This is a genomic window from Leuconostoc aquikimchii, assembly GCF_040838325.1.
GTDB lineage: Bacteria > Bacillota > Bacilli > Lactobacillales > Lactobacillaceae > Leuconostoc > Leuconostoc aquikimchii.
The window spans coordinates 1557128-1672470 of the sequence record NZ_JBFPER010000001.1; the positions used below are offsets into that span (position 1 = coordinate 1557128).

115 protein-coding genes, 4 tRNA genes, 3 pseudogenes and 1 riboswitch (2 of these 123 running past the window's edge) are annotated in these 115343 nt (G+C 37.5%); of the genes and pseudogenes, 30 read left to right on the forward strand and 92 right to left on the reverse strand.

Annotation, left to right across the window (positions count from 1 at the left end; all coding sequences use genetic code 11):
- The 11 genes from AB3K24_RS07585 to AB3K24_RS07635 form a co-directional block, all read right to left on the reverse strand.
- Positions 1 to 491, reverse strand: the 5' portion of a protein-coding gene (locus AB3K24_RS07585; RefSeq protein ID WP_367974818.1) for a metal ABC transporter ATP-binding protein. It extends 214 nt beyond the left edge of the window; 491 of the gene's 705 nt are visible here — the first part of the coding sequence; it begins with the start codon at positions 489 to 491; the stop codon falls past the left edge of the window.
- Entirely contained in the window at positions 488 to 1342 is an 855-nt protein-coding gene (locus AB3K24_RS07590; protein ID WP_367974820.1) for a metal ABC transporter solute-binding protein, Zn/Mn family, read from the reverse strand. Before AB3K24_RS07590 ends, AB3K24_RS07585 begins: the two co-directional genes overlap by 4 nt.
- Positions 1343 to 1391: 49 nt before the next feature.
- Positions 1392 to 1625 carry a Veg family protein gene (locus AB3K24_RS07595; RefSeq protein WP_367974822.1) on the reverse strand — a complete coding sequence of 78 codons (234 nt, stop codon included), beginning with the start codon at positions 1623 to 1625 and terminating at the stop codon, positions 1392 to 1394.
- Positions 1626 to 1727: 102 nt separating this feature from the next.
- Entirely contained in the window at positions 1728 to 2615 is an 888-nt protein-coding gene (rsmA, locus tag AB3K24_RS07600) for a 16S rRNA (adenine(1518)-N(6)/adenine(1519)-N(6))-dimethyltransferase RsmA (RefSeq protein WP_367974824.1), read from the reverse strand.
- Positions 2616 to 2619: 4 nt separating this feature from the next.
- Positions 2620 to 3180 (reverse strand): ribonuclease M5, encoded by a 561-nt coding sequence (gene rnmV / locus AB3K24_RS07605; protein ID WP_367974826.1) that lies wholly within the window; start codon positions 3178 to 3180, stop codon positions 2620 to 2622.
- Positions 3173 to 3970, reverse strand: a complete 798-nt coding sequence (locus AB3K24_RS07610) for a TatD family hydrolase (RefSeq protein WP_367974828.1) — start codon at positions 3968 to 3970, stop codon at positions 3173 to 3175. The genes rnmV and AB3K24_RS07610 overlap by 8 nt, the downstream gene beginning before the upstream one ends.
- A 216-nt stretch (positions 3971 to 4186) precedes the next feature.
- Positions 4187 to 4603 (reverse strand): transcription antitermination factor NusB, encoded by a 417-nt coding sequence (nusB, locus tag AB3K24_RS07615; protein ID WP_367974830.1) that lies wholly within the window; start codon positions 4601 to 4603, stop codon positions 4187 to 4189.
- Positions 4603 to 5067: an Asp23/Gls24 family envelope stress response protein gene (locus AB3K24_RS07620; RefSeq protein ID WP_367974831.1), complete on the reverse strand. Its 465-nt coding sequence runs from the start codon at positions 5065 to 5067 to the stop codon at positions 4603 to 4605. Before AB3K24_RS07620 ends, nusB begins: the two co-directional genes overlap by 1 nt.
- A gap of 135 nt (positions 5068 to 5202) precedes the next feature.
- Positions 5203 to 5763, reverse strand: coding sequence for an elongation factor P (gene efp / locus AB3K24_RS07625; RefSeq protein WP_367974833.1), 561 nt, complete (start codon positions 5761 to 5763; stop codon positions 5203 to 5205).
- Positions 5764 to 5865: 102 nt separating this feature from the next.
- Positions 5866 to 6330, reverse strand: coding sequence for a MarR family winged helix-turn-helix transcriptional regulator (locus AB3K24_RS07630; RefSeq protein WP_367974835.1), 465 nt, complete (start codon positions 6328 to 6330; stop codon positions 5866 to 5868).
- 27 nt (positions 6331 to 6357) lie between these two features.
- A complete protein-coding gene (locus AB3K24_RS07635) occupies positions 6358 to 6933 on the reverse strand; it encodes an LOG family protein (RefSeq protein ID WP_367974836.1) in 576 nt (191 codons plus the stop codon).
- Positions 6934 to 7087: 154 nt separating this feature from the next.
- Between AB3K24_RS07635 and AB3K24_RS07640 the strand changes: the two genes are divergently transcribed.
- The 3 genes from AB3K24_RS07640 (at position 7088) to ppcA (ending at position 10699) form a co-directional block, all read left to right on the forward strand.
- Entirely contained in the window at positions 7088 to 7300 is a 213-nt protein-coding gene (locus AB3K24_RS07640; RefSeq protein WP_367974838.1) for a DNA-dependent RNA polymerase subunit epsilon, read from the forward strand.
- A gap of 2 nt (positions 7301 to 7302) precedes the next feature.
- Positions 7303 to 8985: a ribonuclease J1 gene (gene rnjA, locus AB3K24_RS07645; protein ID WP_367974840.1), complete on the forward strand. Its 1683-nt coding sequence runs from the start codon at positions 7303 to 7305 to the stop codon at positions 8983 to 8985.
- Between the two features lie 196 nt (positions 8986 to 9181).
- Entirely contained in the window at positions 9182 to 10699 is a 1518-nt protein-coding gene (ppcA, locus tag AB3K24_RS07650) for a phosphoenolpyruvate carboxylase (RefSeq protein ID WP_367974842.1), read from the forward strand.
- Between the two features lie 61 nt (positions 10700 to 10760).
- On the opposite strand, the gene AB3K24_RS07655 is transcribed toward ppcA, so the two are convergent.
- A complete protein-coding gene (locus tag AB3K24_RS07655) occupies positions 10761 to 11699 on the reverse strand; it encodes an ADP-ribosylglycohydrolase family protein (RefSeq protein ID WP_367974844.1) in 939 nt (312 codons plus the stop codon).
- 34 nt (positions 11700 to 11733) lie between these two features.
- Entirely contained in the window at positions 11734 to 12891 is a 1158-nt protein-coding gene (metK, locus tag AB3K24_RS07660) for a methionine adenosyltransferase (protein WP_367974846.1), read from the reverse strand.
- Between the two features lie 363 nt (positions 12892 to 13254).
- On the opposite strand from metK, the gene AB3K24_RS07665 reads away from it, so the two are divergent.
- Positions 13255 to 14079: a hypothetical protein gene (locus AB3K24_RS07665; RefSeq protein ID WP_367974848.1), complete on the forward strand. Its 825-nt coding sequence runs from the start codon at positions 13255 to 13257 to the stop codon at positions 14077 to 14079.
- Between the two features lie 29 nt (positions 14080 to 14108).
- Here AB3K24_RS07665 and AB3K24_RS07670 read toward each other — a convergent pair whose 3' ends face one another.
- The 4 genes from AB3K24_RS07670 to AB3K24_RS07685 are packed head-to-tail and all read right to left on the reverse strand — an operon-like array spanning position 14109 to position 17056.
- Entirely contained in the window at positions 14109 to 14708 is a 600-nt protein-coding gene (locus tag AB3K24_RS07670) for a DUF1054 family protein (protein ID WP_409201745.1), read from the reverse strand.
- Positions 14709 to 14726: 18 nt separating this feature from the next.
- Complete coding sequence (locus AB3K24_RS07675; RefSeq protein WP_367974850.1) at positions 14727 to 15581, reverse strand: YihY/virulence factor BrkB family protein; 855 nt, start codon at positions 15579 to 15581, stop codon at positions 14727 to 14729.
- Between the two features lie 47 nt (positions 15582 to 15628).
- Positions 15629 to 16333, reverse strand: a complete 705-nt coding sequence (locus tag AB3K24_RS07680) for a VIT1/CCC1 transporter family protein (protein ID WP_367974852.1) — start codon at positions 16331 to 16333, stop codon at positions 15629 to 15631.
- A 48-nt stretch (positions 16334 to 16381) separates the two neighbouring features.
- Positions 16382 to 17056, reverse strand: coding sequence for a VIT1/CCC1 transporter family protein (locus tag AB3K24_RS07685; RefSeq protein WP_367974853.1), 675 nt, complete (start codon positions 17054 to 17056; stop codon positions 16382 to 16384).
- A 120-nt stretch (positions 17057 to 17176) separates the two neighbouring features.
- Here AB3K24_RS07685 and AB3K24_RS07690 point away from each other — a divergent pair, with 120 nt between their 5' ends.
- Complete coding sequence (locus AB3K24_RS07690; RefSeq protein WP_367974855.1) at positions 17177 to 17584, forward strand: Fur family transcriptional regulator; 408 nt, start codon at positions 17177 to 17179, stop codon at positions 17582 to 17584.
- Between the two features lie 99 nt (positions 17585 to 17683).
- Here the strand turns inward: AB3K24_RS07690 and AB3K24_RS07695 are convergent, their stop codons facing one another.
- From AB3K24_RS07695 to AB3K24_RS07705, 3 genes are all read right to left on the reverse strand, one after another.
- Positions 17684 to 18127, reverse strand: a complete 444-nt coding sequence (locus tag AB3K24_RS07695) for a chemotaxis protein (protein ID WP_367974857.1) — start codon at positions 18125 to 18127, stop codon at positions 17684 to 17686.
- 8 nt (positions 18128 to 18135) lie between these two features.
- Positions 18136 to 20799 carry a cation-translocating P-type ATPase gene (locus AB3K24_RS07700; protein WP_367974859.1) on the reverse strand — a complete coding sequence of 888 codons (2664 nt, stop codon included), beginning with the start codon at positions 20797 to 20799 and terminating at the stop codon, positions 18136 to 18138.
- Between the two features lie 294 nt (positions 20800 to 21093).
- Positions 21094 to 22938: a DUF2207 family protein gene (locus AB3K24_RS07705; protein WP_367974861.1), complete on the reverse strand. Its 1845-nt coding sequence runs from the start codon at positions 22936 to 22938 to the stop codon at positions 21094 to 21096.
- A gap of 208 nt (positions 22939 to 23146) precedes the next feature.
- Between AB3K24_RS07705 and AB3K24_RS07710 the strand changes: the two genes are divergently transcribed.
- The 7 genes from AB3K24_RS07710 to AB3K24_RS07740 all read left to right on the forward strand — a co-directional run bounded on the left by AB3K24_RS07710 (position 23147) and on the right by AB3K24_RS07740 (position 30056).
- Entirely contained in the window at positions 23147 to 23830 is a 684-nt protein-coding gene (locus AB3K24_RS07710; RefSeq protein WP_367975605.1) for a YoaK family protein, read from the forward strand.
- A gap of 420 nt (positions 23831 to 24250) precedes the next feature.
- A complete protein-coding gene (locus AB3K24_RS07715; protein WP_367974863.1) occupies positions 24251 to 25102 on the forward strand; it encodes a MetQ/NlpA family ABC transporter substrate-binding protein in 852 nt (283 codons plus the stop codon).
- Positions 25103 to 25140: 38 nt separating this feature from the next.
- The gene (locus AB3K24_RS07720; RefSeq protein ID WP_367974865.1) at positions 25141 to 25986 is read left to right on the forward strand and encodes a MetQ/NlpA family ABC transporter substrate-binding protein; all 846 of its coding nucleotides are present in this window, start codon (positions 25141 to 25143) and stop codon (positions 25984 to 25986) included.
- An 81-nt stretch (positions 25987 to 26067) separates the two neighbouring features.
- Positions 26068 to 27399 carry a M20/M25/M40 family metallo-hydrolase gene (locus tag AB3K24_RS07725; RefSeq protein ID WP_367974867.1) on the forward strand — a complete coding sequence of 444 codons (1332 nt, stop codon included), beginning with the start codon at positions 26068 to 26070 and terminating at the stop codon, positions 27397 to 27399.
- A 28-nt stretch (positions 27400 to 27427) separates the two neighbouring features.
- On the forward strand, positions 27428 to 28507 hold the full coding sequence (locus AB3K24_RS07730) for a methionine ABC transporter ATP-binding protein (protein ID WP_367974868.1): 1080 nt from the start codon (positions 27428 to 27430) through the stop codon (positions 28505 to 28507).
- Positions 28508 to 28509: 2 nt separating this feature from the next.
- Positions 28510 to 29205 carry a methionine ABC transporter permease gene (locus AB3K24_RS07735; protein WP_367974870.1) on the forward strand — a complete coding sequence of 232 codons (696 nt, stop codon included), beginning with the start codon at positions 28510 to 28512 and terminating at the stop codon, positions 29203 to 29205.
- A gap of 227 nt (positions 29206 to 29432) precedes the next feature.
- Positions 29433 to 30056, forward strand: coding sequence for a PepSY domain-containing protein (locus tag AB3K24_RS07740; protein WP_367974872.1), 624 nt, complete (start codon positions 29433 to 29435; stop codon positions 30054 to 30056).
- A 303-nt stretch (positions 30057 to 30359) separates the two neighbouring features.
- Here the strand turns inward: AB3K24_RS07740 and AB3K24_RS07745 are convergent, their stop codons facing one another.
- The 3 genes from AB3K24_RS07745 to AB3K24_RS07755 form a co-directional block, all read right to left on the reverse strand.
- On the reverse strand, positions 30360 to 31067 hold the full coding sequence (locus tag AB3K24_RS07745) for a GntR family transcriptional regulator (protein WP_367974874.1): 708 nt from the start codon (positions 31065 to 31067) through the stop codon (positions 30360 to 30362).
- Positions 31067 to 32212, reverse strand: coding sequence for an N-acetylglucosamine-6-phosphate deacetylase (gene nagA, locus AB3K24_RS07750; protein WP_367975606.1), 1146 nt, complete (start codon positions 32210 to 32212; stop codon positions 31067 to 31069). The genes AB3K24_RS07745 and nagA overlap by 1 nt, the downstream gene beginning before the upstream one ends.
- Positions 32213 to 32357: 145 nt before the next feature.
- A complete protein-coding gene (locus tag AB3K24_RS07755) occupies positions 32358 to 32876 on the reverse strand; it encodes a phosphatidylglycerophosphatase A family protein (protein WP_367974876.1) in 519 nt (172 codons plus the stop codon).
- A 110-nt stretch (positions 32877 to 32986) separates the two neighbouring features.
- Here AB3K24_RS07755 and AB3K24_RS07760 point away from each other — a divergent pair.
- Together AB3K24_RS07760 and AB3K24_RS07765 are read left to right on the forward strand one after the other, a co-directional pair.
- A tRNA-Gln gene (locus AB3K24_RS07760) sits at positions 32987 to 33057 on the forward strand.
- Positions 33058 to 33131: 74 nt separating this feature from the next.
- Complete coding sequence (locus AB3K24_RS07765; RefSeq protein WP_367974878.1) at positions 33132 to 33656, forward strand: GNAT family N-acetyltransferase; 525 nt, start codon at positions 33132 to 33134, stop codon at positions 33654 to 33656.
- Here AB3K24_RS07765 and AB3K24_RS07770 read toward each other — a convergent pair.
- Both AB3K24_RS07770 and AB3K24_RS07775 read right to left on the reverse strand, forming a co-directional pair.
- Positions 33622 to 34548, reverse strand: a complete 927-nt coding sequence (locus tag AB3K24_RS07770; RefSeq protein WP_367974880.1) for a restriction endonuclease — start codon at positions 34546 to 34548, stop codon at positions 33622 to 33624. The two genes, AB3K24_RS07765 and AB3K24_RS07770, sit on opposite strands and share 35 nt — an antisense overlap.
- Positions 34549 to 34700: 152 nt before the next feature.
- Positions 34701 to 35231, reverse strand: coding sequence for a dihydrofolate reductase family protein (locus AB3K24_RS07775; RefSeq protein WP_367974882.1), 531 nt, complete (start codon positions 35229 to 35231; stop codon positions 34701 to 34703).
- Between the two features lie 106 nt (positions 35232 to 35337).
- Positions 35338 to 35427, forward strand: a riboswitch (TPP riboswitch).
- 148 nt (positions 35428 to 35575) lie between these two features.
- Between AB3K24_RS07775 and AB3K24_RS07780 the strand changes: the two genes are divergently transcribed.
- Genes AB3K24_RS07780 through tenA form a run of 4 tightly spaced genes read left to right on the forward strand, consistent with a single transcriptional unit; the run spans position 35576 to position 38898 of the window.
- Positions 35576 to 36157, forward strand: coding sequence for an ECF transporter S component (locus AB3K24_RS07780; RefSeq protein WP_367974884.1), 582 nt, complete (start codon positions 35576 to 35578; stop codon positions 36155 to 36157).
- Positions 36150 to 37559, forward strand: coding sequence for an ABC transporter ATP-binding protein (locus tag AB3K24_RS07785; RefSeq protein WP_367974886.1), 1410 nt, complete (start codon positions 36150 to 36152; stop codon positions 37557 to 37559). The genes AB3K24_RS07780 and AB3K24_RS07785 overlap by 8 nt, the downstream gene beginning before the upstream one ends.
- Positions 37556 to 38218, forward strand: a complete 663-nt coding sequence (locus AB3K24_RS07790; RefSeq protein WP_367974888.1) for an energy-coupling factor transporter transmembrane component T family protein — start codon at positions 37556 to 37558, stop codon at positions 38216 to 38218. The genes AB3K24_RS07785 and AB3K24_RS07790 overlap by 4 nt, the downstream gene beginning before the upstream one ends.
- An 11-nt stretch (positions 38219 to 38229) precedes the next feature.
- Positions 38230 to 38898 (forward strand): thiaminase II, encoded by a 669-nt coding sequence (gene tenA / locus AB3K24_RS07795; protein ID WP_367974890.1) that lies wholly within the window; start codon positions 38230 to 38232, stop codon positions 38896 to 38898.
- Between the two features lie 183 nt (positions 38899 to 39081).
- Here tenA and AB3K24_RS07800 read toward each other — a convergent pair whose 3' ends face one another.
- From AB3K24_RS07800 to AB3K24_RS07870, 15 genes are all read right to left on the reverse strand, one after another.
- Positions 39082 to 39852, reverse strand: a complete 771-nt coding sequence (locus AB3K24_RS07800; protein ID WP_367974892.1) for an amino acid ABC transporter ATP-binding protein — start codon at positions 39850 to 39852, stop codon at positions 39082 to 39084.
- A 63-nt stretch (positions 39853 to 39915) separates the two neighbouring features.
- Positions 39916 to 41130, reverse strand: coding sequence for an aminotransferase-like domain-containing protein (locus AB3K24_RS07805; RefSeq protein WP_367974893.1), 1215 nt, complete (start codon positions 41128 to 41130; stop codon positions 39916 to 39918).
- A 30-nt stretch (positions 41131 to 41160) separates the two neighbouring features.
- The gene (locus tag AB3K24_RS07810; protein WP_367974895.1) at positions 41161 to 41898 is read right to left on the reverse strand and encodes an amino acid ABC transporter ATP-binding protein; all 738 of its coding nucleotides are present in this window, start codon (positions 41896 to 41898) and stop codon (positions 41161 to 41163) included.
- A gap of 2 nt (positions 41899 to 41900) precedes the next feature.
- Entirely contained in the window at positions 41901 to 42608 is a 708-nt protein-coding gene (locus AB3K24_RS07815; RefSeq protein ID WP_367974897.1) for an amino acid ABC transporter permease, read from the reverse strand.
- Between the two features lie 12 nt (positions 42609 to 42620).
- Positions 42621 to 43448, reverse strand: a complete 828-nt coding sequence (locus AB3K24_RS07820; RefSeq protein WP_367974899.1) for a transporter substrate-binding domain-containing protein — start codon at positions 43446 to 43448, stop codon at positions 42621 to 42623.
- Between the two features lie 31 nt (positions 43449 to 43479).
- Positions 43480 to 44226 (reverse strand): amino acid ABC transporter permease, encoded by a 747-nt coding sequence (locus tag AB3K24_RS07825; protein WP_367974901.1) that lies wholly within the window; start codon positions 44224 to 44226, stop codon positions 43480 to 43482.
- A gap of 514 nt (positions 44227 to 44740) precedes the next feature.
- On the reverse strand, positions 44741 to 45763 hold the full coding sequence (locus tag AB3K24_RS07830; RefSeq protein WP_367974903.1) for a 5-oxoprolinase subunit C family protein: 1023 nt from the start codon (positions 45761 to 45763) through the stop codon (positions 44741 to 44743).
- Positions 45760 to 46476 carry a 5-oxoprolinase subunit PxpB gene (pxpB, locus tag AB3K24_RS07835; RefSeq protein ID WP_367974905.1) on the reverse strand — a complete coding sequence of 239 codons (717 nt, stop codon included), beginning with the start codon at positions 46474 to 46476 and terminating at the stop codon, positions 45760 to 45762. The genes AB3K24_RS07830 and pxpB overlap by 4 nt, the downstream gene beginning before the upstream one ends.
- A gap of 12 nt (positions 46477 to 46488) precedes the next feature.
- Positions 46489 to 47721 carry an NRAMP family divalent metal transporter gene (locus AB3K24_RS07840; protein ID WP_367974907.1) on the reverse strand — a complete coding sequence of 411 codons (1233 nt, stop codon included), beginning with the start codon at positions 47719 to 47721 and terminating at the stop codon, positions 46489 to 46491.
- 4 nt (positions 47722 to 47725) lie between these two features.
- The gene (locus AB3K24_RS07845) at positions 47726 to 48490 is read right to left on the reverse strand and encodes a LamB/YcsF family protein (protein WP_367974909.1); all 765 of its coding nucleotides are present in this window, start codon (positions 48488 to 48490) and stop codon (positions 47726 to 47728) included.
- Between the two features lie 5 nt (positions 48491 to 48495).
- Positions 48496 to 49266 carry a putative hydro-lyase gene (locus tag AB3K24_RS07850; protein WP_367974911.1) on the reverse strand — a complete coding sequence of 257 codons (771 nt, stop codon included), beginning with the start codon at positions 49264 to 49266 and terminating at the stop codon, positions 48496 to 48498.
- Positions 49267 to 49279: 13 nt separating this feature from the next.
- Complete coding sequence (locus AB3K24_RS07855; protein WP_367974913.1) at positions 49280 to 50620, reverse strand: acetyl-CoA carboxylase biotin carboxylase subunit; 1341 nt, start codon at positions 50618 to 50620, stop codon at positions 49280 to 49282.
- Positions 50620 to 51021, reverse strand: a complete 402-nt coding sequence (locus tag AB3K24_RS07860) for an acetyl-CoA carboxylase biotin carboxyl carrier protein (protein WP_367974915.1) — start codon at positions 51019 to 51021, stop codon at positions 50620 to 50622. The genes AB3K24_RS07855 and AB3K24_RS07860 overlap by 1 nt, the downstream gene beginning before the upstream one ends.
- A gap of 349 nt (positions 51022 to 51370) precedes the next feature.
- Positions 51371 to 51640 carry a hypothetical protein gene (locus AB3K24_RS07865; protein WP_367974917.1) on the reverse strand — a complete coding sequence of 90 codons (270 nt, stop codon included), beginning with the start codon at positions 51638 to 51640 and terminating at the stop codon, positions 51371 to 51373.
- A gap of 34 nt (positions 51641 to 51674) precedes the next feature.
- The gene (locus tag AB3K24_RS07870; protein WP_367974919.1) at positions 51675 to 53744 is read right to left on the reverse strand and encodes a DNA topoisomerase; all 2070 of its coding nucleotides are present in this window, start codon (positions 53742 to 53744) and stop codon (positions 51675 to 51677) included.
- A gap of 132 nt (positions 53745 to 53876) precedes the next feature.
- On the opposite strand from AB3K24_RS07870, the gene AB3K24_RS07875 reads away from it, so the two are divergent.
- Positions 53877 to 54119 (forward strand): hypothetical protein, encoded by a 243-nt coding sequence (locus AB3K24_RS07875; protein ID WP_367974921.1) that lies wholly within the window; start codon positions 53877 to 53879, stop codon positions 54117 to 54119.
- A 73-nt stretch (positions 54120 to 54192) separates the two neighbouring features.
- Here the strand turns inward: AB3K24_RS07875 and AB3K24_RS07880 are convergent, their stop codons facing one another.
- The 3 genes and pseudogenes from AB3K24_RS07880 to AB3K24_RS07890 all read right to left on the reverse strand — a co-directional run.
- Positions 54193 to 54585 (reverse strand): DUF3021 family protein, encoded by a 393-nt coding sequence (locus AB3K24_RS07880; protein ID WP_367974923.1) that lies wholly within the window; start codon positions 54583 to 54585, stop codon positions 54193 to 54195.
- Entirely contained in the window at positions 54572 to 55039 is a 468-nt protein-coding gene (locus AB3K24_RS07885) for a LytTR family DNA-binding domain-containing protein (RefSeq protein ID WP_367974925.1), read from the reverse strand. The genes AB3K24_RS07880 and AB3K24_RS07885 overlap by 14 nt, the downstream gene beginning before the upstream one ends.
- A gap of 179 nt (positions 55040 to 55218) precedes the next feature.
- Positions 55219 to 55500: pseudogene (locus tag AB3K24_RS07890) on the reverse strand (NCS2 family permease); the annotation flags it as partial.
- 135 nt (positions 55501 to 55635) lie between these two features.
- Here AB3K24_RS07890 and AB3K24_RS07895 point away from each other — a divergent pair.
- Together AB3K24_RS07895 and AB3K24_RS07900 are read left to right on the forward strand one after the other, a co-directional pair.
- Positions 55636 to 56184, forward strand: a complete 549-nt coding sequence (locus tag AB3K24_RS07895) for a putative immunity protein (RefSeq protein WP_367974927.1) — start codon at positions 55636 to 55638, stop codon at positions 56182 to 56184.
- Between the two features lie 124 nt (positions 56185 to 56308).
- Positions 56309 to 56437, forward strand: a pseudogene (locus AB3K24_RS07900) (haloacid dehalogenase); the annotation flags it as partial.
- A gap of 168 nt (positions 56438 to 56605) precedes the next feature.
- On the opposite strand, the pseudogene AB3K24_RS07905 reads toward AB3K24_RS07900, so the two are convergent.
- Positions 56606 to 57682, reverse strand: a pseudogene (locus AB3K24_RS07905) (IS3 family transposase).
- 70 nt (positions 57683 to 57752) lie between these two features.
- On the opposite strand from AB3K24_RS07905, the gene AB3K24_RS07910 reads away from it, so the two are divergent.
- The 3 genes from AB3K24_RS07910 (at position 57753) to AB3K24_RS07920 (ending at position 59619) form a co-directional block, all read left to right on the forward strand.
- Entirely contained in the window at positions 57753 to 58025 is a 273-nt protein-coding gene (locus AB3K24_RS07910) for a type II toxin-antitoxin system RelB/DinJ family antitoxin (RefSeq protein ID WP_367974931.1), read from the forward strand.
- Positions 58018 to 58362, forward strand: a complete 345-nt coding sequence (locus AB3K24_RS07915; protein WP_367974933.1) for a hypothetical protein — start codon at positions 58018 to 58020, stop codon at positions 58360 to 58362. Before AB3K24_RS07910 ends, AB3K24_RS07915 begins: the two co-directional genes overlap by 8 nt.
- 324 nt (positions 58363 to 58686) lie before the next feature.
- The gene (locus tag AB3K24_RS07920) at positions 58687 to 59619 is read left to right on the forward strand and encodes a site-specific integrase (RefSeq protein ID WP_367974935.1); all 933 of its coding nucleotides are present in this window, start codon (positions 58687 to 58689) and stop codon (positions 59617 to 59619) included.
- Here AB3K24_RS07920 and AB3K24_RS07925 read toward each other — a convergent pair.
- The 9 genes from AB3K24_RS07925 to AB3K24_RS07965 form a co-directional block, all read right to left on the reverse strand.
- Positions 59616 to 60215, reverse strand: coding sequence for a restriction endonuclease subunit S (locus AB3K24_RS07925; protein ID WP_367975607.1), 600 nt, complete (start codon positions 60213 to 60215; stop codon positions 59616 to 59618). The two genes, AB3K24_RS07920 and AB3K24_RS07925, sit on opposite strands and share 4 nt — an antisense overlap.
- Positions 60212 to 61813: a type I restriction-modification system subunit M gene (locus tag AB3K24_RS07930; protein ID WP_367974937.1), complete on the reverse strand. Its 1602-nt coding sequence runs from the start codon at positions 61811 to 61813 to the stop codon at positions 60212 to 60214. Before AB3K24_RS07930 ends, AB3K24_RS07925 begins: the two co-directional genes overlap by 4 nt.
- Positions 61814 to 61830: 17 nt before the next feature.
- The gene (locus AB3K24_RS07935; RefSeq protein ID WP_367974939.1) at positions 61831 to 63069 is read right to left on the reverse strand and encodes a restriction endonuclease subunit S; all 1239 of its coding nucleotides are present in this window, start codon (positions 63067 to 63069) and stop codon (positions 61831 to 61833) included.
- Complete coding sequence (gene rhuM, locus AB3K24_RS07940; protein ID WP_367974940.1) at positions 63062 to 64060, reverse strand: RhuM family protein; 999 nt, start codon at positions 64058 to 64060, stop codon at positions 63062 to 63064. The genes AB3K24_RS07935 and rhuM overlap by 8 nt, the downstream gene beginning before the upstream one ends.
- Before the next feature lie 12 nt (positions 64061 to 64072).
- Positions 64073 to 67285: a type I restriction endonuclease subunit R gene (locus AB3K24_RS07945; RefSeq protein ID WP_367974942.1), complete on the reverse strand. Its 3213-nt coding sequence runs from the start codon at positions 67283 to 67285 to the stop codon at positions 64073 to 64075.
- Positions 67266 to 67856 carry a restriction endonuclease subunit S domain-containing protein gene (locus AB3K24_RS07950; protein WP_367974944.1) on the reverse strand — a complete coding sequence of 197 codons (591 nt, stop codon included), beginning with the start codon at positions 67854 to 67856 and terminating at the stop codon, positions 67266 to 67268. The genes AB3K24_RS07945 and AB3K24_RS07950 overlap by 20 nt, the downstream gene beginning before the upstream one ends.
- 169 nt (positions 67857 to 68025) lie before the next feature.
- Positions 68026 to 69588: a DUF2130 domain-containing protein gene (locus tag AB3K24_RS07955; RefSeq protein ID WP_367974946.1), complete on the reverse strand. Its 1563-nt coding sequence runs from the start codon at positions 69586 to 69588 to the stop codon at positions 68026 to 68028.
- Between the two features lie 2 nt (positions 69589 to 69590).
- Positions 69591 to 70877: an APC family permease gene (locus AB3K24_RS07960; protein WP_367974948.1), complete on the reverse strand. Its 1287-nt coding sequence runs from the start codon at positions 70875 to 70877 to the stop codon at positions 69591 to 69593.
- Positions 70878 to 71147: 270 nt separating this feature from the next.
- Complete coding sequence (locus AB3K24_RS07965) at positions 71148 to 72470, reverse strand: APC family permease (RefSeq protein ID WP_367974950.1); 1323 nt, start codon at positions 72468 to 72470, stop codon at positions 71148 to 71150.
- A gap of 332 nt (positions 72471 to 72802) precedes the next feature.
- On the opposite strand from AB3K24_RS07965, the gene AB3K24_RS07970 reads away from it, so the two are divergent.
- Positions 72803 to 73969, forward strand: coding sequence for an MFS transporter (locus tag AB3K24_RS07970; RefSeq protein WP_367974952.1), 1167 nt, complete (start codon positions 72803 to 72805; stop codon positions 73967 to 73969).
- A gap of 40 nt (positions 73970 to 74009) precedes the next feature.
- Here the strand turns inward: AB3K24_RS07970 and AB3K24_RS07975 are convergent, their stop codons facing one another.
- The 14 genes from AB3K24_RS07975 to pth form a co-directional block, all read right to left on the reverse strand.
- Positions 74010 to 75806 (reverse strand): bifunctional metallophosphatase/5'-nucleotidase, encoded by a 1797-nt coding sequence (locus AB3K24_RS07975; protein WP_367974954.1) that lies wholly within the window; start codon positions 75804 to 75806, stop codon positions 74010 to 74012.
- A gap of 394 nt (positions 75807 to 76200) precedes the next feature.
- On the reverse strand, positions 76201 to 77862 hold the full coding sequence (locus tag AB3K24_RS07980; RefSeq protein WP_367974956.1) for a C39 family peptidase: 1662 nt from the start codon (positions 77860 to 77862) through the stop codon (positions 76201 to 76203).
- Between the two features lie 155 nt (positions 77863 to 78017).
- Positions 78018 to 78090: transfer RNA gene (locus AB3K24_RS07985), tRNA-Thr, on the reverse strand.
- Between the two features lie 15 nt (positions 78091 to 78105).
- A tRNA-Asn gene (locus AB3K24_RS07990) sits at positions 78106 to 78178 on the reverse strand.
- Positions 78179 to 78284: 106 nt separating this feature from the next.
- Positions 78285 to 78357: transfer RNA gene (locus AB3K24_RS07995), tRNA-Asn, on the reverse strand.
- Positions 78358 to 78439: 82 nt separating this feature from the next.
- Entirely contained in the window at positions 78440 to 79921 is a 1482-nt protein-coding gene (gene lysS, locus AB3K24_RS08000; RefSeq protein WP_367974958.1) for a lysine--tRNA ligase, read from the reverse strand.
- Positions 79922 to 80062: 141 nt separating this feature from the next.
- Positions 80063 to 80959: an Hsp33 family molecular chaperone HslO gene (hslO, locus tag AB3K24_RS08005; RefSeq protein ID WP_367974960.1), complete on the reverse strand. Its 897-nt coding sequence runs from the start codon at positions 80957 to 80959 to the stop codon at positions 80063 to 80065.
- A gap of 70 nt (positions 80960 to 81029) precedes the next feature.
- Entirely contained in the window at positions 81030 to 83114 is a 2085-nt protein-coding gene (ftsH, locus tag AB3K24_RS08010) for an ATP-dependent zinc metalloprotease FtsH (RefSeq protein WP_367974962.1), read from the reverse strand.
- Positions 83115 to 83137: 23 nt separating this feature from the next.
- Positions 83138 to 83677 (reverse strand): hypoxanthine phosphoribosyltransferase, encoded by a 540-nt coding sequence (hpt, locus tag AB3K24_RS08015; protein WP_367974964.1) that lies wholly within the window; start codon positions 83675 to 83677, stop codon positions 83138 to 83140.
- Positions 83674 to 84984, reverse strand: a complete 1311-nt coding sequence (gene tilS / locus AB3K24_RS08020) for a tRNA lysidine(34) synthetase TilS (RefSeq protein WP_367974965.1) — start codon at positions 84982 to 84984, stop codon at positions 83674 to 83676. The genes hpt and tilS overlap by 4 nt, the downstream gene beginning before the upstream one ends.
- A gap of 29 nt (positions 84985 to 85013) precedes the next feature.
- Entirely contained in the window at positions 85014 to 85409 is a 396-nt protein-coding gene (locus AB3K24_RS08025; RefSeq protein WP_367974967.1) for an FtsB family cell division protein, read from the reverse strand.
- Positions 85410 to 85483: 74 nt separating this feature from the next.
- Positions 85484 to 85768, reverse strand: coding sequence for an RNA-binding S4 domain-containing protein (locus AB3K24_RS08030; RefSeq protein WP_367974969.1), 285 nt, complete (start codon positions 85766 to 85768; stop codon positions 85484 to 85486).
- A gap of 40 nt (positions 85769 to 85808) precedes the next feature.
- Entirely contained in the window at positions 85809 to 89330 is a 3522-nt protein-coding gene (gene mfd / locus AB3K24_RS08035) for a transcription-repair coupling factor (protein ID WP_367974971.1), read from the reverse strand.
- A 58-nt stretch (positions 89331 to 89388) separates the two neighbouring features.
- Complete coding sequence (gene pth, locus AB3K24_RS08040; RefSeq protein ID WP_367974972.1) at positions 89389 to 89958, reverse strand: aminoacyl-tRNA hydrolase; 570 nt, start codon at positions 89956 to 89958, stop codon at positions 89389 to 89391.
- A 119-nt stretch (positions 89959 to 90077) separates the two neighbouring features.
- Here pth and cbpA point away from each other — a divergent pair, with 119 nt between their 5' ends.
- Positions 90078 to 90722, forward strand: coding sequence for a cyclic di-AMP binding protein CbpA (gene cbpA / locus AB3K24_RS08045; protein WP_367974974.1), 645 nt, complete (start codon positions 90078 to 90080; stop codon positions 90720 to 90722).
- Positions 90723 to 90782: 60 nt separating this feature from the next.
- Here cbpA and AB3K24_RS08050 read toward each other — a convergent pair whose 3' ends face one another.
- Both AB3K24_RS08050 and AB3K24_RS08055 read right to left on the reverse strand, forming a co-directional pair.
- Positions 90783 to 91670, reverse strand: coding sequence for a prenyltransferase (locus AB3K24_RS08050; protein WP_367974976.1), 888 nt, complete (start codon positions 91668 to 91670; stop codon positions 90783 to 90785).
- A 118-nt stretch (positions 91671 to 91788) separates the two neighbouring features.
- The gene (locus AB3K24_RS08055) at positions 91789 to 92169 is read right to left on the reverse strand and encodes a hypothetical protein (protein WP_367974978.1); all 381 of its coding nucleotides are present in this window, start codon (positions 92167 to 92169) and stop codon (positions 91789 to 91791) included.
- A gap of 202 nt (positions 92170 to 92371) precedes the next feature.
- Here AB3K24_RS08055 and AB3K24_RS08060 point away from each other — a divergent pair, with 202 nt between their 5' ends.
- Entirely contained in the window at positions 92372 to 93709 is a 1338-nt protein-coding gene (locus tag AB3K24_RS08060) for a C1 family peptidase (protein WP_367974979.1), read from the forward strand.
- Between the two features lie 8 nt (positions 93710 to 93717).
- On the opposite strand, the gene AB3K24_RS08065 is transcribed toward AB3K24_RS08060, so the two are convergent.
- The 14 genes from AB3K24_RS08065 to AB3K24_RS08130 form a co-directional block, all read right to left on the reverse strand.
- Complete coding sequence (locus AB3K24_RS08065) at positions 93718 to 94116, reverse strand: flavodoxin (protein WP_367974981.1); 399 nt, start codon at positions 94114 to 94116, stop codon at positions 93718 to 93720.
- 165 nt (positions 94117 to 94281) lie between these two features.
- Entirely contained in the window at positions 94282 to 95901 is a 1620-nt protein-coding gene (gene groL / locus AB3K24_RS08070) for a chaperonin GroEL (RefSeq protein WP_367974983.1), read from the reverse strand.
- A gap of 72 nt (positions 95902 to 95973) precedes the next feature.
- Positions 95974 to 96258 (reverse strand): co-chaperone GroES, encoded by a 285-nt coding sequence (groES, locus tag AB3K24_RS08075; protein ID WP_367974985.1) that lies wholly within the window; start codon positions 96256 to 96258, stop codon positions 95974 to 95976.
- Positions 96259 to 96407: 149 nt separating this feature from the next.
- Positions 96408 to 97241: a YitT family protein gene (locus AB3K24_RS08080; protein WP_367974986.1), complete on the reverse strand. Its 834-nt coding sequence runs from the start codon at positions 97239 to 97241 to the stop codon at positions 96408 to 96410.
- Positions 97241 to 97618 carry a DUF956 family protein gene (locus tag AB3K24_RS08085; RefSeq protein ID WP_367974988.1) on the reverse strand — a complete coding sequence of 126 codons (378 nt, stop codon included), beginning with the start codon at positions 97616 to 97618 and terminating at the stop codon, positions 97241 to 97243. Before AB3K24_RS08085 ends, AB3K24_RS08080 begins: the two co-directional genes overlap by 1 nt.
- Before the next feature lie 123 nt (positions 97619 to 97741).
- The gene (locus AB3K24_RS08090; protein WP_367975609.1) at positions 97742 to 98653 is read right to left on the reverse strand and encodes a PTS system mannose/fructose/sorbose family transporter subunit IID; all 912 of its coding nucleotides are present in this window, start codon (positions 98651 to 98653) and stop codon (positions 97742 to 97744) included.
- 14 nt (positions 98654 to 98667) lie between these two features.
- The gene (locus AB3K24_RS08095; RefSeq protein ID WP_367974990.1) at positions 98668 to 99480 is read right to left on the reverse strand and encodes a PTS mannose/fructose/sorbose transporter subunit IIC; all 813 of its coding nucleotides are present in this window, start codon (positions 99478 to 99480) and stop codon (positions 98668 to 98670) included.
- A 34-nt stretch (positions 99481 to 99514) separates the two neighbouring features.
- Positions 99515 to 100465, reverse strand: coding sequence for a mannose/fructose/sorbose PTS transporter subunit IIA (locus AB3K24_RS08100; RefSeq protein ID WP_367974991.1), 951 nt, complete (start codon positions 100463 to 100465; stop codon positions 99515 to 99517).
- Positions 100466 to 100670: 205 nt separating this feature from the next.
- On the reverse strand, positions 100671 to 101651 hold the full coding sequence (locus AB3K24_RS08105) for a type I phosphomannose isomerase catalytic subunit (protein ID WP_367974993.1): 981 nt from the start codon (positions 101649 to 101651) through the stop codon (positions 100671 to 100673).
- A gap of 273 nt (positions 101652 to 101924) precedes the next feature.
- The gene (locus AB3K24_RS08110; RefSeq protein WP_367974995.1) at positions 101925 to 102668 is read right to left on the reverse strand and encodes a phage tail tip lysozyme; all 744 of its coding nucleotides are present in this window, start codon (positions 102666 to 102668) and stop codon (positions 101925 to 101927) included.
- Positions 102669 to 102680: 12 nt separating this feature from the next.
- Complete coding sequence (locus AB3K24_RS08115; RefSeq protein WP_367974997.1) at positions 102681 to 104414, reverse strand: hypothetical protein; 1734 nt, start codon at positions 104412 to 104414, stop codon at positions 102681 to 102683.
- A gap of 120 nt (positions 104415 to 104534) precedes the next feature.
- Positions 104535 to 106457, reverse strand: a complete 1923-nt coding sequence (locus AB3K24_RS08120) for a glycosyltransferase family 2 protein (RefSeq protein ID WP_367974999.1) — start codon at positions 106455 to 106457, stop codon at positions 104535 to 104537.
- Complete coding sequence (locus AB3K24_RS08125; RefSeq protein ID WP_367975001.1) at positions 106454 to 107509, reverse strand: glycosyltransferase; 1056 nt, start codon at positions 107507 to 107509, stop codon at positions 106454 to 106456. The genes AB3K24_RS08120 and AB3K24_RS08125 overlap by 4 nt, the downstream gene beginning before the upstream one ends.
- A 66-nt stretch (positions 107510 to 107575) precedes the next feature.
- Positions 107576 to 107788, reverse strand: a complete 213-nt coding sequence (locus AB3K24_RS08130; protein ID WP_367975003.1) for a helix-turn-helix transcriptional regulator — start codon at positions 107786 to 107788, stop codon at positions 107576 to 107578.
- A gap of 154 nt (positions 107789 to 107942) precedes the next feature.
- Here AB3K24_RS08130 and AB3K24_RS08135 point away from each other — a divergent pair, with 154 nt between their 5' ends.
- Positions 107943 to 108311 (forward strand): helix-turn-helix domain-containing protein, encoded by a 369-nt coding sequence (locus tag AB3K24_RS08135; RefSeq protein WP_367975005.1) that lies wholly within the window; start codon positions 107943 to 107945, stop codon positions 108309 to 108311.
- Between the two features lie 14 nt (positions 108312 to 108325).
- Positions 108326 to 108739, forward strand: a complete 414-nt coding sequence (locus tag AB3K24_RS08140) for an ImmA/IrrE family metallo-endopeptidase (RefSeq protein WP_367975006.1) — start codon at positions 108326 to 108328, stop codon at positions 108737 to 108739.
- A 50-nt stretch (positions 108740 to 108789) separates the two neighbouring features.
- Here the strand turns inward: AB3K24_RS08140 and AB3K24_RS08145 are convergent, their stop codons facing one another.
- Positions 108790 to 109530, reverse strand: a complete 741-nt coding sequence (locus AB3K24_RS08145; protein WP_367975008.1) for a nitroreductase family protein — start codon at positions 109528 to 109530, stop codon at positions 108790 to 108792.
- Between the two features lie 122 nt (positions 109531 to 109652).
- On the opposite strand from AB3K24_RS08145, the gene AB3K24_RS08150 reads away from it, so the two are divergent.
- Complete coding sequence (locus AB3K24_RS08150) at positions 109653 to 110135, forward strand: FUSC family protein (protein WP_367975009.1); 483 nt, start codon at positions 109653 to 109655, stop codon at positions 110133 to 110135.
- A 31-nt stretch (positions 110136 to 110166) separates the two neighbouring features.
- Here the strand turns inward: AB3K24_RS08150 and AB3K24_RS08155 are convergent, their stop codons facing one another.
- The 8 genes from AB3K24_RS08155 to tsaB all read right to left on the reverse strand — a co-directional run.
- Positions 110167 to 110985 (reverse strand): HAD-IIB family hydrolase, encoded by an 819-nt coding sequence (locus tag AB3K24_RS08155; protein ID WP_367975011.1) that lies wholly within the window; start codon positions 110983 to 110985, stop codon positions 110167 to 110169.
- Positions 110982 to 111404 (reverse strand): GtrA family protein, encoded by a 423-nt coding sequence (locus tag AB3K24_RS08160; RefSeq protein WP_367975013.1) that lies wholly within the window; start codon positions 111402 to 111404, stop codon positions 110982 to 110984. Before AB3K24_RS08160 ends, AB3K24_RS08155 begins: the two co-directional genes overlap by 4 nt.
- Before the next feature lie 70 nt (positions 111405 to 111474).
- A complete protein-coding gene (locus tag AB3K24_RS08165) occupies positions 111475 to 112512 on the reverse strand; it encodes a lipid II:glycine glycyltransferase FemX (protein WP_367975015.1) in 1038 nt (345 codons plus the stop codon).
- A gap of 5 nt (positions 112513 to 112517) precedes the next feature.
- Complete coding sequence (locus AB3K24_RS08170; protein ID WP_010016381.1) at positions 112518 to 113168, reverse strand: redox-sensing transcriptional repressor Rex; 651 nt, start codon at positions 113166 to 113168, stop codon at positions 112518 to 112520.
- A gap of 161 nt (positions 113169 to 113329) precedes the next feature.
- Complete coding sequence (gene tsaD / locus AB3K24_RS08175) at positions 113330 to 114346, reverse strand: tRNA (adenosine(37)-N6)-threonylcarbamoyltransferase complex transferase subunit TsaD (protein WP_367975017.1); 1017 nt, start codon at positions 114344 to 114346, stop codon at positions 113330 to 113332.
- Positions 114343 to 114792: a ribosomal protein S18-alanine N-acetyltransferase gene (rimI, locus tag AB3K24_RS08180; RefSeq protein WP_367975019.1), complete on the reverse strand. Its 450-nt coding sequence runs from the start codon at positions 114790 to 114792 to the stop codon at positions 114343 to 114345. The genes tsaD and rimI (AB3K24_RS08180) overlap by 4 nt, the downstream gene beginning before the upstream one ends.
- A complete protein-coding gene (gene rimI / locus AB3K24_RS08185; protein WP_367975021.1) occupies positions 114767 to 115324 on the reverse strand; it encodes a ribosomal protein S18-alanine N-acetyltransferase in 558 nt (185 codons plus the stop codon). Before rimI (AB3K24_RS08185) ends, rimI (AB3K24_RS08180) begins: the two co-directional genes overlap by 26 nt.
- Positions 115308 to 115343 carry the 3' end of a tRNA (adenosine(37)-N6)-threonylcarbamoyltransferase complex dimerization subunit type 1 TsaB gene (gene tsaB / locus AB3K24_RS08190; protein ID WP_367975022.1) on the reverse strand. Its footprint extends 675 nt past the window's final position, so only the last 36 of its 711 coding nucleotides appear in the window; its start codon lies off the right edge, out of view; the stop codon is at positions 115308 to 115310. Before tsaB ends, rimI (AB3K24_RS08185) begins: the two co-directional genes overlap by 17 nt.

A 115343-nucleotide genomic window follows, 5' to 3' on the forward strand; every position in this document is an offset into this window, starting at 1 on the left:
TTGTGTTCATGATCTAAACTGGCAGTAGATTCATCTAATATTAACAAATCTGGTTTTTGAACAAGTGCTTGTGCCACAAATGCGCGTTGTTTTTGACCACCAGATGCTAAGCCTAGACGTTTGTCACGCATATCTGACAAATCCATTAACTCTAGTGCCGACTGTACAGCCATTTTTTCTTGCGTATTCAACCACAAGCGCCAACCTTTATTATAATTTAAAGCCACAAATTCAGCTATATTTAACGGATAATCTCGTGTTATATCACGAAATTGTGGCACAAAGCCAACACGCGTTGCATTTAATTGCAGATCGCCTTCGGTTTGCTGATTTTCTCCGATAATTGATTTAACAAAGCTTGTCTTTCCCGCACCGTTTTCACCTAATACAGCAAAAAAACGGCCCGCCGGCACGTCAATATTAGCATGTGACAATACAATTTTTTCACCGTAACGAATACCAAAGTCTTTGGTTTGAATTATGCCCATCATTTATCACTTCCTACTGGTTTAAAAACCGCTTGCAGCTGTTCAACAAAGGTCAATTGCCACTGCCATACTTTTTGACCTGCCGGTAATACTTGATTAAACGTAATTACTGGTACATTAGCATTTTTTGCTAATGCCACCAACTGTCGATCTCGGTCAGACTGATCTTGACTCGCAGTTAACAAAAAACGCACACGTTTGTTACGTATTTTTTTCGTAAGCTTATCAAAATCTTCATTTGACGCTGACTCAACATTGGTCATTTCAGATGTATAACTTAATTGTGTCATAAATAATTGTTGTGCATTATTTGTCGCAACATAATGCACATTTTTTTCTTGTTTTAAGGCATCGATGCCATCAGATAATGCTTGCGTTTGATCTGTTAATTTTTGACTGTTGCTGATGTAATGATTACGATTACTTGGGTCTAAATCGCTCAACAAATCAGACAATCTGGTAATTGTCTTCAAGGTAATTTCTGGACTGAGCCAATAATTTGTATTCTCTTGATTTTTAACAACATCGCTGGCCACCAATATCTTAGAATGTAACTTTAACTGGCGTCGTTGCGTTAACAACTGATTTTGATGACTATCAGTCACGAGAACTTCCGCGTCCCTGAAAACAGATTTTTCATTTTTATAGGTTAACCCGCCAGATAGCAGCGACACCTGCCCACTAGTGTCAGCAACCGCCTGAGCAATTTGCTGATATGCCACATTATCTGTCACAATTTGAACAGGTGCATGATGCATTGGCTGTGGTGCAACTGTCATTTTCATAACAATTAAAAATAAACCAATTGGTATAAGGGCGATTGTTAGAATCGCATAAAAAACTTGTTTGTTCATAACTAAAATTATCTCACAACTACAAAAAAAGCCCAAATGGGCAAGTTATTTATTCAGCAAAAGTAATATCAATATTATTCGTTAAAATGTCAGTATAACTGTATGACGCGCGTTCAAAATTAGCATCTTCATCTAGTTCAACAACAAACAAAGAAGGAAAGGTTGAACGTAGTACACCAGTTCGTTCTGTAATTTTTTTGCGACCAGCTTGTGCCACCACAGTGACAGCTTCCCCAACATGAGCGTCGAGTTTAATTTTAATGTCTTGCAAACTACTTGGCATTTTATACCACCTTTCGTGAAAAACTTACTTAATTATAACACAAATAAGCTTTATTTGCAAATTTCACTGTATACTCAGCTCAAAAAATGAAAAAATATACATTTATTGTGTGAGGCCTTGTTCACGCAAAGATAAATATAGCGTTGTTAATTGTGTCAAATCTAAGCGCTCTGCTCGTATTGACGGGTCAACATGGGCACGTTCTAAGGCTGCTGTTATTTTTTCCTTAACCACCATATCTTTGCCATAAGTTTGCAACATGTTGTTCCAAAGACTCTTGCGTCGATGCGAAAAGCTGCCCTTTATAACACCAAATAATCGTTCCGGTTGATCAACAACTATTTCTGACGTTAATGGTGTCAACTTGACTACTGCTGACTCAACTTTTGGTGCGGGATTAAATGCTGTGGCCGGCACTTCTATCGCCAATTTTGCATTGGCAAAATATTGAATTGTTAAAGTCAGTACGCCATATGCTTTTGTACCGACATCAGCATTCAATCGTTCCGCGACTTCGCGTTGCATCATAACGACAATATTATCCCACGTAATATTAGTCCGTAGTAACTGCATTAAAATTGGTGTCGTTATATAATACGGTAAATTAGCAACCACTTTTACATGAGCACTTTCACCAAATTCATCGGCAATGATTCGAGCTAAATCTAACGCTAATATATCTCCGGCGATTACCTTGACATTATCATAATTTTGCAGTGTTTCTCCTAAGACTCTCACCATCTGTGTATCAATCTCAATAGCTAAGACTTTTTTTGCTGCACGTGCTAATTGTTCTGTCAACGACCCGATACCTGGTCCAATTTCAATCACATAATCTTCATCAGTTATTTCTGCAACATCAACAATGCCATGTAACACATCTAAGTCTGTTAAAAAGTTTTGACCAAACTTCTTCTTAGCATGCAAGCCATAGGTATTTAGAATTGCCTGTGTTCGCATTGGATCTGCAATATCAATTATTTCTGCCATGTAGTCACTTACCTTTCAATACTGTCAAAATTTGTGCCTGTGTTATACCAAATTGTTGCACGCGTTTCAGCAATTGTTTCCCATTTGTGTAGCCAATATGTAACGCTTCGCCAACTATTTCACGGTGTTTACGTGCATTTAAACCACTTAACAAACCATTTCGTAGTAAAAATTGTTGATCAACATCCGTTGTCACATCAATTTTCGGGGTCATCACACGCGATAATGCCTGACATAACATTTCAGGTTCTGCATGTTCGACGCCAAGTGATTTATGTCTATTATCTTTATGCGCGCGACCCTCATTTTGTGTAATATAGGCCTGTTTGGCCGAAGGCACAGCCGTGGTCATAATTTGTCGAATACGCTGACCATTAAAATCAGGATCCGTTAAGATAATCACGCCACGCGTTTTTGCCGCATACTGCGCCCTTGCGACAGCATCTTCATTAATGGCACTACCGCCAGTCTCGATCGTGTCGGCAATCACTGCACGGGCTAAGTTTTGTGTGTCGGATTTTCCTTCAACAACAATCATTTCATTAATGTGTGGCCGATCAATCATGATTTAAAAAAAGACGATGTGCGTTTTGACGCGTGGCATCTGCCATTTCTTTTGGTGTCATATTAAGTGTATCCGCTAATGAATCCACGATATATTTCACCAACGCTGGTTCATTATCTTTTCCTCTAAATGGTGTTGGCGCCAAATAAGGTGCATCTGTTTCAACTAATAAACGATTCAATGGTACAACCTTGGCCGCTTCGCGGACATCCGCTGCTTTTTTAAACGTCACAACCCCACTAAATGAGATATGCATGCCTAAATCAACGAACGCCAGCGCTTGTTCTGGCGTGCCAGAAAAGCTGTGCATGACACCTTTAGTGACACCACTATCTTTCAACATGGCATAGACATCTTCAAATGCATCACGGTTATGAATTATAACCGGTAAATCATATTTTTTTGCTAACATTAAATGTGTTTGAAAAGCCTTTTTTTGCACATCATGCGGCGTGGTTTCCCAATAATAATCCAAGCCTGTTTCCCCAACACCAACAACTTTATTTTGTTGTAATTGCTTTTCAAGTTTTTCAGCAGCAGTGGCATCAAAGTCTTCTGTGTCTTCTGGTTGAAAACCCAATACTGCATAAATATTATCATTTGCTTGTGCAATTTCTAATGCGCGTTCATTGCCTTGTGCATCATAGCCAACAATATTCATTTCCATCACACGAAATTCATGCGCACGACCAATGTATGCCGGTACGTCATGAAATAATTTATCGTCATTTAAATGCGTATGCGTATCATAACTATCTGCCGGTGTTTTTGTTAAATCATAAATTGCCATATTTTAAAATGTACAGAGAATCTCATGCCTCGATGTGTCATAAAAACTAAAATATTATGCCTGACACAGCGTTTTGCAAATAATCCTCCGCACCGTTCCTCCATTTTTTAGGTACTAAGGGCTCAAAATAACGAATTTGACATGTCTTATTGTAAAATAAACATGTCATTTTTGACTATTATTAAGAAAAAAAGCCGCCACGCGACTTATCATGACTTATTCAACTTTCGGTGTTGCACTTGGCGTAAAGTTCTTCAACACACCATTAACAAACTTACGACTTTCTTCATCCGAAAATGTTTTAGTTAATATCAAGGCTTCATCAATTGAGACTTTATAAGGCACCAAATTATTCAACAATTCATATATTGCCAATCGTAAAATAATAAGATCAGCTTTATTAATGCGATTAATAGCCCAACCATCCGCTAAATGAGCAGCAATCTGCTCATCTAATTCGGCTTTTGTACCCAAAATACCATTAACTAATCGTGGTAAATAATCATCATAATCTTTACCTTCCAAAACAATGTCATAAAGTTTATCAATGTTATTACTTTGTGGGTCTTTTTCTAACGCAAACAAAACTTGAAAAGCTGCTTGGCGTGATTCGTGCCGTGTCAAATTAGACATTAATTAACCACCTCAGTTGTGTTTGAGTCACCAAATAAATTATTAGGATCAATGTTACTGGCAACTTTTTCTGGGACTATGCCGGTAACATGAACATTTATTTGCGCAACTTGTAAATCTGTCATTGATGAAATCTGAGATTGAATTGCATGTTGAATTTCAAGTGCGACCTTAGGCACAACAACGCCATACTGTAAAAAGACATAGGCATCAATTGCCAAACCTGCCTCAGTATGTGACAGTTCAACACCTTTCCCACGTGCGTTTGACCCAAAAGCACTTGTAAAACGATCTGACAATGTCCCACGCATTGAATACACACCATGCACCTCTTGGGTCGCAATTTGTGCAACCACTTCAATGACTTCAGGCGTTACTTGCGTTGTCCCACCAACAACTGAATTTTCAGTTGCCAAAATGATGTTTTTCGTAGTCTGCTTATTACGCTTAATTTCTCTGGCCATTATTTAATCCTCGAAAATATTTTTTTAAAATAAAAAGTTCCACTGGGGAACTTTTTGAAACGTGCTCCCTTATTTACCAAACACATGTCATGTATCATTCAGTCACTTAACGTTTGTAAAGGACACACTTTATTATTAAGCACGACCCTTATATGAACCATCTTCTGTATTAATGATAATTGTTTCACCTTCATTAATAAAGTCAGGTACTGTGATCGTAGCGCCTGTTTCCACAATTGCTGGCTTACCTGATCCAGTTGCAGTTGCACCTTTAATACCAGGTTGCGTTTCAGTAATCTTCAAAGGTACTGTTGACGGTAATTCAGCACCTAAAATTTCGTTGCCATACATTGTAATCCTAACTTCCATACCTTCAAGCAAAAACTTTAAGGCTGAAGCAATCTTATCATCAGGTAAGTTCACCTGTTCGTATGTTTCAACGTCCATAAAGACACGGCCATCGTTTTCAGCATACAAATAAGACATTGGACGTGTTGTAATGTCCGCTTGTTCAAACTTGTCACCGGGACGGAAGGTTACTTCGTTGACTGCACCAGTACGCAAATTCTTTAACTTTGAGCGAACAAACGCACCGCCCTTTCCAGGCTTAACATGTTGGAAGTCCAAAACACGCCATAATGAGTTAGTGTACTCAATTGTCAAACCATTTTTTAAATCATTCATGCCAATTGCCATGATTAATATCCTCTTTTATTAAATATAGTTTATTATACCAGAAGACTGCCAATTTTGCAGTCTTCACACAAGATTAAATTTTACCACAAAACTGTTGATATCTCAATGTTTCTCCTTATTTAATTCCGGTTGTACAATCAATGTATCTAACCGATGTAAGGTTTTTAATAAATTTTGTCCCTCAGCGAAGCCATAAATATCAAGCCAGCCAGAAAAGCGTCCGTTCACACGACTCGTGATAATTGCTTCAACACGTTGCCCTTCAGGCGTCAAGAGCAATAAAGTCCGGCGACGATCTTGTTCATCTGGCACTTGATTAAGGTACCTACGTTCAAACAACGGCTTAAGTTGCCGTGCGATTGCCCCCTTTGTCACCCCACGGTCAGTAGCAATTTTAGTCATCGTTAACGGTGACTCATGACCACTTTTAACCACGGATGTCATAATCAGCCACTGCTCAAATGATATGCCAAAGTCACTGGTTGGTTGTGAAATCAGCTTTTCTAATTTTTTAAGTGATGACATATAGACACTAATGAATTCAGCCATTAAATCAGAATCCGACATTTTCCCCTCCTGTTTAACAAATAACCATTAGTGACCATGTGTGTCACGACTCGCGGTATCGAACTGCGCAATATAGTTGACCATTTCATCGATATTATTAACAATCTGAACATGCCGTAACTCATGTTCTGCCACAAAACCACTAGTCACAGTTTCTTTTAACCAGGCCCATAAGTGATCGTAAAAACCATTGATATTTAACAAGATAAGTGGTTTATCATGTAACCCTATTTTAGCCCAGCTCAAAACTTGTGCTAACTCTTCTAATGTGCCAAAACCACCAGGTAGTACAATAAAAGCATCAGCATACCGCATCATCAAATCCTTACGTTCTGACATGTTACTCACTTCAATTAATCTCGTCACTTGATCTGGCGAAATCGCATCTTCAGCTAAATTATCAGGGGTTATACCGACAACTTCACCACCATTAGCCATTGTACTCAGTGCGGTCGCACCCATTAAGCCATCCCGACCACCGCCATAAACAAGTTTTATATTTTTTTGTGCAATTACTCGGCCGAGTTTTTCAGCTGTTTCAGTATATTTTGGATCATTACCAAATTGTGCGCCCATAAACACGGCGATTGATTGAACAGTCATTTTATTATTCCTTTCTATAAATTTAACAATAATATGCCTAATAATCAAGCAATAATTTTGACAATTCCCCCGTTTGTATATGCTATGTGGTACACTATTATATAGGTTTTCGTTCGTGAAAAATTAAATTAAACTACTATATTTTGGAGGCATTATGATTTACAAAGTTTATTACCAAGAACACCCAGAACGCAACCCCAAGCGTGAAACCACTGTTTCACTCTATTTGACGGCAGAAAGTTTGCCACAAGCACGGGAAATTATTGAAGAAAACACAACGTACAATGTGGAAGCAATCGAAGAATTATCGGATAAGGCCTTAACTTACGAAAAAGCCAATCCTAGCTTCGCCATTACAACATTCTAATTATGACATATTCTGTAGATATTAAACCTAATGAAGTCGCAGTATATGCGCTAGGTGGATTAGGCGAGATCGGTAAGAACACTTACGGTATTGAGTATCAAAATGAAATCATTGTTGTCGACGCGGGTATTAAGTTCCCGGAAGATGATTTACTCGGTATTGATTATGTTATTCCTGACTATACTTATTTAGTCGACAACATTGATCGCGTCAAAGCACTGGTTATTACTCACGGACACGAAGACCACATCGGTGCTATCTCCTACTTTTTACAATCAGTTAACGTCCCAGTTTATGCTGGTCCTTTAGCTATGGCTTTAATCAAAAATAAGCTTGAAGAAAAGCAAATGCTTAATCGTGTTGAATTGCACGAAATTACAGATGGCTCGATTCTAGAATTTGACAAGCTAAGCGTTGAATTTTTCCGTACGACACATTCAATTCCCGACGTATTCGGTGTCGCTATTCATACACCTGTTGGTACCATTGTTGAGACTGGTGATTTCAAATTTGACCTGACGCCTACGACAAAACAGCCACCCAACTTATGGTCAATGGCACGTATCGGCGAAAATGGTGTCTTACTTATGATGAGTGACTCAACCAACGCTGAACGACCTGAATGGACAAAATCTGAAGCTTGGGTCGCTAAATCAGTCAATCGTATTTTTGACAAACTTGAGCATGGTCGTATTATTTTTGCAACATTTGCTTCTAACATGAATCGTGTCCGTATGGCAACTGACGCAGCTATCGCTCATGGTCGCAAAATAGCTGTATTTGGCCGTTCAATGGAGTCAGCCGTAACTAATGGTCGCGCGCTTGGTTACTTGAACATCCCAGATAATATGCTTCTTGAACAATCAGAAATCAAACATATTCCAGACGATGAACTATTAATTTTGTCAACTGGCTCTCAAGGTGAACCAATGGCCGCTTTGGCACGTATTGCTGAGGGTACACATAAACAAATTCGATTAAAGCCAAAAGATAATGTTATTTTTTCTTCCTCACCAATTCCTGGTAACACGGCCTCGGTCAATCAGGTTATTAACAAATTAGAAGAAGGCGGCGCCAATGTTATCTATGGTAAAGTCAATAACATCCATACTTCTGGGCACGGTGGTCAAGAAGAAGAAAAATTGATGATCGCATTAATGAAGCCAAAATTCTTCATGCCAGTACATGGTGAATATCGTATGCTTAAAGTTCACGCATCATTGGCACAAGAACTTGATGTACCAAAAGATCACACGTTTATTTTAGAGAATGGTGATGTTTTAGCGTTGGATGGTGAAAATGCACGTATTGCTGGTCATTTCCCCGGCGATGATACTTACATTGATGGCTCAGGTATCGGAGATATTGGTTCAGTTGTATTACACGATCGCCAAAAGTTGTCTCAAGATGGCTTAGTTGTCGTTACTGCAACAATTGATTTAAAAGAAAAAGAAATTTTATCTGGCCCGGATATTTTATCGCGCGGATTCGTTTACATGCGTGAATCTGGTGATTTAATTAATGAAGGCCGACGTGTTATTTTTGCGACAATGCGTCGTGTTATGAACAACGCGAATGTCAGCGAAGCAGATATTCGTCAAGCAGTTATTGATGATCTTTCTAGATTCTTATATAAAGAAACCGCCCGTAAACCAATGGTTTTACCTATGTTAATTATGATTTAAATAGGATTGCCAAGCAATATAATATATATTGCTTGGTTTTTTTAATGCTTTTCACAATATTATAGGTTAATAAAAATCAATAATTCCGAACATTATCTCGATTTTTAAATACTTTTTGATATAAAAATTAAAATTTCCATTTTTAAACACTTATCAGTATGCTAAAATAGTATAAGTATAAAACAAAGGAGCTGTCATGACACAACGAAAATTTCCTACTATTATGGGTACGCAACATCCCGATAATGCTAATGCACCATTTTGGGACGCCTCGCAACAACCATTTATCAGTGCTTACCGCGAGATGAATGAGGCTTTTGAAAATTTTAGTGAATTAAACGTTGATGAGTATATGTGGGATTGGGAAGGTAAGCATGCTGATGCTGCCGTCATCGACCGCCTATTTAGTACCGAGTATGACTACTTTAAAACGAATCAAATTGGCCGTGATAAATTCCTAACTTTCCGTTTCCCAAATATTTGGGAAGAAAAAGGTTATAGTTTAATGCAGGCAATGACTGCTATTTTAAGTTCAGAGGACTTTGCCCATGATCTTGGATTTGATCAACGCCCTTTGTTTGAAGCTATCCTGCCAATGGCACAACGCGCAGATCAATTGATTGAAATGCAAGTATTGTTTGAGAAGCTGGCAAACTTCAAATCAGTTGAATTTACCAAAACCGACAAAAATACGCCTTATATCGAAATGATTCCGTTATTTGAAGACTTTAATACCCAATTACACGCACCAGAAATTCTGAAAGAATACCTCAAGCTACATGAAGAACACTTTGGTTTTCGACCAAAATACCTTCGTGTCTTCTTGGCGGGATCTGACTCAGCGTTAACTGCTGGATTTATGAGTTCAATCACTGGTAATAAATTAGCCATTGCAAGATTACATGAATTTGCAAAAGAAGAAAACATCGACATCTACCCCATATCTGGTACAGGTTCTGCGATCTTCCGTGGTGGCTTATCACCACATCGTATCGCTCGTTACATCACAGAATTTCCTGGTGTGCGCACCGCAACTGTGCAATCTGCTTTCCGTTATGACTTCCCGTTGGATGATGTACAACAGGCTATCACAGAGCTAAAAGAACAATTACCAAATGCGGAACCATTAAAAATTTCTGCCGATGATCAAAAGATTTTAGCAGAAGTAGCTGAGGAATCTGCTAGATTTTATGCCAATACACTGGATCAACTCATTCCTGATATGCAGCCTATTTTTAAAGCGTTCCCTAAGCGCCGTGACCGTCGTCAACACGTCGGGGTACTAGGTTATTCACGATCAGTTGATGGCATTGAGCTACCGCGTGCTATTAACTTTACAGGCTCATTTTATTCAATTGGTATCCCACCTGAATTTATTGGTTTTGGTCGTGCATTAGCCAATTTAAAAGCGGATCACTTATCAGTTTTTGTGCGTAACTATCCTAGCATGAAAAAGGATTTCCGTGAACTAGCTGGCTATGTTGACTTAGACGCCTTGGAGATTCTCAAAACGCAAAACCCTGCCTGGGCAGAAGTTGAACAAGACATTATGACACTCAAGGCTATTTTCAATCTTGAAATTGGCCCTCACAGCCGTGAAGAACAACAGCACGCTGAGATTGCCTTACAAGTGGTACAAATCAAAGATGGTGCACCAGTTGCTATTACCGCTTTAATCAATCGTATGGCACAACTTAGACACTTCTTAGGTTAAATTAGCCATTTATTCAAAAAAAGTTCAGCCTTCAGTTATTAACTGAGGGCTGAACTTTTTTTCAATTAAATCTGCCTAGTCGCTCTGCTTGATGCGTGACATTCACAATTAATTTTCGAGAAATCAAATGCTGACTAGCTTGTAAAATGAATTCATCCCCATAAACAATGGCTGCAATCGCACTCACTGCAGTGGGTATAATGCTATTAGCGTGACCATGTAAAAAAGCGTGCTGCATGGCTTGCGTGTAACTATTGCTGTTGAGTAGTGACCAAATAATGGCTTCTAAAGTACTTGCACTACGACCATCTAACTTAATGTGATTAACAGGAATATTAGCAAAATCTGGTAAATTTAGTTCTTCAAATGCACCTAATTCAGATTCAAACACCTTATGCCGCGAATAGTATTCAAAACCAAAAGCCAAACCATTTTCTACAGCATCTCGAATGGCTTGTCCATCTAGTATTTGACTAATAATAAGGCTAAGCATGCCCACACTAACTAGCGCGCCCTCATCATTGTGTGTCAAACCAGCAATACGATGTAACGTCAACATGGCCGTTTCATCATTAATAAATGATACGCCATATTCATGATGCAAATAAAGTGCCACCGGTAACATTCGGACCAATATATTTTCACTATCCGCCGTATCTTCAAGGATACCAGAGGCTAAAGTATCTCTGTTTTTAGTATAGTTGTCCATTGCTTGTTTAGTAATTTCATCAACGCGTTGTAAGGTATTTTCCGGTACAAACTGGCGTCTCTTATACCAACTTTGCAAATGATTCATCACATCAGTTAATTGATAACCACGTGACAAACTAGCAATTGTTGTTAATGACAAGCTTGTTTGCGCTCCCCAGCTTAATGCACCATCAAATTGAACTGGATCTTTTAATAGCTCATCTTGTTGGCTGTTGGACAATTGCGTCATACTTTCGCCTATTGCCATGCCAAACATTAAAAGTTGTATTGTTGCTTGCTTTTTTACCATACCTTATATTTTAACATACACATCATTTTAAAATTTATAACAGTGCCTGAATATCAGCAACTTTGTCCAAAGCTTCCCATGGTAAATCAATATCTGTTCGACCAAAATGGCCAAATGCAGCTGTCTGCTTATATATTGGGCGACGTAAGTTTAAATGGTTAATAATTGCTAATGGTCGAAAATCAAATAACTGTGCCGTTATGTCACGAATTTTTTCTTCGGCGATTTTTGCTGTACCAAAAGTTTCAATGTTTAATGATACTGGCTGCGCAACACCAATAGCGTATGCAACTTGCAATTCTAATTTATCAGCTACCCCAGCAGCTACTAGGTTTTTTGCCACATATCGGGCAAAATACGCAGCTGAACGATCAACTTTGGTTGCATCCTTACCTGAAAATGCACCACCTCCGTGATGGGCAGCACCACCGTATGTATCAACAATTATCTTTCTGCCAGTTAAGCCAGAATCAGCCTGTGGTCCGCCTAATACAAAACGTCCTGAAGGATTAATATAATAAATTGTGTTCTCATCAACTAAATCTTGTGGCAGTACTTTATCAATGACCAATTTTCGGACATCATCACGCAATTGATTAAGCGTGACCTCTTCGTCATGCTGCGTTGACAAAACAACTGCTGCAATACGCGTAATTTGGTCATTATCATCCAACTCAACGCTCACTTCAGCTTTAGCATCCGGACGTAAATAAGAAACTGTTTCTGCTTCACGTACATCGCGAATTTTACGCATCAAACGATGTGACAAAGCTAATGTCAAAGGAATATAGCTTTCAGTTTCATTTGTAGCATATCCGAAAACCATGCCTTGATCACCTGCGCCTAATTGTTCAGGATCATCATCAGCATTATCAACTGCTTGGGAAATATCATCTGATTGTTCAACAATTTTATTGGAAACATTAACAGAGTCCGCTGTGAAACCGAGTTCAGCTTTGTTATAGCCAATCTCACGAATCGTGTCCGTTGCAATTTGACGTACATTGACGTAGGCTGAGGTTGATAATTCACCGAAGATTGATACATCCCCTGTAGACGTTGTGACCTCAACTGCCGAACGGGCATGTGGATCTTGTTCAAGCACTGCATCTAAAATAGCGTCGGCAATTTGATCGGCTATTTTGTCAGGGTGCCCTGCGGAAACTGATTCTGATGTAAAATACTTTGTCATGTGAAACATGACCTCCTTAAAAATTCAAAATAAAAAGCTACTGGTCGCAAATAAAAAGCGCGTCCCAACGATTAGTCGGTACGCGCTAACGTGACGACTATCTGTACAGATGGACCACCGTGCTGAAATATGTTACCATATTTGACCGGTTGGTGTAGGGTTATCGTGCTGTATCACTCGCCTACTCTTGATAGCTGTTTTAAATTGTATCTTTAGAATAGCAGACGTATAAACAAAATGCAAATCCAATTAAACGTTATTTAGTTTCAACAGGCATACTACGCTCATTTGAAAATTATAATTCACGTATTTGTGTCCATAAAATAATACGCAACACTATCAAATTAGGGTACAATATTAATTATGGATAGTCATAATAATCAACAACAATCGCATCGTCTACCTGATGGCCGGCCTATTCCGCGGCGTATCACGACTGACCCGCAAGAAAAGCGCAGCTATGAAAACTTTACGCCGGCTGGCTTTTTTGATTGGCGCCGTTGGGTGCCATTATTAGTTATCGTTATCAGTTTAAATCTTGTTTGGTGGCGTCAACCCTTATTACATACAAAAGCGTTATCAGGTGCCGCAATCACTTGGCAACTTATCCCACTGTTTGGTTATACTGTCACCATTGCGATTGCGATAACCCTGATGATGACTCAAAACTTTCGTAGTATTCTCAGTTATCTGTTCGTAGCCTTGAGTATGCTCTTCACCTTTAGTTCGCTGATTCAAACGCGACATGAAGTGTTTATTTTACTTCTTTTGTTTAGCGCTTTCTTCATTGCCGTACAACAAACTTGGATTGGCCTGCAAAATTGGCTTGGTTTACTGTTGTTAAGTGTTTTAGCAACTTTTGCCATTCCGGTTAGTATTTTTTATATCACAAACAACTTCTTAACCCAACGTTTCATCTGGCAACTTTTACCAATGTTGTTTGGGTTTGGATTCTACTTTACCCCAATTTTAATGCCAAATCCCGATGGCCGTAAATTAAGTATTTTAACATTAGGCTTATTCTGGGTAACGCTTCTTAGCCACACCGTTGACGTCAGCACAATATTCATTATTATTTTTAGCTTATTTGCTTTTATTTTGCAATTTGTCAAAGCTCGAATAGGCAATTGGCAACATATGGGTTATGTCCTTATGTTGGCCTTATCTATGCTATTAATTTATCATTAAAAAAGTTCGCTACAATGTGTAGCGAACTTTTATTTTAATTTGTTATAAATTGGTAACAATAATGCGAGTGCATCAGTTATTTGAGATAAATCTGTTGCCGTTTTAAAATGCTTGTCACCAAGTAATAATTTAATGCCAATTAACACTTCACTGTGTTTTGTATCTGAAAAGCGTTGCACCGCAACATCATATGTTGGTAAAGTTAGCGGCGTTGAAACATTGACCATATGGTCTACACTTAACACAAATTCACGCGGTAATTTTGCGACCATGTCGCTTACTAACATCATTTTATCAACAATGACTGTTGTTTCTTTTGGTTTCATGTTCTCTTCTACTGCAAGATAAAAATAAACATGATCAGCCCAAATACCCAGTTCAAAATGTGGCATCATTTTATAACCACGTTTATTTGGTGCAAAAGCAACCCATGTATTATCAGGCGCATACGTTGTGCGACGTAAATGTTTAGCAACATGTGCGTACCATTGTTGCCAATTTTTATTTAATATTGGTAAAATCGTTGCAGCGGATTGCTCAAATTTCGGATCAATAACGTCTTTAATAAGCGTCATCCGCCCAGCTAACGACGTCACATCGAATATTTTAAAATCACTCTCTTCAAACACGATTAGATCCCTAACTTTCTAAATACTGATTATTTTAGCACGTTTTAATACCGTCAACCATTGAATTAAAACATAGCCTGTCACTAAAACGGTCGCAATCAAATTTAACCAAATTAACAGCACAATAATGGCGCTCATTGACTGATAGAAATCATACTGCTTGACAGCCAAGTTAGTATACCAGGTAAAACCAACGTTCAACAAATTTAACGCAGCCACTTCTATAAAACTGCCAATAGCAACAAATCTCAGTGGCGCACGGCCTTCTTTTGTGGGCAACAAATAGTTCATCATAATCAGTGCGCCCCACATCCCAAGCCAAATCAACCATCTTGTTTGATGCTGTAAGAACGATGTCCATTGGTTACTCGGTACGAGCTGTACGACAATCGTCAATATATTACTGCCAATCATTAAAACACCAAAAGCAGCAATTATAATCAATAACCAGATAAACGACCAAAATCGCGACAACAAATTACTAATACGATCCTCTACATCGGCAATACGATTAAATGATACTCGAAAAACTGAAATCACTCTTGATACCGTCCACAGAGTAAATAGCACAGAAAAAGATAGTAAGGAGGTACTTTTTGATGATAAAACCGATTGTAAAATAGGCAAGACAATTGTTTCAATATCTCTTGGCAGGATGCTTTGTATCACCGCAATGATATTTGTTTGACTGACATTCGTAATTGAGATAATAATTGCAATTGCGATTAACATAGGAAAAACGGTTAATAGCGCATAATAGGCAAAAGTTGGGCCAACATAACCAACTTGCGCACGCGAAAATAACGTCACCAAAGTTGATAATTTTAATTTTTTATCCAGTATTTGCCAATATTGTTTCATTTTATTTAACATAACTCTATTATGCCAAATTTTTGTAAGACGCGTATTAAAAAATTATCTCAAAATAATTTTCCGATGCCATAATGTATGCCAATAGTAATCAACCCAATCATAACATTGCGAATCATTGCACGCTTAACCAAACCATTAGACATTTTTGCACTTAACAAACCGGTTAAACCAACAGCAACTACCGTAGCTGCTATGGTTGCACTAAATTGATACCGTACCGGTGACAAAATTAATGCTGCCAATGGAAAAACGCCACCAATTGCTGCACTAAATAATGAGGCCCACGCTGCTGACCATGGATTCATATAATGGCCTAAAGTAATATCATATTTGGTACTCAGCATGGTTTCTAGCGGCTTTTTACTTAGTAATTCATCTGCAATTGCTTGAGCTGTTGTGCGTGTTACACCACGATCAACATAAAAATTTTCAACTGATCGATGTTGTCCTGAGAAGTCTGTTTTTAATAAGTCGCGTTCTTGTGCAACAACAACTTTTTCACTATCTGACTGTGAACTCACTGAAGCATATTCACCAGAAGCCATTGATAAGGCACAGGCCATTAAATCAGCCAAACCTGCAATGAAAATAGCGAAATTATTTGTCGTTGCTGCAGCAACAGAAAATAGAACGCCAACAACCGTTAAAATGCCATCATTTGAACCCAAAACACCTGCACGAATAGCATTTAATCGTTCGTCCATTGTTGCTTGTTCTTTTTTCACGTGTTCTTTTTTTAACTTTATAGCCATGTTTTAACTGTACTTATAATTTGTGGTTTAACTATAAGTCCCCTCCTCTCATCTAAATAATGAACCTATGACATACGTGACAATCATCGTAAATACACCTGCAATGACGTTTCGCAACACAACACGCTTTTTATTAGCGCCATTGAGAGATGCCGCTGCGTATCCTGTAATAGATAATGCAATAATCACTGCAATAAAAGTTGCTACTTCACGCATATCTCTTGGCGTTAACGACATAGCGACCATTGGTAAAATTGACCCTATCGGAAAACTAATTAACGATGCTAATGCTGCCCCACCTGCACTTAATTCATGATCTAATGAAAAGCCATAACGTTCACGTACGGTCGTTTTTAAAGCATTTTTTGTCATCATCTCTTCAGTAGCCTGCTTGGCCAAATGTGGTGAGATACCCTCCTTGACATACTTTTCTGCGACGTAAGAAAATTCACCATCATAATCTGCTGCTAAAGCATCTGTTTGCACCCGCCTCACTTTTTCTTGTGCATCATGTTGTGAACTAACTGAAACGTATTCCCCCATTGCCATCGATACGGTGCCTGCTAACATCCCCGCAAAACCTGCTAGTAAAATCGTATCCGTATGACTTGTAGCCCCAGCTACACCTAAAACAATACCAGATACTGATAAAATGCCATCGTTTGCACCCATAACTGCTGCTCTAATTAAATTGTTACGTTGCATTAAACTTTGTTTAACCATTATTCCCCCTTTTTAGAATTATTCTAATTTAGTTATATCAAAGTTTATATAAAAAATCAAGTTAATTAGAAACATTCTATAGTACGTGGTATAATATTTTATAATATAGGAGGTTATATTATGGTAGATCAAACGTTACGCGACATATTACAAAGTCATGGTCTAAAAGCGACATTTCAGCGATTGTCAATTTTAGACTACTTAATGACACATGAAACGCACCCAACGGCAGAAATGATCCATGTCGATCTTAGTAGCATTAGTCTAGCAACCATATATAACACACTTGACAAACTAGTCGATGTTGGCATTATTATTGTCATTGATACACTAAAAGACGACAAGCGCCATTATGATTACTATGGCGAACCACATTATCATATTATTAATAGCAGCACAAACGAAATTATTGATGCGGATAATTTTGATGTCGCGCCGCTTTTTGAAGCCGCACGTCAAGCCAGTGGCTTAAATATCACTGGATTTCATATTGAAATCTATGGTGTTGATCCAGATCAGGCAAAATAATGACAACCACATAAAAAAGGGTCAACAGACTTTACATCTGTTGACCCTTTTATGACTATTATTCACACAATATGACTACTGTACCAAAAATGTTCAAACTTACATACCTGAATTCATAATTTTAGCGACTGCTATATGAATTTTTTCAAGATAAATTGATTGCTCTTGCTCAGATTTTTCATACTTCTCTGAATCAATACTTTGATCAGAAACACGCACTGCATCAGCCATTAATTGGGTCGCCGCCGTATAATTCACGTAAGCCGCTGTTAACGATTTGTGTACGCCAAGTAAACGAATCGGCGCTGACGCTGAGGTGAGTTGTGCCGCATTATTTTTATAGTTCTCTACCGTATCTTCAAACTCCGCCTTAATTTCAGCGAACTCTGCCGTTGGTATTTCTGCAATTTTATCAGCTTGTTTCGCATCATCTAACTTTGTAAAGAATGGTGAGACACGTGTTGCCGTCTCTTCAGTATTTGTTAGAACATTTTGCAACGTCTGAATATAAATTTGTGCTTGTTTTGGATTAAATTTTGCCAATGTCTTGATTATCCTTTTTTAAAGATCTGTCGTTGTACGAGTTTCACTATCTCAACAATAATTATAATACTTATTCCCGCAAATAACACGATCGTCCACTGATAACTATCTAAATGAGAAACATGAAATACAGGGTTAAGTGCTGGAATAACAACGACTGCTGACATAACAACTAACGAACCGAGTAATGACCAATTAAATAATTTGTTTTGAAATGCCTGTGGTCCAAGCATTGAACCATAAACTGACTTCACGTTGATTGCGTTAAACATCTGCATAAGTCCCAATGTCATAAACGACATTGTCAAGGCATCGCGGTGTGCTTCTGCGTCAGCTAGGTGAACTGGATACGCTAAAGCAAAGCCATAAACTGATAATACAATCACAGCTTGCAAGATGCCTTGCCAAACAATTGCTGCGCCAACACCACCTGATAAGAAACTTGCACGACGTCCGCGGGGATTTTGTGTCATCACATCTTTTTGTGCTGGTTCAACACCTAAAGCAATAGCAGGCAAAGTATCGGTCACTAAGTTAATCCACAAAATCATGATTGGCGCTAAGATGTTCCACCCTAACAGCGTCATTACAAAAATCGAAATAACTTCAGCCAAATTGGATGCTAGTAAGTACTGCAATGCCTTTTGTATGTTAGCAAAGACTTTTCGGCCTTCTTCAACAGCATGAACAATTGTTGCAAAGTTGTCATCAGCCAATACCATATCTGAGGCACCCTTTGAAACTTCTGTACCTGTGATACCCATGGCAATACCAATGTCTGCTGTTTTCAGTGCTGGTGCATCATTGACACCATCACCAGTCATTGCAACAACTTTGCCCTTCTTTTGCCAAGCACTCACAATTTTAACCTTATGTTCTGGCGCAACACGCGCATAAACACTATATTTATGAACATTTGCCGCAAATTCTTCTTCAGTCATATTGTCCAAATCAGAACCTGAAATAACTGCTGTTTCTTTGTCTTTTTCGTCTAGTATACCAAGACGAATCGCAATGGCAGCAGCCGTATCACGATGATCACCTGTGATCATCATTGATCGGATACCAGCTATTTTGGCTTCAGCAACTGCTTGTGCCACTTCTGGACGTTCTGGATCAATTAGACCCGTAAAACCAGTGAAGACCAAATCATTTTCGACTGCTTCTGACGTCATTTCTTCTGGTACAGTATCAGATAGCTTGTAAGCAAATCCCAATACACGTAAAGCTTGTGTTGCTAATTCTGAGTTAATTGATAATAACTTGGCACGAATATCATCTGTCAACGCGACAATATTACCAGCCATTTCAATTTGTGTTGCGCGTTTTAATAACTCATCTGGTGCACCTTTAACGGTAACAATATAACCATTTGGCGCAGGATGAACCGTTGACATTAACTTACGTTCTGAATCAAATGGAATTTCAGCCAAACGCGGCATCTCACTAAATAATTTGTCAATATCACGATGATGGTTTTCATTAAAGGCAATTAACGCTGTTTCCGTTGGGTCGCCAATGTAGCCATTTTCCGTGCGTTTCGTATCGTTGTTTAAAGCTAAAATATCTGCTAAACGACCGTATGTGCCTGATAGTGGCTCAGTCGTTGCCGCGTCAGATATCTCAGCATTAACAACAATCTTTTCAACGGTCATTTTATTCTGCGTTAATGTCCCTGTTTTATCAGAACCAATAATATCCGTTGAACCCAGCGTTTCAACGGCTGGTAATTTACGTATCAAGGCATTGCGTGCTGCCATACGTGTTGTCCCAAGCGCCAATGTGATTGTCACAATCGCGGGTAAACCTTCTGGAATAGCTGCGACAGCCAATGAAATTGATGTCAACAGCATATCAATAATTGTTTCTCGACCGCGTGCTAAGCCAACGACAAAAGTAATGGCTGCAATGACCAAAATTAAGTAAGTTAGAACACGGCCTAATTTAATAAGATTTTCTTGTAACGGTGTTTTAGTTTCATCGGCAGATTCAAGCATACCTGCAATATGTCCCATTTCAGTGGCCATACCGGTACCGACAACAATACCAACACCACGGCCATATGTCACATTGGTATTCATATAGCCAAGGTTTGTTCGATCCCCCAATGGCAGATCAGTCGCCGTTAACGTACCAGCTGCTTTATCAACTGGTACAGATTCACCAGTTAATGACGCTTCTTCTATTTGTAACGAAGCCGATTCGATAATGCGTATATCAGCAGGCACAATATCACCGGCTTCCAAACGGACAACATCGCCTGTCACCAACTCTGTTGATTTAACAGACATTTCCTTGCCATCACGAATCACGTTAGCATTTGGTGTTGACATTTCTTTTAAAGCATTAATCGCATCTTCTGCTTTAGCTTCTTGAAATACACCAAAAACAGCATTGATAATCACTATGGCCAAAATAAAGATGGCATCCACTAATTCACCAGTAAAAGCTGCCACAACAGCTGCTACTAATAGAATTGCAATCATAAAATCTTTAAATTGATTAATGAATTTTTGGAAAAGTGTTGTAGAAACCGCTTCTTTGAGTTGGTTCGGACCATCAGAAAGCAGCCGCTGGGCCGCTTCAGTTTGTGTCAAACCCTTTTTTTCATCTGTTCGCAAATCAGACAACACTTTCGTGACATCTTGATTGTACAATGGCTGTTCTGCCATAACTTCCTCCTACGCATCATGCGTTTACATCCTGTGGGTCACTTCAAATAAAAAAACTCGTGCAAATGTGACTGGCCGAACTTACACCAGTTATTTGCATGAGTCTCACCATTTAAGATAGTACCGGAACTGTGCGTTCGATATAAGCAAAAAAATTTGCTCGCTTTGACGGTATTATCGCGGAAAAACCGCCAGTTACTCCCTCAGGAATTATTATAGACTAATTGTACCAAAACGTAAGGGTAGACGCAAGTTTTGAACGATCACTATCTTGATAACATAGGCTGGTAAATTTTAAAAAGCGCCACCGCCGCCACCACCACCGCCGCCGGAATAACCACCAGAAAAACTGCCACCATTGCCAGAAACATTACTTTCAAAGCCAGCATTAGTTTGAATGTTATTAGCCAAATTTACTGACCAATTGGCACCAAGACTACTATATATCATATATACTGGTAAATTAATCACTGCCATATTAGTATCTTCAGCCCAAAGTTTGAGTGTCTTTGCTACCTGATTTGCTTCACCAAAAATAACGGCATAAGCCAGTAATTTATCCCATAACTGTACATCAAGTACTGTTTTGTCATCAAGATTTGCAATATCGTGTAGCATCGCTGCAAAACCCGTCCACTGCCATTTTTCGGCGACACCATCGGGCACAGTGAAGAATGTCGTTTGCTGTTGGCCTATAATCAGCAAGACTACAATGCTTATGATAAACATACTACCCGCCACTAACCATAATTGCCAAATGTTACTGTAGTTGGCCATAAAAAACAGTCCAATGATGGCACTACCGCCAACAATGGTTAGCAACGCCATCATCAGAATTTTAGTACGCGTCACTTTATTTGTCGTCACTGAATCAATTATGCTGTTTTTAGCTTCATCAGCGGTAATTTCGCGTTGAAACTTATCGATGCCCTGATGAATGCGTTTTGACACACGTGATTCTTGTTCTTGAAATTCATGTTGATACACAACCACTCTTTTTTTGCCAAAAATCATATCAATCAGCACGATTTCAAATTGACGTAAGCCGCTTTCGTCAACGACACGATAAATTGCATTATCTATATCACTAACATTTTGATAAGTAATCGTAACTTTTCGGCGAGCAATCAAGTCCATCAGGGTAGCTACTATAACTTTAGAGACATCCGCTTGTTGTCTAATACGGGCATTAATTAATGCTGGACCTAAATCATTTGGTATGTCATAAATGTGAATAGCGGCCATATTTATGCCACTCTTTTGTTGTGCTTGGCGTAACTGATGGCGAATACGAAACTTGTACCACATCGTTAATATCAACACCGCTATGAAAACAATTGGTAGCACAATAAAACCATAAATAGTAACCAATCGCAGTGTCTTATTATGCTTAATTGTTCGCTCTGCTTCTGTTTGCGATATGATTTTTGCACGGTGACCAGATTGTATATTTGTATTCAACGGCATTTGTGACTTATCAAAATAGGTATGTAATTCTAGTACCTGATTCGCTTTAACCCGCGCTGTTGTCACACGTAATTGCGCACGCTTTTTATCGACAGTCAGGTGACCTATTGAACTGCCATGCACCCAACCTTTGAGTGTTTTTGCCGGTTGATTAGGTAGGAATACAGTAATTTTGACATTTTCTAATGTTTGATCCCAATTTGAAATAATTTGCCAATTGAGTTCAGAGACATCATCCCAATTTATAATGAGATTTTGTAACTGATAAGTATATTTGACCGTCAAGTCGTCGTCTGCTTTAATTGGATAGTAGACCTTTTCTTCTACACTCGAGCGCGTTTTTGACATCACGTACCCAATATTTGCATCCCCAACTTGCGGAGCAATTGGTTGCGGTTTTTCACCATTACGAGCAATAGTAATCGTTTGTAATCCACCCCACTGATATGGTTTATAACCATTAACCGGTTTGGTTAAACTTTCTTTCAGATATACCCCATTCATATCATCATCAAACTTGTAAGTCACAGTCTTATCAATAGTGGCCATACCATTTTCTGCAATATGGACATCTTGTTGGTAGTTTGTCACGCGATAATCTGCCTGCACAACTTCCAAACCGAACAAAAATGTCAACATTGCGGCAATTATAAATTTAATAAATATCCTCATAGTTATCCCCTTATTGCTCATATTATAACAAAAACTGTCGTTCAAACCAATTAATTTACCTGCCTAGCAGTTGCTTTATTTTAAAAACTGTCGCTCACTCAAAAAAAGCAACATCACTTATCAAAATAGCGTAAAATAAGAAAGTAAATTTTATTTGGAAGGAACAACAAAATTATCACTGATGATGATTTTGCTTACACTTTTTATTATGTCTGAAACCAACACACATCCGATTCAAGAACGTCTGCCCATTGCCCTGCTACTAGCTACCAACTCAGGTTTCGTTGATGCCTATACTTTTCAGTATCACGCCGAACGTTTCGCCAGTTTGCAAACAGGAAACATTATTCAAGCTGGGATTTCACTCGCCAGAGGCCAATACCATTATGCCTTAAGCTTCCTCATACCCATTCTATTTTTCTTATTAGGCGCCGCCTTTAACAATATTCTCAAACATAAATTCAAACCGGGCAAATTATCAACACAACAACATAGTTTGATTGTCGAAGCAGTCGGAATTAGTTTACTTGTGCTTGTACAGACACAAATATCTAGTACGGCGTTCATCACATTATTATCGTTTTTCTTAGCAATACAATTGGATGCCTTTCCAAAAGTACACGGTTTACCTTTCACTAGTGTGATGTCAACTGGTAATTTGCGTCATGTCGGCGCGAATTTAATGACTTATTTTTATACAAAAAATAAAACGGCATTACGAAACGCTGGTCTATTTTCATTAATTATTCTAGCCTTTTTATTTGGCGCCTATATATCAGCACTGATATCAACTTATCTTCAACACCTCACATTACTCGGTTCAAGTATCATTTTAATCACTATTTTCAGCCTACTCTTTGATTATTCAAAGAAAGTAGTTGACAAATCTTAAGGTTGTGAGTAATATAGGGTTTAACGATTTTAGAAATAAACAAGTTGAACAGAAAAGTAACAATTAAGCAAAGCCTAGAAAGCTAATGGTTGATGTAAATTAGCGTGCGTACGATTGTGAAAATGACCTGTGATTGGTGTTAACGAATTGGTTTACCATTTAGTTGACAACGGTTTGGCCCGCGTTATTGGGCACACCATTCGGCTAGGATCATCTCCCGATGCCCGATGGTTAGTGAGCAAGCTATTAGCAATTTTAGCTGACAACTCAGAATGGTAACGCGCTATTTTAGCCGCTTCTGTATTTAAGTGTACAGTAGCGGTTTTTTTGTGCTATTAAGCCAATCATAACCGTATCATACATGTTTATTTTTAAAATCATTGCTTGCACCATAACACAAACTATTTGGGAGAAGAAATTATGAGTAAATTAAAGAATTGGCTTATCGGTGGTGTGGCTATCGTCGTCATTGGCGGTGTCGCCTATGCTAGTTTTGGGCATCAAGCCGCTACAAAATCCAATAATAAAGTTGTCACAGTTGGTATTATGTCAGGATCAAAGCAGGATACAACTATTTGGGATTCCGTATCTAAAACGGCTAAAGATAAATACGGGATTACCTTGAAATTCAAACAATTTTCAGACTACAATCAACCAAACAAAGCCTTAGCTGCCGGCGATATTGATATTAACGCCTTCCAGCACTATGCCTTCTTAGCAGCGTCAAACAAGGCAACTGGCGATAAGATTGTTTCAATAGGCGACACTGTTATCTCACCTATTCGTTTGTATTCAAACACCTACAAAAAAGTGTCAGAATACAAAACAGGTGATACCATTGTTGTACCAAATGACACGTCAAACGAGAGCCGTTCGTTGTATGTCTTGAAGGCCGCCGGACTGATTGATCTAAAATCTGGTTTAACAACAGCCACTGTTAAAGACATTACCAAAAACCCAAAATCATTAAAAATCAAGGAATTAGCTGCAGATCAGACGGCACGATCATTGACAGATGTACAAGGTGCAGTGGTCAATGGCACGTATGCAGATACGGCTGGATTAGATTACAAAAAAGCAATATTTGTTGAACCTATCAATAAAAACTCGCATCAATGGGTTAATATTATAGCTGCTAAAAATGCTGACAAAAACAAACAAGTCCTAAAAGACGTTGTCAAATCATATCATACACAAACGACTAAAGATGCGATCAATAAAGCCTATGATGGCGTTGAACTTGCTGCTTGGGATACTGATTTTAGTAAATAATACAGCCCGCGTACCTACAATTGAAATGGAGACTCACTATGAGTAAAAAAACGAACTGGATTATCGGCGGTATCGCCGTTGTTGTTATTGCGGCTGGCGCCTACTTTACATTTGGTAATCAGAGCAACAAAGCCTCTGAAAAGACTGTCACAATTGGTGTCATGGCTGGTGATAAAAATGAAGACGAGATTTGGAAATCTGTCACTAAAACAGCCAAAGATAAATATGGCATTACCTTGAAGACAAAAAAATTCACCGACTACTTGCAACCAAATAAAGCATTGTCTGCTGGTGATGTTGACTTAAATGCATTCCAAAATTATCCCTATTTGGCTAATTGGAATGCGCAATATAAGACAGATATTGTCGCCATTGGTGACACATGGACAACCCCACTCAGAATTTATTCAGATAAGTATAAAAATATTTCAAATATCAAATCTGGTGATCAAATTACAATCGCTAACGACCCTACCAACGAAAATCGCGGACTACATCTCTTGGCAGAAGCTGGTTTGATTAAAATTAAAAACACAACAAAAGCAACACCAAAAGATATTACTGACAACCCAAAAAATCTCAAAATAACCCCAGTTGATGGGTCGCAAACTGCCTCTTCGCTAAAGGACCCTACTATTGGTGCGTCTGTCATCAACACAAATTTCGCAAAGTCAGCTAAACTAGATGTCAATTCAGCGATTTATATTGAAAGTTTGAATAAGGATTCTGAACAATACTTCAACTTTATCGCAGCCAACAAAAAAGACAAGGACAAGCAAATTTATAAAGATGTTGTCAAGTCACTACAAACCAAAGAAACTAAAACCCTTGTCAAAAAGTTTTATGGTTCAGCTCAAATTACTGTTTGGGATTATCATAAATAATTAAGCATGACTTTGCATCATAAATTTATCATCACACTGCAAATTGTTTTGCAGGTACATAACAATCATAGGAGAAAGTTAATGAGCATTCGCGCACAATATATTTCACTGCTCAAACAGCTCGTTGCACTGCCAAGTGTTTCTGCAAAAGAAGCATATTTACCGGAAACAGCACAACTTATCGCAGATGCTTTTCGTACACTTGGTGCCAAAGTAACTTATGATGACAGCTATTTTGCACCTATCGTGCTAGCACAGTTTACGACGAACAACCCACATGCAAGTACTATTGTTATTTATAACCACTATGACGTGCAACCCGCCGAACCGTTAAATTTATGGCAGTCCGATCCATGGACCTTAACATCACGAGATGGTAAACTATATGGACGTGGTGTTGATGATGATAAAGGTAATCTCACTGCACGACTTGCTGCAGTTGCCGAATATTTATCTGAAAATAATAATGAGCTACCAATTAACATCACATTCATTGTTGAAGGCTCAGAAGAAACAGCCTCACGACATCTGCAAGATTATCTGGCTAAATATCATGATATACTCAAGGCCGATTTAATCATTTGGGAATCTGGTGGTAAAAATGACCAAGACGTGATTGAAATATTTGGTGGTAATAAAGGTATCGTTACTTTTGATTTTTCTGTTACGACAGCAAATAATGATTTACATTCGTCGTTGGCAGCTACTGCAAATTCGGCTGCTTTACGTTTATCACAAGCCATTGCTTCTTTATTTGACCATGATGGCAACATTGTAGTCCCACATTTTTATGACGATGTCTTGTCACCAAATGAACGTGAAAAACAACTCGTTCAATCATTGCCTCTCACACGAGAATCATTCATCACACAACATGGTTTAACTACCCCTTTGCATTCTGACCTTCATGATGCTGATTTAAAGGCAACTTTGTATTTTCAACCAACACTTAACATTGAAGGTATCACATCAGGCTACACTGGCCCAGGTGTTAAAACAATTATGCCTGCCACGGCAACCGCTAAATTAGAATCACGTCTTGTCCCAAACATGCTGCCTGATACTACCTTGCAACATATAAAAAAGCATTTGCAAGCACAGGGATTTTCAGATATTATTGTTACTAAAACTTTAGGTCAACCTGGTTATCGTAGTGATATGTCTGATCCGGAAATAACCCGCGTCATCGCTGTAGCTGCTAAATATTACAATGTACTGCCCGTCGTTATTCCCACATCCCCCGGTACAGGCCCTATGGCTATTATGCATGATGCTCTGCAAGCACCAATTGCTAGCCTTGGCATTGGCTATGCCCACACGCGTGATCATGCACCAAATGAAAATGTACGTTTAGTAGATTATAATCAACATATTGACGTTATCAAATCACTTATTGCAAGTTATCGTGTCTAATCACTGTTTCAAAGAAGGAGCACATCAAATGACTAATCCAATTATTGCCTTAGACAATATTAATGTCACATTTCATCAAAAAAAACGTACCATCAGCGCCGTAAAAGATGTTTCCATCCATATTGAACGTGGTGATGTCTTTGGTATCGTTGGCTATTCAGGTGCTGGTAAATCGACACTCGTGCGCGTTATCAATTTACTACAAGAACCCTCAAGTGGCTCTGTTGTTGTTAATAATAAAACTTTTTTTCAATCTGACAATGAAACAAGTAAAAAAACACGCATTGCTACCAAAGATTTGCGCAATCGTCGGCGTAAAATTGGCATGATTTTCCAACATTTTAATTTATTAAATGAACGTACTGTCACTGAAAATGTCGCCTTTGCCTTACTACATAGTAAATTATCCCCCCAAAAGCGCACTGAAAAAGTACAAGAATTACTCGAGCTAGTTGATTTATCAGATCGCGCTGAACAATATCCGGCACAACTATCTGGTGGTCAAAAACAACGTGTTGCCATTGCACGTGCACTAGCAAATGATCCTGAAATTTTAATTTCTGACGAGGCAACTTCCGCATTAGATCCAAAAACGACGAATCAAATTTTGAGTCTATTAAAAAAACTCAATGAAGAACTGGGTTTAACCATTGTTTTAATCACCCATGAAATGCAAGCCGTCAAGGAAATTGCCAATAAAGTTGCTGTAATGCAAGACGGCGAAATTATTGAAAGCGGCTCATTACTTGAAATATTTGCGCAACCAACGCAACAACTTACCAAAGAATTTATTGAAACGGCCACTAATATTGATAAAGCCATTGCCACAATTTCTGCCCAACCTTTGGTAAAAAATCTTGCTGATAATGAACTATTTGTCCGTTTGGCATATGTTGGTGCAACTACTGATGAGCCTTTAATTGCAGGTCTATTTCGTGATTTTCAAGTCACAGCTAACATTTTGTATGGCAATGTTGAAATTTTACAAAATACACCCGTTGGTTCCCTACTTGTCATTTTATCAGGCACAGATGACCAGATTAAGGCAGCAACATCCACTTTAGCCGATCATCATGTTGAAATTGAAATACTAAAAGGCGGTAAATAATTATGACAAAATGGTTTTCAGATACATTCCCAAACGTCGTTTATCAAGGCTGGACTGGTGATACTGGCTGGTGGACTTCTATTGTTCAGACATTCTATATGACTTTTTGGTCTGCCATTTTTGGTGGGATACTTGGTTTGGTCTTTGGTATTGGTTTAATTATTACAGCACCAAATGGTATTGCCCCAAATAAATTATTGTTCTGGTTTTTTGATAAAATTGTGTCAGTTTTTCGTGCTGTACCTTTCATCATTTTATTAGCCTTCATTGCCCCTTTTACCAAGTTAATTGTTGGTACTCAAATCGGCACAACCGCAGCTTTAGTTCCACTAGCGCTTGGCGTTTTTCCATTTTATGCGCGTCAAATACAAGTAGCTTTAGCAGAAATTGATAGTGGTATTGTTGAAGCTGCTCAGTCAGTAGGTGCCTCGTTTTGGGATATTGTCTTCGGCGTTTATTTACGCGAGGGCCGCTCTGAAATTGCACGTGTGTCAACAGTTACTTTGATTAGCTTAATCGGGTTAACGGCCATGGCTGGTGCTATAGGAGCTGGTGGACTAGGCAACATGGCTATTGCTTATGGCTATAATCGTTTCGCCACGGACACAACGCTTGTTGCAACACTTTTAGTCTTAATTTTAGTATTGATTGTACAATTGGTTGGTGACTATTTGGCTAAGAAATTCAGTCATAAATAACAAAAAAGATTTTAAAATGCATTCCAAAAGCTATCATATATTTTAAGCGCCTAACTGGTCGAAAAGGCATTGGTATTGAACCAATGCCTTTTCGACTAGTTTTATTTTGATTCGATTATAAAAAAAGTTGCTATTATCGCTCCGAAATGGTTAATTGTTCATTATTCTTTTGTTTACTTAAAAATTATGGTACAATCAAAAAACAAAATAAGATTAGGAGTTATGTTATGTTCAAGAAATGGTTAACGACGATTTTATTAATAATTATCAGTCTATTATTAGCTACTATAGTATATTTATTTTATTTCAGTCAAAATAATAATAATACTTCAAAAAGAACTGACACATCAGTCAGTGTCAGTTCTTCTAGCAGTAATAGTTCCAATCAGTCTTCTAAAGATAATCAGCCTTTGCTGAGCGTCAATAAAATAACAAGCATTTTTTTTAAACGGTATCCAAATACTGCTATTACTTCAATTGAATTAGAAAAAAATCTATTGTCGACTGACTACGAGATCAATGGTGTCGATGATAATACAGAATATACCTTGCGAATACATGCCGATACAGGCAAAATCATCAGTCACAATACAGAACAGCTTGATGCGGATGAAAAAAATGGCATTTCAAAAAATAATGAAGCCATTGATTTAGATAACATAATATCTTTAAATAACGCTGTTGCCAAAGCTAAAAGTTCTGCTGGAGACGGCTCATTGAATGGTTGGTCTTTAGAGAAAGATGATAATCGTACTTATTGGGAAATAATTATAAAAATTGGGACTAATAATACAGCCGTGAAGATTGATGCACAAACTGGTGAAGTATTAGAGATAGATAACGATGATTAAAACTTTACATCACGCAGAATTTCTGTGATTAATACTACGTTAGAACACGAACAACACCACCTGAATCAATCATTGCAATGCATATGAACAGGCAACAAACTAGTTACCCAAAGGAACGTTTCTAAATAGAAACGTTCCCTTTTTAATTAAGGTATTAAAAATCTTTATTTTATAATGTCATAACAATTACTTTTAACAGATTAATCTAAAAAAACCAATTGTCGTTTTGAAATCGACAATTGGTACAATAAAAAGCATTTATTTTGATATACAATTCATTTGACAAATAGACCAAATCTTTTTTTACCGTGTCAAAGTAAATTCAAAGCGTTCACCAACATAGTATGAACGTACATATTCAAAAGGTCGCTCATTTTGATCAAAAGAAACTTGGCGCACACTCAATATGGCATCCCCACGTTTAATTTGTAATAGTTCTGACAAGCGTTCATTGGCTAAAGCCGCTGAAATTGTTTGTTCTGCACGTCCAGGTTGGATGCCTGCTTTTTCTAATGTCACATACAGAGATTCTGTCAAATCATGGCGTGAAAAGTCACTAATTAATTTTGCCGGCAATGTGGTTCTCTCAAGTAAGATAGGTTCGTTATCACCCAACCGCAAACGTTCCATAACCAAAACGTCATCATCATCTGCCAATTGTAGATGCATAATTTCAGACGCAGATGGTGACGTTATTTTATAACTCACTGTTTGCGTTTTTGAAATACGTCCTGTGCTAGCCATTAGTTCTGTAAAACTCGTCATGCCTAACGCACGCTCAGATACTTTTTTCTCCGCGATGTAAGTACCAGAACCAACTTTACGTTCTAACAAGCCTTCATCAACGAGCGTCTGAATAGCTTGTCGCAATGTCATTCGCGACACATTAAAAGTTTCGGACAATTCGCGTTCAGCAGGTAAACGTTTTTGAGATTGCCATTCCCCGGCTTCAATGCGTGCTTTTATTTGATTATGAATTTGAATGTAGCGTGGTATAGCAGGTTTTGTCATTAATTTTCCCGTGCAAAACGACGTCCAAATGAATAAGTCGCCTGTAATTGCATATTTTCCTTGTTAAATATATTAAAGTCGGCGTCTTTACCAGCTGATAAATCACCTTTTTGAGTCAAACCAAATTCGTGTGCTTGGTTAACTGAACTCATTTGTACAGCATCACTAATATTAGCAGATGTAAATTGTTGAATATTACGAAATGCTTCATCGTAAGCCAGTACCGAACCTGCTAAATGACCGTTCTCAAGACGTGCTTGCTTATCTTTCACAATCACCTTTTGACCACCAAGTTCTGAAACACCGTTTCCCAAACCTTCAGCTCGCATGGAATCCGTTATTAACTCTAAACGCTGATTCCCCTTTAAACGAAAGGCCATTTCTAACATATCAGGGACGATATGAAACCCATCAGCAATGATTTCGCCTGTAATCGACGTTTCTAACATGCCATGCCCAGTGACACCGGGTTCACGATGATGTAATGGCCTTTGTGCATTATACAAATGCGTCATGTGTGTTGCTCGTGAATGAATTAATTGCGCACGTGTCGCATTCGAATGACCAATTGAAGGGATAATATGATGTTTTAACATAAATTCTTCAAAATCAGGCATACCCCCATTTTCTGGTGCATAGGTCACTAATCTGATACGTTCACCAGATAATGCATACCACTTTTTAAGTAATTCAGTATTAGGATCAATAATATATTCTTCTGGCTGTGCACCCATAAATATCTTGTTGATGAAGGGGCCTTCTAAGTGAATACCTTGAATAACAGGATTTGTTTTGGCAACCTCATTGATGGTGACCAATGCCCGTTCAATATTTTCAGGTGACTGCGTAATCGTAGTCGGAAACAGCGATGTGATTCCCTCAGTCACCATTTTATTAACCATATCATTGAGTTTTTTAGCGTCCCCATCCATGGTATCTAAACCGTACCCACCATGCTTGTGCACATCAATAAATCCAGGTACAATGAGTTTGCCACTTGCCTCGGTGATTAATTCGTCATTTGTTTGTGGTGTAAAATCAACCATATACCCGACTTCTTCAATAATATCCGTAAAACGGATATACGCTTCTGCCATATGCTTTGATCCCGTGTAGAGGTCAATGTTTTTTAATAATTTAGTCATAATATAAATATTAGCAAGTACTATTACACTCATTTCGAGTAATAACATAACAGCTTTTGCCGTTCCTCCTATTTATTCTTAACCTCATTATAATTGGTATAGACCGATTATGCAAATTTAAGCGACTGAAAAATTGAAACGACTGCTATTCACCTAAATTACGATCTGTATGCATCGTTCCAGCAGCATATTTATGAGCAACTTTTGAAGCGGCCGCTGCGGCCAATGCACCAACAATATCATCTGCAAATGTTGTCACAGCGTCCGTTGTTTTTCCTTTACGATCCAATTCGCCAACTAAACCAACTTTTATTTTGTCGATATAGCCATAGTTGGTCACACCAATTGTATCAAAAGACATTGCAATCGCTGTGCCTAATGTTTCATCAACGCCAAACAACGTATCATCATTTTCAACCAAATCTTGTAATGGTGATTCTAATAAATGCGCTTCCGCCAAACGATCTAATTCCAAAGCAACCCAAATCTGATGTTGCACGACACGTTTGTGTAAAATACTAATAACAGCCTCTTCAACCTGTTCAATCGTTAACCCTGGCAGATAAGATTTTTCGCTATCGTACCCAATTATCGCAATTTCATGGAGCGTGATATGATGCCTGTTCAATTTTTCAACGGTGTTTTTGTAAGTTGCATATTGCATAATTTCTCCCCCTACTGTTTTATCTAGTATATACAAAAAAAGAATATTTAACAAAGGGCATTTTTAGACTTGCAAAAATCACCGAACTTCTGTAAAATAGTTAGAGTAATTGCCCCTTGGCCAAGCGGTAAGGCGGTGGCTTCTGGTGCCACTATCGTTGGTTCGAATCCAGCAGGGGCAATAAAAAAGTGATCAATGTGATCGCTTTTTTTGTTGTTTTTTTCTAACAATAGACGCGCAAAATTAGGAGACGCTATGACCATTAACCTTAAACCTTTTTCAGAATCAGATATGCAATACGTTTACGACGTTGAATATGGTAATTTAGCGGATCGCACTTGGATGGCCTTTAATGGCCCCTACTTTCAAGACCCTATCCCAACATGGCATGAATTTCAACAAAACGCACATGGGCTAATTAATCATGCACACCATCGTTTAATTTGGTATAACCATCGTATTGCCGGTGAAGTTTCCGCACATTGGACTGATGGTGCGCTCCAGCATTGGTTAGAAATCGGTATCGTCATTTATCAAAAAAACGATTGGGGCAACGGAATCGCAAGCATTGCTATAAAAATTTGGCTCGCAGAACTATTTGCGCAACACCCAGAGTTACCACATATTGGCTTAACGACCTGGTCTGGCAATATTGGTATGCTACGCGTGAGTGAAAAAGTCGGTCTTTTGCATGAGGGAACAATTCGACAAGTGCGATATTGGCAAGGTAACTATTATGACTCTGTTAAATATGGCGTTTTACGGTCTGAATTCGCGTAAAAAATCCATCATCAATATTGATTTTTTCAACTGTAATTTCTTGTGTGGTCACACCTAACCTATATCTTCTTAATAATTGAATTAACATTTCACCATCAATTAATTGCACAGTGTTATTCCTTTTTCTAGCATCTTCAATAGCTTCTGCTGAAAATGTAGATGTCGTAACAAAAATACCACGAGTAATATTTTCACTAGTAAGTGCACCAACAAACGATTGTATTTCCGGACGTCCAACTTTATTTTGTAACCCATATCGTTTCGCTTGAAATGCTACTTTTTCTGTCAAAATACCACCAATTGAATATGTGCCAATACCATCAAGGCCACCATCGCGACTAGCTATAGTCTGATCGATATCCACTTCCATTTTTCTTAATAAAGATGCAACTATTTTTTCAAACCGATCATCTAGAGCGCGATTGTATTGTTGATCTTTCTCATCTCGAATAGTTAAAATTTGTAATAAATGACGTTCCCACTCTTCACGAGTGTCATCTCCCTCAGATGATTCATCTTGATGTAATACTTTAAATTTTTGAACATCTTTTTTAGTTTCTACTTGAAATTTTTCGTTTTCATAAATAACTTGTCTAATTTTACTAGCGCTTAGTGATGCTAGGTCGATAGACACACCTAGTTCACTTAATTGCCAAATACCTCGTAAGGAGTCGTCATTAATTAATCCTGCTTTTAATAAAATTAACCGTGCAAACCTTACTCTATTCTTATACAAACTTTCCCCACCAGAAGTCGTTTCTGCGATATCTTCATCAACTAAATTTAAATCGTTAACAATCTCACTGTATACTTCCTTTGGAGTAGCTTGACCACCTAAATTACGTAATGCTAACAATGTCGGTAAATAATAACTTTCAGCGTTTCCAATCATGATCTTGCCTCGAATCTCTTTGATTCTTTAATTAGATCACATTTATTTCCTCACTGCAAGTAGTTATTATATATGATAAATTGTAATACTAATAAATCAAAAAAATGCATAAGCATTTAATGATTTTTAGAATATTTTATATAAAACGATTACTATATGTCACTTACTCTTTTAAGGTGAATTTCTGTCATTTCACCAAGTTGTGTGGTTTCAACCGCCTGTAAACGATAGCGATAGCTCCCAGGTTCAAACAATCGTTTCCCTTGTCCAAGTAGCACAGGCACAATTTGTATCCAGAATTCGTCCACCATATTAGCCTCAAGCAACGGTTTTAAAATACTACCACCACCAATAATCCAAATGTTGTCACCCGTTTGTTTTTGATAATTTTTAATAATATTTACGACATCCCCCGAAACATAGGTCGTGTCTTTTTGATTCGTATGGTCGCCACGCAAAAAAATGACTTTTTCTTTACCTGCATAAAGCGCTTCTTCACCCATCATTTGCTGTGCTACTTCAAATGTTTTTCGCCCCATTACAAATGTACTAATCTGTTTTTCAAATGTTTCGTAGGTTGATTGACCATTTAAGTTGGTATCCAGCAACCACTGCAAATCATCATTTTCATCAGACAAAAAGCCATCCAAACTTATAGCACCATAAAAAACTACTTGACGCATAAAAATCACCTTTTTTCTTTAGATAACCGTTACTACTTTCTAACACTTATTTTAACATAGTTGCACAATCAAAAAAATTATGTTAAATTTAACTTGTAGTTTAATATTTAACAATCTGGGGTGCCACGTGGCTGAGAAACACCCATTGAACCTGATCTGGTTAATACCAGCGAAGGGAGAATTGCTTTTTTGATGTTGTACTAGGCAAACTCTTGGCTCATAAATGAACCAAGAGTTTTTTATTTGCCTAGAAAGCACCATTAAAGAGAGATTTCAATTTTAAACCATTTTGTATACCAGACATAAAATAACAACTACAAAAAATTTATTGGAGGCATAATCTTATGCAAACTATTTCAAAGTCAAAATCAACACGTTGGGCACTCCGTGATGTGTTGTTATTGGCATTCGTCGCCGTTTTTATCGGTTTTATTTTTTGGGTACTTGGCCCAATTTATAATTTATTATCAGCTGCTTTAACACCATTGGGTTTAGCGCCCTTTGCAAATGAGCTACTCATTGGTGGCTGGATGATGGCCGGCCCACTTGCTAGTATTTTAATTCGTCAAGCAGGTGCTGGCGTTTTGGGTGAATTCTTTGCTGCTGCCGTTGAAATGTTACTTGGTGGTCAATGGGGTGTCGCAACTTTGTTATCTGGCCTTGTACAAGGTATCGGTAGCGAAGCAGGATTTGCTGTTTTAGGTTACAAAAATTGGGGTTGGCGTGGTATCTTTGCCTCAGCAATCACCGGAACAATTGTGACATTTATCTGGTCTGCCTTCCGTGATGGGTACAGTTCTTACCATATTGGTCTATTAATCGCCTTGTTCATCACACGTTTTATCTCACTTTTGTTCTTTGGTGGTGTCTTAGTTGTTGCTATCCAAAAACTGATTGAAAAGGCTGGTGTTTTGCATCGTGACTGATTTAGTGGTTGACCATGTGAATTTTGCTTATCGCGAAACACCAGTGTTAACCGATATTTCACTCAAATTACGACCCAACAGCTTTAATTTACTTGTGGGTCCCAGTGGTAGTGGTAAATCGACGCTGCTTAAATTATTATCTGGCTTGTATCCAACATTTAGTGATGGCACATTGACTGGTAAATTAACCCTCGATGGTTATGACATTCATGACATTGTGCCTTATCAACGCGTGGCGCACATTGGTTACCTATTTCAAAATCCAACACGGCAATTTGTCATGAGAACCCCCTTTGAAGAATTACGATTTAGCCTAGAAAATTTACAGGTTAAGCCTGAAGACATTGAAAAGCGTATCACTGATGCTATGAAAAGTGTTGGTATGACAGCTTATATGCATCATGATTTATTGCACTTATCTGGTGGCGAAAAACAAAAAGTGGCACTAGCCACCGTTTTAGCTGCAGATAGTGAATATTTATTGTTAGATGAACCATTTGCAAACGTTGACCCCGTTGCAAGATTACAACTAATCGACGTGATCAAAGCTTATCAAAATCAAGGTAAAACCATTTTAATTACAGATCACGATTGGAGTGGTTATACGGATGCAATTGATGATATATTTGTCATGACAGCTGGTCATCTACATAACGCCTTATCAGATGAACGTGAACAAATTTTGGCTAAGTTACCAAACCAACCGGCCATTCATACCAGCCTCCCAGACGAAAAAGAGGGTATTATCACACTTAACTCTGTGACATTAAAAAATGGTACACGCACGCTGTTGTCAGCCACAACTCGCCTATTGCCAAAAGAAAAGCGAATTCTTATCACCGGGCCAAATGGTGTTGGTAAGTCAACATTATTAGCTGCACTTGTTAAGTTATACCCTTATGGCGGTACAATTACCTATCAGCAAGAAAATATTGCTAAACGTAAAATAGCAAAACACGTACAAGATGTTGCACTTATTTTTCAAAATGCTGAACAGCAATTTGTTGCCATGACAGTGAGTGAAGAATTGACACAAGCGCAAACGTTAAGCCACTCGCCTGAACTTTGGTCTGATGATATCATCACCCACGTCTTAACACAGTTAAATCTAGACAAGCTTCGTGACCATATTGTTTACCAGCTGTCTGGTGGCCAACAGAAAAAATTACAAGTATTACTGATGCTAATCATTGGTACCCCAACGTTATTATTTGATGAACCCTTGGCAGGGCTAGATAGCATCTCACAGCAACATTTACTTGATATCATTGCCGATTTGACAACACGGCAACATCAAACAGTGATCATGATTAGTCATCAGTTACATGCGGTAACCGATTGGTTTGATTACCATTTACAATTCGATAATCAAGAACTCAATTACGTTGGTGATGCCTTATGAATCCATTGATAAAATTTGCAACCGTTATGGTTATTGCTTTGGAACTTACTTTTATAAAAAGCGTGACACTCAATATTATTATCATTGGCGTTAGTGCCTTTTTATATCTATTTCTTAAACTCAATTGGCGGCAATGGTTATGGTTATTTATATTGCCGTTATTACCTGGACTAGGCTCTTGGTTTTCATTGATGTATTTTGGTACTGGGGATCACGAGCATATGGCTTGGGTCATGTTATCTCGTGTCTTCGCCTACCTATGGTTAGGAGGCTTGTTCACATTAAAACTTAATGATGAACGTGACGTTTTCTTAGCCACTTTGGAGCAAAAAGCTAAACTCAGCGCAACATTTGTTTACGCACTAGTTGGTGTTTTGAATTTCATGCCTGCAGTTAGCCAAGAAATGAAAACCATTCGCGTCGCTTCACAAATGCGTGGTCAAACATTGCATATTTGGCAACCGCAACTTTATTTTAAAGCCATTTTGGCGGCTATTCGTTGGTCCCAAAATCTGGCTGAAGGTATGGTTAGCCACGGCTTTACGGAAGGTGCAATGCGTACACATTTACAGATTGTTACCATTAAACGACGCGACTGGTTCTTACTCATTATTATCTTAATTGCTTTTCAACTATTACTGTTACCTAACTGGTATTGAGGAGAGACTTTATGACTTTTTCAGAAGATGTTTTAACGCGTGCACAACCAATGATGGCCGCCATTATGGCGCATCCATTTGTTCAAGGTATTGCAAACGGCAAAGTGTCTGACGACACTTTAAATTATTATGTAGAACAAGATGAACATTATTTAAAAGACTATTTACAGGTTACTGCCCTCACGCTTACAAAAACAGATAATGCAGACGATATCGCCCGCCTCTTAGAAACAGCGCAATTTGTCAGTAACGAATCCAAAGCCCATGAGGTAATGTTAAATATTACTGGCCATCACGTGGCAGATTGGCGTCGTAGTCCAGATACACAATTGTATACGGACCACATGTACACTTCCGCTTACCATGGCACTTATGCTGATGCAATCGCTGTTTTGTTACCATGTGCTTGGAGTTACGGCGTTATTGGCAGTGAACTTGTGTCGCAAGGTGCAAATAACGAGGCAAATCCATTGAAAGAGTGGATTGAAATCTATGCACCACAAGCAGGTGATGCCATTGATTACAATGCTTGGCGTTTTGATGCCTTAGAACGTGCCGTTGCTAATTTCAGCGATAGCCAAAAAGAACACGTCGCTCAAACATTTTTAAAAAGTTTAGAAATGGAGTGGCGTTTCTGGGAAGCTGCTTGGCAGCAAACACAATGGCAGTTTGAATTTTAAAATAACACAATAAAAATAGGTTAATGTGCAGATCATCGTTCTAAACACATTAACCTATTTTATTTTGTCTGAAATTGTCAATGACCATGTCAAACAAGTTCATTCACATGCTTGCACACCGCAATAACATTTTTAAAAACAGGAAGTAATATCGCTAGTTGATTGACTAATAAATTCAAGATTTTATGTTGCTAAGGCAACGGTTTCAAAATTTTTACCTGATAAACGCGTTAAAAATTTTTTTGTACGTTCATCTTGAGGTGAATTGAATAGATCTTGTGGCGTGCCTTGCTCTACAATCACACCGCCTTCCATATACAACACACGATCTGCTACTTCATAAGCAAATTGCATCTCATGCGTTACGACAATCATCGTGTGTCCTTCTTGTGCTAATTCTTTCATAGCTGATAGCACTTCCCCGACTAATTCGGGATCCAACGCACTAGTCGGTTCATCAAACAATAATAGTTCTGGTTGCATAGCCATTGCTCTGGCTATGCCTGCACGTTGCTGCTGGCCACCAGACAACTGAACTGGATAATAATTTACCCGATCAGATAGGCCAACTCTGGCCAATGTCATCATGCCAATTTTCTTTGCAGCATCTCGATTCATTTTTTTGACTCTGATTAAACCTTCAATCACGTTTTGTAATACCGTCATGTTGCCAAACAGCGCGTGCCCTTGAAAAACCATAGCCGTTTTTAAAATTAAATCACGAGTATTATGGCGATCTTTTTTTGTAAAATCTTTTGTCACATTATCTATTTTAATTTGCCCTTTATCAGCTTTTTCTAGGGTATTAAGGCATCTCAAAAACGTCGTTTTACCAGAACCAGATGGTCCTAAAATAACAATCACCTCGCCTTTATGTAACGTTAAATCAATGCCTTTTAAAATTTCTGTTTGATAAAAAGATTTGTGAACATTCTTAATTTCAATAAAACTCATAGCCAACCTCCTATTGTTCGTCTTATTATATTTTAGTAACGCGATATCCAATACAAAAAGTTATCATTTTTTGGCTGCTTCTGCAGCTGCACCAATACGAGAAATACCATTTTCAATTTCAACCAACGTTGGCAACGTAAAATTTAATCTAAAATACTTTTCATACCCTTTGCCTGCAGCACTCATAATATTACCAGGAATAACGCCGACTTGACGTTGCGTAATTTCATCATAGAATGCATCGCCATCAATGTCATCATTTAATTTAATTGACACAAAATAACCACCCTCTGGTACACTAAATGACATATTTTTTTGACATTTTGCTCGCAAAGCATTAATCATTGTTTCTAATTTAAGGCGATATAACTGACGTAAATGTTCAATATGCTTATTGAAGTCATAATCTTCAAATAATTGGCTGGCCAAGTACTGCCAATACAAATTTGAAAAGGAATCAGCCACCTGTTTGACCAAAATTAGTTGATCAAATACCGCTGTTGGCGCTAGTAAGTATCCTAATCTCGATCCTGGTGCTAATATTTTTGAAAAAGAACCAGCATAAATGACGATCCCCACATCATCTAATGATTTAATTTTTGGTATAGCTGTTTTATCAGTGTACAATAAGTCACCGTAAGGATCATCTTCATAAATCATAACCTGATACTGTTTACAAATATCATAAACCGCTTGTCTTTTTTCTAAAGTCATCGAGGTGCCCATAGGATTTTGAAATGTCGGAATTAAATATAATAATTTAATCTGATGAGACGTATCAGCAGCTAGCGTTGCACGCAAAACTTCTGTGTCAATGCATCCTGCATCATCAAATGGCAATCCTTGTGCGTAGCCACCATAAGATTTAATTGCATTAACAGCGCCAACAAATGTCTGTTCTTCGGTTAACACTGTATCACCTTCGTTTACAAATAGTTTAAAAACCAAATCCATTCCTTGTGTCGATCCTGAAGTAATTAACAAATCATTATCACTTATATTGAGCGCTTGATATTTATGCAGACGCGCTTTAATTTGTGATCTTAATTTAGGAATACCTTCACTTTCACCATATTGCATAAAATCAAAAGCATGTTCTCGATATATTTTGTCAGAAAGTTTAGCTAACTTATCAACAGGAAATGCTTCATTGCTGGGATATCCATAGGTTAATTTAATATAATGATCAACCGTTTGACTATTTTTCGCTTGTTCTCGTAACGGATTGACCTGCAAAGCGGCCACTCGTGTTGCAAATTGATAACTAAGTTTTGACATGTCGCATAATCTCCTTATAAATTAGTCATTTTATTTGACTGTAAAGCGGCTTAAAAATGCCTTGGTTCGTGCCTCTTGAGGTTCTTCAAATATTTGGTGTGGTGTGCCTTCTTCTACGATCCGACCATCACTCATGAAAATGACACGGTCGCTCACTTCGTAGGCGAACTGCATTTCGTGTGTCACGACAATCATAGCAACCCCTGTATTTTTAACGGCTTTCATAACTTTGAGAACTTCTCCCACAAGTTCAGGATCCAAGGCCGCTGTTGGTTCGTCGAATAATAGTACAGTTGGCCGCGTAGCTATTGCTCGAGCTATTCCGATGCGTTGTTTCTGACCACCAGATAGTTGTGACGGGTAATAATCACCGTGTTCCGAAAGGCCAATTGATTCTAGCAGTTCATTTGCACGATGTTCTGCTTTTTCAACACTATAACCATGAACAAGTACCATCGGTTCCATAATATTTTGTTTTGCCGTTTTATTTAAAAAAAGGGCATAGTTTTGAAAGACCATACCCATTTTCCGACGTAGTTGTAAAATCTCGTTAGCACTCGTTTGACCAAATTCTACTATTTGATCATTGACTTTGATAGATCCTAAATCAGCTGTTTCTAAAAAATTTAAGCATCGTAGAAAAGTCGTTTTGCCTGATCCTGATGGGCCTAAAATCGTGACCACTTCTCCTTCATTCAGAGATAGGTCAACACCCTTAATGACTTCGTTGTCATTAAAACTTTTGTGCAGATTTTTAACTTCAATCATTGTTAAGCTTTCCTCCTTGTCTTGCGATCTAAACGTATTTCAAGCAAACGCGCGCCACGTTCGATTAGAATTGTCATGACCCAATAAATGATAGCCGCCGCAATATACGCTTCAAAATACTTGTAATTAGAGCTTGCTGCTTGTGTTGCAGCCGAAAATATTTCGACAACAGAAACTAGTGACGCAAGTGCAGTCCCTTTAATCAAATTAATTAACATATTAATAATCATAGGGAGTGCCACTGGAAATGATTGTGGTATTAATACGCGTCTAATTGTCTGCAAATTTGTCATACCAAGTGATCGAGCGGCATCAAATTGTACCTGTTTAACTGATTCAAATGCACCACGAAACGCTTCACTCAAACCAACCATAGCCATCAAAGACAATCCAATAATGGCCAAAATACTCATTGGTAAATCACCATAGGTCATTTTCAGCCCCACTGCCTGAGCTAAATGATTAAAATTTTGAGAGGCTACCAAAAATATAATTAAAAAGACTAATATGAGCGGCACACCTTTTAATATTGTAATCATAATAGAAAATAACTGTGACAATACAGGCACCTGATAATATCTCACGAGCGCCACAACTAATCCCAATCCCCCGCCAATAATCAAACTCACAACAGCCATATAAATGGTAACAGGTACATAACGTACAATACTAATGATCACTTGAAATATAAATCCTAAATCTAAAATCATAGCAGGCCTCCATTAATCTTTCGGTACGTAATCGCCCTTCAACCACTCGTTACTCAATTTTTTAAGTGTGCCATCTTTTTTAAGTTCTGCCATTACTTTGTTAACAGCGTCAACTAACTTTGGATCAGCATCTTTATTGAACATTGGATAGGCATTGGAATGATTGACAGATTTACCATAAACCAAATTTGTCTTGAATTGACGATTTAACAGATCAATTGAATATTTGGGCGCGGGATAAACATCAAATTGCGTAGAAGCAAATCCTTGGGCAACCTGTTCCATCGTATACGTGCCCCGCACAACTGTGTATGCTTTTGCATTTGACTTAAGATAGGCATCCGTCAATGTCGCTTGGTTTGTTGCGTTTGTAACATAAAGCTTTTTGCCTTTAGCATCGCTAAATGAATTCAAAACCCCTGTTGATTTTTTGGTGGCTAGTAAGGTATCCCAAACTGTATAGCCAACTTTTCCAAACTTAAAGTCTTGTTTACGCTCTGCATTCTGTTCAATTTGATACATTGCCATCGTCGTTTTACCACTTTTTAAATTTGTAATTAACGTGGGAAAATCTGACAAAGTCAATTTGAATTTATACTGCGGCAACTTTTTATCAATGGCTTCAAGTAATGCAATATCCATACCTGCTGGTTTACCATCTTTATCCAGATAGGCAAATGGTTGGCCATCGTTACCTGAACCGACTTTGATCGTCTGAACTGTTGACGACGATTGACTACTTTTTCCTGAATTATGCATGATCATAATACCAATAATCACAATGATAATGATGCCTGCGGCAATCAAAATGCTTCTTGTATATCCTGTTTTATTTTTCATAATATTCTCCTCTAACACCATGACATGGCGTTTAATTTGTATCTGGGCTCTTGATTACTGGTATCACTGGATTAGCGGCTACAATAGGCATCCGCTGCGATGAATAGTTACTTTTATTTTCAATTAATCTGAAAATCCTTTCTAAAATAAAACTTAAAACAACAAATATAATCATGGCACTAATGTAGGCTTCTACTGTATGAAAAGTAGCAGTTCCTAAGGCCTTTGCTTTTCCAACAACATCCAGAACACCAATAGTGAACGCCAATGATGTATCTTGTAACAATGAAATAACCATAGTCGCAAAACTAGGCATCGCAATGTTAACAGCCTGAGGAAAAATGATTTTAAAATACATCTGTTGTTTCGTATACCCAGATGCCAAAGCTGCCTCACGTTGTGACGCTGGCACACTTTCTAGAGCGGCTCGAATGATTTCTGATAAAAATGCAGCCATATTCAAACCATAAGTAATAAATAAGTAAACAAGCGCGTTCACTGAGTCTGTATTAATGCCAACATATCCCAAAAATAACGGCAACCCATAATAAACCAAAAACATTTGTATTAAAATTGGTGTCCCTCGAATAAATGATGTAAATACGATCGCAATTTGTTTGAAAATTGGCGTATTCTCCATTCGTACAAAAGCAATCCCTGCGCCAACAATGACACCAATGATAGTTGCTACTAATGTCAGTAGCAACGTCGTCGGCAATGCAGACAAAACATCAGGTAAATATTGCCAGATAAGATGTGGTTGAAAAAAATTAGTCATAAATCACCTCTCACTTTCTAAAACATTACATAAATATCATTTTTCTAATTATTTTATACTTTGTATTAAGCGTTTCAGGGATTAACCAACGCAAACACAACTATAAGATTAAATAGTGATTAAAAATAATCATACATGATATAAGTAAAATAAACAACTTTTTTCTTTTTTTTGTACACATTGCACAATTTTTAAAAAACTTATTTGTTCAATTATTTTGATACTTCACTATCATTAATGGCTAAACATCATCGTTGGTTTAGTAAATGGTTGCTATCATAACGCTCGTTTTACTTGAATCACAAAATTTAGCATCAATAATGACAACTAAAACTAAAGACGACTAGAAATAAATTCTAGTCGTCTTTATGGGTCAATTTTTTAATACTTCAACACTTAAAAGCTCATGGTAACTTGTAAAATATAATTACATATTTCACCAAAAAATGGTACTGATGTTACAATAAGTCACTCGTATTTGCATCAAATTTTAACATAATCATGTACCATTGCACTATTTTTTCAAAAACAGCTGTTCTATTTTATTTGCCATCATTCTTTGTGGCATCACAACTTGCCATGGTTGATCACTACAAATACTTGAAACAATATTTGCTTGTTTTTGTAAAAAATACCACGCCTGTTTCAATTGTACGGTTTCAAAATAAATTGGCTTATTTTGTGGCCATTGTGCTAAAACGCCTAAATCAGCGGCAATAACTTTTGCAATAACAGGATATCCACCATGGGTGGCTCGGTCAGCCATCAAAATAATAGGTTGCCCGTCACGTGATACCTGGATAGCACCATTTATATTGGCTTCTGATAATAAGTTTTCTAGCTTGTATTCAATAATAGGGCCATCTATTCTATAACCCATTCGATTGAGATGTTTTCCCAATGTAAACGGCTCATTCAATAGCTTTTGCCATGCTATTTCAGAAAACCAATCAAATTCTGGGCCATTTACAATGCGTATTTTAGACTTTACTGAAAAACTGGTTGCATTATTAGGAATTTTTGGCGATATTTTTTGCATGTTAGTAATACCAGTCTCCGATAAACTTAAAATAGGTAACAGGTCACCATTTTTGAGTCTTCTACCATTGAATCCGCCTAAATTAATTGTAATACTGGTTGCATGTGAATCCATGATTTTTGGCACTTTAATTCCACCAGCAATATTAAAGTATACAAATCGTCCCTGAATAACATGCGTGAAATCTAAAACATCATTTTTTTCCACATAAATTGGCACATCTTGAGACACTAAAACATCATTTCTTTTTAAATCAACACGCGCACCCGTAATAGCAACAACACTTGAAGTTAAAAATTTGACTTTTCCACCATTAACGCCAAATTCTATACTTGCAGGATTATGTGATAAATTATTGCCAACCAGAGCATTGCCAATTTGATAAGCAAGCGAATCCATAACACCTGAGTTTATAACGCCTTCACCTTGATGTCCAATTCTACCGCCATCTTGTATTGTTGCAAGAATTCCTGATTCCAAGATCTTGACATTATTCATACCATAATCTCCTCAGCAAAATAATCATTGAAACTAATATCGCTTAATCGTGAATATTCACTTTCATTAATTGAATAAAACTTCATTTTATCCCCTGCATGCAATTTAATTTCTGGATGATTCGGATTAAACATCATTAAAGGTGTCCTGCCTATAATCTGCCATCCTCCCGGTGATTCTACGGGGTAACAGCCAGTTTGTTCACCACCAATTGCTATCGATCCCGCAGGTATCTGTAGACGAGGCGTGTCTTTCCGAGGTGTATGCAGTCTTGAATCTAGACCACCAAGATATGCAAATCCTGGTAGAAATCCTAGCATGTAGATTCTATATTCTTTATCAGAATGGATTTTAATTATTTCTTCCACTGAAAGGTTATGGTAATCAGCTACCTCTAACAAATCTAAACCAACTGTTTGATTATACAAAACTGGCACATCAAATATTTTACCAATTTTTGTATTCAAATTTTTTGGTAAATTCACAACCTGCTTTTGTAAAAACTCTTGAAATTTTTCAATATTAATGAGCAAAGGATTGAAAACAAAAGTCACCTCTCGATAAGCAGGTACAATATCGATAATGCCTATAATGTGTTGACTTGCAACAATTTCAGCTATTTCTAAAATTTGATTATTTACTTTTTCAGAAATCACATTGTCGAATTCTACATTGATACTTGTGTCACCAGAAAAAAAAATTCTTGGATACATTTAATCTCCTTTTTACAGTGTATTAATTAGTGTCTCAATTCCCGCAAATGCCATAAATAAAACAACAATCCAACCAAAAATGCTTAGAAATATAGGATGTTTGTAATCTTTTCCCATGATTTTATTTTTATACGCACCAATCAATAGAATACCTAAGGCAATTGGCAAAATTAAACCGTTGATTGCACCAACAAAAATCAAAATTTGAACAGGCTTCCCAACTATGTAGAAAACTAAAGTCGAAATCGCAATAAATCCGATAACTAAATATGGTCGGTATTTTTGAAACTTAACCACGTCCTCTGGACTCTGCGAATAATTCATAAATGACACTGAAGTAAACGTGGATCCGAGAATTGAAGTCATTCCAGCTGCGAACAGTAACAGGCCAAAGAACTTATAACCAAAGTTACCCGCGGCAATCTTAAATATATCAGCAGCAGGATTTAATGGATCAAGCTTATGTCCAGCTATGACCACAGCCAAGCCTGCCAAAAACAGCATAACACGAATAACTGATGCAATCCCAACGCCAGAAAGTGCGCCTTCATTTACATATTTCAAACCTTTTTGACCATGAACGCCCCCCTCTAACAAGCGGTGGCCGCCAGCAAAAGAAATGTACCCACCAACTGTTCCGCCAACAATGGTAACAATGGCATAAAAATCAATATTAGTTGGCAAAAAAGTGTGCTTAACTGCTAAACCGACGGGCACAGTTGCAACGGAAAGTATATAAATCAAAATTGCAATTTTGACTACTGCTAATACTTGCACAGTACGATCCATAACTAAAAGTGCATTTCTTACCACAAAAACAATAATAGCCAATACCGCAGCAATAATTGCGCCATTTTCCGCTGAAATTCCAAACAGAACATTCAGTCCGAGACCAGCACCAGCAACATTCCCAATATTAAAGAAGAAACCACCAACAACGATCAAAAACGTTAAAAAGTAGCCCAACCCAGGGAAAATATCATTTGCAATTTGTTGGGCATGCTTACCTGAAACTGTAATAATACGCCAAATATTCAGCTGAACAACAATATCAATAATGATTGTAACTAAAATAGCAAACCCAAAACTTGGCCCTAATTGGCTGGTAAAAGTCGCTGTTTGAGTCAAAAACCCTGGCCCAACAGCTGCCATTGCCATAACAAATGCTGCTCCCATTGCAACTGATCGTGGACTTCTTTTATTAACCGGTAATTCAATGTTTTTTTCTGTTTTATTCTGATCCATTTAATTATCCTCTTACGTCAATATCACTGGTAATATCAATGCCATTGTCTATCAACGTTTGCCTTATTTTTCTTGATAAATCAATTGCAAATTGATTATCTCCATGAACACAAATTGAGTCAACTTCGAGCGGAATCATTTCACCAGTAATTGACAAAATCGATTTATTCTTAACCATATTAAGCGCACGACGAGCTGCTTCATCTGGATCAGTGATAACAGCATTAAGCTGACTTCTTGGTACCAATGAGCCATCTGCTTGATAGTTTCTATCTGCAAATACTTCCTGAGCAAAATTCATTTTAGCATATTTAGCAGCGGCAATTAATTCACTATTTGCTAAGCCATAAACGATAGTTTCTGAATCGACTAATTTAATACCTGCTACAACAGCATCCGCAATTTCTCTGTTTTTTGCTGCCAAATTATACAATGCCCCATGAGCTTTAACGTGATGAAGCTTATGATTTGGGACAAAAGCAGTGAGTGCACTAACCTGGTAAGCCACCATTGATTTTATCTCATCTAACTTCATATCAATATTCCGACGACCAAAACCCTGCAAATCTGGAAAACCAGGGTGTGCGCCAATTGAAACGTTTTCATTTAAGGCTAATTTTACTGTCTTTTCCATGATTAGTGGATCACCAGCATGAAAACCACAAGCAATGTTTGCAGATGTCACTTGTTTTAAAATTTCAGAATCTAATCCAATTGTATAATTACCAAAACTTTCTCCTAAATCCGAATTAAAGTCTACTTTTACCATAATATTTACACTATTAACTCCTTATTTGATAAATTTGTCACTAACATGTGTCCGGGTGAATGCGTCATTGCAAAACTTGGCTTTGATGCCATAACTGCCGCTTGTGGTGTAACGCCGCAAGCCCAAAAAACAGGTATTTCATCATTGTTTATTGTGACTGCATCACCGAAGTCTGGATTCGTCAAATCAAAAATACCTATTTCTTCAGGATTACCAATTTGAATTGGTGCACCATGAACTGCGGGCAACCTGTTTGTCACACTTACTGCAGTAGCTATTTTACTACTTTTAATAGGTCTCATGCTGACAACAACATTTCCAGAAAATTTTCCAGCAGGGTGCAATGGTATATTGGTATTAAACATTGGTACGTTTACATTTTCAGTAATATGTCGTATCTCAATGCCTGATTGAATCAATAAGTCCTCAAAGGAAAAGCTACAACCAATTAGAAAACTGACTAGGTCCTCTCGCCAATAATTTTCAATCGTCAAATATTCATTAATTAATTGACCGTCACGATAAATTCTATACTTTGGAAAATCCTTAGCAATGTCCGTGTCTACCCCAAGTCTACTTAATTTTCTACTTCCCACTTCCGTCACTTCTAAAATAGGAATAGGTTTTGGGTTCCGTTGTGCAAACAGTAAAAAGTCATACGCATCAACCTTTGGTAGCACCAACAAATTTGCTTGTGCAAATCCTGGACAAATTCCCGCCGTCGATTTTTGATAATCATTTTTACGAACTAAATGTCTAAATTCTGTTGGTGTCATATGACGACTTCTCCTATTTTTTTAGCATGTTGTCTAACCAATCAATATTTGTTTTATTTTCGTTGGAAATATAATCTGGATGATTAATAATTCGCATTAACAAATCTAAGTTTGTCTCTACTCCTAAAATTACAGTCTCTTCAATTGCGATTTGTAATCTTTTTAATGCCTCTTCTCGGCATGTCCCCGATGCGATAATTTTTAAAATCATTGCATCATAATGAGGTGATATCGTATATCCTTGATATAAAGCTGTTTCTATACGAATACCTAAGCCACCTGGTATATGTAGCCCTTTAATTTCACCTGCAGATTTGGCAGAAACCCTTGCTTCTATAGCATATTTGTGTTTGGCACCAATTATAATTTGATCCAATTTTGTCCCAGAAGCGAGTTGTAATTGTGCTGTTACTAAATCTATTCCTGAAACTTCTTCTGAAATGGCATGCTCCACTTGAATTCTTGTATTCATTTCCATGAAATAATAGTTACTTGGTCCTTGATAAAGAAATTCAAACGTGCCTGCACTACGATATTTCATCATTTTGGTTGCTGTAAGTGACACACTCAGCATTTCCTGACGCGTCTTATTATCTAAAATATTGCTCGGTGCTTCCTCAACTACTTTTTGATGGTGACTTTGAATCGTGCAGTCACGTTCACCTAAAACTATTGCGTTCCCTGCGCCATCTCCCAGAACTTGCACTTCAATATGTCGCGGATTAACTACAAACTTTTCGATATACATACGATTATCACCAACTGATGACATAATTTCATTCTGTGCTAATTCAAACAATTCTTTAAAATTTTCTTGATCCTGTATCAATCGCATACCTTTACCACCACCACCCGCCACAGACTTTAGCATGATAGGATAGCCAATTTTTTGCGCCTGTTCTAATCCCGTTTCAACGTCATTAAAAAAATTCTCACTTCCTGAAACAATTGGAACCCCCGCTGCAGACATTAGCTTACGAGCCATTGCCTTATCCCCCATGTTTCCTATGGTTGTACTTGAGGGTCCTATAAATATACGTCCTGTTGCTTCTACTTTTTCGGCAAACTCTGCGTTTTCAGACAAGAAACCATATCCAGGATGAATCGCATCCGAATTTGTTATTTCAGCGGCAACTAGAATAGCATTCTGTTTTAAATAACTATCTACTGCGTTTGCTGGACCAATTTGAATAGCTTCATCAGCCATAGCAACGTGCAAAGAATTTTTGTCTGCTGAAGAGTAAACAGCAACAGTTTTAAACCCTAACAATTTTGCTGCTCGAATTATTCTGATAGCAATTTCACCTCGATTAGCAATTAAAACTTTAATAGTCCTTCCTTCTATATTTAACATTATTCTAACCTAAATAGTTTTTGACCATATTCGATTGTTTCACCATTTGACACTAAAATTTGGTCAATCTTGCCATCGTTATTTGCAAGAACATTAGTCATCATTTTCATTACCTCAACAATACCAACTACGGTATTAGAATTCACTTTATCTCCCACGTCTATAAAAGGCTTTGAATCAGGATCAGCCGATGAATAGAAAGTTCCAATGGTTGAAGAAATAATATAGTTTTCTTCAGAGATACTATCTTCATTTTTTTCATCTATGCCCAAATCATTTTTAGAGGTGCTTCGCCATTCTTTTGACACATCTATTTCAAATTCATCTTGCTTAAAATGGATTTGACTCAAATGATTATGATTCAGTATTTTAACAATTGCCGTTATGTCTTTAATTTTCATATATATTTCTCCTTTCTTAAATATATATGAAATTTTACCACCTATTATTAAAATTTGTTTTTTATACGTTAGCTATTCTCACATTTATAAACATTTAAAATGCCATATACCGTTATGTTTCTCTTCATAACTTATGTACCAATAATATTAAATACAATATCATGGCAATATGTATTAAACACACCCAACACAACAATTAGTAGAAGCTTTTTAAAAACAACTCATGTTCACTATTAACGAATTTGGCAATACAATGATATTTAGGTTTGCTTTAAATGTTACTTGACCATAGCAAATAAAAAAGCAAAACACTTCTTGTCGTAACAAAAAGTGTTTTGCTTTTTTATTTTTAAAACCATAGCCCCGCAGTTAACCCAACATCATCCCCAATATTTGGCTTTTGTAACTTAGTATATAACGCCAAACCTGCTTTAGAAATTTTTTGTTCTAACGCCAACTGGCGGAATCCAGATGCAAGAGTCACAATCACCCTACGCTCATAGGTCTTCTTTTTTAATTGTACAATTGCACGATCAACCAGCGCCTGCTCTACACTGGCGTCTAAATGTATTGTTTCTAAATATGATAGTAGATCAGGTTTCTTTTTTAAAAATGTCATGTCTTATTCCCCCTATCATTACCATAACAGTTCATCACTTTGGATTCAACTTAAACCCATAAAATACACTACCTTTAAATGTTTGCTTAGCCATTTTACCACTCGCGGTATATGCTTTACCACGTTTTGATTTCGCATCAAAACTGATGTCGTCACCATTTAATAGTTTAGTCAATTCATCATCTGTAAAACTATGCCCGCTCCATGATTTGGCAAAAGTAATTTCTTCACCTTTAAATATACCCGTCATTTTTTCGCTAACTTGTCGTTTTGGTGTAGCTTTTGGCTTACCTAATAGCGGTTCAAGGTCGTCAGCATTTGCTAACATAATCGGCATGTCATGTTCAACGACTTGTGTGATCGAATCAAGTAATTTTGGCATCGAGATTTCAAATTGTCCCACTTGATCCATCATTTCAAATAGCCGTTTCGTAATTTTGGGCGACGCAATCCATGTATCTTTAACCATTACCGCAGACACATCACCAGTTTGAGTCAACGTGAGCTTGCCGCGTGTTTCTTTGATCATGGCTTTTGTGCCGCGACTCATTTCAGATAACGTTGACACCCGTGTCGCACCGGTACCCACATGATGCTTTTCTAAGAATGCCATGATCCATTTAGTTGTCGGTGTTTGTGGCTTCTTGTTAGCCCCTTCATACAAATATGGTTGGGCAATTGGCCCTAATTGCCCAGTGTTATCGTCTTCGATATCTTCCTCAACCTTAATCGCTCGCTGAGAATCATAAACAGCTTTAAAGTTCATTTCAATTGGTATATTAAAAGCTGTTTTGAACAATGGATAATCTTTCAAATCAGCTGTCACATGATCATAAACATAGTCTTCAGCGAGCATTGCTAGATAGTTTTTAGCTAAAATATCATAAATTGCTTGTGCACTTGGTCCAAATTTAGTTAAACTTGCTAAGCTTGTTGGTAGATTTTCACCAGGTCGGTTGGCCCCGTGAGCACCTTGCTTTTTGACGTGTGTTGGACGTGGTTGACGATGCGTTAACAAGCTCGTATCAACATTAACAAGCTGTGCAATTTGGTCAATTTTAGGTAGTAAGTCATTAAATTGTTCCGGCGTCACAGTTTTGTCTTCTGTACGTGGATATGACACCACTTGTGCCTCATACATTTTTTGATAGGTACTCAAAACTTCCTTTGATGAAAAACCACGCGGTGCTAAAATAGAAGCCAATCCTGCCAAATCAAGCAATTTTCCCGGCGCCTGCGTACGTGTTTGGTGTTTTTCATTAGCAACTGCACTCTCATGATATTGCGCCATATCCTTTTGCGCATCATCTTTTGTTGAAAAACGCCAAGGTATGACATCACCATCTGGTGTCACGCGACCAAAAGTATGCCCAACTGGGTCCTTAAATTTGACTTCAAAGTAAGGTTTCTTTACATAATTTTTAATAGCTAGTAGTTGGGCATATATCTGCCAAACAATGACCGATTTCAAACGGCCTTCACGCGCAACCACTTTAAACCCCTGCTTTTTGGCAGCAGTTGTCGCAATTCGCGTGAGTTGCATTGATGCAAAATCCCAACGGTTACGACTCTCGCCTTTAATATACTCGCCGTCTTGCTGCTTGTCTGAGACGTCACGCAAATTCATCATGGCTGTTTTAATGCCTGTTGCGGACTCATCCATGAAATTGACTCGTAGCACTTGACCACGCCATTTAATCGCGTCTAATGCCTCCCATGCCAATAATTCGCCTTCACCTGATGGATCCGTGTCAGTCGCAATCACAATGGCATCATAACCTGTCTTGGCTTCTTTTTTAAGCTCATCAATTAATTTTTTAGTTGATTCAGTTTTACCAGTACGCATGTTTCGCTGACGAATATACGTTCGTTCCCAAGAAAAATCATTTAAATCCCATGGTAAATGCTTGACTAACCAAGATTTATATTGTTTTTTCAAGTCTTCTGCAACCATTTCTTCGGGATCTTTGAGTGTCATCACGTGTCCGCGAAGATTGGTAATTTTGTAGGTGAAATTGTTAAATGTTCCGGTTTTGCCGCCTAATGCTTTGACAAAATTGGCTGCCGCTGATGGCTTTTCAGTTAAAATAAGGTAGTTAGGCATAAGTTATGATTTCATATCTTTCTTGAATTATCTCTCTTAATTTTAACAGATTACGGGCATGTTCGGGTAAGTTGTACGTTGCTATTGACTCATGTATACTTGTTAATATAACTATTAATAAAAGGATATCTCATGCCAACAACACTCATCATTGTACTAATTTTTATCGCACTTTTTTCAACATTCGTTTACCGCAACTCAAAATTTGCACTTGCAATTAAACCCTATCGTGGCTATGTTGTCACATTAGTAGGCATCGGTTTATTGCTATATGGGTTTTTAAATTCAGCGATTCCTAACTTTTTTATGTTTCCGGTTGCGTTTATTATGATTGGTCTATTTTACATGGTTAAAGATCATAAAAGGACCAATTAAGCATTTTAACGCGATAATTACTAAAAAGCGATGCAATAGGGTATAACCCTATTGCATCGCTTTTTATCATCAACTATTCTCGTTTCTTATCAGCTAATTTAGCATTAATACGACGTGCATTAGCTTGTCCTTGTTTTCTAAAAACAACGAAAATAATCACATAACTGATAATAAATGTTGGTATATTTGTCAATGCAATCATAACACTCCCAAAAGTTAGCCATATGAAGAACCCATAGGTCAGCATTTCTAAAATCAGATGACTGATCAATTGTGTCACAAACGCCATGTTATCAAGCTCATATATCAAAGATAATAACCCCATTATCGCACTCATTGTCATTAATAAAAGAAACTGTTTGATCGAAGGTGTCCCTTGATATAGCGTAAATGATAGTAGTGAAATAAAGGATCCAATACCAACACCAACAAATAAATAGATTATGCCTTCTTTAAAGTATCTCATCTTCCGTACTCCCTTCTAACCGCTTTAAAATACCTTTAATAAACCGCCTTGACACCGTCACTCGTGTCTCATCTGTCAAAAAAGCATAATAATTACCAGAAAATGCGGCTTCCATACGTATTAAAGCATTCATGTTTATTGCCATCGATTTCGATATTTGAACAAATAATCGCGCAGTGTCGCCAGCTAAAAATTGTTTCAACGTTTTCCGTGTCACTAATGTTTGTTTATTATTGCAAGTTAATGATAACTCGTTGCCAAAACTTTCAACAAACAATATATCTGATTGTGTGACCACCTGAATACCATCACCTGTTTTAACCACTAATTTATTTGTTTCAACTTTTTTATTTTGTATCTGCTTGGCAATAGCGGTCATTTGCTCAATATCGTTACCTGATATGGCAACTTCAACACCATCAATTGACTCGTCAACTGTGATTTTTATTTCCATATTTCTACTCCCATAACTATGATTGTGCTATCAAATGTAACAACCTGATCATAAATCACTTTAACATGTATCATCTCTCCTATCTCTCGTTTATGCTTTTATCTTAGCAATTTTAGGCACTAAAAAACCGCTTTTGTGATAAGCGGTTGATTATGTTTGATAAAATAGTATTATTTGAATTAAATGAAAGCAAGTGCTATAAAATTAATCAAGAAGAATGCTGATACAATCAATAATACTGGTGAAACTTCTTTGAATTTCCCCAACGTAAACTTGACAATAATGAAGAAAATAAACCCAGCTGGAATGCCATAAGAAATTGAATAACTAAGCGCCATAAATACCGAAGTAAAGAAGCCCGGTAACGCAAATTCCAATGACTCCCATGAAATCTTTTTAAATTCGCCCATCATCATGATTCCGACTAAAATAAGCAATGGGGAGGTCACTGCAGGGGGCATATTAAAAATCCTTATACAGTATTGTATAGGGATTTTGTTTTATTTAACTTAAAGTAAATGTAGTTAATGATATATAATTAACTTTAAAGGTATTTTATTTTGGGATATATTTTGATAAAGAAAAGGAAAGATTTAATGAAAGATGAAACGAACTATAAAAAGAATGATTTTGCTTGGAATGACCACGAAAAAAATCAACGAATAAAGATTCCAAGCCCTTACAAAATAAAGATACTGGATGATTTATCTCTTCGTATTGAATTAGAAACTATTTTGAGTGAACTACCTCAAAAACAGTTGGCTAATTGGGCAATTACAAATTCTCAAAGATTTAAACAATATTTTGATAATAAATTAAAAGTTGATAAACGAATTAAAGAAACAGAAAAAGTTCTAGAAAATAGAATCAATGGTACGTGTAGTGCGTATCATTTAAGACAAGCAGGATTTTTAGCAAATGAATTGGCAAAAGAATCTGAAACAGAAATAAGTAAGTATTCGGCTAGAGTATTTGCTCAATCTATTGCTGTTGGACATATGCGAGGTCATGCTATTGTTTCATCAGATTATGCGATTAAAGTAATAAATCTAATCTATCCTAACAGTTTAGAACGTGCAATTGCAGAGCGAGAAAAACAAATAGTTATAGCTAAACAGATAAGTAAATCTGGTGAACAACTATGAAATACGCCTACGCACGAGTGAGTACCTAAGACAAAAAATGGAAAAGGCGAACGAAGACAAGAAATTTTTTTAAATCAATATATCAAATAACTATTATAAAATATTGAATGGAGGTAACCAACTAATGATTAAAAACATCATATTTGATTTAGATGACACGCTTTTAGACTTCAAACGCGGCGAATACGAAGGCGTACGGGACATTTTAGAATCGCAGCATGTGCCAAATTTAGAAGTCGCATTTGAATACTATCTTGCCATGGTTCATAAGTCAAGAATTCGGACAAAAATAAGTGAATAAAATTATGTGACAGCTCAACTATTGATTGAATATGCCAACATGAGTTATATCGTACTAAATTTTTATTTTGCTATCATCACCAAATAAACGCTCACCCGCTTAATAGCTGTTAGGCGTTTTTTAGGCTATTAATGTAATTCGGTCTTGGTTATACCAACGAATATACTGATCTATTCCCGCAATCACTTCGTCGATATTGTCAAAATGCTTCGTGTTGACGTATTCACGCTTTAATAGTGAGTGAAAACTTTCAATCCTTGCATTGTCCCCAGGTCGTCCCTTTCTGGAATACGAGTGCTTAATGTTAGCTGTTTTTAACTGGCTCTCAAATAAGTCACTCGTGTATTGGCTACCCATATCGCTATGTATGATTTCTGGCTGATATCCCAATAATAGTGCTGTCTTAACAGGGGCGACTGCTAATTCTTTTGTCATCGTATGCCCAATATGATGAGCCACTACTTGACGTGTATCTGGCTCATAAACGCTAGCCAGATACACCCAGTGATTGTTCACAGGAATATAAGTAATATCCGTTAACAAAACATGATTGTAATGGCTTAATTCTTTGATTAAATTCGGCCGCTGAGGGCAGTTCACTTGTGTGCTCGGCTTATTAATTTTCTTAACCATCAGAGATTTGATGCCGAGTTCTTTCATCAGTTGATAGACCAAGTGCTCACTAATGGCCTGATGCAATTGTTTCCTTAGAGCAACTGTAATTCTTGGATAGCCATACATTGGATAATCAGACCAAATTTTTAAAACGAGCCGTTTGATGTTGTTTAGTTTGGCTTGGTTGCCAATGCAGATAACCATAAAAGGTTGAACGAGGAATGTGAAGAACCTGAAGAATGCGCGTTAAGCGGTGATTGGCTTTGAGATTAAGCGTCACAAGGTTTAATACAGTTTGACGACCATGTTTTAAGAGTTTCTTGCCAAAAGCACCGCTGCACGTTTTAAAATATCAAGTTCCTCCTTGAGGCGTCTATTCTCTTTGAGAAGAGCAGATTCAGAAGGAGACAATATTTTAGTATTATCCGGGTCAGCTTGATTAATCCATTTAGTAACAGAAGAAACACTAACATGATATTCTTTGGCTAACGAATTAGCCGAACGTCCTAATTGATGTAAAGCCACTAAAGATGACTTGAATTCAACAGAGTACCGATTTGTTTTATGCTTATTTTTATCCATAATAAATCTCCTATGATTTAATTATATCGAACATTTTTGTCCGTAATTCCATCATAGGAGCCGTATCCGCATGGATGACGATTTAAAACAACAAGTTCAAGCCAAACTAGAGGCACTTGGCTTGAACTTTAATACCTTTGTGGTCATGGCATCTAAGCAACTTGTTGCTCAGAATAAATTGCCTTTTGATACAACTGTGCCTAGTGAATTTGACCAAGCAAGTGCGATTGAAGAATTAAATCAACTGCTTACTCGCTCTGATTACGAACTCAAGCATCATCGCGATAAAGCAAAACCGCTCGCGCAGGTTACTGAAGAATTGGCGGAATATCATTTTGACTGATTACCAAATCCAGATTACTGAAATTGCACAGCAAGAAATCTTTGATATTGGCCATTACATTAACAAGCAATATCAAAGTCCCACTGCTAGAAAGACCATTACAGCTATTTTGAATGGTACTAAAAGATTGAACTATTCGTCGGCTAGTTACTCATTTATAAGAGATCGTTTTGAGACAGATCAGTTGGATAATGATTATCAATATTTTATGCCTTACAAGCAATACCTTGCTATCTTTTACATTGATCGCTCAGAAAATACAGTCTATGTGACACATGTTCTGACAAAAGGTCAAAACGTGATGAATCTATTTCCAGAAAATCAAGATCCAAAATAAACTTAACCCTTTGAGTTGGAGAAAATCCAATTCAAGGGTTTTTTGTTTTACTGATTATGTCACATATACTTCGACACCAAGATAAGTAAACTTATACGACTATGTCAATAGTTCGGACTCTTTTTCTCTAGGAATATTCAGTTAAGCTACTTACTTTCGCAACTTATCCATTAATTTTTCATAGGAATCAACAATATCATATGTCATGTCTTGATTATATATTGCTGCAAAAAAGTCTCCTTGCTACTTCAATTATTGCATTTTTCATTGTTATATCACTAAAATACGTAACATGTTTAAAAGAGACTATAGGTAGAGGCAAAAATGTTACAAGAAACAACACAAACAGAGTTATTTCATATTTACTATAAACGTTGGATTAGTGTTTATAAAGAAGGTGCTATTCGAAACGTGACTATGTCAAAATATTTCATGACACATCAATGGTTAGTTCGGTTAGCACCTACTTTGAAAATTAACGACTTAACACGGATTCATTATCAAGAGTTATTAAACCATTACGCTAAAGAACACGAACGCCAGACAACAATGGATTTTCACCACCAATTAAAAGGTGCAATTTTAGATGCTGTTGACGAGGGGCTGATTCCACGTGACCCTACGCGTAAGGCTATTATCAAAGGTAAACAACCGCGAGATAAAAAAACAAAATTTCTTAATCAGTTTGAATTACATACATTGCTGACAACACTTACACTACCGCCTGAAATTAACTGGGACTGGTTTATTTTGTTAATTGCCAAAACAGGTATGCGTTTTTCTGAAGCACTAGCTTTAACACCAAAAGATTTCGATTTCTCACATCAAATACTCACAGTTGATAAAACTTGGGATTACAAGTCCAACTCAGGTTTTGCACCAACCAAAAATCAATCTTCGACGCGGAAAATACAACTTGACTGGCAAACCGTTATTAAATTTTCAGAACTCGTGAAAGATTTACCTGAAGATGACCCAATATTCATCAAATGCAATCAAAAAGTATATAACTCGACGATTAACGAATTCCTGACTCGCAGATGCAAACAAGCTGACATTCCAATCATTTCTATTCACGGATTGCGCCATACACATGCTTCATTACTACTTTTTGCTGGTGTATCTATTGCCAGTGTAGCAAGACGACTAGGCCACGCCAGTATGACAACAACACAAAAAACATATCTTCATATTATTCAAGAACTTGAAAATAAAGATGTTGATATTATCATGCGATCACTCTCAAATTTAACTTAATTTGGCTTTTTTAACTTACGCTGATGAAGGGTGATGAGGTTGTCGAGTTGTTTAAATAATGATCTGATACCTTTCTGTTCCTCAATTTTCGGAACTAGTAAGTTTATCTCTTTTAGGTCAGAATTATGCAGATGAACAACAGATTTTCCCTGTGCTCGTTTACTCATTTTTCTTTGCTGAGAACCATTTGAAATAGTCAATGCAAGAAAAGTTGGATCAAGTTCGTTATTTGTCCTGACAATATTTAAATCACTACCAAGTATAATACCAGCAAACTCAACAACCGATGCCCTTGCAATATCCTCAGCACTTTCGCCAGATGCTGGAACAATGACTTCGTTTCCCTTGCTTATGACTGATTTTTCTTTCAGTTCAGCAAAAGTATCAACTGATTCAATAACCGTTTCATACTTGGTATACAAGCGGCCGTACAGAATCACTGGGTAGCCATCTTCGACTAAATCTGATTTTGAGTAACCATTCCCTTTTGAGAAATCAGCAATATCTTTCAACTTACGCTGTTCCCAAGCGTCAAAAAATGGATAAAATGTTACTTTTACCCATTTTTTAACATATTTTATTACTTTTAACCTTATTCAACGCCTAAAATTTTCAATTGCGCTGCAATTGTTGCTTCTAAATCCGCGATTTCTTGATTATCTTGTGCCAATTGTTTATTCACTTCATTTAAATCAATTGGGGCTTCTTCTTCAAACGTGTCTACATAGCGCGGAATGTTCAAATTATAGTCATTTTCTCGAATTTCTTCAATCGAAGCCACATGAGCATACTTATCAATATCTACACGATTTTGATAAGTTTCAAAAATCTTATTAATATTTTCATCTGTTAATCGGTTTTGGTTTTTATTCTTTTCAAACTCATTTGAAGCATCAATAAACAAAATATCTTTCGTAGAACGCTTCTTCTTAAACACGATGATAACAGTTGGAATAGTTACCCCATAGAACAGATTAGCTGGTAAGCCAATCACTGCATAAATGCTATTACCACTTGGATGTTCAATCAAGTTTTCGCGAATTGTGCCTTCGGCTGCTCCTCGGAACAACACACCATGTGGCAAGACAATTGCCATTGTACCTGATTCATTTAAATGATATAAACTGTGTAAAATAAACGCATAATCTGCTTTAGTCTTAGGTGCTAACTTACCGTAATCTTTAAAACGCGGGTCTTTTAATTTTGATTCGTTATTATCCCAATGCGCAGAGTATGGTGGATTGGCCACAACGGCATCAAATGACCGTGGCTGATCATTCCCCTTAATATCTGGTCCGTCTGGCCAATCACTTTCCAATGTATCTGCATTCGACAATGTCATATTTTTAAATGACACGCCATGCATCATCAAGTTCATACGAGCCAAGTTATACGTGGTGGTATTCAGTTCTTGCCCATAAAACTTCACTGCCCCAGGCTTATCACCGCCAGGTACTTCCCCTTGAACGGTCAACAATAATGATCCCGAACCACTCGTTGGGTCATATACTGAAAAAACCTTGTCAGAAGCCTTTTCATCAGCTGTTACAATCTCAGCTAAAATTTTTGAGACTTCGTGTGGTGTATAAAACTCCCCACCCTTTTTACCTGCGGAAGCAGCAAATTGACCAATAAGATATTCATATATTACGCCTAAAACATCTTTGCCATCTTCACCCATATAATCAATATCGTTAACCAACTTAACGATACGATTCAAAGACTTTGCGCGCTCATTAGTTGATGAACCCAGACGCGAATCGCCAAGGTTAATATCATTGAATACGCCACGAAAATCATGGACTGCTTCTTTGTTTAATTCAGCGTTCTTATTAAAATTATCAAAGATAGTTTGATAATCACTGGGAATAACCATACTCTCGTTAATTTTATTAATCAACGATGACCATGTATCTAGTGGCGCAATGGCGTAGCCTAAACTTGAAGAAATATCTTCAAGATAATCACTTAAATCAGCCTCATTGGCTTGCTCAAGATAAGCCTCATTAACCGCTTGTTCTGGCGCAATATCAAGCACATTATTAGCAATTAAATACTGTTCTTGGTGCTCTGATAGATAGCGATAAAACATGAACGCTAAAATATAGTTTTTATATTCCGCTGCGTCCATATTCCCACGCAGTTCATTGGCCATAGCCCATAGTTTTGAGGTGATTTTATTTAAATCAGTCATGTTATTGTATGCCTTTCTTATATAAACATTTGTTGTAACAGTGCTTTTTTCTGCTGTTGCAAGTGTTCTAACTTACGCTGATGAAGGGTGATGAGGTTGTCGAGTTGTTTAAATAATGATCTGATACCTTTCTGTTCCTCAATTTTCGGAACTAGTAAGTTTATCTCTTTTAGGTCAGAATTATGCAGATGAACAACAGATTTTCCCTGTGCTCGTTTACTCATTTTTCTTTGCTGAGAACCATTTGAAATAGTCAATGCAAGAAAAGTTGGATCAAGTTCGTTATTTGTCCTGACAATATTTAAATCACTACCAAGTATAATACCAGCAAACTCAACAACCGATGCCCTTGCAATATCCTCAGCACTTTCGCCAGATGCTGGAACAATGACTTCGTTTCCCTTGCTTATGACTGATTTTTCTTTCAGTTCAGCAAAAGTATCAACTGATTCAATAACCGTTTCATACTTGGTATACAAGCGGCCGTACAGAATCACTGGGTAGCCATCTTCGACTAAATCTGATTTTGAGTAACCATTCCCTTTTGAGAAATCAGCAATATCTTTCAACTTACGCTGTTCCCAAGCGTTAGTAAATTCAAGAAAACGTATTTCGGGTATGTTTTCTCCATTTTTTGGAAACATTTTTTGCAATAGTCCAGATTTCAGTTTTTTAACATCTGATAACTTACGCTGATGAAGGGTGATGAGGTTGTCGAGTTGTTTAAATAATGATCTGATACCTTTCTGTTCCTCAATTTTCGGAACTAGTAAGTTTATCTCTTTTAGGTCAGAATTATGCAGATGAACAACAGATTTTCCCTGTGCTCGTTTACTCATTTTTCTTTGCTGAGAACCATTTGAAATAGTCAATGCAAGAAAAGTTGGATCAAGTTCGTTATTTGTCCTGACAATATTTAAATCACTACCAAGTATAATACCAGCAAACTCAACAACCGATGCCCTTGCAATATCCTCAGCACTTTCGCCAGATGCTGGAACAATGACTTCGTTTCCCTTGCTTATGACTGATTTTTCTTTCAGTTCAGCAAAAGTATCAACTGATTCAATAACCGTTTCATACTTGGTATACAAGCGGCCGTACAGAATCACTGGGTAGCCATCTTCGACTAAATCTGATTTTGAGTAACCATTCCCTTTTGAGAAATCAGCAATATCTTTCAACTTACGCTGTTCCCAAGCATCATCAAACCCTGGAAATCTTAATTTTGGTACGTTATTATCACTATCAGTCATTCTTTTTATCTCCCAAAGTCTTTATGTCATCAGATAATGCTTTGAAATAATCGTCATCAACACTGGTTATTTCATGATGCGTATCTTGATACTTTTGATATTCATGATCAACTTTTGTATCTGCATTTTTACGACTGATATTACCACGATTCTTTAAGATATCTGCACGCTGATAGGTCAAGTATCTATCGACTTCTTCTTGCCAATCAGACATTGTCATGGCTGTTTGTATCTCAGCTTGGTATTCAGCAGTATCTAGATACCCAGAAACAATTAAGTTTAAGCGATTTAATTCTTGTTCATTAAGATAATTTTTTGAGACGATTAAGTCAGATTTCCTAGGATAAGTGCCTTTATAATTAATTAATCCCAAATTATTTTTCTCAGAATCTATTCTTGTAAAAATCAATTCCGGCGCAGTTTGCCCAGTCACTGCATAGAGCATCTTATTTTGAACAGTCTGAAAAAAAGTACGCGCAACCTGACTTTTACCATCATAATCAATACTGGTTGAAAAAATATCTAATACTTGTTGATAGAACAAGCGCTCACTTGAACGAATATCTCGAATGCGCTTTTGCAGGTTTTTAAAGTAAGTTAAATTACTCGTTAATTTTTCTGTATCTAGTGCTGCACCAGTAGTCAGATATTCTTTTAAGACAGTCGAAGCATATTGCCTAAACTGTGCACCACGCGCAGAACGCACGCGATAACCAATCGCCAGAACCATATCCAAGTTATAAAAAGCTAATTGACGTGATATTTCTCTGCTACCTTCTGCTTGAACTGTCAACCGATAGTTGACAGTTGCTTTTTCAACCAGTTCGCCATCATCAAAAATCGTTTTAATATGTTTACTAATATTTTGTTTTGTCGTCTGGAATAATTCAGCAATTTCTAATTGTGACAACCATACGGTGCCATCTTGTAGATGCAATTCTATTTTTGTTTTACCATCGACTGTGTTATAAAAAACAACCTCATTTGCCATATTTATCTTTCCTTATACATGTTCAGTCAATTCATCAGCTAAGGCATAAATCGCTTCACGCAAACTGTTACGATATTTAATTTTAGACAGATTTTGGATATGTTCTTCATTAGCCAACGTTTTGTAGGTAGTGCTTGCTTCCCCAATGATGTCACGGATTTGTCCGGTATCATCTAAGTCTTGCATATCATAATGATGGCGACTAAACATTTCCCGCATTTGCGCACTTGTAATAATGTCTGTTATGCCCCATTTAAAACGGAAATCTAAGAATAGTCGATCTAAACTGATATTATTAGCAGCCTGAATAACACTGTCAGCATCATCTAATTTGGCTGGGTACTTAAAATCTGACCCAGGTGCTGGAAAATGACCATTCATAATCGCACCAGCTGCTTTAATAATCTTATTGGCATACTGGCGATCCTCTAACCCGTTAGCGAACTGTTGAATCTTGCCATGTGTCTCTTGCGCGTCATCATGCTGATCAGCATGAACTTGGTTTAATAGCTTCTCAACTAACTCAGTTAGGTAGTCATAATTAATTTTAACATCCTTAACGTGCGTCATACGCAATTCAATTTGATAGACTGGTATCTTTTTCTCTGCAGCAATATGTGTTTTTAATTCATTCGTCAACACTGTTGTCAACATAGTTTCCTCATCAGGCGTCATCCCCAAGGCTTCAACTAATGCATCCGGATTATCATAATTGAAGCCTATGTCTGCCCCTTCACTTTGCTCTGGATCATATTGTTTCAATTGCGCCACACCTGCATTATAGTCACGCAATAAATCTAACATGGCATCTTTTTTCTTTTCTGATGGTGGTAATTGTTGAAATTGATCCGTCATTGAACCTAATTCTGTCACAGTCGCTTTGACTTCAGCTAACAACTCACTAAATTCAGGTGCCGTAATTCCATCACTGATATTTTGCACGCTACGTTGCTCATCAGATAAATTAGCAGAGGCTTTATTTGCATATGTGGCTAACGCTTGATTCATTAATTTTTCATTTTGTGCCGGCCAGCGATAATTGACGATACGCCCCCAAGGTTTTTCCTGCATATCAGCAATACGGTTAGTACGTGAATACGCTTGAATCAGACCTGCGCCTTTGAGTGTACGATCCACATAGAGCGTGTTTAACTCTGGTGCATCAAATCCTGTCAATAGTTGATCCACTACGATAACCAGATCTAAGAAGTTGCCATCACTAGCTGATTTATTTAAACGTGATGTCACATCTTGTGTATAACCAGAGACATCATCCATACCAAATTTTGTTCCAAACTCAACGTTATAGACCGTGATGGCATCATATAATCCTTTGTTCGTGTCTAACATTGTGTCGCTATTTGAGCTATTTTGACTAAAAGTGACCGCTACTTTTAAGGTTGGTTGACCTGCATGCCTATTGGCTTCATTAACACGCTGAAATTCATTGAAATACATCATAGCCATTGGCGTACTGGCTTTACCACCACCAACGTGTGTTGTAAACAACGCATTATATTTCCCGCCATTAGAGCGATTACGCCAATTAGAAAAAATATCTTTAACGACCTCACGCACATGATCAGGATTACCGTCGTAGAAGCCGGCTTTTACTTCATCATCCATATCCGCCAAAGTTAAATGTCCAATTTTATCTTGTATTTTCTCGTCTGTCCAGCTGGGATACTGTGCCCGATAAAAGTCAGGTAAATAATTTACCTTCATCTCATTTTCGTCTATTGTGGTTTCAAAATCAACTTTAAACCCAAGTACATTACGGTCTGCAATCGCTTCTCTAATTGTATATGCATGTAGTAATTTACCAAAAACATCTTCTGTTCGTAAGCCTGACGTTGTGTCGTCAAACATAGGTGTGCCAGTATAACCTACCCAAGCCGCACGTTTAAATGATTTTTGAATATGCTTAAACGCTGCGCCACCAGTTGAGCGATGCGCCTCATCGACAATAAAAACAATATTTTTTTCGGGTGATTTAAATGCAGCACGCTTCACTAACGTATCTAATTTCTGTACCGAAGTCACGATAATGCCGTTATCTTTTGACTTTAATTTTCGACTCAACTCATTCGTATTATTCGTATCTTGGACACTACCTGTAATATCACCTATTGCATCTGGATCATAAGCGTTATAATTTTCACTTGTTTGCGTTGTCAAGGCGATGCGATCGACCACAAAGACAACTTTATCAATATTTGGCATACGACTAGCTAGCCACGCTGTTTTAAAGGAAGTAATCGTTTTCCCAGAACCCGTCGTATGCCAGATATAACCTACCTTTTTCTCACCAAACTCAAAATCAACCTGTTTCAAGCCTGCAATCACTTTTTGCGTGGCATAAACTTGATAGGGTCGCATCACTTTTAACATTTGCTTATTTTTTGTGCCGTCCAATATCATATAATTCGTAGCCATTTGATGTGCCATTGGTATGGATAACATAGAATCCGCAAATTCTTTCCAATCACGCACAATGCCATTATCACTTTTACGCTGCCAATTAAAAGCAAAATCTTTGTTAAATTTATCAACTGTTGTATTAGCCATATATTTGACATTGTTTGGTGTTATAGCAATTAATATTTGTAATGTTGAGAAAATATCACGGTATTGATTTTCGTCAATATATTGGTGCATTTGGTTTAATGCTTCATTAATTTCACGTGTATCACGCTTTTCTTCGATCTGAATAATAGGCAAACCATTAATTAACAAGGTTGTATCAAAGCGTCTGTCCTGTTTTCCAGTAATCACTGCTGGGCGTTTGATTTGATTAACAACTTGATATACTGTGTCGCCTGCACCAATTTGTTTCTGGTCAAAGACCGTCAAAAACACATGACGTCCGTCATCTAAATCAATCTCGATCTGTGACACACCATTTAAACCATATAAAAACTGCCCCGCCTCATAAGGTGTTTGAATATCCGATATGATTTTCTTAACTTGATTAAATTCAACAACACTCAACGGATATTCCAATGCATTTTGATTATGTTGTTCTAAAATTTGTTTGAAATTCTGCCAAAGTTGCTCTGTTGTTTCGATTTCTGGTGCGTATTGCCATTGCTTTGTTTTAACAATATAATCAGTCACTTCGTCATTAAAATGAGCCATTTCTTCGCCTTGAACATATTTCGAGTTCGAAATTGTACCACTCGTTATATATTGTATTAAATCTGTTTCAAATTTCAATTCGTTCATTTTTATCAATCCTTTTTAATTTTTCTAGCGTACTTACTGTCTCTAAATCAGCTGTCTGCTTTTTTAATGCCTGTAAGTGTATTTGATTAAAATATACGTCACCAATAAGACGCTGCATACTAAGAGCTGGTATTGCGGGCATGTCGATTTCTCTAATTTGTTTCAACGTATATTTTAAAACTTGTGATCCCTGTAACCCTAATTTAAGTTGTTTTTTTATATTGTCATCTTCATTCAATATATAAGTCAGATATTTATTATCTAATTGTTCATTTAAATTTATTTTAACGTAATTTTGTGTCAAAAGATAACCTTCATGAATTTTACGAACTAATGTAGCCTGTCCCGAAACGAGACTAAATACAACATCTCCTTCACTAACTGTTATGACCTGATCAAAAGTGCGGACACTTTTTCGTTCACTTTTATCAATATTTAGCCCAACCAGGTCATTGTCAATTTCATTCTGGCCATAAAAAAAATAAAGCGGTGCAACATGATCAAACACTGCTTGAATTCTAAATTGTGGTGATCCACTACTAATTTTAAGTATTTTACCCGCTTTTTTCATTTTGTGCCTTTCTTACATTACATTTATAAAATAATTATAACATAAATTTTGTTTTTAGCAATTGATATTATAATTTCTAAAAATTACTTAAAAAAATTGCTAAAAAACTATAAAAAAATAATTTAGGATTATTTATCCTAAATTATATATTCCATACCTATTAAGTTTTTTATTCACCCACCGCATTAAACTTCGCCTTCATCGTCGGATTACCTCTTGTCAGCTTCTTAACACTCACATCTTCCAGCTTATTGTTAGCCAGACGTAACTGATTTTCAGATGTCGTGAGCGAGCGTTTGACGGCTTCCATACGGGCAATCGACTTATCAATCTCATCAATAGCTGTTTTGAAATTTTTTGACGCACTTTGATAATTTTTACCAAAGGCACTTTTAAAGTTAGTTAGGTCGCTTTCAAAATGCGTGATGTCAACATTTTGCTCGCGTACTTGTTCTAATTCTTGCTTATAAGCCACACTGTTCAACGCCGCATTGCGCAACACGCCAATGAATTGAATAAAGAATTGCGGGCGAATCACATACATCTTCTCGTACGCATTAATTTGCACAATACCAGTATTATAAAGATCATCATCAGCTTCTAACATGGACACCAAGACGGCGTATTCCGTTTTCTTCTCACGACGATCTTTATCCAATTCTTTGAAAAAGTCAGCGTTCTTGTGTTTAGAAGCAGTCGTGTCTGCTTCATTTTTCATATCGAACATAATGCTGATGAATTCTAACTCGCCTTGGAAATCTCGAAAAATGAAGTCACCCTTAGAATTTGTCTCCGACAACGTATTATCCTTCTCAAAATAAGCATTAGGAAAAGCATACGGACGAATTTTATTGAATTCAGTCATTGCATATTGTTCTAAACTTTCACCAATTTCTTTGGTTGATTGGCGCGCTTTAAAATCTTTATAGAACTCGACTTGCTCATTAGCTGTCTTGAGTTGGGCTTCATATTGACTTTGAACGTTAGCCAGCTGTAACTGCTTTTCTTGGTCCTTCAGTTGTAATTGTGAGGTTAATTCAGACACCTTTTGATCTCGTTGCGCCAACTTATTTTGGGATGCCGCTTCTTTTTTAAGCAGCTGCGTTGCCAGTTCAGATTGACTTTGCTGCGTAATCGTTTGAATCTTTGACTCTAGTTCAGCGATTTCGGTTTGCTTTTCTTGGTCCTTCAGTTGTAATTGTGAGGTTAACTCAGACACCTTTTGATCTCGTTGCGCCAACTCGCTTTGAACTGCCGCTTCTTTTTTAAGCAGCTGCGTTGCCAGTTCCGATTGGCTTTGCTGCGTAATTGTTTGAATTTTTGATTCTAGTTCAGCGATTGCAGTTTGCTTTTGCGCTAAAGTAGCTTGCATGGTTAATTCTTGTTGTATTAATTGCGTTTTTAGCTCGGCATCATTTTGTTGCGCGATACTTTTAAGTTCCGTTTCGAGCGCGACTATCCGATTATCTTTATCATTAATGGTTGCTTGTAACGTTTGTTTTTGCGTTTGTAAGTGATTATCCAGCTCAATATCTGTTTGTTTAGCCTGTTGTACTGCCCATTCTTCCTTGGCTTGTGCAACTCTATCCTCAATAATATCAGCGATTTTACCATTAATAATGCTGGTATCAATATTTTGTTCATCGGTTAAATCAATCATATCGCCGACTTGGGCAGCTTGATCTAACACTAATTCAGTTTGTGATGCAATGTGGAATTTAATTTTTGCCATGATTAAACATGCCTTTCTTTGAGTATCTTTTTTTGTTGCTTAATTTTTTCTAAGTGCACATCATCCACTTTGACAAATAAATAAATCACAGATAATATCACGATGAAGCTAACACCGAATAGCAACACGCGTGGTGTAAATGATGCTAATAGAATGAGCGAGAATAAAACGGTTCCCCAACCAATCCATCGATATTTTGCTTTAATATTTGCTAGACCTGTTGATAGATATTGAACAAAACTCATAAACACGGTTAATCCGCTGAGAAAAACATAATTACCAGTTAAAAAGAGGAAAATACCAACAACTGTTGTTAAAATTACTGCTAGAACTGGGCTCCCAAAGCGATTCTTTCGCGCCACTAATAAAGGTACATCTTCATGATCTAAAGCTAGGCTAGAGAGAATTGTGGGCGTATTAAAGGTTGTTGCCACAATAACCCCAAATATTGACCAACAAACACTAATAACAAACAGTGGTATGCCAATTGCGCCAACAACTTCCGAGAAAATTGTCGCCGCAGGCACAATTGTATCTGGTAAGCGATTACCTAACACACCAATGGTAATACCTTGAATGATCACATAAATCACAATACAAGTAATCATGACAAGACTCATAATTTTTGGTAAATTTTTAGCCGGGTCTGTCATTTTTTCCGCGTTAACCGGTAAAAATGAAAAACCAGTAAAGAAAAAGAAAACAGTTCCATATGCCGATAAAAATCCAGTCAGACTTGTTGAAAATGAACGAGGTGCCAAGGGTAAGAAATTGAAATTTGCTAACTTAACAAGCCAAATTGTGGTGGCAATAAAAATAATCACAATTAAAACCTTAATCAAAGACGTGACATTATCTAACACAGAAATAATCGCCGAACCAAAACAAGATATGATACCTAATATCACCAGTAATCCAACACCAATCATGCGCGTATTAATGTTTGGCGAAATCATTTTAATCGCTGTCAAGAGTGCAGATACCTCTGTCGCCATTGTCACTGTTCCTAATAACCATGTTACCATGCCAACAATAAAACCCGTAAAACGACCAAAAACTGCCTTAGCATAAATAAATGCGCCACCATTTTCAGGATAAATTTTACTCATATTAGTGTATGAAAACGCAATGATAAAAATAGATAGTCCCGCCAATAATATGGCCCACAGACTCCCAGTGCCTGCATCATGGTAAATTTTGCCAGACAATAGAAAAATACCTGAACCAATAATTGAATTAATTCCCAGCAAATAAACTACTGCCGGAGAAAGTAATTTTTTTTCTGCCATTATCTCATCTTCTTTTTTAAAAGTTACCCTAATTATATCAAAAAAGCTTATCATTGATGAAGCGTCTCAAAAAAGTTAGACAAAACGAACAAACTTGAATTATTTTTATTCATCTGTTTAGCCACCGTCGAACACACGTTTTTAGTTATAAAAATCATTGTAATCTATCATACCATTTATCTGTTTTATTCTAGCAAAAACGCGATAACTAGGACATACCAAATTGTCCTAGTTATCGCGTTAAGTTCAAGATAACAACCTTTTATTTTCTTATTTTTGACGTTTTTGCATCACAAAGTACAGCGGTAACCCTGCAAGTGTTGCCACAACACCAATCATTGCTAATTGGAAAGCCGTCAACAATGTCATCACAAGAATAAAAATGCCACCTACAATGGCAATCATTGGTACAACTGGGTACAATGGCACACGGTAAGGCCGTGCTAACTCGGGCTCTTGTCGTCTTAATTTAATAACCGCAATAAAGACTAACGTATAAAATACCCAAATAACAAAAATTAACATATTGGTTAATGTATTAAATCCGCCAACAAACATTAAAGCAGTGGCTAAGACTAATTGTAAAATGCCAGCGATATAAGGTACTTGAAAGCGATTTAGTTTAACTAACTGTTGTGAAAATGGCAGACTCTTTTTTAACGCCATGGCATAGGGTAATCGCATGCCAGTCATTGTATAACCATTCAAGGTACCATAAATGGAGATTAAAATACCTACGGTCACGATTTTACCACCAAAGCCACCAAATATATGTTGCGCAGCATCCATAGCTGTATTTTCATTGCCTTGGATTGCGTGCAAGGGTAGCGTGTGTAAGAAAACATAATTTACCAGTAAATAAACAATCATAATACCAAGTAAACCACCGGCAATCGCACGTGGTAAATCACGTGTTGGATTTTTCATCTCACCGGCAATATTACCAACATGAATCCAACCATCATAGGCATACATTGTAGCCAGCAAACCAGCACCCAAAGCAGGCGCCCAGCCATGAACTTCGTGACCAGGGACCACAGGAAATAGTGTGACATCAACGCCACCAGGTTGCAATAAACCAAAAATAATAATTAAAGCTAACGGAACTAATTTAAAAAGTAAGGTGATTGCTTGAAAGTGACCCGCTATTTTTGATCCCAACATATTAATTAAAAAGACTGAAATCAATGCAGCAATCCCCGAAGGAACGACAGTTGCATACCCCCAATGAAACAAGTTAGCTATCTGTGTGCCAAAAATTATCCCTGTGGCACCAATACTAGCAGGAAAATAAATAATAACTTGTGCCCAACCTAACAAATAACTAGCTAATTTGCCATAAGCACGCTCGATATAGACAAGCATACCACCTGTCTGTGGCAACGCCGCAGCAAGTTCAGCACCAGTTAGCCCAGCAGCTAAACTAATTATGCCACCTAATAGCCATACAAGCAACGACATACTCGTTGAGCCTGTCGCTTCTGCGACAGTTGACGACTTGTAAAACACACCTGCGCCAATTACCGTGCCCATCACGGTTGAAATCGCAGGAATTAACGTCATCGTGCGATTAAGATTTTGATTCGTCCCCATGTTTACCTCTTTAAATGCAATTAATAATACTCCTTCAATAATAACAGTTTGTGTGCTGTAAGGAAATCACTTTGCCAATTTTTAAGTATACCAAGCGTTAAAATTGAAAGGCATTAATACACCAACTAACAGTATCTTGACACCAACTAACAGTATCTTGACACCAACTTTTTTTGATGATATTCTATTCTGAGATAGTAATAAATACTGACACGATTTAAATTGTGTTTGCGTTATCCTGCAATAGTGGATGTAGACTGGGCGTTGTCAATGCGACGCCCTCTTTTTTATACCATTTTTTACAAAATTAAAAGAAAGCGTGCTTATTTCTCATGACAAAAATTCAGCAGCGTGCCTTAGGGCTTTTGGTTGGGTCACAACTCTTGATTATGCTCGGTATTGGCTTAATTATTCCAGTTGAACCTTATATTAAAGAAGATATGTCGCTTACAGCAACTGATATGGGTATCATGGCAGCGTTATTTGCTGCTGTCCAATTTATTGCCTCGCCAATCATCGGCCGTTTTTCTGATAAATTTGCCCGCATACCGCTGATTGCCGCTGGTCTACTCCTTTTTGCCGTTTCAGAAGGGCTATTTGCATTCGGTATCGGTCATTCCCTATTGCAGTTAAACGTCGCACGTGCCTTAGGTGGCTTAGCGGCCGCATTGTCGATGCCTGCCATCACTGCATTAGCATCAAACATGACAACGAGTGAAAATCGAGCACGCGTGATTGGTTGGTTATCGGCTTCATTTAGTGGTGGTATTATTTTGGGCCCCGGTATCGGTGGTGTCTTAGCTAACATTGATCATACTTTGCCGTTTTTTGGGTCTGCTATTTTAGGTTTGCTTGCTTTTATTGTTTTTATTGTGTTTATGCCTGACGAAAAAAAAATTCGTATCACACAAAGTGCAACGCAGCATAATAACGTCAAATTAACCGGTCAGTTTTGGTCTGTCGCACTAATCATGTTACTCCTTATGATTCTCGTGGCTTCATTCGGATTAGCAGCATTTGAAAACATGTTTAGTCTCTATTTTCACGATGTGCGTGGTTTTAATTTAACTGAAATTGCTTGGTTTTTGGTTGTTAATGGCTTCTTATCATTAATCATTCAAGTTGTTTTTTTTGAAAAAATGGTGCGTTATATCGGTGAATTAATGGTCATTCGTATCAGCTTCATATCAGGATTTCTAGCCATTATTTGGATTCTATTGTCGCAAAGTAAATGGGAAGTCTTTGTCGCCACGCTGATCGCCTTCGTTGGTTTTGATATCTTACGGCCAGCAATCACAACGCTATTATCACATGTAAATGACGAACGACAAGGCCTAATTAATGGTTTGAACATGTCCCTAACTAGTGTTGGTAATATCATTGGTCCAGTGTTAGGTGGTGTTCTCTTAGATATTGGCAGTAACTTGCCTTACATGTTTGTAGCAGTTATTTTAGCGATTGCCAGTATGCTGACGTTTACCGTTCGGTTTAAGGGTTGATTCTAATTTCATCAAAAAAGCATCTTTTACAAGATGCTTTTTATTCAACCAATTTTTTTCTATTCAATGTCGGCGGCACAACCTTATGATCCGTTTTGGTCATCGCTTTAATGTACTTAATAAACGTATCTGTGTCTGTGCCAATTGCACCAACTATCTTAGTATCTTTGAATGCATAAAAATTATCACCAGCACCATGCAAGAAGTCGTTAATCACAACACGATAAGTTTGATTATCTGAAACTAATTGCCCTTTACTGTCCCAGATGTCTTTAGCAGTATAGGATTGATCACCTTTTTTTGTGTAACTATAAGTTAAACCGGCTATTTGCAAATAATAATGTTGATTTTCATCATATTGTTCATTCAGCGCTTGTCGGATTTGAGCACCTGTCATGTCAACGACCTGCAAAATATTGCCAAATGGCTGAACCGCTATTGCTGAGCCCCATGTAATGGCTTTATTAGATTTAACAACCAAGTCTGATCTGACACCACCAGTGTTTGTAAAGGCAAAATCTGGTTTTAAATCCGCCTTTTGTGCCTCATATAACTGTGCATCAGCAACCATCTCACCTGCTTGGTTTTCCATACTTGCACTATTATGCAATCGACCAGTAATTGTTTCCGCTTTACCTGCGTAACCAATCACATTGTTAACCTTGCTTTTCACGAGTTTATCAGCATTTTTTACAATTGAAACAACTTTTTTATCAGCTTTAGTTTCACTATCATCTTTTTGCGATAATACTGGGTAAACATGGGTTGATACTTTGGTAAATTTACCCGTTTTAGCACTGATATAAGCCCAACTATCATCATATGCTTTTCCTGTATAGACCGCTTGTACCACATGTGTTTGGCCAACTTTCGCATTGGCATATTGATGCGAATGTGCTGCGATATACAAGCCAACGTTATTATTTGGCTCAATTTTATTGAGCTTTTGTAAAATATCTACTGTGGGACCACTAGTTATCTTGTCTTTACTTTGAACACCTGTATGGCCAACAACTACGACAGCATTAACACCTTTGCTGCGTAAAATATTGTCATATTTTGCAATCGTCTCGGCTTCATCAAGCACCTGATAATCTTTATAATTTTTATATAATGTCAAACTGGGCAACGTTGACGTCTCTAAACCAATAATCCCAATTTTTGCTGTTTTATTCTTTTGTTTCACTGTCTTAATAACGTAAGGCTTATAACCATAAGGTATTTTCTGAGTTTTTTTATTGATAACATTGGCAACTACCATATCAATGCCCGACGAATAGTGTGTATATTTTTTAACCAAGGAATCTGCTTGGCTACTGGGTTTTTCGCCAGTTAATATACGATTAAATTCTGGCAATCCTTGATCAAATTCATGGTTTCCCAATGTCCCAATTTTAAATTTCATTGATTTTAGCACATGCATTGTTGATTCATGTGCTAGTAAAGATGAGTTTGCCGGTGCAGCTCCCACCATATCACCCGCTTCAATGCGTAAACTATTATTAGATTGCGTTACTTTTTTAAAGTGTGACTCTGCTTGATTTAAATAAGACGCCAAACGCCCAACTGTTCCTGCATCGTCATACGTTTTTGTGCCAATATCTACAGATCCTGTTGTTTCTAATCCACCATGTAAATCGTTAATACCTAGAAACTGTACTGCAATATTTTTACTGTGACTTGGATCAGCTTTCTGGTAATCAGGTTCCAAACTAGGCTTACTGTAATTGTCAGTATTGTTCGTAACTGGCACATCAGCATAAACAACCGAGTTACTTGTTACGATAAGGCCACATAAAACCAGCGGGGCTAAAACAGATAAAAATTTTAATCTCATAATCATTCTCCCTCATATAAGTGGTTTTAGTATATCATTTCACATAGTCTCCGCCCAATTATAATTTGATTAAAAAAGAAACAATATTCATTAAAACAGCCCCATCGTTCGTTTATTTAAATGAGTTGTTATTTTATATTTTTCATAACATCGTCACTAAGACATTCCGAAAAAATATTTATTGTTAACTTTTCATTCATCATTTATTAACAAACGATTCAGTTAAACAACGATATTAAATACTTTAAAAAGCGAACGTTATTATTTTTTTATTAAATTTAAACATCAAAGTTCGGATTATACTGAATTATTTAAAATTTTGGTATAATAAAACCCCTGGTATTAGATTATTAGTCCAATTCCAAAGGCTCACGTCAATATACTATTTTTAAACTTAGGCACGTACGACAACATTCATTGCGCTTGGTGTATGCCAGCCAAGCGCATAATCATTACTATTCACATAATGCCATGTGCTCGTTGAGACGAAATATTCTCTTTGTGAATAAGCATAAGGATCTGAAATTAAGAACTTCCCATTATCATATCCAACAATAGTCATGACATGGAATGAGCGACCTAATTGCCAGTAATAATCACCCCAAGTCACCACGGGGTTACCGCTGAGTACTTCACTAATAACATCATTAGTCGTGGCACCTGTCATATCACTAATACCCGTATCAAATCGACGCATACTTGAAGCCAGCTTAGAAGCAAACACTGTTTCTGTTAATGAGCTACCCCAACCGCTAGGATTACCATAAAAGCCAGTGGCTGGTGTCTTATCGTAGCCATAACCAGTAGCATGATATATTTGTGGTAAACTATAATGTTTATTCTTATTAGAAAGCGCTATTTGAAGCGCAGTGGCTTCACAACCTTCTGGATAACCTTGGTTTAATTGAGAATACCAAGTATGTTTTAATGTGACACGATCAACGTCACCATCCTTATTAACATGATACGCATTCATTTTATTATCATTAAAATTACGGTTACGATATTGCTTGTAGTCATTGCCATAATACTCTAACCCAAGTTGACTATATTTTCTAAAGCCCTTAACAGCATCGCCATTGGTACCTAGATAATAATAGGTATTGCCTGTTTTGGCATAGCTATTACGCAATTGATTATAATCATTACCATAATACTCCAATTTACCGTTGCCATAATAACGCGTCCCTTTTACTGCGTCACCATTGGCACCAAAGAAATAAATTGTCTTTGCATTTGTACGGGTATAGTTGTTACGAACTTGTTTAAAATCTTGTCCATAATACTCTAAGCCCTGATCATATTTTCTAAGCCCTGTATAGGCGTGCCCATCAAACAAGTCAAAAAACATATATGTATTACCGGAGTTCAGATACCCGTAGTGCATTTTACCAGTATTATCATAATAAACAGTTTTCTTTGCTAATTTTGTTAAACCATTAGATTGATTACCTTGGTTATCAAAATTATACCAACTATTGTCAATCTTTTTTTCACCTGTAACTTGAACATCATTTTGGTAATACTTTGTTTTACCATTTTCTGTCACAAATCCATTTTTAGGTTTTGCTGTCATAGATGTTGTCGTTTTATCAGTTTTTGGCTGTTCTGAACTAGCAGTTGCAACTGGTTTGTTTACCAACTGGTCAGATTTAGAAGTCGTTTGGTCACTATTTTCGTTCGATTGGCTTGTGGTTTTTGATGTATCCTGATTAGTAGCAATTTGCTTATCTATAGCTATTGATTTTTCTGTTGCGCTAGATGAGCTACTTGAATTAGCTACTGTTCCCTCTGTTAAATTGGACGATTGTACATGCTCACTTGTCGTTGAAGTGCCGGCAACTGGTTCAGATTTTTCACTTTGAATAGCAGAAACTTGACTCGCACTATCTGAACTTGCACTACTCATTTGTGTCTCTTGCTGACCTTTGATTGTATCAGCAGTCACTTTTTGCGGATTTGTTAAAAAACTAGCCATTGCCAGCGCTGTGACAGTTGTTATACAAACAACTTTCCCCAACTTTAAAAAATCATATTGCTGTGTTTCATTCCTCATATTTTCTCCCTAAAATTATGTGTCATTTAACTCACTTTATTATACCAAAAAAGTAATAAATAGCAATATAATTTTAACTAGGTGATTGGATTAATAACCTGAAAACAAAAAAAGTAAACCACTCAAGGTTTACTTCGATAACATAATATTATTAATGCCGACGAGAGGAATCGAACCTCCGACCCCAGGTTTACGATACCCGTGCTCTACCAACTGAGCTACATCGGCAAATAATGTAATCAACTCCGACTGCCGGGCTCGAACCGGCGACAACCTGATTAACAGTCAGGTGCTCTACCAACTGAGCTAAGTCGGAATAATTGCTTAACACAACTATTTAATTATGCCAGTTTCATTCTTATTTGTCAATACTTTTCAAGGCACAAAAAAAGCAAACCTTATTAGATTTGCTTCTCATAAAACTCCGACTGTCGGGCTCGAACCGACGACAACCTGATTAACAGTCAAGTGCTCTACCAACTGAGCTAAGTCGGAATAATTGCTTAACACAACTAAGTTATTATATCTAATAACTACCGTTGATGTCAAGCTTTTTTTGATAATTACTTATATTTAATTAACGCATCGTTGGAAATAACAAGACGTCACGGATCGTATCAGAATCAGTCAATAGCATAACCAAACGATCAATACCAATGCCTAAACCACCCGTTGGTGGCATACCATATTCCAAAGCCTCAATGAAGTCTTCATCAATATTTTCAGCTTCATCATTACCATTTTCACGTTCAGCAACTTGTGCTTCAAAACGCGCACGCTGATCAATCGGATCGTTTAATTCCGTGAAGGCATTGCCATACTCGCTACCCATAATGAACAACTCAAAACGATCGGTAAAGCGTGAATCCTCAGCATTTTTCTTTGCTAAAGGTGACACATCAACTGGATGGCCATAAACGAACACTGGTTGAATCAAAGTATCTTCAACAAATTCTTCAAAGAATGCATTGATAATATGACCAACACCCCAATACTTTTCGTACTTAACATGCTTCTCATCAGCTAGCTTTTGCACTGCTTCGATAGACATTTCTTGCCAAAAATCAATGCCAGTCTGTTCTTTGATCAAATCAACCATGTGCTTGCGCGCAAACTTTACCCCAAGATTAATTTCTGTGCCTTGATAAGTCACCTTGAGATCATCAGAAACCACTGCTGCAGCGGCCTTGAAAATTCCTTCTGTCTCATCCATAACATCAGTAAAATCCATATAGGCGGCATAAGTTTCCATTGTTGTAAACTCTGGGTTATGCTTAGGATCCATCCCCTCATTACGGAAGATGCGCCCCATTTCATAAACACGTTCAAAACCACCAACAACTAAACGCTTCAAATATAATTCAGTTGCAATGCGCATATACATATCAATGTTTAACGCATTGTGATGGGTAATAAACGGACGTGCCGCAGCGCCACCCGCTTCAGTTTGTAAAATAGGCGTCTCGACTTCCATAAAGTCTTGTGAATCCATATAACCACGAATAGCTGAAATTATTTTTGAACGTAATTGGAATTTTTTGAACGAGTCTTCATTCGCAATTAAGTCCAAATAACGTTTGCGGTAACGGGTTTCAACATCAGCAATACCGTGAAACTTATCAGGCATTGGCCGTAAAGCCTTTGTTAAATGGGTCAATTTTGTGGCCAAAATTGTCAATTCGCCTGCTTCCGTTTTCATAACGATGCCTTTTATGCCAAGGAAATCGCCCAAATCAGCACGCTTAATAATTGGATAATTTTCACCTAAATCATCACGCTTAGCATACATTTGAATTTTACCAGAAACATCTCTGAAATCAGCAAAAATAACCTTTCCAGCACCACGCTTGGCAATCATACGACCAGCAATAATAACTTCATGTTGGGCTGTTTCAAGTTCCTCAAGACTGCTATTATCATATAAGTCATGCAATTCTTGCGCTTTTGCTGTACGTTCAAATCGTTTACCAAATGGATCCAAATGTAAATCATCAACAATTGTCGCTAATTTTTGACGTCGTGCCATCATTTGATCATTAAGGGCTTTTTCTTCTACCATGTTTTTAAAGTACTCGCTACATCGTTAAACTCACCATGTATGCAAGTACATTTCCTCCAGTTTATTCCGGTGTCTAGTCGCCGGTTTTAAAAGTTCTCACTAACAATTACTATACCAAAAAATGGGCTTAACCTCAAAGGGTCAGTCAGCGTTATTCGCATTAATTTCCAAAATAACATCGTGCAATTCTTCAGGTGTGAAAAAGTAACGTTTACCTGAAAACTTTCCAACGATTTCAGCGCCATTATCTTCGTCAATCATAGCCTGAATTTCCGTCGCTGGTAAGGTTGTTAACATGTCTCGATAGGCATCTTTTGTTGGCTCTGCTGCTAAACCAACACCAGCAACTTGCAAAATTTCAACGTCACCTTCTCCAAAAATCGCTTCCAATATTTCCAAAGGCGTGTACCCTGCGATCAGCATGTCTGACAAAGGTTTCATATTTTTTAAGTCTGATTCCAGTTGATCAATTGCCTCATCGGTTGCACCAGGCAATGCCTGCACTAGAAAACCACCAGCAGCTTCAACTGTATCATCAGCGTTCATATAAACAGAAACACCAACAACTGATGGAATTTGTTCTGATTGTGCTAAATAGTACGTGAAATCGTCTCCAATCTCACCAGATACCAGCTGACTTTGCCCAATATAAGGGTTTGAATAAGGTGCAAATTTAGTAACTTGCAAGAAACCATTGGTTCCTACTGCTTGCGCAACATCTAATTGGTCATTATCATCAAAAATAGGTGCCAACTTGTCGTTTGTCACATAGCCGCGCACGCTGCCTTTAGAATCCGCTTCAACAACTAAGTTGCCAATTGGTCCACGGCCATTAATTTGGATTGACATGCGCTCTTCACCCTTAAGAACAGATTGTGCGGTCAAACTAGTCGCTAACAAGCCACGTCCCAATATAATAGATGCTAAACGAGAGGTTTCATGTATTGCGGCAGCTTCGCGTACAAGATTTGTACCATTTAAGGCATAGGCGCGGAAATATTTATTTTTAGTTATTGTTTTAATAAATTGATCTGCCATTTTTTTCTTTCTTTTTGGATATCATCGATTATTTAAAATAAAAAAGTTGACGCTACCGTCAACTCTTATTTTACTTATTTTCATCAGTTTTGTCATTTTTTGACTTATCATCTGATTGATCTGTTTCTGAATGATCATCATCTTCCGACTCATCATGATGTTCAAAACGTGCTTCTGCTTCGGAATCCTTAGCATCAACAGCTGCTTTTGCTTCATCAAATGATTTTGCTGTTGCCAACTCATCATCATCTTGAATATCTTTACGGGTAAATTGACCTGTTTCATAGATATCTTTGATTTGCTTTTCGTCTAACGTCTCGACTTCAAGCAAAGCCTCAGCAATAGCAATGAGCTTATCTTTATGCTCTGAAATAATCTTTGTAGCATCATCGAAAGCCTCTTTAGACAAACGACGAACTTCTTCATCAATCAAGCGTGCTGTTTCTTCAGAGTAAGAACGATTACCAGCTTGTTCAGCATAACCAACACTCGCATTACCTTCTAACTGTACCATGCCTAATTTATCTGACATACCAAAGGCAGTCACCATTTGACGTGTCAAGCCAGTTGCCTGCTGGAAATCATTTGAGGCGCCTGAACTTGCTTCATGAAACATAAACAATTCAGATGCACGGCCACCCATTAATCCTGCCAATTGCTCTTTGGCCTCTGAATATCGTAGATTATAACGATCCGTCTTAGGTGTCATCAAAGCATAACCACCTATACGACCACGCGGTACAATTGTTACTTTACGAACAATTGACGCTTCAGAACGAATAAGTCCCACCAGCGCATGGCCTGCTTCATGATACGCTGTTGTGCGTCGTTCAATTTCAGACATACCACGATTTGTTTTAGCTGGTCCTTGGAAAATACGATCTTCAGCTTCATCAATATCTGAAGCATCAACTTTTTTCTTGTTACGACGAGCGGCAAGTAAGGCTGCTTCATTTAACAAGTTTTCCAGATCAGCACCTACATATCCTGGGGTTTGCTGTGCAACAGCTTTCAAATCAACGTTATCAGCTAATGGCTTGTTTTTGGCGTGCACATTAAGTATGGCTTCACGCCCCTTAACATCCGGCGCACCAATCAAAATTTTACGATCAAATCGACCCGATCGGAGCAATGCTGGATCTAAGACGTCTGAACGGTTAGTTGAGGCAAGTATGATAACACCTTCTGAACCTTCAAAACCATCCATTTCAATCAAAATTTGGTTCAGTGTTTGTTCACGTTCATCATTTCCACCGCCCATACCAGTACCACGGCGGCGACCAACAGCATCTATTTCATCAATGAAAATGATAGCTGGGGCTGCTTTCTTAGCATTTTCAAACAAATCACGCACACGCGAAGCACCAACACCAACAAACATTTCAACGAAATCTGATCCAGACATTGAAAAGAATGGCACGTTTGCTTCACCTGCAACTGCTTTAGCCAATAATGTTTTACCAGTTCCCGGAGGGCCTTCAAGTAAAACACCCTTTGGAATACGTGCACCTAGGCTAACAAACTTTTTAGGTGACTTTAAGAATTCAACAACTTCAACTAATTCTTGCTTTTCTTCTTCGGCACCAGCCACATCAGAAAAACGCACTTTATTGTCTTTTGGATCTGACGGCTTAGCTTTAGATTTACCAAAGCTCATCATACCGCCTTGGCCACCCTTACCACCTGCTTGACTCATCATCAGGTAAAAGACACCAACAATTAGTACAATCGGAACAATGGATACTAAGAGGTTCAACCAAAATCCAGACGATTCCTGTTGTTTTGTTACCAAATCTGTTTTAGTCGTTTTGGCTGTCTCTGTCACTGATTTTAATGAGGCGTCATTTGGTAGCACAGTTGACGTGAAATTTGTAACTTTTTGTGACTGTTGTAAAATATTAAAGCCCTTATCTGACTTAACAGTTTTTGCTTTTTTATACTCACCAGAAATGTTATAAATACCATTTCCCGGCTGCACTGTGATTGACTTAAGGTCCTTATCACTCAGCGCTTTCAAAAATTCACTTGATGTCAATGTTTTAGAAGTTGACTTATCGTTACCAAACAAACCATAAATCATACCAACTACAGCAAGAAAAATGAAAACATAGAAGATAGAACTTTTTAAGAAACCACCTTTTTGATTATTATTCATGAAGTTTCCCCAATTTCTAGAAGTTAATTAGTATAAACTTCTTTTTTCAAAATACCAACATATGGCAAGTTTCGATACAACTCTTTGTAATCTAAACCATAGCCAACAACAAACTCATTACGCACATTGAAACCAACATAATCAGCTTCAATATCTACCTTACGTCCAGCTTTTTTATCAAGTAATGTGGCAACTTTAATCGATGTTGCCCCGCGTTTAGCGAGTAACTCTTTCATAAAGAGTAGGGATTGTCCAGTATCTACGATATCTTCTAAGATAATGACCTGACGATCATTAACATCAGAACGAATATCAGTCACTAAAGTAATTTCATCCGTGCTCTTAACACCACCGTGGTAACTTGAAACATTGATAAACTCTAAATCAATATACAAATCGACCTCACGTAATAAATCAGCCGTCCACAGGTAGGCACCTTTCAGTACTGACAACACAACTGGTTTCTCACCAACATAGTCATGCGTAATTTGTGCACCTAAACGTCGTGCCGCATCTTGTATACTTGCTTGATTAAACAGCACTTCTTGTATATCATTATTCACTGTATTTCCTCAATTCGACATGTGAACCAATATTGTTTCACATCTTGTTTGCTAGCAAAATCTGCATTCACACGCCAATGTTGACGAATTTTGACCGCAATAACCTCATCATTTTGAGTTGCCAAAACTTGCATATTTTGACGTTCTAATGCTGATAATTTCTCGTCAATTGCTAACCGTCTCAATTTCTTATGCCCATATATGAGCGCCAGTTTATCATTTGCTTTTACTGGGCGCAAGTACAATTGTGTCGGCACTTCTGCTAGGTTAAAAGAGAAACTTTGATCACCACTATTTGGTTCAAAATCCGTCCATAAAAACGTACTTTTTGCAAAATTTTGCCATTGGTTTAATTTTAACATAATTGGTGGCAAAACTTGCAACGTATTTGTTATTTTTGTTCTGTTTTCGAGGTGGATTTGTTGATAAGACTTAATAAAGTTAACATTTTTAGATAATTGCACGACACCAGTTGGTTTTTTATCATTATTGAGCAACTGCATCACTTGAAAAATTTGTGCTTGTTTAAAACGATAAATGCCTTTTTTCTGAATATAGTACTTAATTGTTGGTTCTCGCCAGATATTAGGAACACGCTGCCAATCATTCTCAATTATCCGCACATAAATTTCAACTTGCGCAGTAATTAAATCATCTTGTTTTTTAATTTGTTGCGCAAATGCATTCACATGCCTAACAACTTGCGGGTTGATTGTTTTAAGCTTAGGAATAATTATTTGTCTCAAAAAATTTCGCGGCGTATACATAGCATCATGATTTGTTTTATCTTCGCGCCAATTCAAATTATGATTTTGTGCATAAGCTACCAATTCTTGCTTAGTTATCAACAGAAAAGGCCTAATAATGGCTTGATTTTGTTTACTCATCCCTGCTAGTTGCGTTAGTTGTCCCCCACGTATCAGTTTTAGTAAGACAGTTTCTGCCTGATCATCTGCATGATGCGCAACAACAACTGTCTTGGTCTGATATTTCCTTGCAAGTTGATCAAAAAATTGATACCTAAACTCACGCGCCTGTTTTTCCACTGCGTGCTCTGGTACATCTAACCACGCTGTGTGTTCAAATGTTGCCTGATAATGATTGGCTAATTGACGAACAAAATTTTCGTCCGCATCACTTTCGTCACGCAAATGATAATTGACATGGGCAACAACGAGTTTTGCGTCTGGCAACTGTTGTCGTAAGGTATGTAATAACACAACGGAATCGACACCACCAGAAACAGCCACAATAACTGTGGCTTCCCAACGATATAATTGTAATTGTTTTTGAATTTTTTCAATCATGATAGAAAAAGCACCAATCAGGTGCCATATTAATTACTGTTCGACGGCAAATTATAAATGATTTCGCCTTGTTTTGTATAGCCATATCTATCTCGCAAAATCTGTTGTAAGTAAGTTGGATCATCTAAACGTTTGCGATTAGATTTCAAATCACTATTTGTCTTTTGGACCGCTGTTAAGCGATCCTGAGCAGCTGTTAACGTGACGTTTGCGGTATGCAATTTTACTTGGCTAATCAGTAATTGTACTGCAAATATTGTTGCAAAAACGGCACCCAAAAAAAGAATTCTCTTTTCTCGATTAACGTGGGCCTTTTGATAATGCTTTTTAGCTTGCATATTGGCCGGCTCAGAATTACGAATAATCCCTTGTATTTCCGGATTAACACGTTGCTTATGCGATTGTCTTCTGTTATAAGTCGACATGAATTTTACCTATTTATAGTTTCCCATGTTCTTAGCATTTTTTCAACAATCTTTAGACTTGTTTAATCTTTTACCTATTTATCATCGCTAATTTCTCTAAAATCCTGTGAAAAAGTCTCACTCACAATTTCATACATGTCAGCAGATGCCTCTTTTTTAGTTGTTTCAACGATTTTAGCAACTTTTACCGTCAATGTTTTATTACCAAATCGTACTTCAAGCTCATCATTTGTCGAAACATCTGATGATGACTTAGCCACTTTACCATTAATTGAAATACGCCCTTGGTCTGCAATCTCTTTGGCCACTGTTCGTCGTTTAATTAATCGTGATACTTTTAAATATTTATCTAATCGCATGTTCTTTCCTCTTCACATTCTTAATTTTAGTTACTTATGTTTATCCTATAACAACTTGTTGATGTGCCACCACAACTAACAAGAAATCACGTAAAATGTTTAACCAAATACTACTTTCGGCCACGTCATTGACTGTTATGATGACTTGTAAATTACCTGTTTCTGTTCTCACAGCTGCTTTTAAGGGCATGTCAACCAATGTTTCAAAAATAGCTTCACCTGCTAATTTCATTGTCGCATCAGCATTAAACATGATTGCTAACTGCTGTCTCTGCCGTCTAATATTTGTTACCTGTGCTTGGTCCGCCAGTTGCTTAATTTGGCCAACAAGTAGTAATCTAGCCACTTCATCTGGCATGTCACCAAAGCGGTCAAGCATATCTGATTCAATTTCTTCAAATTCTGTATCTGCTCGTGCTTGACGAATACGGGTATACAATTCAATTTTTTGTGCATTATCTGGCACATAGGTATCAGGCAGATAAGCCAATACCCCAAGAATCATTTCTGCGTCTGTTTCTGGTTGTTGACTTTTAGTCTCTGTATGACCTTGTTTTGTTGCTACAGCATCTTTTAACATTTTCGTATACATATCATAACCAACTGAATCAATAAATCCATGCTGCTGTTTACCAAGTATATCCCCTGCACCGCGAATACTCAAATCACGCATGGCAATGCGAAATCCCGAGCCCAATTCTGTAAAATCACGAATAGCCTCTAGACGTTTCTCAGCCTCTTCACTTGGTGTTCTTGAAAACGGATAAGTAAAGTAAGCGTATGCTAAACGCGCAGAACGGCCAACGCGACCACGTAGTTGATAAAGTTGCGACAAGCCCATATGATCTGCATTTTCAACAATTAATGTGTTCGCATTTGGAATATCAACTCCTGTTTCGATAATCGTTGTCGTCACTAAGACATCATAATTACCATTCAAGAAATCGTACAACACACTTTCTAACTGTGTTTCAGACATTTGTCCATGAATGGCACCAACACGTGCAGATGGTACTAACGACTCTATTTGACTGGCAACCCGGTCAATATCTGCCACACGATTATGTAAATAAAATACTTGACCATTGCGGGCCAATTCTTTTTCAATTGCATGTCTCACAATCAACCAATCAGCCTCCAACACATAGGTTTGAATGGGATACCGGTTAGCTGGTGGCGTTTCAATAATTGATAAATCTCGTGCACCAACCATCGCCATATTTAATGTTCGCGGAATAGGTGTTGCCGTCAAGGTGAGTACATCAACGCTATGACGCATTTGTTTCAGCCGTTCTTTATGCTTGACCCCAAAACGCTGCTCTTCATCAATAATCAGTAGACCAAGATCCAAAAAGTCAACGTCTTTGCTCAGCAGGCGATGCGTACCAACGACAACATCAATTTTGTGTTCATTTAATTGTTTAATTACAAATTTATTTTGCGCCGGTGTTTGAAAACGACTCAAAACACCGATTTTGATAGCTGGAAAATCATTGAAACGCGCCAGTATCGTTTCATAATGCTGTTGCACCAAAATTGTCGTTGGTGCTAAAAACGCCACCTGTTTACCAGCATGTACTGCTTTAAACACCGCGCGCAAGGCGACTTCCGTCTTACCAAAACCAACATCACCGACCAACAGGCGATCCATCGGTCGTATTTTTTGCATATCAACTTTAATTTCTTCAATGGAGCGAATCTGATCCGGTGTTTCTGGATAACCAAATCCCATGTCAAATTTCAATTGTTCTGTGTCATCTGGTGGAAACGCATAACCTTGCTGCGCCTCACGTTTAGCATAAAGATCTAATAAATCATCAGCGATATCTTCAATTTTTGCCGCTACTTGGCGTTTCGTTTTTGCCCATTCAACACCCCCAAGTTTATTTAGCTTAGGTGCCTTTGCAGCATCAGACGCACCAATATACTTCTGAATAAGATTTAACTGAGTTACCGGAATAAAAATCTTAGCATTCTTTTGGTAAGCAATGGATAAATAATCTTGTTTACCACCATCAACCGTCATTGTCTGTAAGCCTTCATAACGACCAATACCGTGATTGATATGAACGACGTAGTCTCCAACATTTAATTCACTGTATGACTTTAAACGCTCAGCATTATTAATTTTACGCTGTCTGGGTGCAGCTTGCCGCGTTTGTGTAAATAATTCGTGTGCTGTTAAAACGATTAAATGCAGTTTTGGCCATTCAAATCCCATAGCTAATTCACCTGACATGAGTTGCACTTGATTCGGTTGCACTTGCCGCGTTTCAATAATTGGTATTTTAAAATCACTTAACGATTCACTGAGATTTTGTCGCTGCTTGGCCTCGCTAATCAATAAAATAACTGTCATACCAGCGTCTTGTGCATATTGTAAATCAGTCCTAAGTGTTTCAATTTGACCGTAATATTGATTGGCCGGTCGCGTCGTAACTTCTTCTATATTTGTAAACTTAATTTTATTCAAGCCACGTTGGAAATTTGCTAGATAGATAATAGCCCTTTGATTTTGCGTTAATAAATCAGCAAAATCAGCACGCAGCAGCTGTCCAGGTAAGAGTTGATAGGTTGACAACTGCTTTTCCACCCAATCCTGATCATAGGTTAATTGTTGTACTTGCATCTCTTTGAGTCGCGTAAACTCGTCTATAAACAGCAACATCTCATCATTAAAATAATCTAACAAGGTTGTTTCACCACCAAAAAATTGTGTGGCATACGGCAATAATTGGTTCACACGCTCATGTTCGTTTAACACATGTTGTGTCAAGGCAAAGCCTTCTGTTGCATGCTTTTTCGCCACACCCGTCAGCTGCTTACGATACGCATTAAATGCTATTTCAATCGTTTGTTTGGCTGCATCATACTGTGTTTCTGACACAATAAAATCAGTCGCCGGCTGCACATGATAAGTTTTAAGAATCGCTGTGCTTTTTTGCGTCACAACATCAAAGTTTTTTAATTGATCCAATTCATCATCAAAAAAATCTAAACGAATAGGCTCATCACTGGTTAATGGGTAAATATCGATAATAGACCCACGTTGTGCGAACTCACCCGCGCCTTGTACCAACTTTGTTGGTATATAACCCATCATCATTAATGTGGCCTTAATATCATTAAACCGATAAGTTTGTCCAACTGTCAATGACAATCGCGCTGCGTCAACTACTTCTGGTTTCGGCAGTAAACGCTCTACGCCAGCTAAGCTTGTCACAACAACTTTGGCATCCCCACGACGCAAAGCCAACAAACTGGCAACACGTTGCAAACGTAGGTCAGGTGAACTAATCGCAATTTCTGTTGCCAACGACTCTTCTGCTGGAAAATTAAAGACATCCGTCATCAGACTAGACAAGTCTGAGAATAGTTGGTCAGCATGCACTTGTGTATCTGTTACGACTAACATTTGACGTGGATTTGCTTGATATAATGCTGCGATACTCGCAGCGCGTGCACTACCGTTCACGCCTAAAAGCAACTGTGTAGAACCCTCAGTTGCTTGCTCGTTAAGATGTTGAATTGTATCTGATTGCGCTAAAAAATGAGTTAACATGCTTAAAAATTGTTCCCCTATCAGTCAATTGCTATAACCGTCAAATTATTTTTAACTATTAGCCATTATATTTGTTACTTAATTCTGACACGCCATTGCCTTGAATCCACTCTTCAATTGCCATCGTGCTATGATCTAACATATGATTAACATCTTCTGTCTCAGCACGCGAAAACTTGCCTAGAACATAATGAATAACAGCTTGTTGCTCATGATCTGGATGCCCTAGACCAAATTTAAGCCGTAAAAATGTTTGCGAGCCAGTATGTGCGATGATTGATTTCAAACCGTTATGCCCACCAGCGGAGCCTTTTGCGCGAAAGCGTAATTTACCAAAGGGCAAATCCATGTCATCAACTAAAACCATCACATCAGTATTGACATCACCACCATAGTAATCTATTATTGCGCGCACCGCTTTCCCAGAATCATTCATATATGTCGTGGGTTTAACGAGCACGACTTGTTCCCCATTAATGGCTAGTTTCGCTATTGTCGCAAACTGTTTGCTAGGTACAAATGCTGCATTATGTGCTGCCGCAAAAGCATCGAGTGCCATAAACCCAATATTATGCCGTGTCTTATCATATTCTAAACCAATATTACCTAATCCAATGATATATTTCATACTAATTATACGCGCTTTCTCACTAAAATTATTAATCTTAACTACCAGTATAACAGAATTCTGTGTTATCATGATATATGGCTATTTAATGATAAAAAAATTAATCTTAGGATATATATATGATCCATAAAACCTTAATCACCCCAAAGTCAGAACTAACGACTGTGACTGAAAATACAACGATTGCCCAAGTGAATGATTTATTCAACTCACCAAGCCAAGCACATACGCGTACCATGCCAATTCTAGATGAATCTGGCAGTCTTTTTCGTGGTAATGTCTATAAGCAACACGTTTATGAACATATCGCTAAAAATGGTGATATGAACCTACCAGTCACGACAATTATGCGCAATTCAACTAAGTTTATTTATACAACAAGTCAATTTTATGAAGTCTTTTTCGCCATTCGTGACCTGCCTTTTATTGCCGTACTCGATGATAACCATCACTTTACTGGCATCTTCACACACGATGCATTAATGGCCTTATTGTCACAAAGTTGGTCTGTCCGTACTGGTGGCGTTGCTATCTCTGTTGCAACACATAAAACACAAGGCGATCTTAAAAAAGTTTCGACAATCATTGCCAAATATTCAAATATTGAATCTGTTTTAAGTTTACAACCATCAAATGATAGTATCACTTTAATGTTCACGTTACCATTGGTGTTTGATAGTATCCCATTACAAAAACTCGTTAAGCATTTAGAAAAAAAGCATTTTGAAGTCACTAGTATTGAAAACTTGCAACGCTTTAACTAAAAAGTGACGTGACCCACTAAGATTTGGATTTCTCCAATTCTAGTGGGTCACGTCACTTTTTTATAACCACATACCAGCTAAAATGACTACTGTCATACCACACATCACAATAACCAAATTTTTAATAGCTAAAACAAAGGTCTCCCGTTTCACCGGATGCGTCACAAACGTGTGTGCGTTTCTAAATATTATTGGTAATAATATTATCATAGCATAGCTTGTAACCGGTAACCAACCAGCTAACGTGGTCATGATAATTTCTATAAAAGCAGCAAATGCCCAAAACATATACATCTTTTTGCTCGCCTCAATCCCAATATAATGGACCAGCGTCTGTCGGTGATTCTCTTTATCTTCATCATGATCTGCAATGTTATTTGCAAACATAATTTCGGCAATAAAAATAGTTAGCGGCAGGCTCACAATAAACCACTGAAAAAGGACACTTGGTGTCGGTACCATACGTGTATTAACGTAAACTTGCGCCACAAAAATGAAATAACCCATCGTCACACCCGATACAACTTCACCGAATGGGGTATTTGTTATTGGCTTTGGGCCAGCAGAATATAAATAGCCAATCAGAAAACTCACAATACCGATAATCCAAGTAATATAATCAGTTCGTAGCGCAACCATAATACCTGCTAAAGCAGCAACTCCGGCCAAAAATGCCGCAACATGCAGCACTTGCTTATTGGTAATCACTTCGCCCTGTGCTTTTTCACGTAAAAATGCATTAACTTTTTGACGTTTGGCATCTTCGTAGCGGTTAAACGTATTTACCGCCAGATGAACACTGACAGTCGCAACAATTAATAATAGTGCGTTCAACCAATTCAAGCGTGCATATTGCCATTGACTATACGCTAAGCCTACCATCAAAGGTGCAACACTAGGAATTACCACACGAATTTCAACTAAATCTAACAATTGTTTTGGTGTCATTTTATTTTAAACCTCTAATAGCATATTTTACCAGAAAATAACCAAAAACTGGTTTCAATATGGTAATCCTACAAAAAAATTCACACACTATCTATGGCATGTGAATTTTTAGTGTTAACTATTTAGTCATGAAAGCTTTATATGCTTCGCGTAGGCTGTTAGCATATGCGCCATTGTCACGTGTTGGTGCGTCCATAACAAAGCCTAGCAAAAAGTCTTGTACATCATCATCGACCAGTTGTGTTGCTAAGGTTACTAAGTCAGCAGCCGTTGGTACATCAACATTGTTTTTTAGTGTCGCAACACCAATATCTCCATAATTAAGTTCTGCTCGGAAACCAACTGCAGCCGATTTAATATCAACGTAGATATTTTCATCTTTATCAATCCATACACGGAACGGTGCTTGGCTTTCGAACGTATACGGAATCTTAATAATATCAGCAGCCGTCGTCAATGCTGTGCCTTGTTCTTTTTCAGTTAAGCCGTGGTTTTTCATTATCATGATCCTTATTTTCAATTTTAACCATACCATATAACCCGCACAGTCTACCTTAACTATGGACCTTATTCCAAAATTTGCAAGTTATACAGCCTATCATTTCTAATGACATGTGGCTATTAACCGTTTTTATCTCACAGTCACTTGTTCTTTCTGCTTAATCGCGCTATATTATATTTATATGAAAAAGGAGCTCATAATGTCTTCAGAAATCACACAACAACAACGCGCTAATTTCAAGAAATTAGCCCAGTCACCACTAACAACAATTGCCCGTCGTGCCACCACAAAAAATGGCATTCATAACGCTAGCTTTAACCAAGACATTGTTAACGCGAATGTGCCTACTTTTTCAATTGACCTGAATACTGGCAAAGTTGCCAATCAAAAGCAATCTGGTCGTTGCTGGATGTTTGCTGCGCTTAACACCATGCGTCATGATATCAAAGATTTATTGCATCTAGACAGTGATTTCCAATTATCTCAAAGCTATACCTTTTTTTGGGACAAATTTGAAAAAGCCAATTATTTTTATGAAAATGTTCTAAACACTGCTAATGATCCGCTGGATTCTAGAAAAGTCTCCTTTTTAATGGCCACCCCGCAACAAGATGGTGGCCAATGGGATATGATAGTGGCACTTATTGAAAAATACGGTGTGGTCCCACAATCTGTTTACCCAGAATCATCGGCTTCATCAGCTTCACGTGAATTTAATACAACTTTTAACACGTTATTACGCCACGATGCAGTTATTTTACGTGAACTGGTAACGCATCAAGCTACCCAATCAGACATTGATCACACCCGTGAAGACATGTTAGCACACATTTACCGCGTGTTGTCGATTACTTTTGGTGAACCACCAGTAACCTTTGATTTTGCGTACCGTGACACTGAGAAACAATTTAAGGTTGAACGCGGTTTAACGCCACAAACGTACTTTGAAAAATTTGTCGGCTGGGATTTATCAGAATATGTGTCGATTATCAATGCGCCAACATCTGACAAGCCTTATAATGCCACTTACAATGTCGACATGTTAGGCAACGTCGTTGGTGGCCGTCAAGTAAAACATTTAAATGTGCCCATTGAAACAATGAAATCATTCGCTATTACGCAATTAAAAGCTGGCAAATCAGTCTGGTTTGGTGTGGATATGGGGCCACAAGTCGATCGCACAAATGGTCTCATGGCTGACGGTATCTTTGCCACAGATGATTTATTCCAAGTACATTCAGACATGACAAAAGCACAACGACTAGCATATGGTGATAGTTTGATGACCCACGCCATGGTCTTGACTGGTGTGGATTTAGATGAAAATGATCAACCAATAAAATGGCAAGTTGAAAATTCTTGGGGTGAAAAAGCCGGAAAAAATGGTTACTTCACCATGTCTGATGATTGGATGAGTGAATATGCCTATCAGGTCGTTGTCAAAAAAGAATATCTCGGTTCAGAATTAGTCGCTATTTACGACAACACCACACCCACGCTATTAGCACCTTGGGATCCAATGGGTGCGTTAGCCTAATCACTGAGTTATAACGTGTCAGGGTCAAAGTTAGCATCAATGATTGTATCAGGTGCTAGCTTTTTTAATGTCTTTAAACTCATTTTCAAAGTACTCGTGCCACTAGTAATAAACGGCTTAATGATTTTACCAGATAAATCATTCGCTGTTAAAAATCCCTGCATGGCTAACGACATATCCATTCCCCACATAGGATAACCCAAATATATGACATGATCATCTATCGTTATTTTATGAGCTGCTGGGATAACACCCAGCGCTTTTTCTTTTGTAAACCGCGCCACAACAAGTGGATTGTTTTGGTATGGCTTATCAAGTTGTACCTCATACAGCTTGTCCTCAGTTTTTTCGGCAATTTTTAACGCTACTTTTTTAGTATGACCAGTCAAAGAATAGTATATAATCATCATTCCTCCAATAAAATTTCATAGTGTGGGTGCTGATAATATTATAAGTGATTGTGAAAATAATATCAAATTTAATTTAATACAAAAAGAGTTGTTTCTGAGTGTTTATCACTCAGAAACAACTCTTTATCTATTTATAATCAATAACACGATGAAGCGCTTTTATTACATCATTCCTGGCATGCCACCTTGTGGCATAGCTGGTGATGCATCGTCATTTGGTAATTCAGCAACGACAGCTTCTGTTGTTAACAACAAGGCTGACACTGACGCGGCATTTTGCAAAGCTGAACGTGTCACCTTAGTTGGGTCAACGATCCCAGCAGCAATCATATCTACCCACTCATTCGTTGCGGCATTATAACCAAAGCCTTCAACTTGTTCTTTCAACTTATTAACAATCACTGATCCTTCAAAACCAGCGTTTTCAACAATTTGACGAACAGGTGCTTCTAAGGCTTTAATAACAGTGTTAATACCAGTCTGTACATCACCTGTTTCTGACAAAGCAGCAACAGCTGAAATAGCATTAACTAATGCAGTCCCACCACCAGAAACGAAACCTTCTTCAACAGCAGCACGTGTGGCATTTAAAGCATCTTCAATGCGATACTTACGTTCTTTTAATTCAGTTTCAGTTGCGGCGCCAACATTAATCACAGCAACACCACCAGCCAACTTAGCCAAACGTTCTTGCAACTTTTCACGATCAAAGTCAGAAGTCGTTTCAGCAATTTGTTGCTTGATGATATCTACGCGTGTTGCCACCGCAGCCTTATCACCAGAACCTTCAACAACTGTCGTATTATCCTTTGTGACATTGATCTTGCTTGCTTGACCAAGTTGGTCAATTGTCACATCTTTTAAGTTCAAACCAAGATCTTCGGTAATGACAGTACCACCAGTCAAAACAGCGATATCTTCCAATTGCGCCTTACGACGATCACCAAATCCAGGTGCTTTCACCGCAACAACGTTGAATGTACCACGCATCTTGTTCAAAACTAGTGTTGGCAAAGCCTCACCAGTAATATCATCAGCAATAATCAACAAAGCCCGACCTTGTTCGACAACACTCTGCAATACAGGCAAAACATCTTGAATGTTAGCAATCTTCTTATCTGTGATCAAGATATATGGGTTATCTAAATTAGCTTCCATCTTATCGTTATCTGTCACCATATATTGTGACATATACCCACGATCAAATTGCATACCCTCGACAACATCCAGTGTTGTTTCGATACCCTTTGATTCTTCGATTGTGATCACACCATCGTTGCCAACTTTATCCATTGCTTCAGCAATTAATTCGCCAACTTCTTTATTAGAAGCAGAAATCGAAGCAATTTGCGCAATTTCAGCCTTTGTGCTGACCGCGTGTGACATTTCATGCAACTTTTTAACAGCTGCAGCAGTAGCCTTTTCAATTCCTGTACGTATGCCAACTGGGTTAGCACCGGCAGTAACGTTTTTTAAGCCTTCAGCAACAATTGCTTGGGTCAAAACTGTGGCTGTTGTTGTACCATCACCAGCAATATCATTTGTCTTTGAAGCAACTTCAGCAACAAGCTTTGCACCCATATTTTCGAAATGGTCTTCTAGCTCAATTGCCTTAGCAATAGTCACACCATCGTTAGTGATTGTTGGTGCACCATAAGATTGTTCCAAAACAACGTTGCGTCCCTTAGGACCAATTGTTGTTTTAACAGTGTCCGCTAGCTTATCAACACCAGCCTTCATCTTTGAACGTGCATCTTCTGAAAACTTTAATTCTTTAGCCATTATTATAATACCTCTTTAGAATTTTTTATTTACTATCAATTTAATCAACATGATTTGTTACTAATGACATGACTATTCAACGATTGCAACAATATCTTTTTCATGGAGTACCAGATAATCTGTGCCTTCAAAAGCTACTTCTTGTCCGGCATATTTATCAAATAAAACCTCGTCGTCAACTTTAACAGCTAAGTCACGGACTGACCCGTCGTTTAAGACATAGCCTGTGCCTGCAGCAACAATTTTACCTGTTACGGGCTTATCCTTAGCGTTATTTGCCAACAAAATACCACCAACTGTTTGTTCCGCAGCTTCTGTTACTTCAATAATCACGCGATCACCTAAGGGCTTCAACATGAGATAATACCTCCGATTTTTAATTTTAGCACTCTTTTAAAACGAGTGCTAAATACAACTTCAAGTATATCACGTTACTGCTTATTGTCAATAAAAAAAGTGCAATAAGATGCACTTTCAACCCTTGTAATTTAGGGTAATTATCACATTTAAATAAAAGTGCCACCGTGGGCTTCACTGATATCATAAGCAACGATAAAAGCTTGTGAGTCGACTGCATGTATGCCACGCACTAAGCGATTATATTCTTGATTATCCAATATAACCATTAACATTTCGCGATTATCACCTGTGTAGCCCCCACGCACATCCATTTCTGTGTAACTGGTGCCATTTTCATTGAGGTATAGTTTAACACCTGTAATACTTTTATTACTTGTGATGTAGATCATCTTGCGACGATCTAATCCTGTTTCAATATAATTCATAACAGCTGCTGTAATCATCAAGGAAAACATTGCCAATATTAGCGCCTCAAGTCCCTCAGTCATTAAGTTTCCTAGAGAGACAACTGTATCAATAACTAATAGTGATAATGCCGGTGAAATCCGAAAATATTTTTTTAAAATCATGGGTGGTACAGCTGTGCCACCACTCGAAGCATCCACACGATACAACATCGCAACGCCCACCGCAAAAATGGTCCCACCAACTAATACCGCAAAAGTACGGTCAGTTAACACTTGAAAACTCGGTGTCACTTTCAGTAATATTGGTAAGATTAAACTACCAAACGTAATACGGGCAGTTGTTCCACGATCCAAAAATACGCCAGCCAAAACAATCATTAGTAGATTAATGACTAAAACCGTTAATGCTCGGTCAAAACCTGTGAGCTCGTTTATCAAGATAGCAAATCCTGTTGCACCACCTGCTGCCACTTTAGCCGGTGCATAGAAAAAATTAATACTCACTACCACAATTTCTAGTGCAACAATAATCGTTAAATAACGGACAACTTGCAATTTTTGCAATAACTTCATTAAATACCTTTCTTGTTTTTCTTTTTAAAGGTCGACATGATACGCTTTAAAACCGTTGGGTTTTTGAGTATTTTTTCATTGCCGATATGCGCACGCATTGTTTTCAACACGCGACCAGATTCCGGCGAAGAAAAATCAAACTTTCCGTTATCTGTCTCAATGCGAAAGCGTCGACTGATTTTATTTTTTGATGACACACTCGCGTAAACAACTTTTATATTGGGCCAGGGCACTTGAACAAAATCATCAACATTGTTATCATTAAAAAATTCAAAAGCCTCATCACCAATCAGAAATTGACCATACTGTGCACCGATTCCCAAGAAAGAAATACCTTGCGCTGTTAAATCAACGCGTTTATTAAGTGATTGCACCATATTTTTCTGCCCCCCTATTTCCTACACTCATTTGTTTAAACAAACTAATACGCTACATGAGTTTTTATGTACAAAGGCGCTCGTCAAATTTGGCGAGCGCACTTTATTAATTAAATTATTCGACTACATAATGTGCAATACGCGCATCAAGATACCAAAGATGAAAATACCGACAATCATAATAATAGGTGATACTTTCTTCTTAAGCAACCACATAGCAAAGAATGTGAGCAACAATCCCATCAATCCAGGAACAAGGCTGTCTAAGTTGGCTTGTAGCGTGTTAGGTGCCATTTTTGTCAGCGATAGGCCAGATGCCTGATCGCCTAATATTTGTTGCAACTTACCACCGGTAACGCTACCGTTTGGAAAGTTAATATACGCACCTTCAGCTAATTTCTTAGCTGGCAACGCGACGGTAAATTTAATTGATACCCAACGTTCAACCAAGACCGCTAAGATAAACATACCCAGAATTGATGCACCCTTGGTAATATCTTTTAACAAACCACCTGATAAATCTTGTGTGATAGCAGAACCAGCACGATAACCAAATTCTTGTGTATACCAGATAAATGACATACGAATCAGGTTCCACAAAACAAAGAACAAAATTGGGCCTAAGATGTTACCTGAAAGTGCTAATGAAGCGCCCAATGCACCTAGTATAGGACGAACAGTGAACCAGAAAACTGGATCACCAATACCAGCCAAAGGTCCCATCATACCAATCTTGACACCTTGAATTGCAGTATCATCAATCGCGGCACCATTGGCACGCTCTTCTTCCAAAGCCAAAGTGACACCTATAATAGGCGAAGCAACATATGGATGTGTGTTAAAGAATTCCAAGTGTCGCTTTAAAGCAGCTGTACGGTCCTCTTTTGTTGTATATAACTTTTTAATTGCTGGAATTAAAGTATACGCCCAGCCAACGTTTTGCATACGTTCGTAGTTCCATGAACCTTGTAAAAATTGCGAACGCCATGCGACAGACAAACGATCATTACGTGTTAACTCAATCTTTTCAGTCATCATATTGCTCCCTTCTAATACTGGTTCAAAATGTCGCCAACCGGATCACCCGAATTGCCACCATTTGAACCACCGCCACTGTTGTTGCCACCCATCTTTGATAGATTGATGTAAATCAAAGCAAGCGCAACACCAATAGCACCAAGAGCAATTAATGTTAACTGACTAACCGCAGCGAGCGCAAAACCAATGGCGAAGAATGGCCATACTTCACGTGTTGCCATCATGTTAATCACCATGGCATAACCAACAGCAACAACCATACCACCACCGATTGTCATACCACCAGTAAGCCAGGCTGGCATTGAATTCAAAGCTGCTTGAACTGCTGCAGCAGGAATAGCAATTAACAAACCTGCGGGGATAGCAATACGTAGTCCTTGTAACAAGATACCAACTAAATGCAACCGCTCAATTGTTTGATACTTTCCTTCTTTAGCGGCCGCATCGGCACCATGAGTCAAGCCGACAGCTATTGTACGAACAATCATTGTTAAGAACAAACCAGCAACAGCCAACGGAATTGCTGAAGCGACGGCAACACCAATACCAGTTGATGTAAAGTTATCACCTTTCACCATGATGATAGCTGATGCAACTGAAGCAAGTGCGACATCCGGTGCCACAGCGGCACCGATGTTAGCCCAACCAAGGGCAATCATTTGTAACGAGCCACCAAGCATAATTCCTGCTGTTAAATGACCAGTAGCCATTCCAATTAATGTTGCCGAAACCAATGGTTGATGAATTTGGAATTCATCCAAAATACCTTCCATACCTGCGAAGAAGGCAATGATTACGACTAAAACCACTGAGATTATAGACATAGTATAAACACCTTTCCTAATAAACGTTTTTAAATTATTTAACGTTAGCTTTCTTAATTAAATCAAACAAGTTTGCACTGTTATCACTTGGTACCTTACGCACATCAAACTGCACACCCAAATCACGCAATTTTTCAAACGCTGTCACATCAGTTTTGTCCATTGACAAAACTTTGTTTACCATTGTTTTACCTTCTGAATGTGCCATAGAACCAACGTTAAGTGACTTAATTGGTACGCCACCTTCAACAGCTCGCAGCACATCTTCTACTGTTTCAAACAACAAAAACGCGGCCACACCACCAAAACGATCATCATTGGCCACTTCGACCATTTTACTAATTGGCACGATATTAGCCTGAACACCATTAGGTGCAGCTTGTTGAATCAAGCTTTTACGCAACTCGTCACCAGCAACCGCATCAGAAACAACAATAATGCGATTAGCTTTTGAGTCAGGTGTCCATGCAGTTGCCACCTGACCATGTAACAATCGAGTATCTAACCGTGCGAGTTTGATATTGATGTGTCCTGCTTTTAAGCCAGCCATCGCATCGGTTTTCACAGCTGCTTTGGGTGTTGCCACCTCTGCTTCTGGCACTGAACGCACCCCATCTTTGGCAACTGGCACCAAATACTTAGCCAAATCAGCTGCCGTATTCATACCAAGTCGACCACCATAGGCTTCAATAAGCATAGGTAAATTCAAACCGGCCACAATTGCTTTATGTTCTGAGTCTTGCTTTTGAATCAAGCTTGCTCGGTTAAACGGTGATCCTCCCCATAGATCGACCAAAAACAATGTGTCATCATCATTATCAAACTTTGCTAATGCTTCTTGATAGTGCTTATCTAGATCGTCGGGCCCTTCTGTGGGCTGAAAAGTGACAACCTCAACGTTTTCTTGTTCTCCGAAAATCATTGAACCTGACATCAAAATGCCTTTTGCAAAATCACCATGACTGGCAATAATAAGATTAACCATCGATAATCTCCTTCTACATAAATTGTTTACTTATTGATTATAACGGAGTACTTTCAAATTGTAAACGCTTTCAAGATAATATTTATATTATCCTTTACGTTTATTAGTATACACCATTTGTAAGCACAAGTAAACGCTTTCATTACACTTTACACAACGTAATCGAAAAAATGACATACAGCTTTCTGAAAATTTACAACATGCTTTAATTATCTAAATATGCGAGCTCTTGATTACTATAACTTTCTGGCGTCACAAAGCTAACCATCACGTCACCTTGCCCATCTAATATATAATTACCAGTATCTTTTAACAGGATGAAATTATCACCTTTTTTGAAGTGATATGTTGCTTCAGCATGTGTCATCGTAATATCACCTGAAATGACATTGAACAACTCATAAGGATGATGCTGATTGAAATGGCTCACACCACGCACAGATAATTTATCAATCGTAAATTTCGGTGATGCCAAGAGTCGTGTCAGGATTGTACTACCTTGCATGCGTGTCCGCTGATTTAAAATGGGGTCAACATGAGGTACCTTTGTTACCGCAATTGCCTCTTCAATTTGTAGTGGCCGTAATTGATTGGTCGTTACATCGACCCGATCAAAATCATAAAAACGATAAGTCGTGTCCGAACTTTGTTGAATTTCCAGTGCAAGCACACCCGCACCAAGCGCATGAAACGTTCCCGCAGGTACATAGAAAAAATCACCTTTTTGCACGGGAATCGTTCGTAACAACTTGTCCCATGCTTTATTTTCAACTTGTTTGGTCAACTCCGCCTTATTTTGCGCCAAATGACCATAATATAACTTGGCATTTGGCGTCGCCTCTAAAATATACCAACTTTCAGTCTTCCCAAATTTTTCCGATGACTGCTTATCATTTGGGTGAACTTGAATAGACAAATTATCGTGGGCATCAAGTATTTTAACCAGTAACGGAAACTCTTGTTTAGCATCATGACCACCAAATAGTTCGGGTCTTTCATCCCATAACTGCGTTAAAGTTTTACCTTGATATTTACCGTTAGTAATGGTTGACACCCCATTATTATGTGCAGCAATAACCCATGCCTCACCAACATGATCCGTTGGTAAATCATACCCAAATTGTTTAAGTCGTGTCCCACCCCATATTTTATTATGAAGTTCTGGTTGTAACCTCAATACTGTCATTTTAAGTTTCTCCTTGCCGCACAATCAATATGATAGTTTGATACAGTAATCGTAAATCGTTTTACTGAATTAAATTGTATGCGCTTTCATTCTAACACACAACAAAAGAAAAGGCTCACGTATTTATGAAATATTTGACGTGAAAACTAGTAACTTGGAAAAATCAATTATCTAACATGTGATTAGATTCACGTTATACGTCAAAATTTTCTATCGCGTTACAACAACTCACAACATTTATACAGTTCACCAGATTTAATTAATCTCCTGATACTAATATGGCAACACGTTGCCAAGATAGACTAGCTTTTGTATTTTTGATCTATCAGCAGAGTTAATCATCTTATTTTTTTGCATATATTGGTAGACAAGTTGCGCATTTTTACCTCTGGTCGTTTCAACCTTGTTTTTTTCATCAGGTGAAACTTCCCAATCATCATTAAAATCAACAGCATTTTTGACCACATCACCACTGTCATTCAGGGCATAGTTTTTTAAAATGGCCACAAAGCTGCCATCTTGCTGTGTCATAAATTCTAATTGGCACATCGCTTCCCACCAATGTCCATGATATTTTTGATTAGCAAAGGTGACCAAATTTTGACGCCTTTTATAGGACCACTGTGCAAAACCAATATCTTTATTGTCATCCGTGCTGTTTTGGGCATTTTTCAATGATCGATATGTCCAGTCGCCCTGAACAGCTATCGGATCTATGCCTGATTCTTGAATCCAATTCCCTAAAATACCAGCTATACTGCTAGCAGATAGACCATATTCACCATTCAAGTAGGTATAAACTTGACGAATATATTTTTTATTACCAATGTTTCCATCATTATTTTGATTCGAATTTTGGTACGTTTTTTCTGCCACACTGTTGCTTTTTGATTTTGAGACTGTCTTATCATTCTGACTGCTTTTGGTTGTTTGCGCCTGTTTTATCGTCACACCTATTAACAAAATAATAGACACAATTAAAACAATTTTAACCAAATTACGCTTAGATATTTGCATAATTATCCTCGACTAATTATTATCCGCATACTTTAACAAAAAAGTTGTCGAATAGATCCCCTTTTTAATATTTCGATGTAAATATTTACGACTCATAGCCTGAAACGTATAATGTTTATCAATCACTAGCACGTCATCATATTGTGAAATCATATGAATAAACTGTGTCCGATTCAACTGGCTAATATCTGCTGTTGCATCGACATGACTAGAATATAAATAGTATTTCCCAACATATTGTGTCAAATAGTTATCTACTTGTGTTCTATCCGCACTAATAATTAAATACTTCTGCTTGTTTAATATCATATGATTACCCACAAGTTGTTTTATTTTGTATGGTAAACTTTCCGGATAGGTGTTCAAATTATATTGCATCCCATTATTTTCAGATAATATAAGCAATGCACTCACAAAAAATAACGTGCTACTCATATATTGGTATAGATACTTCTTTTTGACACTGGCAAAAGATCGCAACGTTCTCATAGCAATATCTTGTTCGTAAAACGTTTGATCAATTGCCCGTACAGCAAAGAAAGCATAAACACCTAACCCGAGTGTGACAATACTCGCTGCATAACGGTCAAAGCCAGCTAATGCTAAGGCCTCTTCATTGGGCATTGAAAACACAAACATCAGTAAAATACCAATATAATAAAATATGATGACGCCATTTGTAAGTATGAATCCCTTAATTAATTGTGTTTTTTGATGAAATACAACATGGATGACATAAATTGTCACTATAAACAGGGCATTAATTACGATGACGCCTTGCGTTGGTACTGTTGACAATGACATAATATGGTGACAAAATTCTTGAATAATACTGTAAATGATTTCTGGCGTCTTAGCTTCATAAATGTCTTGATAGGCAGTGACACTGACCTCATGTTTAGATAATTGCTGACCAAATGTTTGATTAATATGCCATAACCACAAAAGATAAGGCGCAAGACTAACTGTTACTGTGCTTAAAAGCAACAACATTTTTTTAACTATGGGCCACTGACTATCACGATATTTCAGGACTGTCAGTACAAAATAACCAAGTACAATCATGACAAAAAACAAACTATTATTTTTAACAATCCCCAAGACACCTGTTAAAAATACAGTCATAACGGCCATAAAATACATATTCTTTCGATAAAAAAATATACTCGCTAGTGCTGCTAAAGTGATCAACGGCAAAATGAAATCAACTAACAAATTGTTCATCCGTATGGCAATATTAAAATAATTAAATAGCGTCATCACAAGAAACATGACGGCAAACGTTAAGGATTTATTTTTATCTTTAATCACTGCAACCATCGCATATAGGCAAGCCATTATTAAACAAAACTGTGCAAAAATCATAACCCCATCGTTAAAACCAACAAAATTAACAAAATAGTAACACCATAAAGAAGTCCCAATTGGGTAAGATGAAAAGCCAATAATCGTGCTGTTAACATCTGGTAAAGATTGCTGAGTCAATAAATATTTAACGATCAGCGCCCAATGCGAGAAATTGTCATAGTGTAACAATTGGCTCTGCATGAGGGTTGGCGCTAATAGCATAAAATAACCGAAAAAAGCAATCGGTATCATGTTCATTTTTTTAATGATCACGCCATTTTTTCGCCAGTTATATATGGTAAAGTAAACCCCTAAAATCACACCTATTCTAGGTAGTATCAAACCAAAAAATGACAATAAATTCACTAAACTAGCCAAATACAATAGCATGATGATCATACAGGTCGCTAATAGCCAAGCAAAATATTTGTGACATTTAAACTTAGTTCTCAAAAGGCTCACATACCCATAGTTAGAGAACAATAGTAACAACATTTTTATGCTAATCATTATCATGCGCTACCCCTTACCACCTTTTTGCAACACTTTATTTAATCGACTGATACGCCGATTAATATTATCAATAAGTACATCGCATGTTGTAACCCACTTATCTCTTTTTTGAGGTAACCGTTTATTGAAACCATCATGCATAATCTGTAGTAACATTTGATAATTCACTTCATCTTTTGCTGCGATATGCAAAACACAACCCACATGCTTATCCCATTTTTTGACATTTGCTTGTATCTGCGCTGTATATTGTGACGTTACAATTGTCAGCGCATATTTTTTTGATTGTAGTAACTTTGTCCCTTGTGGCAAATTAATTGCGATTTCTGACGCTGTTAAATAATTGATGCTAACATTAGCCCCAGATTGTATGTCACTACTCTGAACATAACCTGAGACGTTAAACTTTGGTTCCCCATTTTGAGGTTTCCCAATGAATACTAGCACCGCCAAAAGTGTATTGATAAAATTATTTAACAACCAAAAAGTAATGACACTGCCATACATTATTTCTGACCCAAACTTCCCGTAATTAAATTTAATTAAACTCACAATGGTTAGTCCCAAAATAATAACATGTGGTATCATGTACAAAAAATCTTTTTTATGATTGCCAGAAATGTTCTTTTTAGTCACTTGAAACCGCGAATTTTTAATACCCATTGTTTCTAACAGGATCGGTAATACTAAATAGGGCGCAAAGAACAATTCCTGAATTTCACCCCATCGCTGATTTGTGATACTGCCAGAAACATCTTGTTTAACCAAAAGCAATAATAAATAACTCGGTATCCAAAGCATTAATAATAACCAAAAATTCGTGTCGACAACACGGAAATCAAATAACGCAAATAATATTGGTGCGAACACAAACAACATGCGGCCAAGAAATGACCACCAATAAAGATACCCATTAAAGTATATGAGCTTTTGTGGCCAAGTTAATCCCTTATTCGTCAATAAGTGCAGATTACCAATACTTTGAATCATCCCGCGAGCCCATCGCGTTCGTTGTTTAAACACACTGCCCGTATCTGTTGGTGTTAACCCACTGCCCATAGGTTCTGTTGTTGAAATACTGCTATAACCACAACTGTTAATTTGAGCGCCAAGTTGAAAATCTTCGGTGAGTGTATTAATTGGAAATCCGCCTGCTTCAACAATAGCCTCGCGTAAAAATAACGTGTTCGAACCAGTGTACACGGCACTATTATGAGAAGCGTTTAAAATATTAACTTCTTTAGAAAAAAAGTCTTGCTCGTTGGGTATCACACGATTAACGTAAAGATTATGTTGAAAAACATCTTCATTGTAAAAACTCTGTGGTGTTTGAACAAAGCCGATTTTTTTGTCGACCCGTTTAGCATAGCTCTCAAAAAAATAAGGCACGACCGTCATCAAAAAATCAGAATAAGGAATCATATCAGCATCAAATGTTGCGACTAATGGTGATTGGCTGTCGTTTAGGGCATAATTGAAATTGCCAGATTTAGCGTGCTGATTGTTTTCTAAACCAACGTAGTTAATACCAAATTTTTGTGCTAATGCTTTCATTTCCGGTCTATTTTGATCATCACATAAATAAATATGTATTTTCTGCTGATCTGGATACTTTAAAAAAGTACACGCATTAATTGTTTTATAGAGCAAATCAACCGTTTCATTATGTGTTGCAATTAAAATATCAACATCTGGAAAAATATCTTCTGATGTCACAACTGGTTTCGGTATTTCTTTAAAGGTTTTTTTATTCCAAATCAATATAAATGCCGTCAGAATAGACAAAATTTCACTTATCCATAACAAAAAACCGTATAATATTTCAAAAAAAGACTGGTTCCAAGGTAACGTAAACATTCCTCGCCATACGAGATAGACAATTGAACTCATTATGGCACTCACATAACCCCATTTTTTTATTTTACTCATAACTGGCGCCCCTTAAATATCAGATGCTTTTGCACGTGATAACTAATAACAAATAATCCAGCATCAGTGATTACTTTTAGCACTGTTAGATTAATAGGTGACCACCGTTGATGCAATAAAATAACAATTCCTGTAGATAGCATCATTTGAATCAAAACTAATGTATAATAACTGACGAAACTCAAACGATTATTATTTTGAAAAACAACTTTTTTGTTAATATAATAGTTAACTAGTGATGACGAGAGTCTAGACACAATCGAGGCAATTAATATCGCATGCACAGATAGCTTATTTAATAGTGCTATCAGAATCATAAAAATAATGATATCCACGGCAAATGAACTGATTGCGCCAAATATGTATTTTATAAATACCGCATAAATACTCAAAGAATCATAAATCACTCTAAAATGAGAGGATTGATTATCATCTAAATAAATTGTTTTGATTGGTACCTCAACAATAACAATGTGATTGTCTGCAGCCGCCAAAATCATAGTCATTTCAAATTCAAATCTGTCACCTTGCATATTTAGCAATGCTTGAAAATAGGCTTTAGGGATTACCCGTAAACCGGTTTGTGTATCAGATATTTTGATACCTGTGGTTATCTGCATGAATTTTGCCGTGAGTACATTACCAAATTTACTACGCAAAGGGACATCATGATTGAAGACCCTGGTCCCTAATATTAAATTTTTTGGATTTTCTAAAAAGGCATTTGTGCATTTTAACATATCAGTCACAGTATGCTGGCCATCAGAATCAATTGTAATCAAGCCAAGCGCTTCCGGTACATGCTGTAAGACATAATTAATGGCTGTTTTTAATGCCCGTCCCTTGCCAAAATTTGTTGCATGTTTTAAAACAGTTACCTTAAACGTATTCTCAATATATGAAAAAATGGTGTCGTATTTTTCTGAGCTACCATCGTTAACAACGATAATTTGTTGCATAGCCTCATTTTTATGGCTACGCAATTGTTTTATTAACGTTATTAATCTACCATCTGGATCTAAAGATGGAATAATAATTGGTATACAAGTCATCTGTTTTCCTTATTCTAAGATTGCATGTTGTGTGATCTTTACATTTAGTATCACATTAGTAAACAGTCACACAAAAAAAATATCAACTATTTCAACATTTAAGCCATCCGCAATTTTCTTTGCTGTTGGCGGTGATGGAAACTTTTTACCATTCAAATACTCAATCATTAGGGAATAATTCACTTTTATGCGTCGTGAAAAACCTGCAATGCTTTCACCATGCATCGCAATTTCTTCTTTGACATGATTTGGTTCACGAAATTTCAACGTTACAGTCATGTACATTTTCCTTTTGTATTATTATCTTGTTATATTATACATTTAACGTATCACATCGTCAAACACTTTATGGCGTATTTGTTTTACATTTGTTATGTCTATGCTTTATATTTGTATATAATAAAGTATATCGCAACGGAGAACAGTTATAATTATGGTAACTAAAGAAAAATTTGGTTCACAAATCAAGAAAATCCGAGAAAAGAAACACTTCACCGTCCGACAAACGGCATTACAGGGTAAATTTTCTTCAGCTTATTTATCACAGATTGAAAATGGCAAAAAAAATATTCCTAAAGTAGCAACTTTGTATAAAATTGCTACGGGATTACGCATTTCAAACGATGATATTTTAGCACTTGCTGGTATCACCCATATTGACAATAGCAATGTAGACCTAGGTGAGCAACTTGAAAATAGTGATTTGCTTTTATCATTTGAGGGTAAAGAATTGTCCCCGGAGTATCGTCAGGCCATCCTGTCTATTTTGAAAACACTACCTGATGCTGATAGCAATTCGTAGAGGACTTGATGCTTATGTCCGCGTATAATTCAGTCATAGACTACCTAGAAGATATCATACAATTTAATCATATGACCTTAATTCATATATCTGGTTCAGCGTACGACCCAGATGTTGTCAATGCTAAAAAGAAAGTTATCATTATTAATCGCAATTACCAGTCACATTTTAGTTATCATTTCCGCCTGGCACATGAAATTGCGCATTTACTATCGGATACAACACGTACAACTTATAATTTTAGCCAACTTGCAAAAACTACCGCTGAAAAACAAGCTAATTTAACTGGTATTAAAATTTTAGCCGACTTTTATTTTTCTGATAATCAATCAAAAAAAATGTGTTGGGAACGCCGATTTCCATTTATAGAAACCTTTGGTTTAGGACAGCTCACCCACTTGGTTGAGAAAGTGTTAAAACCAACATAAAAAAGACAGAAATCCTGTAATATATGATTTCTGTCTTTTAATCTATCGTTTTATTTCAGACTAAACCCTTTTAGCTTGGGATACGCGCCTAATTTTGCATTGTCTTGCTTCCGCGTGAGCATTTTAGCATTGTTACGCGTCCATGAGCTGTCTATGCCACGGTCTGCATAGTATTTAACCATCGTCTGATCATACACCGTCACAGCAGCTGACATTTGATCTTGACTATAATGCTCTTTCATCCAGATACCATCAATTGGTAGTTTGGGCTTGATTCCAGGTTCTTGTGCTGGATAGCCAATTGAAAATCCCATAACTGCTTTAACTAACTTTGGTAATTGTAGTTTTTCTTCATATAATTCAAAAGCGCGTAAAGCCCCAGCCATTGTTACACTACCCAATCCTAGTGACTCTGCTGCAACTTGGGCGCGACCAAGTGCAATCCCTGCTGAAACAATCCCACCTTCAAGCATGGCGTAACTTGATAGTACTGTCTCAGCCTGTTGACGTACATCTGGCGTCAACCCGATAAGATCTTTATTAAAATCCACCGTGACAACAAAATAACGCATGGCACTTTCAATGTAAGACATGCCAACTTGGGCAGTTATTTCAGCCTTTAAATCTTGATCGGTAATCTCAACAAAAGTTACCGGTTGATAATTATTGATGTTTGGTCCAGCACTGGCTGCCGTTAAAATAGTCGTCACCATGTCATCTGACACCGGTTGGTCCGTGAACGCACGGATTGACTTATGATTATTTAGTAAATCTATTGTTGTATTTGACATTATTGTAGTTTGTGACAAGATGTACTAATATGTTGCCCCTTGTCACAATTCCTTTCACTTATGATACATAGATTTTACCATTTTTTTATGATAAAATAACAAGAATATTAATGGAGGCAGTTATGCAACTTGGTCGATTTCGTATAGGATTACGTACTTTAAAAACAGCGGTAGCCGTTATGATCATTATCACGGCTTTTTACTTTTTTCAGCGGCCACCATTTGTCGCAGCATTGGCATCCGTCTTTGCACTGCGTGAAAGTTGGGATAAAACATTAAGTTTTGCCAAAATCCGCTTGATTTCAAATACCGTGGGTGGCTTATTAGCTTTAATTTACTTTTTAGTACGTGTCCACACACATAATGCTACATGGGTATCAATGATTTTTCTACCGTTACTAGTTATTATTGCGATTGTCTTTTTAGATGGCTTTAATTTCAATGGTGGTGTCATTGGTGCACTGGCAGCACTCCTCATGATTTCACTAAACATTCCAACTGGCGCGACAGTCCTCTACGTGATTGATCGTATCATCGATACTTTTATTGGTGTCATTGTATCAATTGTTGTCAACCGTTTTGCATCTCCAAAATCCAAAACTTAAAAACAATAAAAAAGAGACACCTACTTGTCTCTCAAATTCCCAAATAATTTTCAATTGTCTGTAACACGCCATCATTGATATTCGTGTTAAGGGCTTTTTTTTGTATTGCTTCAAGCATAAAACTGTCTGCATTGGGCATCACATAACCGTGTTCGTACTTCTGAAGCATTTCTAGATCGTTCCCGTTATCACCAAAAGTCATCACTTCTCTATCCAATACATCATAATAGTCTTGCAATACTTGAAGCCCAGCGGCCTTATTCACACCACTACCTAGCACATCAACTGATCCAAAACCGGAACCAGTAGCATGTAGCTCATCACCAAATATGTCCCGCAATTCTGAAACATGTTGTTGCACTTCGTTATTTGGCCATACAAAAGTGACTTCCAAAATATGATCATCCACCGCCATGAGCTTTTCAACTTGTTTAACATTTGGATAAAACTGAAAAACCATTTTTGCAACAGGTCCAGTGGCATGATTTGACACATAAGTTGCCTTATCACCAGTCATAATAATAATATTTTCAGCTGATTCCGGATTCTTAGCATTCCAATCAATCACTTTATGTAGTTGTTCTGGTGACAAATGAACTGAATAAAGTTGTTCTTGACTTGTTGCTACCATGGCCCCATTTGAACCAACATAATCAATTTCGTAACCTTTCGAAATTGTCGGATCAAAAAGCTCTTGTAAGTTTTTAACTTGACGACCCGATGCTGCAATAAATCGCATATCACGTGCTTTCAAGTTATCTAAAATACGTTCAAATCTTCCCTGACTATAAGTATCATTTGCTGTCAAAAACGTGCCATCCATATCAGATGCAATCATTTTAATCGTCATGCGTCATTGTCCTTCTTAAAAATAATCAATTTGCTTAATACAAAGTTAGAAACAATTACAAATATATTTTGAATAATGTTCCAAACGTTTGCATCTTGGCTCAAAAAATCGACACCAAAGTTCAAAATAAAATAACCAACAATACCAGTCAAAATACGTGCCAAGTAGAATTGCCAGATTTCTTTTATAATATCGGCAACCGTACTGTTTGTCGAGTGAAAAACCCAAACACGATTGGTGAGATAAGCAAATAATACTGCCCAAAACCAAGCCACCACATAGGCTATATTATGCCCAGTGTGTAGCATATTGTAAAGTACAAAGAAAACAATAATATTAACAACTGTCGTCAATATACCAAATATGGCATATAAAAAAACTGATTGATACTTAATATAAATATTTTTTAAATTTAACATACTTACTCCAATTGTGATCTATTAATTATATCATAGGACATAAAAAAAAAGCCATCATCTGACGATTGACTTAATTAAATTGCTTGAGATAGTCTTGATAGCCTGCTTCATCAACTACCCAATCCAATTCGCCAATATATTCAGCGTGTGGATCATGGTAAGCAAAACCATGTTTAAATTTATAAAGGCCATCTGTAGGCACAAAATCACCAACACCACCAAAGTCATATTCAACTTTACCTAATGATAAGCCCCATTTCAACATTTCCCACTGTACAGCGTAAGGTCCGTAGTGTTTTGCGTACTGTCGATTAGATCCAGCGTACATATACCAAATCTCATCCCCGTAACTAAAACCAATACCACTAGCAATGACTTGACCTTCAAAATGTCCTAGAAAGACTTTGAACAAACCAGTCCCTTGCCATAACTTTTGCATCCGTAGAAAGTAGTCTATAGGTCGGTGTGTAATACCTTGTGCTGCAGCCATCATGACATAGGTCTCAAAAAATGACTGGATATCAGCTTGCGTATCACCGCTTGTAACCGTCACACCATCTTTTGTAGCACGACGAATTTGATTGCGATAATCTCGTTTAAAATGCGTCATTAATTCAGTTTCATTTGTAATTGGTGTTGCGCCTTCTCCGCGACCATCATAGTACAAAACAACATTTTTGCGAGGCTGTATGTTCCCATGCATATTTTCAATGTCTCGGTTGCGTGTCACAAATCCTGCTGCCTGATAGGCATCATTTAACTCATCACTATAAGCTACCTCTGGATCGAGACGAATTAAAAACACATTGTCCGGCAAAACCTCAAGTGCTTCTCTAATCATTGCTTTAATTAGCATGATGTCTGATATGTCGCCAATCGGGCCACGCCCCGCATAGCCTAATATTTTACCCGGAATTGCTTCAACCGTTAGTACGGTCAGCACAGCATCAATTTGGCCACTTGTTTCATGGTACACGTAGACATGTCCCCAATTGGCTTTTAATTCTCCCCACAAAGGATCTTGCGTGACTTGACCACGTGGATCTTCACGTACAAAATTTTGATACGCACTGACTTTTTCTGTATCGTTTAAATTTAAAATGGCCATACGTTTTATAATCCTGTCGTAATTGAACCGTAGTTATCAATAAAATAAACCAATGTCTGTAATTCGTTTGTTAAATCAACGTTTTGTACACGTACATCAGTTGGCACAGTCACACGTAGTGGGGTAAAATTCAAAATACCCTTAACACCAGCGTCAACAAGTTGATCTGTGATATCTTGTGCCACTTCTTGCGGTACAGTCAAAATCGCAATATTAATGCGTTGCGCCGTCATTTGCTCTTTTAAATCAGTCATGGCATATATTGGCACACCGGCCAATATCGTACCAGCACGCGATTCGTCAACATCAAATGCAGCAGAAATACGCATATTCGATGATTGATGGAAATTAAAGTTCATCAATGCTTGCCCCAAATTACCGGCGCCAATTAAAGCAACATTAATTAAGCTATCTTGATCAAGCACATTTGCAAAGAAATCAAGTAGTGCTTTAACGTCATATCCATAACCTCGCTTACCTAATGCACCAAAATAAGAAAAGTCTCGACGGATTGTCGCTGCATCAAACTTAATGGCATCACTTAGTTCAGCTGATGAAATACGGTTCGTGCCAGCATCATGTAAAAATGTTAAATAGCGATAATAAATAGGTAATCGTTTTGCTGTTGCGCGTGGAATTTTAGGTTGTTGTGTCATAAGTTTCTCCAGTTTATCATGTGCCGAGTTCATCAGTATAGCCAACAAATCCAGACATTTATTAAGTTACATGCCTTTATTCACTTTGTGAACTTTTGCATAACTATTATACCACAAAAACAGGCCTATTATCAAAAGATAGTGAGATATTCACAAACTTGTTATGATTTAAATAACTCAAAATCTAGTCCTGGGTCCGTATTAAGGTTTAATTCAGCGAATTTTTTATTTTTATAATTCCAATAACCAGCAGCGCCTATCATCGCAGCATTGTCACCTGTATATTGTCGCGGTACCGGTATAAACTGTGTATTTGGAAACTGCTCTAACAGTTCTGCTAACGTTTGACGTAATTGTGAATTAGCTGCCACACCGCCTGCCAAGACAAAACTTTTCACTGGGTAATTTTGTAATGCACGGCGTGTGCGACCTAATAACGCATCAACGACCGCATTTTGGAAACTAGTGGCTAAATCATTATGATTAATCAGCTCACCTTTTTGTTCTGCATGGTGTACATAATTAATCACAGCACTTTTCAAGCCAGAAAAACTAAAATCATAATTATCTTCATGCGCCATAGCCGTTGGAAATTTAATCGTTGCTTGCCCAAGATGTGCCATTTCATCAATTGTTTTACCCGCTGGATAAGGTAATTTAAGTAAACGACCAACCTTATCAAAGCTTTCTCCGGCAGCATCATCACGCGTTTCACCAAGCACCGAAAAATTATTTTCTTCACGCATCAAAACTAATTCTGTATGTCCCCCAGAAACCATTAACGCAAGCGCTGGATATATTATTGGTGCATTAAAATTAGCCGCAGCAATATGCCCTGCTAAATGATTGACCGGTATAATTGGTAAGTTATGTGCTAAAGCAAAAGTCTTAGCGCCCATCAAGCCAACCAGTAAGGATCCCACTAGGCCAGGACCATAAGTAACAGCCACAGCATCGAGATCTGTTGGTTTAACATTGGCTATTTCTAACGCATCATCTAACACACGTGTTATCCACTCAATGTGGTGACGACTGGCAACTTCGGGCACAATGCCACCAAATCGTTGGTGTGAATTAATTTGTGTCGCAACCGCGTTGCTTAATATTATGCGGCCATCTTCAACAATTGCCACACTTGTTTCATCTGCACTTGATTCAAACGATATAATTTTAGTCATGACATGTTTATGCGCCCAGCGGATTCATTCATTAGACGTACTTTCCTTTCCATCATAATAGCAGTATGGCCATTTTTATAGTATTTTTCACGGCGATAGTAGGCACTAAATCCCATTTTTTCATATAGCCGAATAGCTGCTATATTTGTTTCGTCAACTTCTAACAAGAAGCGTGTCACATCTGGCAACGAAAAAACAGTTGTCAATAATTTTTGAGCAATACCCTGATGTTGACTATTCGGATGCACTGCGACACTATTAATTTCAACTTCATCAAGTATCTGTGTCATACCGACAAACCCCTCATCAAGCATGAAATAGTGACTTCGCGGACTTTTCAGCTCATGTTCAAACACTGATTTAGGCCAAGGCGATGGTGAAAAAGCGGCATTTGCCAAGTTAAATATTAGATTGCTATCTTCAATTGTTGCGCGTTTTATTATCAAGTTTATTTACCATTGAAATTGCATCTTCGTGATCACTTAAATAATAGCCTTTTTTGATGCCACTTTGTTGAAAACCTAGTCGTGTGTACAACATGATGGCACTACGATTTGAATCACGTGCTTCTAAACTCATGGTATCAGCACCTAGCTGTTGTGAAAAAACAATAAGCTCTTGAATTATCATGGTACCCAACCCTTTATTTTGCCAAACTGGCACAATCGCAATATTAGTGACATGCATATCACGTTGTTCACGCTGATACGCAACACCTGCAAAACCAATCACTTGCTTATTGCGTTCCACAACTAAATACAAGCGTACATTTGGTCGTGACAATTCACTCAAAAAATCACGCAATAACCAAGGTGCAGAGCCAGCGTACACAGCCTCTTCAATATGTACAAGAATATCAATATCTTCAACATTGGCTCGTCGTAGTATAAATGAATAGCCTTTTGAATCAACAGATTTTTGTTCGAATTTAGGTAGCATGTTCGGTAACTTATTATTGTGATTAAACTTCAAAAACATAATTTTCAGGGTTGTCCTC

Coding starts and splice junctions, on each gene's coding strand:
- rimI (WP_367975021.1), bottom strand. CDS start 115,324: ATGTTTTTGAAGTTTAATCACAATAATAAGTTACCGAACATGCTACCT.
- AB3K24_RS07765 (WP_367974878.1), top strand. CDS start 33,132: ATGACCATTAACCTTAAACCTTTTTCAGAATCAGATATGCAATACGTT.
- tenA (WP_367974890.1), top strand. CDS start 38,230: ATGACTTTTTCAGAAGATGTTTTAACGCGTGCACAACCAATGATGGCC.
- rnmV (WP_367974826.1), bottom strand. CDS start 3,180: ATGATTGATCGGCCACACATTAATGAAATGATTGTTGTTGAAGGAAAA.
- AB3K24_RS08130 (WP_367975003.1), bottom strand. CDS start 107,788: ATGACTGTAACGTTGAAATTTCGTGAACCAAATCATGTCAAAGAAGAA.
- AB3K24_RS07860 (WP_367974915.1), bottom strand. CDS start 51,021: ATGAAAATTAAAGACATAACGGCAATTGTTAAAATACTGAATCATAAT.
- AB3K24_RS07975 (WP_367974954.1), bottom strand. CDS start 75,806: ATGAGATTAAAATTTTTATCTGTTTTAGCCCCGCTGGTTTTATGTGGC.
- groES (WP_367974985.1), bottom strand. CDS start 96,258: ATGTTGAAGCCCTTAGGTGATCGCGTGATTATTGAAGTAACAGAAGCT.
- AB3K24_RS07665 (WP_367974848.1), top strand. CDS start 13,255: ATGGATAGTCATAATAATCAACAACAATCGCATCGTCTACCTGATGGC.
- AB3K24_RS08105 (WP_367974993.1), bottom strand. CDS start 101,651: ATGACAGTATTGAGGTTACAACCAGAACTTCATAATAAAATATGGGGT.
- AB3K24_RS07980 (WP_367974956.1), bottom strand. CDS start 77,862: ATGAGGAATGAAACACAGCAATATGATTTTTTAAAGTTGGGGAAAGTT.
- AB3K24_RS07810 (WP_367974895.1), bottom strand. CDS start 41,898: ATGATTGAAGTTAAAAATCTGCACAAAAGTTTTAATGACAACGAAGTC.
- rhuM (WP_367974940.1), bottom strand. CDS start 64,060: ATGGCAAATGAGGTTGTTTTTTATAACACAGTCGATGGTAAAACAAAA.
- AB3K24_RS08120 (WP_367974999.1), bottom strand. CDS start 106,457: ATGAGTAAAATAAAAAAATGGGGTTATGTGAGTGCCATAATGAGTTCA.
- AB3K24_RS07920 (WP_367974935.1), top strand. CDS start 58,687: ATGTTACAAGAAACAACACAAACAGAGTTATTTCATATTTACTATAAA.
- AB3K24_RS07655 (WP_367974844.1), bottom strand. CDS start 11,699: ATGGTAAAAAAGCAAGCAACAATACAACTTTTAATGTTTGGCATGGCA.
- AB3K24_RS08170 (WP_010016381.1), bottom strand. CDS start 113,168: ATGACACAACAACCTAAAATTCCACGCGCAACAGCAAAACGATTACCT.
- groL (WP_367974983.1), bottom strand. CDS start 95,901: ATGGCTAAAGAATTAAAGTTTTCAGAAGATGCACGTTCAAAGATGAAG.
- AB3K24_RS07590 (WP_367974820.1), bottom strand. CDS start 1,342: ATGAACAAACAAGTTTTTTATGCGATTCTAACAATCGCCCTTATACCA.
- AB3K24_RS07805 (WP_367974893.1), bottom strand. CDS start 41,130: ATGTCAAAACTTAGTTATCAATTTGCAACACGAGTGGCCGCTTTGCAG.
- AB3K24_RS07880 (WP_367974923.1), bottom strand. CDS start 54,585: ATGAGATACTTTAAAGAAGGCATAATCTATTTATTTGTTGGTGTTGGT.
- AB3K24_RS07745 (WP_367974874.1), bottom strand. CDS start 31,067: ATGACAAAACCTGCTATACCACGCTACATTCAAATTCATAATCAAATA.
- AB3K24_RS07935 (WP_367974939.1), bottom strand. CDS start 63,069: ATGACTGATAGTGATAATAACGTACCAAAATTAAGATTTCCAGGGTTT.
- AB3K24_RS08125 (WP_367975001.1), bottom strand. CDS start 107,509: ATGACTTGTATACCAATTATTATTCCATCTTTAGATCCAGATGGTAGA.
- AB3K24_RS08100 (WP_367974991.1), bottom strand. CDS start 100,465: ATGGTTAATCTTATTATTGCCAGTCATGGTGATTTTGCAAAAGGCATT.
- AB3K24_RS07710 (WP_367975605.1), top strand. CDS start 23,147: ATGTCTGAAACCAACACACATCCGATTCAAGAACGTCTGCCCATTGCC.
- tsaD (WP_367975017.1), bottom strand. CDS start 114,346: ATGACTAAAATTATATCGTTTGAATCAAGTGCAGATGAAACAAGTGTG.
- AB3K24_RS08115 (WP_367974997.1), bottom strand. CDS start 104,414: ATGATCATCATGCTATTGTATTTGGCTAGTTTAGTGAATTTATTGTCA.
- AB3K24_RS07730 (WP_367974868.1), top strand. CDS start 27,428: ATGACTAATCCAATTATTGCCTTAGACAATATTAATGTCACATTTCAT.
- AB3K24_RS07775 (WP_367974882.1), bottom strand. CDS start 35,231: ATGCGTCAAGTAGTTTTTTATGGTGCTATAAGTTTGGATGGCTTTTTG.
- tilS (WP_367974965.1), bottom strand. CDS start 84,984: ATGATTGAAAAAATTCAAAAACAATTACAATTATATCGTTGGGAAGCC.
- AB3K24_RS07680 (WP_367974852.1), bottom strand. CDS start 16,333: ATGGCTATAAAGTTAAAAAAAGAACACGTGAAAAAAGAACAAGCAACA.
- AB3K24_RS08050 (WP_367974976.1), bottom strand. CDS start 91,670: ATGACACCAAAACAATTGTTAGATTTAGTTGAAATTCGTGTGGTAATT.
- AB3K24_RS07950 (WP_367974944.1), bottom strand. CDS start 67,856: ATGAAAAAAGCGGGTAAAATACTTAAAATTAGTAGTGGATCACCACAA.
- pxpB (WP_367974905.1), bottom strand. CDS start 46,476: ATGTATCCAAGAATTTTTTTTTCTGGTGACACAAGTATCAATGTAGAA.
- pth (WP_367974972.1), bottom strand. CDS start 89,958: ATGAAATATATCATTGGATTAGGTAATATTGGTTTAGAATATGATAAG.
- AB3K24_RS07640 (WP_367974838.1), top strand. CDS start 7,088: ATGATTTACAAAGTTTATTACCAAGAACACCCAGAACGCAACCCCAAG.
- AB3K24_RS08055 (WP_367974978.1), bottom strand. CDS start 92,169: ATGAAAAACCACGGCTTAACTGAAAAAGAACAAGGCACAGCATTGACG.
- AB3K24_RS07705 (WP_367974861.1), bottom strand. CDS start 22,938: ATGAGGATATTTATTAAATTTATAATTGCCGCAATGTTGACATTTTTG.
- AB3K24_RS07875 (WP_367974921.1), top strand. CDS start 53,877: ATGCCAACAACACTCATCATTGTACTAATTTTTATCGCACTTTTTTCA.
- lysS (WP_367974958.1), bottom strand. CDS start 79,921: ATGGTAGAAGAAAAAGCCCTTAATGATCAAATGATGGCACGACGTCAA.
- AB3K24_RS07725 (WP_367974867.1), top strand. CDS start 26,068: ATGAGCATTCGCGCACAATATATTTCACTGCTCAAACAGCTCGTTGCA.
- metK (WP_367974846.1), bottom strand. CDS start 12,891: ATGACAAAGTATTTTACATCAGAATCAGTTTCCGCAGGGCACCCTGAC.
- AB3K24_RS08110 (WP_367974995.1), bottom strand. CDS start 102,668: ATGCAAATATCTAAGCGTAATTTGGTTAAAATTGTTTTAATTGTGTCT.
- AB3K24_RS07970 (WP_367974952.1), top strand. CDS start 72,803: ATGACAAAAATTCAGCAGCGTGCCTTAGGGCTTTTGGTTGGGTCACAA.
- hslO (WP_367974960.1), bottom strand. CDS start 80,959: ATGGCAGATCAATTTATTAAAACAATAACTAAAAATAAATATTTCCGC.
- AB3K24_RS08140 (WP_367975006.1), top strand. CDS start 108,326: ATGTCCGCGTATAATTCAGTCATAGACTACCTAGAAGATATCATACAA.
- AB3K24_RS07945 (WP_367974942.1), bottom strand. CDS start 67,285: ATGAACGAATTGAAATTTGAAACAGATTTAATACAATATATAACGAGT.
- AB3K24_RS07830 (WP_367974903.1), bottom strand. CDS start 45,763: ATGAATAATGTCAAGATCTTGGAATCAGGAATTCTTGCAACAATACAA.
- AB3K24_RS07815 (WP_367974897.1), bottom strand. CDS start 42,608: ATGATTTTAGATTTAGGATTTATATTTCAAGTGATCATTAGTATTGTA.
- nusB (WP_367974830.1), bottom strand. CDS start 4,603: ATGTCTAATTTGACACGGCACGAATCACGCCAAGCAGCTTTTCAAGTT.
- AB3K24_RS07850 (WP_367974911.1), bottom strand. CDS start 49,266: ATGACACCAACAGAATTTAGACATTTAGTTCGTAAAAATGATTATCAA.
- AB3K24_RS08150 (WP_367975009.1), top strand. CDS start 109,653: ATGCAACTTGGTCGATTTCGTATAGGATTACGTACTTTAAAAACAGCG.
- AB3K24_RS07870 (WP_367974919.1), bottom strand. CDS start 53,744: ATGCCTAACTACCTTATTTTAACTGAAAAGCCATCAGCGGCAGCCAAT.
- AB3K24_RS08060 (WP_367974979.1), top strand. CDS start 92,372: ATGTCTTCAGAAATCACACAACAACAACGCGCTAATTTCAAGAAATTA.
- AB3K24_RS07955 (WP_367974946.1), bottom strand. CDS start 69,588: ATGGCAAAAATTAAATTCCACATTGCATCACAAACTGAATTAGTGTTA.
- AB3K24_RS07770 (WP_367974880.1), bottom strand. CDS start 34,548: ATGATTGGAAACGCTGAAAGTTATTATTTACCGACATTGTTAGCATTA.
- AB3K24_RS07960 (WP_367974948.1), bottom strand. CDS start 70,877: ATGGCAGAAAAAAAATTACTTTCTCCGGCAGTAGTTTATTTGCTGGGA.
- AB3K24_RS07840 (WP_367974907.1), bottom strand. CDS start 47,721: ATGGATCAGAATAAAACAGAAAAAAACATTGAATTACCGGTTAATAAA.
- AB3K24_RS07930 (WP_367974937.1), bottom strand. CDS start 61,813: ATGACTGATTTAAATAAAATCACCTCAAAACTATGGGCTATGGCCAAT.
- AB3K24_RS08065 (WP_367974981.1), bottom strand. CDS start 94,116: ATGATTATATACTATTCTTTGACTGGTCATACTAAAAAAGTAGCGTTA.
- rsmA (WP_367974824.1), bottom strand. CDS start 2,615: ATGGCAGAAATAATTGATATTGCAGATCCAATGCGAACACAGGCAATT.
- AB3K24_RS07965 (WP_367974950.1), bottom strand. CDS start 72,470: ATGGGGACGAATCAAAATCTTAATCGCACGATGACGTTAATTCCTGCG.
- AB3K24_RS07690 (WP_367974855.1), top strand. CDS start 17,177: ATGGTAGATCAAACGTTACGCGACATATTACAAAGTCATGGTCTAAAA.
- rnjA (WP_367974840.1), top strand. CDS start 7,303: ATGACATATTCTGTAGATATTAAACCTAATGAAGTCGCAGTATATGCG.
- AB3K24_RS07845 (WP_367974909.1), bottom strand. CDS start 48,490: ATGGTAAAAGTAGACTTTAATTCGGATTTAGGAGAAAGTTTTGGTAAT.
- AB3K24_RS07865 (WP_367974917.1), bottom strand. CDS start 51,640: ATGACATTTTTAAAAAAGAAACCTGATCTACTATCATATTTAGAAACA.
- AB3K24_RS07800 (WP_367974892.1), bottom strand. CDS start 39,852: ATGAGTTTTATTGAAATTAAGAATGTTCACAAATCTTTTTATCAAACA.
- AB3K24_RS07740 (WP_367974872.1), top strand. CDS start 29,433: ATGTTCAAGAAATGGTTAACGACGATTTTATTAATAATTATCAGTCTA.
- AB3K24_RS07735 (WP_367974870.1), top strand. CDS start 28,510: ATGACAAAATGGTTTTCAGATACATTCCCAAACGTCGTTTATCAAGGC.
- AB3K24_RS08095 (WP_367974990.1), bottom strand. CDS start 99,480: ATGTCTATAATCTCAGTGGTTTTAGTCGTAATCATTGCCTTCTTCGCA.
- AB3K24_RS07885 (WP_367974925.1), bottom strand. CDS start 55,039: ATGGAAATAAAAATCACAGTTGACGAGTCAATTGATGGTGTTGAAGTT.
- ftsH (WP_367974962.1), bottom strand. CDS start 83,114: ATGAATAATAATCAAAAAGGTGGTTTCTTAAAAAGTTCTATCTTCTAT.
- AB3K24_RS07825 (WP_367974901.1), bottom strand. CDS start 44,226: ATGACTAATTTTTTTCAACCACATCTTATCTGGCAATATTTACCTGAT.
- AB3K24_RS07630 (WP_367974835.1), bottom strand. CDS start 6,330: ATGTCGGATTCTGATTTAATGGCTGAATTCATTAGTGTCTATATGTCA.
- AB3K24_RS08135 (WP_367975005.1), top strand. CDS start 107,943: ATGGTAACTAAAGAAAAATTTGGTTCACAAATCAAGAAAATCCGAGAA.
- cbpA (WP_367974974.1), top strand. CDS start 90,078: ATGATCCATAAAACCTTAATCACCCCAAAGTCAGAACTAACGACTGTG.
- AB3K24_RS07720 (WP_367974865.1), top strand. CDS start 25,141: ATGAGTAAAAAAACGAACTGGATTATCGGCGGTATCGCCGTTGTTGTT.
- AB3K24_RS08080 (WP_367974986.1), bottom strand. CDS start 97,241: ATGAAGTTATTGCAAAAATTGCAAGTTGTCCGTTATTTAACGATTATT.
- ppcA (WP_367974842.1), top strand. CDS start 9,182: ATGACACAACGAAAATTTCCTACTATTATGGGTACGCAACATCCCGAT.
- AB3K24_RS07820 (WP_367974899.1), bottom strand. CDS start 43,448: ATGAAAAATAAAACAGGATATACAAGAAGCATTTTGATTGCCGCAGGC.
- AB3K24_RS08085 (WP_367974988.1), bottom strand. CDS start 97,618: ATGGTGCAATCACTTAATAAACGCGTTGATTTAACAGCGCAAGGTATT.
- AB3K24_RS07635 (WP_367974836.1), bottom strand. CDS start 6,933: ATGACTGTTCAATCAATCGCCGTGTTTATGGGCGCACAATTTGGTAAT.
- AB3K24_RS07700 (WP_367974859.1), bottom strand. CDS start 20,799: ATGGCAGAACAGCCATTGTACAATCAAGATGTCACGAAAGTGTTGTCT.
- AB3K24_RS07715 (WP_367974863.1), top strand. CDS start 24,251: ATGAGTAAATTAAAGAATTGGCTTATCGGTGGTGTGGCTATCGTCGTC.
- AB3K24_RS08030 (WP_367974969.1), bottom strand. CDS start 85,768: ATGCGATTAGATAAATATTTAAAAGTATCACGATTAATTAAACGACGA.
- AB3K24_RS08090 (WP_367975609.1), bottom strand. CDS start 98,653: ATGACTGAAAAGATTGAGTTAACACGTAATGATCGTTTGTCTGTCGCA.
- AB3K24_RS07790 (WP_367974888.1), top strand. CDS start 37,556: ATGAATCCATTGATAAAATTTGCAACCGTTATGGTTATTGCTTTGGAA.
- nagA (WP_367975606.1), bottom strand. CDS start 32,212: ATGACTAAATTATTAAAAAACATTGACCTCTACACGGGATCAAAGCAT.
- AB3K24_RS07610 (WP_367974828.1), bottom strand. CDS start 3,970: ATGGCAATTTATGATTTAACAAAAACACCGGCAGATAGTTATGATACG.
- efp (WP_367974833.1), bottom strand. CDS start 5,763: ATGGCAATTGGCATGAATGATTTAAAAAATGGTTTGACAATTGAGTAC.
- AB3K24_RS08025 (WP_367974967.1), bottom strand. CDS start 85,409: ATGTCGACTTATAACAGAAGACAATCGCATAAGCAACGTGTTAATCCG.
- AB3K24_RS08160 (WP_367975013.1), bottom strand. CDS start 111,404: ATGTTAAATTTAAAAAATATTTATATTAAGTATCAATCAGTTTTTTTA.
- AB3K24_RS08145 (WP_367975008.1), bottom strand. CDS start 109,530: ATGTCAAATACAACAATAGATTTACTAAATAATCATAAGTCAATCCGT.
- AB3K24_RS08155 (WP_367975011.1), bottom strand. CDS start 110,985: ATGACGATTAAAATGATTGCATCTGATATGGATGGCACGTTTTTGACA.
- AB3K24_RS07910 (WP_367974931.1), top strand. CDS start 57,753: ATGGATGACGATTTAAAACAACAAGTTCAAGCCAAACTAGAGGCACTT.
- AB3K24_RS07780 (WP_367974884.1), top strand. CDS start 35,576: ATGCAAACTATTTCAAAGTCAAAATCAACACGTTGGGCACTCCGTGAT.
- AB3K24_RS07595 (WP_367974822.1), bottom strand. CDS start 1,625: ATGCCAAGTAGTTTGCAAGACATTAAAATTAAACTCGACGCTCATGTT.
- AB3K24_RS07685 (WP_367974853.1), bottom strand. CDS start 17,056: ATGGTTAAACAAAGTTTAATGCAACGTAACAATTTAATTAGAGCAGCA.
- AB3K24_RS07755 (WP_367974876.1), bottom strand. CDS start 32,876: ATGCAATATGCAACTTACAAAAACACCGTTGAAAAATTGAACAGGCAT.
- AB3K24_RS08165 (WP_367975015.1), bottom strand. CDS start 112,512: ATGGCCATTTTAAATTTAAACGATACAGAAAAAGTCAGTGCGTATCAA.
- mfd (WP_367974971.1), bottom strand. CDS start 89,330: ATGTTAACTCATTTTTTAGCGCAATCAGATACAATTCAACATCTTAAC.
- AB3K24_RS07855 (WP_367974913.1), bottom strand. CDS start 50,620: ATGTTAAATATAGAAGGAAGGACTATTAAAGTTTTAATTGCTAATCGA.
- AB3K24_RS07675 (WP_367974850.1), bottom strand. CDS start 15,581: ATGTTAAATAAAATGAAACAATATTGGCAAATACTGGATAAAAAATTA.
- AB3K24_RS07895 (WP_367974927.1), top strand. CDS start 55,636: ATGAAAGATGAAACGAACTATAAAAAGAATGATTTTGCTTGGAATGAC.
- AB3K24_RS07620 (WP_367974831.1), bottom strand. CDS start 5,067: ATGGCCAGAGAAATTAAGCGTAATAAGCAGACTACGAAAAACATCATT.